This window comes from Gracilibacillus kekensis, assembly GCF_900143085.1.
Classification (GTDB): domain Bacteria; phylum Bacillota; class Bacilli; order Bacillales; family Amphibacillaceae; genus Gracilibacillus; species Gracilibacillus kekensis.
Window position 1 is genome coordinate 346,029 of the sequence record NZ_FRCZ01000003.1, and the last position, 115,343, is coordinate 461,371.

Below are 115,343 nucleotides of genomic sequence, written 5' to 3' on the forward strand. Positions count from 1 at the left end.
TTTTCATTGAAAGGTAATGTTGAAGTAGCCACATATAGTGACGAAACGAATCAAATTCAAGTAATCATACAGGATGAGATACCGTCAAGTAATGATCAATATGATTACACGTTTGTCTGGATGTCAGATACACAATATTATTCCGAAAGTTACCCGCATATTTTTGAAAGACAAACGGAGTGGATCGTTGAAAATCAAAAGGAAATGAAAATCGAATATGTCTTTCATAGTGGAGATTTAGTCGATGAAGCAGATCAAGAGTACCAATGGTTATATGCGGATGAATACATGAAAAAGTTAGATGATGCATCTATTCCATATGGTGTATTAGCAGGTAACCATGATGTTTTACAAAAAACAGAGGATTATACAGAATATTATAAATACTTTGGTGAAGATCGTTTCATAAACAACTCGTTTTACGGAGGATCTTATTTAAATAATCGTGGCCATTACGATCTGATTTCAGTGGATGGCAATGACTATATTATGATGTATTTAGGATGGGGTATAACAGATGAAGGAATTACATGGATGAATGAGGTACTAAAGCAACATCCTGATCGAACTGCGATATTAACTTTTCATGAATATTTGCAAGCTACAGGAACTCGTCATCCACTGGGAGAAAAACTTTATCAAGAAGTGGTACTTCCTAATGAAAATGTTGTTGCTGTTTTATCTGGTCACTATCACGAAGCCCAAACATTAATAGATGAAATTGATGACGATGGGGATGGTACAACAGATCGAAAAGTTTATCAGATGTTAGCAGACTATCAAGCAGGGCCTGAAGGTGGACAAGGGTATATGCGCCTCTTGCACTTCGATGGCCAGAATAATCAAATCATTGTAAATACCTATTCACCATATATCGATGACTACAATTATTATGATTCTGAAGAGTATCCAAATAAAGATGAATTTGTGATTGATCTTGATTTAACACCTAAAGAAAAAAGAGTGGCGACCGATGCATTTTCCGTAAACGTGTATACCGATACCCTTATCGGATCTGTTGAAGGTGTCGAGAGCGGAAATACCGCAGAAGTTACTTGGACTGGCTTAACGGAGGGAGAACAATACTTCTGGTATTCCAATGTAACAGATCGCCACTCTGGTAGTACTCGTTCTGAACTATGGTCATTGGTAAAAGGTGAAGACGAACAAGCTCAAGTGGATGAAGATGACAAGGATGAGGAGCAACCAGAAAGACCTAACCCTGATAAAGATTTAAATGATAAGGTTCCGACAGATCCTGGTATTGACCCTATTCCTGTTACAAATGAGCCTGATATAAATGATGATAGCCTTGGATTCTCTGACCAGGAAAACTTTTACAACAGAAATATTGTTAAAAAACCTAGCTCATTGGATGATAGTCTCCCAAGTACAGCAACGAATATCTTCACCTTTCTGCTTACAGGGTTATTGTTATTAATGGTTGGAATCGCCGTCATTATCTGGAAGAGGAAGAAAATTAGAAGCCAAATATAGATGTTAAATACAACTCCATCTCACTTTTTTAGTGAAGTGGAGTTGTTTAATTTCCGAATGGTATAGTTTAGCTCTGTCTCACTTTATTATTTATAAAAAGTGAACAAGTATATTTACATTATTAGTAGTACTATAGTATAATTTTCAAGAATCAATAAGATCGAATTTTGTAGTATTTAGTCGGAAAAGTTTTAATATGAAGGTAAAAAATGGTATGAATTTCTTATCTCCTATTTAATCATCAGCAAGCACTCATTCAAAACGCAGATAAGGCAATGTGTTTTGCGTAATTACAAGTTTTATACGCAAGATATTACATTGAATGAGGAAAGTATTTTCGCAAAATGGTTCAACAAAATCCAAAATACTTTTACATTGCGAGAATGGTTTTAACCCCCTTCTGACTTTTATTAATATCAAAGAAGGGGGAGATAAAATGATGTGAAGTTAAAACTTCGCAGTATTTATTTATATTGTCCATGTGTCTGAAATAATAGCAGTAAGCTTCCATAACTCATTATCATTTTTCTCAAAAACAAGGTGTATGCTTTGCCAGTCCATCTTGGCATTTTCTTCTGTACCTTCTACATGATACTCAATGATTTTTGTGTTTGGAAACTGTTCCTTATGGTTGTTAATCGCATTTCCATGTTGATTATATTGATTTACAAATATTTCGTCTGGTTCTTGCAATTTTTCAACATTTAAGAATTCATTAAAATAGGCAAGAGGCGTCAATTCAATTGGTTTTCCAGAGCCATCGTAATTACCCCAATGATAGACTGTTTCATCTTCTTTAAAGTTAGCTATCTCCTCTTTTGTAAATTCTTGGTGCTGATCCTTAACATGTACATAGGGTGAGAACAGGACACCTTTTTCCTTATGGGCATACACTGCTAGTGCTTCCATATCTCTTTTATTAATTACTTGTATTACTTCTTGCGCTAGTTGCTCTACATTGGGTTGAACAGCCTCTAATCTCTCGACTTCAACATTATCCAGAATCCATTTATCTTCAACCCATGTAACGTGGAATGTTTTCTCAATTTTACCTCTCATCTGATTTTCCTGTTGTTGAATAACTTTATAGTGTTTCTTTGTTACTTTTTTAAACGTGAAGTCTGTATCTTTTTCAAAGAAAACTGGAGATTCCTTTGCGATAAAATAAACGCCACGATCACGGTTTTCTACATAATTTCCGATAATTTCATTAGCTTGTTTAGTTGACATCACTTTTGTTAAGAAGCCACGAACTTCGTCAATTGAGTAGAAAGAGCTTAGGAAATTTTGATCATTTGTATCACTAATTAACGATTCAAAAGCTTCACGGTAGCTGTTTAAAACTTCTACTACTTTTTCTTCCGTAAGATTCTCAACTGTGTTGATATCGTCTCTGTTTTTATCTTCTTCGACCGTTTTCTCGCTGCTAGAAGCAGGATTGCTTGATTTTGTCTCGTCTTCCTGGTTAGTTAAAATCCAAACAATAGAGGCGCCTCCAATGAGCAGAATCAAAAATAAAAGGATAATTTTCTTCATCCTATCTGCCTCCTTCATAGTGAGATAATGTGTTACTTCTAGCATAACAACTAAAATAGGACATGTCACATTGGCATTTAATTTGAAAAATAAAGAAAATAATAACATTTTTGATTGTATGTGATAGGATGATAGTAAAAGTAATTCGAAAGAGGTAGTCTTAAATGAAAAGGAGAAACAAGATGATGTTGTGGATAGCGCTAATTAGTATAATTTTATTCAGTATAATAATTAAGAGTTATTATGACACACATTTCGTGAAAATAGAGCGTCTTGATATAACGACAGGTAAATTAGAAGAGAACCAGTCATTTACGATATTACAAATGACTGACTTACATAATAAGCAATTCAATAAAGGTAATCAGAGGTTGATTGATAAAATTCAATCTTTAGATCCAGATGTGATTGCAATTACTGGGGATCTAATAGATCGAAAAACAGAAGATGTTGAAAAGGCGTTGTCTTTTGTTGAGAAAATTGTTGAAATCAATCCCGATACCTATTTTGTATCTGGAAACCATGAGTGGGGAAACCCCTTACACGATGTTTTGTTTAAAGGTTTAGAAGAAAGAAAAGTAAGGCATTTAGATAATCAAAATACTAAGTTAGAAGTTGGGGAAATACGTTTCCAACTTGCTGGAATAGGTGATCCTTCTACCAACCATGATTCTATTGAAAAAGCACTAGCAGGATTAGATAATAACTTTTTTACAGTATTACTCTCACACGCTCCAGATGTTAAAGAAATGCCATTTCCAACACCAATCGATCTGACATTAAGTGGACATACACATGGTGGCCAAATTAGCTTACCTTTAGTCGGCTCACTCATTGCACCTGATCAAGGTTTATTTCCGAAGTATGATAAGGGGTTATATCAATTAAACGACAAGCAACAGTTATATATTGATAGTGGTTTAGGAACAAGCGTAATAGATGCACGGTTGTTTAATCAAAGTCAAATGACATTCATCACTGTAAAAGGAGAAGGTTGATGAAGAAGTTAATGGTATTAGTAGTTGTGGCGTGCTTAATAATGGCTTGGGTTGAACTATTCTTCGTTCCTGATTATATCGTAAAATCGTTCATTAAGTTAATTATTTTTCTACTACTTCCGTTTATTTATATTCGGTATTTTACTAAGCTTTCTTTCAAGGATTTATTCTCTTTGAAAGTTAAAAATCTAAAAGTCTCTAGCATTCTAGCAGTTGGTGTATTTATTATCATTTTATCTGCATACTTTTCGGTAGGTGGTTTTTTCGATTTATCCAATATTACCGTGATGCTAGAAGAGAATATTGGTGTTAGTAAAAGCAATTTTCTTTTCGTTGCCATTTATATTGCACTTGTAAATTCTTTGTTAGAAGAATTTTTCTTTAGAGGCTTTGCTTTTTTAGCGCTACTAAAGTTATCTACGAGAAGACTAGCGTATTTATTTAGCGCTGGGATGTTTTCGATTTATCATATCGCAATGATGACTGATTGGTTTTCCATATGGTTATTTTTATTAATTTTGGTGAGTTTATTCGTAGCGGGTTTACTATTTAATTGGCTAGATGAAAAGACAGATAGTATCTTACCATCCTGGTTGGTACATGTGAGCGCCAATATTTCTATTAATTTAATAGGGATCATGCTTTTTGAACTAATTTAAGTAAAACTAGATGGTGAAATCATTTTAAGTCACCAATAAATAAAATAAGTGTGGTGTCATAATGAATAAATGGTTCGTATTTCTTATTATACTTCTCGCTGGATGTCAGCCACATGTGGAAAAATACGATTATCAAGACCAAACATATGATAAGTTTGTGGCAGACCAACCTGATTATTTCAATTACATCATAATAAAGATAAATACAGCCACACTGGAGATAGCGCCTATTCCTGATGAACTTGATGCTTCTTATGGGACAGAAACGTTAGCTTATAAGGACAATACAATAGTTGAAGGAAAGAAGCACAATTTAAATGATTTGGAAGTAAACGATCGGATAGATGCCTGGACAAATGACAATAAACAAATTCAAAGAATTAAGGTGAAAGAAGCAGTTGATAATACTTATTAAATGGACAACCTTTTTCCTTAAGTCGCTTAGGGACTGTTTGGATAGTAAAGTCTAACGGGTTTAATTGATCATTTACTTCTTCCCAATAAAGTGGAGTTGCTACGGTCGCTTCTTTTGTCGCCCTAGCGGAATAAGGGGCGATAATTGTTTTCCCTGGTCCATGCTGCACATAATCAACGTAAAGTCGGTTGCCTCGGTTCTTAATTAATCTTTCTATTGTAAAAAGATCAGGATACTCATTGATCAATACTTTTGCAACGGCCTCTAATATCGTTCTGGTCTCCTGGTACGTTAATCCTTGAATAGGAATATGAACTTGTAATCCAGTTTTGCCTGAGGTTTTAACGAAAGGTATGAATCCCTGATGTTCCATCATCTCTTTAATTAACAAAGCTGCTTTTACAGCTAATTGAAAATATTCTAAAGTTGGTGGGTCTAAATCAAAAACCATTTCATCTGGATCCTTTTTTCCTACTCTGTTAAATGGAACATGAAACTCAATTCCACCGTGATTGCCAAACCAGATTAAACTTCTAAGATCCTGACAGAGCATATGCTTATCACCATTGTCTGTTATTCTACTTTCGATAAAATCTGGTGCATAGTCAGGTATATGTTTTTGATAAAAAGAATGTTGATCTACTCCATCGGGATAACGGATTAGTGTTAAAAGTCGATCCTTTAATTTATTTAGTAATAGAGGAGCAGTAAATCTTAAGTAACTTAAATAATCTAACTTTGTTGCATGTGGAAATAAGCGCTTGCTTAATTTTGACAAAGTAACCTCTTGTGGCAATTGTGAGAGACCTAATTTAACTGCTTTATCCGTACAATCGGCAGGTTCTAAATCAAAACGAAATTGATGAAACGAAGGTTCTCTTATTTCCTGGTCCGTTGCACTTAAGCAATGAATATCGATACAAATGGATGGTTTGACCTTCCATGTTGTTGCATTAAATTTTTGTCCATGTTGTTTTATAAAGTCAATTAAAGTCTGTTTCTGATCAGAAGTGAAACCATTTCGACATTTACCTAATACTTGTAAATCATCGCCCAAATAGTGCGCGACAGTAAAATAATCGTTTTCCATATTCCACTTCGTAATTACTCCTTGAATAATACGGAAATTTTTGATTTTTTGCCACGATTGGGTCCTTTTTCCTTTTTGATAGGATGAATTGGCAAGTTTTGCGACAATCCCTTCTGCCTGGTGCAAATGAACGATAGCTTCTACAGTTTTTACATTCTTAAACGTAGGAGATTTTTGTACGATTTCAGTCTCTTCGCCAAATAATTTTGATAAACGTTTATCTCTTTCCAGCCAAGGTTTCTTTTCTAGCATTGTTCCATTAACAGACAAAATGTCGAAGCAAACAAAACAAGCAGGGTTGTTATGCTGATAATGATTTATTTTCGAATACGACTGTAAACGTGCCCGTAATTGTATGAGTTCGAAATTAGTATGAAATGGAGTGATGAACTGAACTAACTCTCCATCAAGAAACATTGGCAGGTCTTCTTGATACTTCTTTTTATTATTTTCACACCAGGATACAATTTCAGGAAAAGAGGAAGTTAAATCATTTCCATTACGGCTCCATAATGTGATCGAATGATCTGTCCATTCTAACCCACAACGGAAACCATCATATTTAACCTGATAATACCATTTGTCACTAATTGGTACTTCTTCGACTAACGTTGGTAACATTGGTTTCCACATTATTAAGTTCCCCTTTTCTTAAGTTAGAAAAAAATGAATCAGTTACTCACTATTATTTTTAACTAAACTTTGTATGATTATAAGGGATTTAGTAAAAATAATAGAAGAGGTGATAAGATGCATACAATGTGGAAAGGTACGATAAGTTTTGGATTAGTAAATATTCCAGTAAAGTTACACTCTGCAACAGAAAATAAGGATATTAAACTCCGAAATCTTCATAAGGAATGTCAGTCTCCTGTCAAATATGAGAAAGTATGTCCTGTTTGTGAGAAGGAAGTTAACCATGACGATATTGTAAAAGGATTCGAGTATACAAAAAATAAATTTGTGATTTTAGAAGAAGAAGATTTAGAGGCAATTAAAGAAGAAAAAGAAGATAAGGCTGTTGATATTGTCGACTTTGTTAAACTAGAGGAAATTGATCCGATTTATTTTGACAGAAGTTATTATTTATCACCAAATGATGGTGGAGCCAAAGCCTATGGATTATTGAGGAAAGCTTTGGAGGAAACTGGTAAAATTGGTCTGGCAAAAATAACGATTCGATCAAAGGAGCATTTAGCAGTAGTACGTATTTATGAGAATACACTGGTTATGGAAACCATCTATTTTCCAGATGAAGTACGTGACTTTCAAGAAGTACCAAATGTTCCAGAGGAAACAAATATTGTCGAAAAAGAAATTGAGACTGCTAAATTGTTGATTGAACAATTAACAACTACTTTTGAGCCAGAAAAATATCATGATGAATACCGGACAGCGTTATTAGATTTGATTGAACAGAAGAAAAACGGCGAAGAAATATCAACTGCAAAAGAACCAGCTAAAAAAGATAATGTTACAGACTTGATGGAAGCTCTTGAAAAGTCTTTAAATAAAACGAAAAAACAAAAAAAGCCTGCCAAACGAAAGAAATCAACCAAAAAAACAGCATCGCAAAAGGCGAAAGCAAATTAATTAATACCTGAATCGGTGAATCATATATGTCACTGATTCAGGTTCTTTATTAAACATTTCTTTTGAAATCTTTCTAAATGAATTCTGATAAAACAGTGTTTACTTATTCTCTTTTTCGATATACTTATTTTACAATGATTCATGGGAGGAGATTAAGAGTATGAGTATGAAAAGAATTATTGTTATGGAAAGCATCTATGCTTTAGTAGTAGGCTTCATCTTGGGTTTTATATTTGATAACATATTATTAGGTCTAGCAATAGGAATCGGGATTGGGGGAATTATGGTATTTATTTTAGCAACAATCAATAGAAGAAACCTAAACAAAAATAAGAATTAAATACATAATTAACGATAAATAGTTAAGACTATCCTTCATAAATTCTATATTATAGGAGGATATGTTATGAATGCACAACGAGCACAAGAAATTATGGAGTCCGCCGATATGCGAAGGGTAACATATAATGGAGATAATGTTTATATAGAACATGTAGACCAAGGGACAGGTCATGCAACCGTGCATCCTATTGATAGTCCAGAACAAAAATATATGGTGTCTGTTGATCAACTATCAGAATAAAGAAAAGAAAGCACTTGGATTACTTTCCAAGTGCTTTTGTACTGAGTAAAGAAAGCATATAAGCATTATCATGTCTAGCTCTGAACCCCAGAAACTAGGCGACTTTACGAATCGCCCTACGATAAGTCATCATCGGTTCGTAAACTCACCGTGATTCCTTTATCTCAGTTGATTCGCTCTAGTCGCTACGTTTCTAAACGGACGCTCTGCGCTTTTCTTAATCGAGCTTCCAGAAGCTAGTTGTATTCATGAAACGAGTGATGAAAGTCCTTATCGTATCAGTTGATTCACCAAAGTAGCTACCGAAGAGTCGCTATAATATTTATAATTTTTTTTACAAAATTTGCAGGAATTCAACGATTCATAACGAATATAAATAAGGTATGTAAAACTATTTTTTTATGCAATGGTTTATTTTCTACTCGGGGGATTCATAATGCAATCAATTGAACCATATACACTTTATATTACCACGATGGGTTTCTTAATATTATTTTTCTCCATCGTCTTGTTAAAAAGACCGGTAAATTTCAGCAGAGTTTTACTTTCGATAAGTTTAATTCTTGCCAGTTTATTTATGATCTTAACGGCTCTGGAATTGTACGTTCAAGATTTTAATGCAATGGTATGGCTTAGAAATTTCCAACAAATTGCATTGTTTTTATGTCCGGTGTTTCTTTTTGGATTTGCGAGAGAACTAGCGGATACAAATCCACAAAAAAACATACGATATATGACATATTTAAGTATTCCTGCAATAATAGGAATTGTCTTAATATTTACTAATTCATCTCACCAATGGATGAGGTCAGAGGTATCTGTTCAGACAATTCATGGTTTAACTGAGATTATCACAACGTCTACATCAATGGGAATGTTTTTTGTGTCCTATATAATATTTTTAACTTTACTACCTGTTTTCACTTTGTTAAGGAATATGCATGATTTACCAACACACCTCAGATTAAGTCATGTCCTGTCATCTACTGCCATTCTACTCCCATTGCTTTCCGTATTAATTTTGCCTTATATGTCGTTCGATATACCAGGTCAGGTGGCATTATCTTTTTCACTCATGAGTTTTATGCTGATTTTTATCTTTAAGCGTTATGATTTTAATGCGATATGGCCAGTTTCTCGCAGTAAAATATTGGAGTCTTTAGTTGAAGGTATTTTATTATTCGATACACAATTTAATTTATTAGAAATTAATAAAGCGGGATTTGAAATCATTCAAAAGTGGATACCTACTAAAGATGAACATTCGCTTATTGGTCAGAAAGCTGAAAATTTATTTAACACTGAAAAAATCAAAAAAAGTTTGTATGCTAAAAAAACATCGTCATTTGAATGGAAAGTAAAGGTGGGGGATTCTACTTGTTTTTTACATGTTAATATTGTACCAATTGGATACTATGGACAAGAGCTGATGTTAATTGTGTTTACTGACATTACGGAAAAAAAGCTAATAGAGAATCGTTTATATACGTTAGCACATTATGATACTTTAACAGACATCTGTAATCGACATTCATTTATTGAGAAATTCAACCGAAAGATAAATAAAGATCATTTTCCTATTTCGTTGTTATTACTGGATATTGACCATTTTAAACAATTTAATGATCAGTATGGTCATTTAATTGGTGATAAAGTTTTAAAGCAATTTGCAAAAGTACTAACTGAGTTTTTTGCAACGAAAGAGTATCATGTGGTCGTAGGGAGAATTGGTGGAGAAGAGTTTGCCGTTTTATTAGAAATGAAGGCAGATGCAGCAACTAATTTAGCAAATCAATTCCAAAAAAAATTATCAGAATATTCGATCAACGTAAATGGTTATGAATATGAAAATATTACTGTTAGTATAGGCGTTGCTACCACCTATCAACAAACAAGTTTTGAAACTGTATACAAAGAGGCTGATGATGGACTCTACCAAGCCAAACGAGCAGGAAGGGACCGTGTGGAGATGATTAATACATAGAAGTAGAGGAGGTTATTCGCACTACTGTATAACCGTATAACTGGTTCTAAAAATCATTCTCGAAAAACAGGTGGAAATTATTACAAAATATTTAGCAAGAATACAAATTTCTACTTTTTTATCAGGATAAAGTCGTTTTATGCGGTTTCCCGGGTAATAATTAGAAGTATTTCCTAAATGAAAAAAGCAACTGAAATGTAGTTGGAAGTGACATTTCAGTTGCATAGTGTTAAGAATTAGCTTTTCATTTTATTCGCTATCATCTCTTTGTCTTCTTTAAATTTATGATGCGTTTGTTGTATTAACTTTTCAAACAGTCCATTAAGATTTTTGTCCATTGAAGCAATACCTACTCCTGTAATCCCACCTTTTACACAAACCTTATCAATTAGTTCAGGTAACGTAAAATGATTTTCTGCTAATAATTTTCCGAAACCAATAAACATTTTTTCCATTAATAATGTTGCTTGTTCTGCAGTAATCTCTGTATGTTTTACAGCATCCTGAATGTAGTTCTCTGCTAAAAACGAAAAAAAGGCAGGACCACATGAGACGATGTCAGACGCTATCCGCATAACATTTTCCTCGATCTCGATTGGCTCTGAAAAATTTTGGCACTTCTTGATAAATAGCTCCTTTCGATAAGGATCTATTGTCGAACCAAAGGATAAAAGACTCACTCCTGCTAAAGCGTAATTGGTTATACTTGGTACCATTCTCGCTACTTGACATGATACTAACGATTCAATCTCACTGATGGATAATGGGCTTGTAATGGATACAACTAATTGCTTTTCCGTTAATATGGATTCGATCTCTCTTAAACAATCGACCATGTCACCAGGTTTTACACATAAGAATACAGTGTCAACTTTATTTACTAATTCAAATATATTTTCTTTTACATGAATGTTTGGATATTTATTTTGAATTGCATATGCTTTTGCCGCAGTTCGATTGTGGATATAAAGGTCTTCTTGGCTTAGCAGATTGGAATTTAAAAATGCTGTAATTAAGACTTCCCCCATATTTCCCGTTCCAATAATTCCCCATTTCATTTTGTCTCGCCTCCCTAGTTGGTTTTAAAACATTCTATGAACAACTCTACTATCCTATGATAAAGGAATGATATTCATGACATGGTTAATTAAAAATTGGTATATACTTTTGTTGGCAATTATATTAATAATTTGGCTTTTAGTGGAACCTGCGGAAGATAACGTTGTACCTTCATTAGAAGAGACAAGTATTGAGGACTTTCAGAAGGATGAAAATGAAGAGGTGACAGCGGTAGAAGAGGTCACAAATATGGTGGATATAAAGGGAGCGGTAAAAATGCCTGGGGTGTACGTAGTAAGTGAATCAGATCGTGTAAAAGATGCAATTGAAAAGGCGGGAGGTTTTTTGAAAAATGCTGAAGTCCAAAGTCTTAATTTGGCGGAACGTACTTATGATGAAATGGTAATATATGTTCCAACAGTCGGTGAGACTGACGTTAATTCGGGAATTATCAGTTCAACTGCGGGGGACGACAAGATAAAAATAAACATTGCTACTGCCGAGGAAATACAAACCATACCAGGGATAGGTGAAGTAAAAGCTGCTGAAATAGTTAAATATCGTGAAACCTACGGAAGCTTCGAAAAAATTACGGACTTAACTAACGTATCAGGAATAGGTAAAAAGACAGTAGAAAAAATGGAAGACTATGTAAGAGTACCATAGAAATAAAGCAATGTAATCATATATAACTCCTCAAATCACGTTTCGAGCTTTAACAAAGAATCAAAAAGAAGGACAACCTGTTGTTAACTTTTGGTAAGCTTATCCCGCAATTTTGGTCTCACTTTATTGACGCTTCCTTAGTCAATCGGTACAATTTATATATCGATTGAAGGAGAAAGGGTTGATATCAGATGGAAAGAATATCATGGCACCAATATTTTATGGCCCAAAGTCACTTATTAGCACTACGAAGCACATGTCAGCGATTAATGGTAGGAGCAACGATTGTAAGAGATAAACGAATTATTGCAGGTGGTTACAATGGAAGTGTGTCTGGAAGTGTTCACTGTATCGATGAAGGCTGCTATGTGATCGACGGACATTGTGTACGAACCATTCATGCAGAAATGAATGCCTTATTACAATGTGCCAAGTTTGGCGCTTCTACTGAAAATGCCGAAATATATGTAACACATTTTCCTTGTTTAAATTGTTGTAAAGCGATTATTCAAAGTGGCATAAAAACGGTTTATTATGCGGAAGATTATAAAAACCATCCATATGCCATTGAACTTTTTAAAGAAGCAAATGTTTATGTAGAGAAAGTAGAATTAGATCAACATTACATAAGCTTAAAACCTTAAACTTAGACGAGGGGGGGATTTGTTTTTGTATCAACAACTGCATTGGTTTGTAATCATGTATACGTTGGCATTTATCGTCAAAGATATGGATAAATCAGTAATAGCTGTAATGTTGTTTATTTTAGTGATTTACTTCTGTCTGTTTCGACGATTAAACAAAAAATTTATCCTCACTCTTTTGCTTTTTGGTTTTTTATCCTATCATTATATCCCCTCATTGCCATCTGTAAGCGATATCAGTAACGAAACGGAAATCACTGGTGAGATTATCTCCTATGTTGAGCAAACCGATAGTTTTCTTCGTTTTAAGATGGCAGCTCATACTGGTGAACGTATTGAAGTATATTATTTTATTAAACAATTCCAAGAAAAAATTTCGACTTTTCAAACAGGTGCTATGTGTGAATTAAGTGGGGAATTTCAAGAGATCCCTATATCTAGAAATCCAGGTCAATTTAATTATAGGCATTATTTGGCCACTCAAAATATTCAATCACAATTCATTATACAATCTATGTCGCAAAGTAATTGTGAAGGACAAGCTCCGCTGCAAAAAATATTTCAATTACGGAACAATTTTTTAGAAAAAATCAACAGTCAAGTGAGTGGTGTGACCTATCAATGGCTTTCTGCTCTATTATTTGGAGATAGAGATCAATTAACAGATGATACCATAGAACTCTTTCAAACATGGAATTTATCCCATTTACTCGCAATATCAGGGTTACATGTGGGTTTGCTGCTCGGTATTGTTTATTTTGTGTTATTGTTTGTATTTCGCATTACCATCGAAAAAGCACAGCTTATATTATTACTGTTATTGCCTTTCTATCCATTTATCGCTGGTGCAGCACCGTCAGTATGGAGGGCTAGCCTCTTAGCGATTGTTGTGATTGTTATGACGAAAATCCCTATACGGATAGCTGGTACAGATATTTTGAGTATTGTATTTTTGACGATGATATGGGTTGAACCGTATGTTGTTTATTCATTAGCCTTTCAATTTAGTTTCGTAGTAACATATGCCATCTTATTGTCAAGAAAGTTATTAAATCAATCTGTTTTGGGTTATGCATGGATCTTGTTACGAATTTCACTGATCAGTATGCTTGTAATACTACCACTGCAATTGCATCATTTTTATGAATTTCAACCACTGTCAATTCTAATTAACCTCCTCATTATTCCGTACTTTACCTTGTTTGTAATGCCGATATTATTACTAATTCTAGTCAGTAGTTTTATACCCACTATTGTGACTGTATTAGATCAACTATTTAGTTCGGTTCATACCTTGGCTCTTGATTTGTTAAACGTAATTGATGGCATAATGCCATCAGCATGGGTGATCGGTTCATTTCCTTCCACATATTTTCTACCGTATTATGTATTATTATATCTTTGCTTTTATTTTTGGGATAAGAACCAATTAAAAAAAGCTTTATTAGCTGGATCCTGTATTATAGTACTACTTATTTTAATTAGCTTAAAGCCTTATTTGGATCGTTATGGCTATATTACCGTTTTGGATATCGGACAAGGAGATGCTATTGTGATTGAATTACCTTATCGAAAAGCTGTTTATATGATTGATGCCGGAGGTACGCTAAACAGTGATTTTTCCAATGCTTCTAAAGGAACTTTTGATTTAGTGATTGATCCATTTTTCAAATCAAAAGGAATTAGTAAAATCCATGCTCTTATATTGTCTCACGCAGATCTCGATCATATCGGAAGTGTACCTTTTATATTAGAAGAGTATCAGGTAGATCAAATCATCACTAGTCCATTTTTTGAAAAAAATATTGTAGTGGATTATATGAAAACGAATCCGTCATTTCAACATGTTACGGTAAAAGGAGAAGAAAAGTTAGTCCTTGAGCATCAACCATTTCAATTATATTATCCATGGCGTGATCAAGTTGATAAAAATGAAAATTCACTTGTTTTCAGCAGCACATTTGGCTCTCAAACATGGCTTTTTACAGGAGATATCGGGGAGTCTAGTGAGTATGAGATTATCAATCAATATCCGAATTTAGATGCAGACATTTTAAAAGTCGCTCACCATGGTAGTAATTCATCAACATCTGATTCTTTTTTAGAAGCAGTAAAACCTGACTATGCTGTCATTTCAGTTGGGCAAAATAATCGTTATCACCATCCACATGAAGAGGTAGTAGAACGCTTAAATAATAAAGGAATAATGATTTTAAGAACAGACCACAGTGGTGCAATTATCTATAAATTCTCAGAGGAAAGTGGAACCATTTTCCCTTACTTGCCATATGATAAAGTACCATGAATAATCAGTTACGTCTCCAAATAAAAAAAGATAAAAAACGAGACTAATGTTGTTAGCCTCGTTCTCATTTCTTAAATCTTTAGATAACAAAATTTCTGGTATTACGAACCAATGGCATCGAAAATGACACCAATAAAGAAAATAATCATGAAAAATAAAAATGAGAAAACAAATCCAAATCCAGCATCGAAAATGTCATGTCGTTTCGACTGAACATCCTTTTCAAATTCATTCATAGTCAAAACCTCCTTAGTCAAAGTTTTTCATCCATATCACAGGATTCCCTTACTTAGCAAGAGTTAACACCTATATATTTAGGATATCAGGTCAATCTATATATAAGACAATATCGTAGCTTGGTTAGTTACCTAGGGCTAATGAAGTTGCGTTGATATAGATTGCAGAGGGGAGTATAAAGTTGCTCCTCTCTTTATTATGTAAATAAAAATGGATACATTCTGACTACTTTTCAATAGTCCAATCTTATTATACAATAAAACATAATTAAATATTTTTCAACTGTTAAAAAGGATTGACACAAATTATTTAAATTATGTTGGAAAAGATCTTTACATATGGAGTGGAGCAGATGAGTTATTTAAAAACAATTGAAGAGATGAAAAAAGGCAAGTTTGCACCTGTCTATTATTTTCACGGTTCGGAAAGATATATGATCGAAGCATTAAAACAATCGTTGATTTCAAATGGTATGGACCAGGACGAGCAAGATACGAATTTGTCGATTTATGATCTAGAAGAAACTGCAATTCAAGAAGTTGTTCAAGATGCTGAAACTTTTCCTTTTTTAGGAGAACGTAAGATTATTTTTGCATCCAATGCAGATTTTCTCAGAGCAAAGCCAGCTAAAACCGAAGTAGAGCATTTACCTGAAGTATTAGTTGATTATTTAGAAAATCCAGCGCCATATTCTATTTTAGTTATTGTAGCGCCATATGAAAAAGTGGATGAACGTAAAAAAATAGTGAAGCGTTTAAAAAAGACAGCAAAAACAGTTGCGTGTGAACCACTTAAAGAGTGGAATATGCAGGAAGTTCTAGCAACGATTGCAAAGGAACACAGAGTGTCTATTTCTGAAGAGGTAATGACCTATTTTATAAACGAAATTGGTACAAACCTTATGATTATTCATTCCGAAATGGAAAAATTGGCCTTATACGTCGGAGAAGGGAATACCATTCGGATAGAAGATGCAGAACTTCTTTTATCAAGCCAGGAGAATAGCTCTGCTTTAAAATTAATGGATGCTATCATGATAAACGATTTAGCAAAAGCAATTAATATTACGAAAGACTTAGAAAAGATGAACGAAGATCCCATTGCACTAATTGCTCTAGTGGCATCTCAGTACCGTACATTGCTTCATGTGAAGTTATTGAAGCAAAAGGGATACACGCAGCAACAGATCGTGTCACAGTTAAAAATTCACCCATACGTAGCCAAAATATCTATGACACGACAAGCGAAATTTCAAACGAAAGAACTAAAAGAAGCCATTGCTTTGTTAACAGAAACCGACGCTCAAATAAAAACAGGTGCAATGGAAAAATCTTTAGCATTTGAGTTGCTGTTATATAAATTAATTCAAAAAAGGCAATCCGTATCCTAGCAGCACATTACATAAAAAAACCACAACATTGAGTTGTGGTTTTTTTATTATGCGCTTAGTCCGTTAACTTGTTGCGCTAAGCGTGATTTTTGACGATTACCTTTGTTTTGGTGAATAAGCCCTTTTTGTACAGCTTTATCAATTTTTTTCACTGCAGTCTGAAGTGCTGCTTTTGCATTATCCACATCTTTGTTAGCTACTAATGCTTCCACTTTCTTAATATGGGAACGCACATCTGTTTTAACAGATTGGTTTTGTAGACGATGATCTTCATTTGTACGAACGCGTTTAATTGCTGATTTAATATTTGCCAATGTCTTCACCTCCATCTTACTTCATAGCCCTATCAATTAAATTAGGTCACATGACATTTTACCAAAGCTTTTGCGACTTTTCAATAAAAATTGTTGTTTCCCTTGTAAATAAGCTTTTACGTATCTTTTTAATCGTCTCGGAAAAGCTAAGAAAAATTGTGAGGAGTGATTATCATGAAAAAAAAATCATTTGAAGTACGTACAGACCTAGCAGTTGAGGCAAAAGATATGTATGTAGAAAAGGATCAAAAAAATGATAAACAAATTGAAGGTGTGACGATAACTGAGGAACGTTTCGGGACGATTGATGTGACTAATGTCGAAGTGGATCAAAAGGGTGCTGAACATATCGGAAAAAGTCCTGGTTCCTACAGAACTGTTTATTCAGATGCAATAAAAAAACAAGATACTAAATCTCAGGAAGAGACGGCAAGAGTTGTGACCAAACAATTGCTAGAATTAATGGATAAAAATAATGTTGCAAAACAAGCGGCAGGATTAATAGTAGGGCTTGGAAATCGTAATGTGACTCCTGATGCCTTAGGACCGCTTGCTATCGATAAGGTTCTCGTTACCAATCATTTATTTATGCATGAACCCCAATATGTGCAAGATGGTTATCGCAAAATTGCAACTATCAATCCAGGCGTGATGGGTGTAACTGGTATTGAAACGAGTGACATAATTAAAGGTGTCATTGAAAAATATAAGCCAGGATTTGTTATTGCTATTGATGCTCTTGCATCACGATCCATTGAAAGAGTTAATGCTACGATTCAATTATCGGATTCAGGTATACATCCTGGTTCAGGTGTTGGCAATAAGCGTAAAGAATTAAGTAAGGAAACATTAGGAGTCCCTGTTTTTGCAATTGGTGTACCTACCGTAGTTGATGCCGTTACGATTACAAGCGATGCTATTGACTATGTTTTAAAACATATAGGAAAAGAGTGGCGTGAAAAAGATAAGCCATCAAAATCGTTAACTCCAGCTGGTTTGAATTTTGGTGATCATTCATTATCAGAAGAAGATCTACCACCAATTGAAAAAAGAGAAAAAATATTCGGCATGATAGGGGCATTAGACGAAAAGGAAAAGAGAGCATTAATGCAAGAAGTATTGACTCCTCTTGGCCATAATCTTATGGTTACTCCTAAGGAAATTGATGGTTATATCAAGGATATGGCTCATTTATTAGCAGAAGCTTTGAATGCAGCTTTACATGAAAGAATAGATATTAAAAATTTTGCTCAATACACAAGATAGAAATAGGTTCTACTTTCTATTGAATCTTCATATTCTTTAGTAGAGATGATAGAGGAGATAGAAAGGAGAACATTATGCGGCTGCCAAATCGTAGACAAAAGCGAGTGCTGTTTTTATCACAACATAAAATATTAATGATTGTTTCGATATTTTTTACTGCTTTTTTTGCAATGTTTATCTTGATTGGAGCTTTTACGAGTTTGGATCCGAATTATCGGGTCGCCTCTAATACTGTTAAGAAATGGACGACCAATATTGATGAGGTTCATTTTTTATCGTTGATGATGATGGAGAATCGACTCTTTAAAGAAGCATTACCAGACGATACGCCACCTATTGATGTTTGGAAGGTTGTATTCGAATTAGGAACCAACGTGAGAATGCATGATGTTCGCAGTTTGCTAGGGAGAGAGCTGCCAGGTTTTGAAATGTATGATCGTCAAATTTTGATTGCTGGTGAAGGCACAGATTATACAAATTTAACAATGGAATCCACACCACCTTTAGATAGCGTACTAGAAGAACGTGAAGCAACCATCCCCGAAGACAAAGAAGAAAAAGAACCTGCTGAAGAGGAACAACAACAAACAACGGGAGACCGTAATATAGTGTTTCTTTACAATACACATAATCGTGAATCATTTTTACCTTATTTACCCGAAACAAATGAACCAAACGATGCCTTTCACAATGAAGTTAACATTACGAATGTCAGTAAACAATTAGCAAAAGACTTGAAACGCTTTGGAATAGGAGCAGAAGTTGATGACACAGACATCGGTGCGATTTTAAATGAAAAAGGCTGGGATTATTCTGCGGATTCTTATACCGCATCTAAAGAAGTGGTAGAAGCTGCTCTTACAAATAATAAAGATTTAAATTATGTATTTGACTTGCATCGTGACAGTGTAAGGAAGGATATTACTACTATTGAATTGGATGGGAAATCGTACGCCAAAATTATGTTTGTCATAGGTGGAGATAATCCGAATTACGAACGGAATTATGCTCTTGCCAAAGCTTTACAAGAATTGCTGGATGAAAAGTATTATGGCTTAAGCCGTGGTGTTGAAATGTATGGTGGAGCGGGACGTAACGGGGTATATAATCAAGATGTCTCAAACAATGCGTTAACAATTGAATTTGGTGGCGTTGATAATACGATGGAAGAACTCTATAACACCTCAGAAGTTTTTGCAGAAATATTTAGTGAATACTATTGGGACGCCCAAAAAGTTTCTGAATAAACTGGGGAGGTTATTGAGATGAAGTATTTCTTTTATTTATTGGTATTAAGTCTGATTTTTTCACTGGGAATGTATATTGGTATTGATCGTAATAGTGCTGAAAAGGCAAGTGAACCTATTTTGTCTGAAAATGGGACCGTAGTAGAGCAGAACTCAGATATAGTAGACAGAGAGTTCGTGATCGAAGAAGTAGGCGAAAGTAAAAAACAACAAGTTACAGCAGCTCAGATTGAACCTTCCTTCTTACATTCCCTGGCAGATGGAGGCGAAAAGGCAGTTAGTACTATATGTGATGAAGTCGTGGAAATAACCTACACCCTTGTCGATGGGATTTTTTGAAAATTGACAAAAGTGAAAGCTAATGTTTGACTCAACATTTTCAGTCCAGTTAGATGAAGGACAAAAAAAGTGATAATCGAAAAAACTTGTCCTTCATAAGGTGAATGAAGGACAAAAAATGATAATCAGAAGAAAGTGTCCTTCATAAGGCGAATGAGGGACAAAAAAGTTGATAATCAGAAGAAAGTGTCCTTCATAAGGCGAATGAGGGACAAAAAAGTTGATAATCAAAAGTAAGTGTCCTTCATAGGGCAAATGAGGGACAAAAAAATGATAATAGAAAGTAAATGTCCTTAACAAGGCGAATGAAGAATAACAACACAAGAATTCGAATAAATATGTCCTTCATTAATCAAAATGAAGAACAATTAGCTTGTGATTTGAAAAAAATAGTTCCTTTTCAAAATTGATTAGGTATCACCCCGTGATCAGTCTCTTCATCTTTTTATTGAACATCAGGGTATTCACTGCTATAATCAATGCTAGTATTGTGGTCAAATATAGGAGTTGAATGACATTGACGAACATTAGAAATCAAAGTAAGGTACGAAATTTTTCGATTATTGCACATATTGATCACGGAAAATCAACGCTAGCTGATCGAATTTTAGAAAAAACAAAAGCGTTAACCTCACGTGAAATGAAAGAACAATTTCTGGACGGGATGGATCTTGAGCGTGAACGAGGTATAACGATTAAATTAAATGCTGTTCAATTAAAATATGATCGTGGCGGCGGTGACGAATATTTATTTCATCTCATTGATACGCCGGGACATGTCGATTTTACATATGAAGTCTCCCGTAGTCTTGCAGCATGTGAAGGAGCTATTCTAGTTGTTGATGCTGCACAAGGGATCGAAGCACAAACATTAGCAAATGTTTATTTGGCATTAGATAACGATCTGGAAATTATTCCGGTTATAAATAAAATTGATCTACCTAGTGCAGACCCTGAACGGGTGAAACAAGAAATCACGGATGTGATCGGAATCGATGGGGATGAAGCGATATTGGCAAGTGCGAAGTCTGGTATTGGAATTGAAGAAATTCTTGACCAAATCGTCGAAAGAATTCCTGCACCAGAAGGTGACCCGGAGGAACCGTTAAAAGCCTTAATTTTTGATTCGCTATATGATCCTTATCGTGGAGTTGTTGCCTATGTCTGTGTGAAAGAAGGATCGGTAAAAGTCGGGGATAAAATTAAAATGATGGCAACAGGTAAGGAGTTTGAAGTGAATGAAGTAGGTGTATTCAATCCAAAACCTGTGCAGCAAGACGACTTAAGTGTTGGAGATGTAGGGTATTTAACTGCCTCTATAAAAAATGTAGGGGATACACAAGTCGGGGATACCATTACACTAGCAAACAATCCTGCTAACGAACCATTACCCGGTTATCGTAAGTTAAATCCAATGGTGTTTTGTGGGTTATACCCAGTGGATGCCGATAAATATAATGATTTACGCGAAGCACTTGAGCGACTGGAATTAAACGATTCTTCCTTGCAATATGAAGCGGAAACTTCTCAAGCATTAGGCTTTGGATTCCGTTGTGGTTTCTTAGGGTTATTACATATGGAAATCATTCAAGAGCGTATCGAGCGAGAATTTGGAATCGATTTAATAACTACAGCACCGAGTGTAATTTATAACGTCGTCAAAACCGATGGAGAGAATTTAACAATTGATAATCCATCGTTTATGCCAGATAATCAATCTATTCAAGAAGTTCAAGAGCCGTATGTCCGTGCGACCATTATGGTTCCGAATGATTTTGTTGGGCCAGTAATGGAAATTTGTCAGAAAAAACGTGGCGATTTCTTAGATATGCAGTATCTGGACGATAATCGTGTCAATGTCGTATATGAAATTCCATTATCAGAGATTGTTTATGACTTTTTCGATCAACTAAAATCGCAAACAAAGGGTTATGCTTCGTTTGATTATGAAATGATTGGTTATAAAGAGTCGAACTTAGTGAAAATGGACATCTTATTGAACAATGATACGATAGATGCTTTATCTTTTATTGTCCATCGTGATTTTGCTTTTGAGCGTGGCAAACAAATTGCAGACAAATTAAAAACTCTGATTCCAAGACAGCAATTCGAAGTCCCAATTCAAGCGGCGATCGGTAATAAAATTGTTGCGAGAACGAATATTAAAGCAATGCGTAAAAACGTATTAAGTAAATGTTATGGTGGGGATATATCTCGTAAACGTAAGTTGCTAGAGAAACAAAAAGAAGGTAAAAAGCGAATGAAGATGGTTGGTTCTGTTGAGGTTCCACAAGAAGCCTTTATGGCTGTTTTGAAGATGGATGATGATTAATATAGTAAATAGGTTTTGTAAATAGTAATGGTCTACCCTTGTCTAAATGGCAAGGGTTTTGCCGTAGTTAAAGGAGGAATAGCAATGGTATCGTCTGTCTACATTCACATTCCATTTTGCGAAAAAATCTGCCATTATTGTGATTTCACAAAATTCTTCTATGAAGAAAAAATGGCAGATGATTACTTAGTCGCACTCGAAAATGAAATCAAAACAAATATTAGTACGCCTAAGCAGAAGATGAAAACAATTTTTGTCGGCGGAGGTACGCCGACTTCATTAAATAATCAACAGTTAACGAAACTAGTGGAAATGATTCACTATTATTTTGATGTCGCTGATGTGGAGGAATATACGTTTGAGGCCAATCCGGGTGATTTAAAAAAAGATAAAATAAATATATTAAAAGAATATGGTGTTAACCGTATTTCTATGGGTGTACAAGTATTTGATGATGATATGTTAGAACAGCTCGGTAGACTGCATCGGATCAAGGATGTTTATCAAAATGTTAATGATTTAATCAACGCGGGTATTACAAATATTAGTATTGATTTAATGTATAGTTTACCGAATCAAACCATTTCAAATTTTAAAAATACACTGCGAGAAGCATTACAATTTGATTTGCCGCATTATTCAGCTTATTCATTGCAAATTGAGCCTAAAACGATTTTCTACCAGCGATATAAAAAAGGAACTTTATCGAAACCCCCAGAGGAAATAGAAGCAGATATGTATGAAATTTTAAGAGATGAAATGAATCAACATGGGAATTTGCAATATGAAATTAGCAATTTTGCTAAACCTGGTTTCGAAAGCAAGCATAATTTAACCTATTGGAATAATGATTATTATTATGGCTTTGGGGCTGGATCTCATGGCTATTTACCAGGTCAGAGAATCATTAACATTCGTCCATTTCCAACCTATGTAGAAGAAGCAAATAAATCAGGTAAACCGATATTACATGTGGAGAAAATCGGAAGAAAAGAGCAAATTGAGGAAGAGATGTTTCTTGGACTTCGAAAAAGTGAGGGTGTATCGATTTCAAGATTCGAGCAAAAATATAATCAAAAGTTAGAAAGTTTGTATGGTCAGGAGTTAGAGAAATTGAGACAACGCGGCTGGATTGAATACAATCATCAATTTGTTAAACTGACGGAAGAAGGCAAGCCTTTTGGCAATGAAGTGTTTCAATCGTTTTTACTTGATAAGGAAGTATAACTGTCTAAATCGTGCTTTCGTTTTTCTACTTTGATAGGAAAGCATCTTATATCGTTATTCATTGTAGCTTCTATATGTTTACTACTACTTATAATTGTATACGATTGAACAAGTTGGCTTTTCAAGTTTTCTTATAATAAATTATGTTTCTTAATTGACATTTCTTTTTGTATTTGATAATTTATTATTAGATTTAGCACTCAAGATATTAGAGTGCTAACAGAGGTGATCATCGATGCTTACAGAAAGACAAATACAAGTGCTTCAAGTTATTATTGATGAATTCATCCAAACGGCGCAACCGATTGGATCAAGAGCGATTGCTAAGAAGGAGGACATTCCATACAGTCCTGCTACAATTCGCAATGAAATGGCTGACTTAGAAGAATCAGGTTTTATTGAAAAGACCCATACATCTTCAGGGAGAGTACCTTCTGAAAAAGGGTATCGTTTCTATGTGGACCATTTAATGTCCCCATTTCGATTGTCGAATCAAGATATGACGACCATTCATCAAACGTTTGAAAGAGAAATGCTTGAATTTGAACGAGTGGTACAAAAGTCTGCTCGGGTTCTTTCGGACTTAACGAATTATACCTCGATCATATTAGGGCCACAGGTTTTTGAGACAACATTAAAGCAAATTCAGATCATTAGTTTAACTGATTATACTGCTGTTGCTATTTTGGTGACGAGTACAGGTCATGTAGAACATCGTCATTTCAATGTTCCGTCAACTATGCAGTCATCTGATTTAGAGAAGTTAGTTAATATTCTAAATGATCGATTAGTTGGTGTGCCTATCATTAAGTTACAACAAAAGCTCTATGGAGAAGTTGCTCAAATGCTCAAGCGTTATAGCTCAGATTTTGAGACTACGTATTCCTTTTTGAAAGATGCATTGTTAGAACAACAGCCAGTTAAACTTTATATGGATGGTAAAACAAATATTATGTTACAACCGGAATTTCACGACATCCATAAGATCCAGTCACTTTATACGATAATGGAAAAAGAAGACGAGATGGCGCATCTTTTAAGAACATCTGGAAAAGGAATTAAAGTTTCTATTGGTCAAGAAAATCAGCTGGATGCGATGCAAGATTGCAGCTTAATAACAGCAACTTACTCATTAGGGGAAGAACAGTTAGGAACGATTGCCCTACTCGGCCCTACACGGATGGAGTATTCAAGAGTAGTAACTTTATTAAACGTTTTGTCCAAACGTTTAACAAATACGTTTGATTCATGGCACTAACATGTCAAATGAGAGAAGCGTCTACTTGCTTCAAGGAATTAGACGCTCTCATCTTTTTGTGTGTGTAATATTTGATCTTTTAGTTAAAGTATGTTTAGCTATACAATGGTTTTGTTTAGGAGGTGACAGGAATGGAAGAAAAAGACGTACAATCAAAAGAACAATTTAAAGAAGAAGTAGGAGAAGACGCAGAACAAGAAATCATTACAGATAATGAAGCTGACGAATCACAAGAACAAGAAACGAACAATGATGAATTAACAAAATTGCAAGAAGAAAAAGATGATCTGCAAAATCACTTATTACGAGTGCAAGCAGAGTATGACAACTTTAGAAAACGAACTAAAAAAGAAAAAGAAGCAGATTTAAAATATAAGTCACAATCGGTTGTAACAGAATTATTACCGGTTTTAGATAACTTTGAGCGTGCGCTTCAAGTAGAAGTGGAAGATAAAGCAGCTAAAGGTATCGTGGAAGGTCTTGAGATGGTTTATCGCCAGTTAAAGACAGTGCTTGAAAGTGAAGGTGTTACAGAAATTGAGACAGATGGTCAAACATTTGATCCAAACATGCACCAAGCTGTGATGCAAGTAGAAGAAGATGGCTATGAATCCAATCAAATTGTTGAAACCATGCAAAAAGGTTATCAACTGAAAGATCGTGTGATCCGACCAGCAATGGTCAAAGTAAATCAATAATTACATATGTTTGTGAAGGAGGACTTTATAATGGGAAAAATCATTGGTATTGACTTAGGTACAACAAACTCTTGTGTAGCCGTAATGGAAGGTGGCGAAGCAAAAGTAATTCCAAATCCAGAGGGTAATCGTACAACACCATCTGTTGTTTCATTTAAAAATGGTGAGCGTCAAATTGGGGAAGTAGCAAAGCGTCAAGCGATTACGAACCCAAATACAATTCAATCAATCAAGCGTCATATGGGTACAGACTATAAAGTAGAAATTGAAGGTAAAGAACATACACCACAGGAAATTTCTGCGATCATTTTACAACATTTAAAATCGTATGCGGAAGATTATTTAGGTGATACAGTTGATAAGGCTGTAATTACTGTTCCTGCATATTTTAATGATGCAGAACGTCAAGCGACAAAAGATGCTGGTAAAATTGCAGGCTTAGAAGTAGAGCGTATTATCAACGAACCAACAGCAGCTGCACTTGCATATGGTATTGATAAAGCAGATCAAGATCAAACCGTTCTTGTTTATGACCTTGGTGGTGGTACATTTGACGTATCTATCTTAGATATTGGTGAAGGTACTTTTGAAGTTGTATCTACTGCAGGTGATAACCGCCTTGGTGGGGATGACTTTGATGAAGTGTTAATCGATCATATGGTAGCAGAATTCAAAAAAGAAAATGGTATTGATCTAGGTCAAGATAAAATGGCTCTTCAACGTCTAAAAGATGCAGCAGAAAAAGCGAAAAAAGACTTGTCAGGTGTAGCTCAAACGCAAGTATCACTTCCGTTTATTACGGCTGGTGATGCAGGACCATTACACTTAGAAATGAACATAACTCGTGCAAAATTCGATGAGTTATCTGCAGATCTAGTAGAGAGAACAATGGGGCCAACTCGCCAAGCATTAAAAGATGCAGATCTTTCTGCAAGCGAAATTGACAAAGTATTACTTGTAGGTGGTTCTACTCGTATCCCAGCGGTTCAGGAAGCTATCAAAAAAGAAGTTGGTAAAGATCCATCTAAAGGAGTTAACCCTGATGAGGTTGTAGCACTTGGTGCAGCCATTCAAGGTGGGGTACTTCAAGGGGATGTTAAAGACGTTGTATTATTAGATGTTACACCACTTTCACTTGGTATTGAAACAATGGGGAGTGTGACAACTAAATTAATCGAACGTAACACAACGATCCCAACAAGTGCTCAACAGGTATTCTCAACAGCTGCTGATAACCAAACAGCAGTGGATATCCACGTTCTACAAGGTGAACGTGAAATGGCGCAAGATAACAAAACACTTGGTCGTTTCCAATTAACAGATATTCCACCAGCACCACGTGGTGTACCACAAATCGAAGTATCATTTGACATTGATGCAAATGGTATTGTAAATGTTCGTGCGAAAGACTTAGGCACAAATAAAGAACAATCGATTACGATTAAATCTTCTTCAGGTCTATCTGATGAAGAAGTAGAACAAATGGTGAAAGATGCGGAAGAAAATGCTGAAGAAGATAAAAAACGTCGTGAAGAGATCGAACTTCGTAATGAAGCAGATCAGTTGGTATTCCAAACAGATAAAACTATGAAAGACCTTGGTGATAATGTAACTGAGGAAGAAAAGCAAAAAGCAGAAGCTGCAAAAGACGAATTAAAAGAAGCTTTAGAAGCGGATGATCAAGAACAAATTAAAGCGAAGAAAGAAGCTTTAGAAGAGCAGGTTCAAGCGCTAACCATGAAAATGTATGAGCAAGCACAACAACAAGCTCAAGCAGAAGGTGGAGCTGAAGCTGAAGGTCAGCAAGCGGAAGACGATGTCGTAGATGCTGATTACGAAGAAGTAGACGATGAAGACAAGAAAGACGAAGATAAAAAATAACACAGATAGATAGGCAAAGTGTGAAAAAGTCAAAGTCAGATCCAAATGGCTTTGGCTTTTTCCATGAATGATGAAAAACAACCACCAATCATACATTACCAGTAGACCACACTGCGAAGTAAACAGAGTGGTAATTTTGAATGAAAGTGTGTGTGTAATAGTCGCTCCGGCTTGCCCACTTCGCTTTCCGGGGGGCATGCTCTTCAGCTAACTTTGAAAAGAAAAACACTTTTCAAAGTGGATCTTCAGATCATGCTAATCCCCCAGGAGTCGAAGTGGACGCCTACGCTAGTTTGCAGTTCTACAAAGATTACGAGAATTGATATAACGACCTCTAACTCATTATTTCAATTAAATCCATATAGGTAGCTTAGAATGATAACTGTAACAACCGTTGTAGAATCTATTTATAGCGTAGGCCGCCCGCTTTCACTCCTGTGGGAACGTTTTACCTGAAGATCCACTTTTTCAAGCGATCTGTGCTTGAGAAAGTTAGCTGAAGGGAAAACCCCACGGAAAGGGAAGCGGGCAGCCGGAGCGGATGTCTAGTAAATAAAACATTTCAAAATTACTATGTCGATTACTTTTTAGTTTAGTTTTTTAATTGAGTTTTGGTTCGTTTTTTATGTTTGCTTATCATAATCGATCAATGTTATTATAAATGTTATGCAATAAACGAGCGGGAGTGTGATTTGTCAGTGAGTAAACGAGATTATTACGAGGTACTTGGTGTATCTAAAGATGCATCAAAAGATGAGATAAAAAAAGCGTATCGTAAGTTAGCTAGAAAATATCATCCTGATGTGAATAAAGAAGAAGGTACTGACCAAAAATTTAAGGAAGTTAAAGAAGCATATGAGGTACTCGGTAACGAACAAAAGAAAGCACAGTATGATCAATTTGGTCATGCAGGTCCACAAAGTCAGGGTGGATTTGGCGGCTTCGGTGGTGGTGAAGACTTTGGCGGTTTCGGAGATATTTTCGACATGTTTTTCGGTGGTGGTGGTCGAAGAGATCCAAATGCCCCACGCCAAGGTAACGATTTGCAATATGCCATGACACTAGAGTTCGAAGATGCTATTTTTGGAAAAGAAACTGATATTCAGATACCAAAAGAAGAAGATTGTGATACTTGTGATGGTTCTGGAGCTAAGCCTGGAACAAAACCAGAAACTTGTTCGCATTGTAACGGTAGCGGACAATTAAATGTAGAGCAGAATACGCCTTTTGGTCGAGTTGTCAATCGAAGAGTATGTCATCACTGTCAAGGTACAGGTAAAATGATTAAAGAGAAATGTTCTACATGTGGTGGTCAAGGGAAAGTACAAACACGTAAGAAAATTCACATTAGTATTCCAGCAGGTATTGATGAAGGACAACAGATACGTGTACCTGGGCAAGGGGAACCAGGTGTAAATGGCGGTCCAGCTGGAGATCTTTATGTAGTTATTCAAGTGAAGAGTCATGAATTTTATGAACGTGAAGGCGATCATATTTATTGTGAAATGCCAATTACATTCACTCAAGCTGCTTTAGGTGATGAAATTGAAGTGCCTACACTACATGGCAAAGTAAAATTAAAAGTGCCAGCAGGTACACAGACAGGAAAAACTTTCCGGTTAAAAGGAAAAGGTGCTCCAAATGTCCGAGGATATGGTCAAGGAGACCAACATATAAAAATTCGAGTGATTACTCCAACAAATTTGAGTGATCGTCAAAAAGACTTATTAAGAGAATTTAATGAAATAAGTGGGAATCAACCAACAGATGAACATGAAGATTCTTTTTTTCAGCGAGTAAAAAGAGCTTTTAAAGGTGAGTAATCCATTTTGGAAATCTTTGAAAAAGTGAGTTGATCTGTTTGAAGTGGACAGAGCTGTGTATCTATACAACCAATGAAGCAATAGAACCAATTTCCAATATTATTCATGAAGCAGGTGCCAGTGGTGTTGTGATAGAAGATCGTCAGGAATTAGACAAAGAAAGAGAAACTCCCTTTGGGGAAATTTATGATTTAAATCCTGATGACTATCCAGAGGAAGGTGTGCGTCTAAAAGCGTACCTTCCTGTTAATAGTTTTCTAGGCGAAACGGTATCTGAGATTAAGCAAGCAATTAATAATTTACTATTATATGATATCGATATTGGGTTAAACAAAATTACATTAAGTGAAGTGAACGAAGAACAATGGGCGACAGCTTGGAAAAAATATTATAAACCAGTAAAAATCTCAGAACGAGTCACTATCACACCAACATGGGAAGACTATCAGCCTGTCTCAACAGATGAACTTATTATTGAATTAGATCCTGGGATGGCCTTTGGTACAGGTACACACCCTACAACCGTTTTAAGTATTCAAGCCTTAGAGAGATACATAGAAAAAGGTCAGATCGTAATGGATGTTGGATGCGGTTCCGGTGTGTTAAGTGTTGCTTCTATTTTATTAGGAGCTGATAAAGTATTAGCTTATGACTTGGATGAAGTAGCGGTTGAGAGTACCAGACTTAATGTAAAAGTAAATAAAGTTGCTCAACAAGTTGTGGTAAAACAAAATAACTTGTTGGAACATGTGAAGGAAGAAGCAGATATTATTGTTGCGAATATCCTTGCTGAAATCATTTTGCGTTTTGAACAGGATGCATATAAATTGCTGAAACCAGGTGGCTATTTTATTACATCAGGAATTATTCAAAACAAAAAAGAAAATGTTAAAGAAGGCCTTTTAAATGCTGGCTTTGAAATTTTAGAAGTCAATCAAATGGAAGATTGGATCTCGATTATTGCACAAAAGCCTGAAGGAAGTAGGTAATCGGATGCAACGATATTTTATTAGTAGGAACAACTGGAAAGAAAATGATGTTCAAATAGTTGACGATGATTACCATCATATTGTGAATGTCATGCGAATGTCGAATGATGATCAGTTGATTGCAAATCGAGAGGACGGAAAGTCTGCGATTTGTGAAATTGTTAATATTACTGAAAATGTGGTGGAAGCTAAAGTAATGGAATGGTTGGATGAATCTACGGAATCACCAATATCAATTACCATCGTACAAGGTTTGCCAAAAGGTGATAAGTGGGAGTTCATACTACAAAAAGGTACTGAATTGGGTGCGTCCCATTTCATCCCTTTTCAAGCAGAGCGTTCTGTCGTAAAATGGGAACCAAAAAAGGTGGAAAAAAAACTACCAAGATGGCAGAAAATCGTTAAAGAGGCTAGTGAACAGTCTCACCGAACAAAAATTCCTACCATCGATACGGTATTTTCGACTAGAGATCTAATTGAGGCAAGTAATAATTATGATTGGAAGTTTTTTGCTTATGAAGAAACAACAAGAGGCGAAAAATCACAGAAACTTCATCATTTTTTATCGAAAATAAGTGAAGGTCAATCAGTGTTAATTTGTGTTGGTCCTGAAGGTGGCTTCACTGAAAATGAAGCTGAAAATTTTCAAGAGGCTGATTTTGAAGCGATTCGACTTGGTCCAAGAATTTTACGAACGGAAACTGCACCTCTATACGTGTTAGCTAACTTATCTTATTATTTTGAAGAAATGAGGTGATGAAATGCCTGTAGTGGCTTTTCATACGTTAGGTTGTAAAGTAAATCATTATGAAACAGAAGGAATTTGGCAAAAGTTTAAAAACGAAGGTTATGAACGTGTCGATTTTGATCACCATGCCGATGTGTATGTCATTAATACATGTACGGTTACTAATACAGGTGATAAGAAAAGTCGTCAAGTTATCCGTCGTGCAATTCGGAGTAATCCTGAAGCAGTTGTTTGTGTAACAGGCTGTTATGCACAAACCTCTCCAGGTGAAATTATGGAAATCCCTGGTGTCGATATAGTAGTTGGAACACAAGACCGTGGAAAGATGATTGAATATATTGAAGAACATCAAGAACATCGTCAACCAATCAATGGTGTCTCAAATATTATGAAGAATCGAGTATTTGAAGAAATGGATGTTCCACAATTTTCTGATCGTACACGTGCATCTTTAAAAATTCAAGAAGGTTGTAACAACTTCTGTACATTCTGTATTATCCCGTGGTCTAGAGGTCTTTTACGTTCCAGAGAGCCAGAGAATGTTTTAAAACAAGCAAAACAATTAGTTGAAGCTGGCTATAAAGAAGTTGTCTTAACTGGAATTCACACGGCAGGTTATGGTGAAGACATGAAGGACTATAATTTCGCTAGGTTGTTACGAGACCTAGAATCAAAAGTTGAAGGTCTTAAACGAATTCGTATTTCTTCAATTGAAGCAAGTCAAATCACGGATGAAGTGATCGAAGTGTTGGATGCTTCAGAAAAAGTGGTACCTCATTTACATATACCATTGCAATCAGGATCTGACACAGTATTAGAAAGAATGCGCCGGAAATACACAACAGATTTTTATAAAAAACGAGTGGAAAAAATTCAAAAAGCACTTCCTCATTTGGCAATTACTTCAGATGTTATTGTTGGTTTTCCTGGTGAAACAGCTGAAGAATTTCAGGAAACATCTGATTTTATTAAAGAAATTGGTTATTCGGAGTTACATGTGTTCCCTTTTTCAAGAAGAACCGGTACACCTGCGGCTCGTATGGATAATCAAGTGGATGATGAGGTCAAAAATAAGCGGGTACAGCTTTTAATAGACCAATCGAATCAACAAGCGTTAGAATATGCAAAGCAATATGAAGAAAAAGTTGTGGAAGTAATTCCGGAAGAGACATTTGATAACGAACAGCCCAATATATTGGTAGGTTATTCGGATAATTATCTTAAGGTGAGATTCGAAGGCACGAAAGACATGATTGGTGAAATTGTTCGTGTAAAAATTAAAAAAGCAGGTTATCCATATAATGAGGGACAATTTGTCCGAGTAATGGATGATGCCGCATTATCTATTTAACATATAAATTTTAGACATTAGTATCTATAAGTTTGTAAGATCCAAACGTAATATTGAGTATTTTTCGATAACGCTTGGATTTTTTTCTATTCTAGAAGGATATTTCGACATAAGTTTATAAAAAGCTTCAGATTTTACACTTACCTGTACTTAGGTGAGTTTAAATAGACCTCTGTGACTAATAGATATATCTTACTTATGTACATTAAATTTATTACTAAAACGGTTGACCTATATTGGCCGGTATATTATAATTGCAAAGAGACATATGTATGTATATGTCTGATTAATTTTTTTGTATGCTTCGGAGGGAGGGAAATTGCATGTCTAACACAACTCGCGTTCGTAAAAACGAGTCACTTGAAGATGCTCTTCGTCGCTTTAAGCGTAGTGTATCAAAATCTGGTACATTATCTGAATATCGTAAGCGTGAATTTTATGAAAAACCTAGTGTTCGCCGTAAGAAAAAATCGGAGGCAGCTAGAAAGCGTAAATTTTAAAGAGGGTGTAATGTACTAATGGCAATCGTTGAACTTTTGAACCAAGATATGAAGCAAGCGATGAAGAACAAAGATAAAGTAAAATTAGGTGTAATCCGTATGGTCAAAGCATCGATGCAAAATGAAGCCATTAAAACAAAGAAAGATGCATTGTCTGAAGAAGAAGAATTAACGGTTTTAGCTAGAGAGCTAAAACAAAGAAAAGATTCCCTCCACGAATTTAAAGAAGCTGGACGCGAAGATCTTGTAAGCCAATTAGAAGATGAAATTAAAATAATACAAGCTTATATGCCTGAACAATTATCTGATGAAGAATTAGAACAAATAGTTGTACAGACGATCGAGGAAGTTCAAGCTCAATCGAAAAAAGATATGGGAAAAGTAATGAGCGCTCTGATGCCTAAAGTAAAAGGTAAAGCAGAAGGTTCACGAGTGAATCAATTGGTTCAAAAGAACTTATCATAGAACGAATATAAATGATCTCATTCAACAAAAGGCTCTTAGCTATTCATTTTAGCTGAGGGTCTTTTTGTTTCGCTCTGTTTGGGCTTTCCCTTTATAGTCTATTTGTGATAAACTGTATGCGTTGACACTAGTAATTAAGTAACGAAAAATGAAACCTTTACTACATAATTTTCGTAATACTATTAATAAATATTAAACAGGGAGGGAGGTCATGGATTGAAAAATTTCGTCAAGTGGATCTTGTTATCTATTTCACTTTTTTTATTAATTCTTAATCTAGACTTTAATCAAGTGAAAGCCGAAGAAAATGGAGAAGGTAAAATAGTATATGTGATACCTATCGAAAATACTGTGGAACGTGGATTAGAAGCATTTCTGGAAAGAACAACCACAGAAGCCACAGAAGCTAACGCGGACCACATTATATTCGAGATTAATACACCAGGCGGACGTGTAGATGCTGCAGAAAACATTGGTGAAATTCTTCAAGATTTAGAAATCGAAACCACTTCATATATCACCGTTAAGGCATTGTCCGCAGGCTCCTATATAGCACTAAATACTGATAATATTTATATGAAACCTCAAGCAAGTATGGGAGCAAGTGGAGTTATTACCTCAGATGGGAATGCGGCAGATAAAAAAGCACAATCAGCATGGATAGCGAGTATGAGAGGTGCAGCAGCTTCTAAAGGAAGGGATCCGTTATATGCGGAGGCGATGGCGAACACCGAAATAGACTTACCTGAATACGGTGCGCCTGAAGGTGAGTTTCTGACATTAGACGCTAATTACGCAGTAGACGTTGAATATGCGAATGGAATTGTAAATCATCGAACTGATTTATTAAATCAACTTTCTTTATCACAAGCCGAAATAGTAGAAACGGAAACGACAGCAGCAGAGGGGTTAGCTAGATTTTTGACAAACCCTGTTGTTGTGCCAATTTTGTTATCTCTGGCAAGCATCGGATTGATCGTAGAACTATACTCACCGGGATTTGGGATACCAGGATCAGTAGGTTTGATTTCGTTAGTCTTATATTTTTATGGACATATTGTAGCTGGACTTGCTGGTTATGAAACGATTGTATTATTAGTACTGGGAATTGTTTTAATTATTATCGAAATATTTGCTCCAGGTGGTATACTTGGCTTCATTGGATTAGGTGCGATAGTTGCGGCGTTATTTATGTCAACGGATGATGTCGGTCACATGGCTTTAAGTATTACTATCGCACTAGTTTCCAGTATTGTAGTAGCCGTTATTCTGTTCAAAACAATTGGATTGGAAAAAGGAGTTCTCCGACACATGATTTTGCAAGACTCCACAAGCACTGAGCAAGGCTATGTGTCTTCCGTGAATCGACCAGACTTAATTGGCCAAGAAGGGATATCTGTTACGCCATTAAGACCAGCCGGTACCGCAGAATTTTCAGAAGAAAGACTGGATGTGGTGACAGAAGGAGCATTTATTAACGTAAACACAGCGATTAAGATAGTAAAAGTCGAAGGTTCACGTATAGTAGTTAGAAAGGTTTAATTTTATATATTAGGAGGAAAAAAACATGTCACAAGAATTAGAAGTAATTTTTCCAATTATCATTATTGGTTTGATTGTCATTGCAGTTGCTATACTCTTTACATTTATCCCTGTTATGCTTTGGATTAGTGCATTAGCAGCAGGTGTAAGAGTTAGTATTTTTACCTTAGTAGGGATGCGTTTAAGAAGGGTTGTCCCATCTCGTGTTATTAATCCATTAATCAAAGCACATAAAGCGGGATTAGACGTTAATACCAATCAATTAGAGAGTCACTTTTTAGCAGGTGGTAATGTTGATCGAGTAGTAAATGCGTTAATAGCTGCACAAAGAGCTAACATAGAGTTAAGTTTTGAACGTTGCGCTGCCATTGACTTAGCAGGACGTGACGTACTAGAAGCTGTGCAAATGAGTGTTAATCCGAAAGTAATCGAAACACCTTTTATCGCAGGTATTTCAATGGATGGTATTGAAGTAAAAGCGAAAGCACGTATTACTGTAAGAGCAAACATCGATCGCTTAGTCGGTGGTGCTGGTGAAGAAACCATCATTGCTCGTGTCGGTGAAGGTGTTGTTAGTACAATTGGTAGTGCTAAAGCCCATACAGAAGTTTTGGAGAATCCAGACTCTATCTCTCATAATGTTTTAGATCGTGGTTTAGACGCTGGTACCGCGTTTGAAATCCTGTCCATCGATATTGCTGATGTGGATATCGGTAAAAACATCGGTGCGATTCTGCAAACAGATCAAGCTGAAGCAGATAAAAATATTGCCCAAGCAAAAGCAGAAGAGCGTCGTGCGATGGCAGTTGCTCAAGAACAAGAAATGGTTGCAAAAGTTCAGGAAATGCGTGCAAAAGTTGTTGAAGCAGAGGCGGAAGTTCCACAAGCATTGGCAGAAGCTTTACGCTCTGGCAAAATGGGTGTTATGGATTATATGAATTACAAAAATATTGATGCCGATACTGATATGCGTGATTCTATTGGTAAACTAACAGATACAGATAATGATGAAGACGACTTTAATAAGTAAGAAATCCTATTAACGTATTTTTTCGTTATACAAGAAAGCGAGATTGCGCAGATGTCTAGCTCCGAGCACCCAGAAACTATGCGACTTCACGACTCACCCTACGATAAGTCATCATCGGTTCGTAAACTCACCGTGATTCCTTTATCTCAGTTGATTCGCTCCAGTCGCTACGTTTCGAAACCGGCACTCTACGCTTTTCTTAGTTATACGTTAGAGAGGGAGATATAGATGGATGAATTGTTTAGTTTTATCGTACCAATTCTAGCTGTTGTCTTTTGGTTGTTTGGCCTTTCTAAATCGAAAGAAGAAGAAAATAAGCAACAACAGTCTCAAAAACCTAGACAACAAAATACGCCAGTCACTGAAACAAGACAGCCAGAACCGACTCAGGCTCCATCTTATCAAACAATGGAGACGATGTCAGATTCTAATCAGCCAACTTTTTCACAACAAAAAGAGAAGCAAATGGAAAAGTTGCAAGAAAAAATTCAGCGTGCTGAAACGATTCGTGATCAAACTAAGGGTCAGGAAATGGGAATTCACGATGCAATTAAAGATGGACCAGAACCTAGAGCTTATCGAAAGAATAATAATGACGACATTTCACTATCCGTTAAAAATAATTTAACGCAAAAAGGGATTGCTCAAGGTATTATTATGGCTGAAGTACTAGGTCCACCCAGAGCCTATCAAAAACGAAAAAGTTATCGCAAATAAAACAAAAATGAAAGAGTGTGTCCAAAAGTAAAACTTTTGTTGACACACTCTTTTTTCGTAGTAATTATGAGACTTTATATTGTACATTGCACTCGCTCTGGCTTGTCCGCTTCACTTTCCACGCCATTTTCTCCTCAGCTAACTTTTAAGCAGTTCGCTTAAAAAGTGGATCCGCGGATAAAAAAAACTTCCCGCAGGAGTGGAAGCGGACACCTGCGCTTATTTACACTCTGCAACTGAAGCAAGAATAATGCTGTTGGCGTAATAACTATTTCCTATCAATTTATCATTAGATTAATCATTCTTATCAATATAAGCTGTTTTATTGTCTAATTGTAACAATCAAAATTATTAGCATTTGCAATAGTTGTAGATACGCACTAAGCGTAGGCGGCCACTTCCACTCCTGAGGGATCGTTTTCCCTGAAGATCGACTTTTCCATGCGGTTTTTGCTTGGAAAAGTTAGCTGAAGGGAAAACCCCACGGAAAGGGAAGTGGGCAAGCCGGAGCGGTTTTTACGCACATGTATTATTTCAAAATGGATATCAGAGTTATATTGCCGTATAATCTTTCAAATGATTTCGATTGTGATTATTTTTTTAACGTTACATTGATACTATTCTATCACGTGTTTTGCGATAATTTGTTCTTATTTTCTCTTATTTTCATACAATAAACTTGAAGGGAGGCATATGCTTAGTGAAAAAAATGAGAGAGACATTAAAGACAGTTTTTACTAATACATTTGATTTGCCTTCTGAAGTTACGTTAGAGTTACCAAGGATTACAATGATTGGATCGATCCATGCGTACATAGAGAATCATCAAGGTCTCATTGTATTTTCTGAAACTGAACTATTATTAAAAATACATCAAGGTAATGTGCGAATTAACGGGGAAGGTTTTGTTCTGAAAATGATGATTGATAAAGATATTTTATTAGAAGGAACTATTAAAGATGTCAAGTTTGAAGATGAATGAGTAAAGGTAAATCGGAGGGGAAGGACCATGTTTTTTTATAAAAAAAATTGGCTAAAAGGATATATCACTATCGAAATTAGAGGACAATACCCTGAACATTTTTTCGACATGTGTGCAAGATACGGTATCCCCTCCTGGGATGTGTCCAAAAAAAATACTACCGCAGCAATTGGTAAAATAAAATTATCCGATTTGTCTAAACTAAGACGAATTAAAAAAAGAAGTATTTATAAGGTGTATTTTAAAGAGAGGACTGGCCTACCTTTTTTGATAGATTCGTTAGGCTCACAAAAGCCTCTCATCATAGGATGCATGATAGCATTCGCTATTATCTTTATTTTGTCCAATATTGTTTGGCGTATAGATGTTTCAGGATTGGACGAGGAAATTGAAAATAAAGTGTTATTACAAATGGAAGAGTATGGTTTAGAAAAAGGTAGCTTTCAATGGAATATAGATTCACCAGCAATACTACAAAAAAAGTTATTAGAAGATATTCCGGAGTTATTGTGGGTGGGAGTCAAAAAGAATGGTTCTGCTTTTCATCTAGAAGGTGTAGAAAAAACAACTGTTGAAAAACCTGAAGAAGCCGAAGTGGGTCATTTAATAGCAGCGAAAGAAGGGGTTATAGTTGACCTGTTTGTTTCAAAGGGACAACCCTTAGTGCGTCCAAATGATGTTGTTTACAAAGATGATATTTTAGTATCGGCATACTTAGAGCAACAGGAGGAAGAGGATGAAGGAAATAAAGCAAAACCTCTAGCAGCAGAAGGGGAAGTCATAGCAAAAGTATGGTACAAAAGTGAAGTATCAATCCCTTTAACGAATAATTATCATGTATTAAACGGACAAGCAGAAACCAAACATTATCTTCATTTTTCAAGTTTCCTTATCCCGTTTTGGAATTTCATGAATCCTGATTATACTAATTATCAGATGGAAACAGAAGAAAAAAACTTCTACTTTCTTAAATGGAAATTACCAATTAGTTATATAAAACAAACCATTTACCAGTCCGAGGTTATGGAGAAAAAGATGGAGAAACAAGAAGCAAAAACACTAGCATTAGAACAAGCGAAACGAGAATTATTAAGACAATTGCCCCTTGATGCAGAAATTACAGAAGAAAAAGTTTTGCACGAACGGGTAGAGAGTGGTAAAGTAAAATTAACCTTGTATTATACTGTATTAGAAAATATTGCAAAGAAACAACCTATTAGTCAAGGAGATTGAATATGACAGACGAATTGAAAATGATTGATTTACATTTAGAGAATCCGAATGAAGCTCTAAGCCTTTTCGGTACAGAAGATCGTCACTTAAAGCAATTAGAAGAACAATTACAAGTGTCGATTACGTCACGTGGAGAACAGATAAGTGTATCTGGAAGTAAGTCAGATGTGACCGTAATCGAGGAAGTATTAAATGGTTTACTGGCTATCATTCGAAAAGGAATAACAATTACAGAAAGAGATGTAATTTATGCAGTTGATCTGGCTATAAAAGGAAAGATCAATCAGTTGGAAGCATTATTTGAAGATGAGATTACAAAGAATGCAAATGGGAAATCGATACGTGTTAAAACGTTAGGTCAGCGTCATTATTTACAAACAATGAAACAGAATGACTTAGTGTTCGGAATAGGTCCTGCCGGCACAGGTAAAACATATCTAGCAGTTGTAATGGCCGTACATGCTTTAAAAAAAGGTATAGTAAAGCGAATCATTCTAACGAGACCAGCCGTTGAAGCCGGAGAAAGTTTAGGTTTTCTTCCTGGGGACTTAAAAGAAAAAGTAGACCCCTATCTACGGCCCTTATATGATGCCTTGCACGACGTTTTGGGAACAGAACATACGGTGCGATTAATTGAAAGAGGAACGATTGAAATTGCGCCATTAGCATATATGCGAGGGCGCACATTAGATGATGCATTTGTTATTTTGGATGAAGCTCAAAACACGACAAATGCACAAATGAAGATGTTTTTGACTCGGTTAGGTTTTGGATCGAAAATGGTTATTACAGGTGATATCACACAGATTGATTTACCAAATGGAGTTAAATCAGGTTTAACAGAAGCAAAAGAAAAGCTGGCAGATATGAAAGGTATTGGTGTTGTGTACCTATCTCAATCCGATGTGGTAAGACACCCAATTGTTCAAAAAATAATTGAAGCATATGACAATTAAATAGCCATCAGGAAATACTCGAAAACTTGGCATTCAGCCAAGTTTTCTTCGAATAGAAGAATTAATTAATGAAGGGTGGGGGAATAATGAGAAATAATAACAAATGGTCCATGCCAAAACTAGGTTTTTTCTTTACTAATATAAAAATTCAACTGATAACTGCCTGTGTCGTCGTAATGTCCGTTTTTTTATTGTTTAGTTATCAAAATGTGCATACCGAAACATATGATATAGAGAAATTTTCAGCAGCAAAAGAAACTATCCGTTCCCCCATTACAATTGAGAACACAAAAGAAACAGAACGTAGGATTCGAAATGTTGTCCAATCAGTAGAAGATCATTTTGAAATATCAGAACAAGTCACTGAAGAGCAGATTACATATATAAATGAAATTTTCGAAGCAATCGAAAAAATCGAAACGGGTCAACTAGAACAAGAATTGGAAGAAGAAAAATTAGTTACAACTGGAGATAAAGTTGGTTATTTAGAAGAGATTGTTCACGAGGATATCATGTTAGCGGTAAATAATGATACATTTATAGCCCTATTCCAAGCAACAAAAGAAGAGAGAGTGTTAGCAAAAGAACTAATTACCACAGCGCTTTATGATGCTTTTCATAATGGAATCAAAGTTGAAGAAGTAGATCAGGCTATTAAGACAGCTAAACAAAAATTAACATATTCTACGTTGGATTATTCTTTTGTACAATCTCTTCATCCTTTAATTTCGTTTAGTATAAAACCAAATGCTTTTTTTTCAGCAGATCAAACAAATGAAGCACAACAGCAAGCACGTAACAGTGTAGAATCAGTAATGATCAGAGCTGGTGAAGTAATCGTTGAGGAAGGCCAATTAATTACCAATGAGATCTATGAAGAATTAGAAATTGCAGGGCTGTTAAATGAAGAACGAAATCTTTATCCAATGATCGGTTTGTTGATTCTAGTCAGTTTAATCGGCTTATTTTTATTCTTCGAACTGCAACACCATGTTCAACAGACGGATTTTCATTTCCGTAAATTGATCGCAATTTGTGTTCTGAGTATATTTACAGTCATATTAATGAAAGTAGTAAGTCTGTATACAACAAACATCAATCCCTTATATTTAGTAACACCAATAGCAGCAGTCTCGATGTTATTAAAGATTTTGGTAAACGAGAGAATTGCTATCGTTTTGTCACTTTTTTACGGAATTATAGGAAGTGTTATTTTCAATGCTAACATACCTGGACTGTTAAATATGGAGGCAGGAATATTTATCATTTTCTCACAATTAGCTAGCATTTTCTTTTTATCGAGTGTGAAAGATAAAAGTACCATCACCAAGAGTGGGTTAGGAACAGCAATTATCAATATGGCTACGATCTGTTTATTTCTATTCCTTTCCTTCGAAAATTATTCATGGTTGGACTATTTAATGTTTAGTGGCTATGGTTTTACGTCTGCAATTATCGCTACTGTATTAACTATGGGAATGTTGCCATTGTTTGAAACAGGACTTGGCATCCTTTCTGATACAAAACTGTTAGCCTTATCCAGTCCGAATCAACCTTTGTTACGAAAATTGTTAATCGAAGCTCCAGGAACATATCATCATAGTATAATGGTAGCCAATTTAAGTGAAGCTTCTTGTGAGGCGATTGGCGCTAATGGCCTGTTAGCAAGAGTTGCTGCCTATTATCACGATTTAGGAAAGACGGTAAGACCGCACTACTTTATTGAAAATCAAATGGGGATGAAGAATCCACACGATTATCTTGATCCATATCAAAGTGCTGAAATTATTTTACAACACCCTTCAGATAGTGCTAAGTTATTAAAAAAAGCAAAACTGCCTAAAGAAATTATTGATATCTCTATTCAACATCATGGAACTACTTTATTGAAATATTTTTATTTTAAAGCAAAAGAACGTAATGAAAAAGTACTGGAAGATGACTTCCGATATGATGGACCAAAACCTAGTTCAAAAGAAGCGGCAGTCGTTTCGTTATGTGATTCAATTGAAGCAGCAGTTCGCTCTCTGGCAAATCCTAACCAAGCAGAAATTGAAAAAATTGTATCATCTATTTTTGAGGACCGCTTATTAGATGGACAATTGAATGAAAGCACGTTAACGTTTAAACAATTAGAACAAATGAAATTGGTCATATGTGAAACATTAAAAGGAATTTACCATTCACGTATTCAATATCCAAAAGAAACTAACATGAAAGAGGCGAGATAAAAATGGAAATGGATTTTTCCGACGAAACAAAAAAAGTATCGACAGACCACATGAAGTTAATCGAAGATCTATTGTCATATGCTGCAGAACAAGAATCAATTTCACGTAATGCTGAAATTTCCATCACTTTTGTAAATAATGATGTCATAAAAGAATTAAATCAGCAGTATCGAAATATCGATCGACCGACAGATGTTTTATCATTTGCTTTAGAAGAAGGAGTCGAAACAATAGTAGGGGCAGACATACCAATAATGCTTGGAGATATTATTATTTCCGTTAATAAAGCGGAAGAACAAGCAAATGAATACAACCATTCATTTTCAAGAGAATTAGGATTTCTAGCTTTACATGGTTTCTTGCATTTATTAGGATATGACCATATGGAAAGTGAAGAGGAGAAAAAAATGTTTTTAAGACAAGAGGAGATCTTAAATGGCTTCGGATTATCGCGGGAAAAATAAACTTCACTTTGGTTTGCGTTATGCACTCAATGGATTAAAAGAGGCTATTAGAACGGAACGTAATATTAAAATACATTTTATAGCCGCACTGATAGTATGTATCTTAGGTCTATTGTTACCTTTAAGCAATGTCGAATGGGCGATCATATCTCTTTCTATTGGGGCTGTAATAAGTATGGAAATGATGAATACAGCATTGGAAAGAGCGTTGAACCATCTTGAGCCGAGACATAATCAAGCAATTGGTATTGCAAAAGATATTGCTGCCGGTGCTGTATTTATAACAGCTTTGATAGCAATTGTGATCGCGTGTTTAATTTTGTTACCAAAACTGTGAGCAAAGGAAAGAAACATCAAACAGGATTCACAACGCACTGATCGTAGTCTCACTTTATTAAAGATTACCACTAGTTTTGTCGAATATATGAAATATTGATGAATATATAGTATTATTATTTATAGAAAGCATCAGGATATATAGCGGAGGATAAGTTATGAATAACAATTATAAATCAGGATTTGTAGCAATTATTGGACGACCTAACGTAGGAAAATCGACTTTTATGAACCATGTAATTGGACAGAAAATCGCAATAATGAGTGATAAAGCTCAGACAACAAGAAATAAAATTCAAGGTGTTTATACGGATGATCAGAAACAGATAGTATTTATTGATACACCTGGTATCCATAAACCAAAACATAAATTAGGCGACTTTATGGTGAAGATAGCAGAAAACGCTTTAAATGAAGTCGATGCTATTATGTTTATGATTAATGCAGATGAAGGATATGGTCTTGGTGATCAATACATTATGGATCGATTACAATCGATAAAAAAACCGGTTTTTTTAGTCATCAATAAAATTGACCTCGTTCATCCTGATCAATTATTGCCGCTCATTGAGAAATATAAAGATAAGTATCCTTTTGAGGAGATTATCCCAATATCTGCTCTCGAAGGTAATAATGTCAATCATTTGATGGATGTATTTACCGCACATTTACCAGAAGGGCCGCAATATTATCCAGAAGATCAAGTCACAGATCATCCGGAACGTTTTATTATAAGTGAACTTATACGGGAAAAAGTGTTACATTTAACAAGAGAAGAGGTACCTCACTCTGTTGCAGTTGTTATTGACAAAATTGATAATCGAAGTGAAGACGAAAAAGTTTTAGTCCAAGCATCGATTGTAATTGAACGAAAATCCCAAAAAGGTATCATTATTGGCAAACAAGGACAAATGCTGAAAGATATTGGGAAAAGAGCCAGAATTGATATCGAACGTTTACTGGGCTCAAAAGTATATTTAGAATTGTGGGTAAAAGTACAAGAAAATTGGAGAAATAAACCCCATCAATTACAAGAATTTGGTTTTAAACAGGATGAATATTAAAAGTTAGTTAAGTATGTCTTTGTGTACGAGAGTTTTACCTTCAAGTTGTTTTGATACATGGTAAATATTTTTACTAATTGAAATTAGATTTCCGGTAAATCTAATAGTGAACACAATGAAAGATTACCACAAGGAAAGGTGAGGTTTATTGTGATCGATGTACCATGGAAAATATTTAGTCAGACAGGTAATATTGAAGCATACTTATGGATGAAACAAATGGAAATTGGTGAAGAAGTAGTACAAGAAGATGATATAGAGGATCGTTTAATCGAGGATACAAATTTTAAAAGTTGAAAGGAAACGGTGAAGCTTGTGTTTGAAAAAGTAGAGGGCTTCATTCTCAGAACACAGGATTATGGTGAAACACATAAAATCGTGACACTATTAACACCTACCCTGGGAAAGATAGGGGCAATCGCTAGAGGTGCCAAAAAGACAAAAAGTAGAATGGCTGCTATTACGCAGCCATTTATTCATGGTTCTTTTTTAATCCAACCTGGTTCCAGCTTAGCTACTATTCAACAGGGGGAAGTATTAACCTCATTTCGTAAAATAAGAGAAGATATTTTTAAAACTGCGTATACGAGTTATTTAGCAGAATTAACAGACAAGCTTATTGATCAGAAAAAATATAATCCGTTTATCTACAAACAATTAGTACATACAGTAGAACTGATAAATGATGATAAAGATGCAGAGATTTTATCTATGATTTATGAATGGAAAATGTATAAAGAAGCAGGTTTTGCTCCAGTTGTAACACAATGCGTTTCCTGTGGTAACAAACAGGATCTTAAAGCTTTTTCGATTGCGAATGGTGGTATGTTATGCAGAAACTGTTTAACTAAAGATGAGAATAAAATAACTGTTCCGGAAAAAGTAGCAAAATTAATGGCGATATTTGCCTGGGTTGAAGTGGAGCAAATTGGTAATATTTCTGTAAAGTCAGAAAATAAAGTCATCATTCAACGAATCATGGATCAATACTATGAAGAACATGGAGGTTATTATTTAAAATCAAAGCGTTTTTTAAAACAAATGAATCAATTAAATGATAACTTTTAATTGACAACAGACGTGATGTCTCGTATTATTTAGAAATGAAACAAATATAGATTGCACTGAAGGAGAATAGTACTAATTTAACTGCTTTCAAGCGAGTTCAGGTAGGTGTAAGCTGAGCAAGTAAGAAATTAGGAAGGCGCTCCAGAGCAATTACGTGAATGAAAGTGGTCATCTTGTAACTGATGACAAATAGGGTGGAACCGCGGGAGAAAACCCGTCCCTATGCTTTATCAAAGTGATAAGGCATAGGGACGGGTTTTCTATTTTTGATAAGGCAAGAAAGTATAAAAATTCGTAGATGTCTAGCTCCGAGCACCCAAAAACTAGGCGACTTCACGAATCGCTCATCAATAACTAATCTTTGTCTACTAAATGTACCAGATGGGCTTTCTCGGTTTTCTTAATTCTTATATTGGAGGATAATAGTAATGAATATTCAAGAAATGATTTTAACTTTACAAAAGCATTGGTCTGATCAAAACTGTATTCTAATGCAAGCCTATGATGTCGAAAAAGGTGCAGGGACAATGTCACCGATGACATTATTAAGAAGTTTGGGACCAGAACCATGGAATGTGGCTTACGTAGAACCTTCCAGACGTCCAGCTGATGGTCGTTATGGTCAAAATCCAAACAGGTTATATCAACATCATCAATTTCAAGTCATAATGAAACCATCGCCAGATAACATTCAAGAATTATACTTAGAGTCTTTAGAGAAGTTAGGGATTGATCCTGCACATCACGACATTCGTTTTGTTGAAGATAACTGGGAGAATCCAACTTTAGGTGCGGCTGGACTTGGATGGGAAGTATGGCTAGACGGTATGGAAATTACACAATTTACTTACTTCCAACAAATCGGTGGATTGGAAGCCAAACCAGTTGCAGTTGAAATCACCTATGGTATTGAACGTCTAGCTTCTTATATTCAAGATAAAGAGAATGTATTTGAATTAGAATGGACAACAGGTGTGACAGTTGGTGATATCTTCTATCAACCGGAATATGAGCACTCCACCTATACATTTGAAGAATCAAATACAGAAATGTTGTTTAAACTATTTTCTACTTATGAAGAAGAAGCTAAACGAACGATGGAGAAAGGATTAGTATTTCCTGCGTATGATTATGTATTGAAATGTTCTCATACGTTTAACTTATTGGACGCAAAGGGTGTCATCTCTGTAACAGAGCGTACCGGTTACATTGGCCGAGTACGTAATCTTGCAAGAGAAATTGCTAAGTTATATGTAGAAGAAAGAGAAAGACTTGGATACCCAATGTTGAAAGGAGAAGAAACTCGTCATGAAAACAACTAATGTTTTGTTTGAGGTAGGTTTAGAAGAAATGCCTGCTCGTTTTATGAATGATACAGAAATTCAGCTTAAGAACAAAACCATAGAATGGTTGAAGGAGATACGACTAAATTATCAAAAACTATCAACGTTTATTACACCAAGAAGATTTGCAGTATTAATCGAAGGGTTAGATGAAAAACAGGAAGATCAGGAAGAAGAAGCAAAAGGCCCATCTGTAAATATAGCCAAAGATCAAGACGGAAATTGGACAAAAGCAGCAATTGGTTTCTCGAAAGGACAAGGAAAAACGGTCGAGGACATCTATCTTAAAGAGATAAAAGGAACTGAGTATGTTTTTGTGAATAAATTTTTAAAGGGAAAAACACAAAAGGAACTTTTACCTCAGTTTAAAGAGATTATATTAAGTCTGAATTTTCCAAAAAACATGCGTTGGGCAAACCAAACGCTTCGATTTATTCGTCCGATTAAATGGTTAGTGGCGTTAAGAGATCAAACAGTTATTCCGTTTGAGATCACGGGGGTACCGACAAGTAATATTAGTTATGGACATCGTTTTTTAGGAGAGAAATTCATAATAAAGGAACCAACAGATTATCAAACATTATTAGAGAAACAATATGTCATTGCAGATACAAAAAAACGCGAAAAAATGATTGTTGATGGCATTCACACAATAGAAGATAAGCAGGGATGGAATATACCTGTAGATGCGACATTATTAGAAGAGGTAACACACCTTGTTGAATATCCAACAGTATTTAGCGGTACTTTTAGTGAAGAATTTCTACATATTCCAAAAGAAGTATTAGTTACCTCGATGAAAGAGCATCAACGTTATTTTCCTGTACAGTCACAAAATGAAGATTTACTCCCGTATTTTATAGGTGTCCGTAACGGTACCACAGATCACATTGAAACGGTATCGAGAGGAAACGAGAAAGTATTACGAGCAAGATTACAAGATGCTCAGTTTTTCTTTGAAGAGGATCAGAAACAATCGATTGAAAGTAATCTTAAACATTTAAATCGTATTGTTTTTCAGGAGAACCTTGGAACGATTGCTGATAAGGTGAAAAGAGTAGTTGAAATTTCTACGATAATTGGCAAAGAATTAAGTTTATCACAAGTAGCACAGAATCAAATAAGACGAGCAGCAAGTATAAGTAAATTTGATCTAGTGACAAATATGGTAAACGAGTTTACAGAATTACAAGGTACGATGGGACGCAAATATGCAAAAATATTTGGTGAAGATGATGCAGTTGCTCAAGCAATTGAAGAGCATTACATGCCAAGAAATGCTCAAGATCAATTACCTGAAAGTATAATTGGCTCAGTGGTGAGTATTGCTGATAAAATCGATACCATTGTTGGCTGTTTTGCGGTTGGATTAATTCCTAGTGGTTCACAAGATCCTTATGCGTTAAGACGTCAGGCACTAGGAATTTTACAAATCAATCAACATAATCAATTAGGTATAAATATTATGGATTTAATTCAACAAGTATTTGCTTTGTTTGAACAAACCAACATTCCTACATCAGAAAAATCTAGCGTATTACAACAATTAGAATCATTTTTTAAACAACGTGCAGCATATATTATGAAAGAAGAATACATTGAAGCTGATATTATCGATGCTTTATTGGTCAATCCATTATCTGATTTCTCGTACATGTTAGAGAAAGGTAAAGTATTAAAGTCAAAGAGATCAAAGATTGATTTCAAAGACAAACAAGAAGCCTATGTTCGCGTCCTTAATTTAGCTTCAAAAGCAGAAGGTGATGAAGTGTTAGATGCATCCCTTTTTGTGAAAGAAGAAGAAAATAATTTATATGAGGCATATTTAGATGTTAAAGAGGATTACAACGAAGCGTTAGCAAATAAAAATGCATTAGCAATTGATTTATTATCGCCACTCATTCAACCTATTCATTTTTTCTTTGATCATATAATGGTTATGGATAAAAACACAAAGATTCGTGACAATCGATTAGCTTTATTACAAATCATTGCAGATGATGTAAAAAAATACGCAGATTTAACCAAAGTCCAATGGAAACAAACGCAAGCTTGATGGACCGAGGAGGATATGACTTTCATGGAAAAATCGATAATTTATGTGGTTTCTGATTCGGTCGGTGAAACAGCAGAATTCGTTATTAAGGCAGCTCTTAGCCAATTTATGAGTGAGAACGACTATGATTTATACCGAATTCCCTATGTAGAGAACATTGAAGTTTTGCGTGGAGCGGTCTACCACGCAAAACAATTAGGTGCGATGATTGGCTTTACATTAGTGAGACCAGAATTTAGACAATTTCTTATTCAAGAAGCAAGGGATAAACAAGTAGAGTGTGTGGATATCATTGGACCGATGTTACAGGCAATGGAAAGAAAATTTCAAAAAAAACCAAAGGAAGAACCCGGTCTAATTCATAAATTAGACGAAGATTATTTTAGAAGAGTGGAAGCAATAGAATTCGCTGTCCGCTATGACGATGGGCGAGATCCAAGAGGAGTGGCACAAGCAGATATCGTTTTGATTGGTGTTTCGAGAACATCAAAAACACCACTTTCTCAATATTTAGCACATAAACAGTTGAAAGTTGCTAATGTCCCAATCGTTCCGGAAGTAGATCCACCCTCATCATTATTTGATTTGCCTGCACACAAATGTATTGGGTTAAGAATTAATCCTGAAAAATTGAATGGTATTAGAAAAGAACGATTAAAGAGTCTCGGATTAGATGATCAAGCAATCTACGCAAACGTTGATCGAATTGAGTCAGAATTATCATTTTTTGACGATATTATTAATCAGTTAGGTTGTCCTGTAATAGATGTGTCACATAAAGCGGTTGAAGAAACTGCCAATATCATACTGAATATGATTAATCAACCGTATTGGGATTATCGTGATAAACAAATTAACCAATAATATAAGTTAAGATATTGGTAAATAAACAGAAACTATATTATAATTAATATTTGTGAAAATGTTTATAATGATAGAAAAGTGTACATTACTTATTAATAAACAATAAAATATTTTAAAAAATAATGGAATGAAGCAGGAATTTGCAATTTTTTGTAGAAATATTTATGCATGAGCTCTTTTACTATTCGACAAAATATTTGAGTATATGGTGTTTATACCACAAGGGTTACAGGGTATTGTTGTAATATAAAGGAATACATGAGCAGAGCTATTACCTATACCCATTGTTGAAAAAAATGTCGAAAATTTATAGTGTTAGTTAGAAAGAAATGGTGATAGTTAATGGCCAATCAAATGTCGGATGAAACGATAGAGTCAATCCGTCAGTCAAATGATGTGGTTGATGTAGTTGGAGAATATGTACAGCTTAAGAAACAGGGTCGTAATTATTTTGGACTTTGCCCATTTCATTCAGAAAACACACCATCATTTTCAGTAAATCAAGAAAAGCAAATATACCATTGTTTTGGCTGTGGAAAAGGTGGGAATATCATTACGTTTATCATGGAAATGGAAGGGTTCAACTTTCAACAAACGATCCATTATTTAGCCGAAAAGTCTGGTCAGCCAATTCCAGAAATGAAACAGTCAAATCAGAATGCTCCTAATAGTGAAGAACAAGCCACATTAGAAGCATATCAATGGTTGTCAAAATTATATCATCATTTATTGGGCCATTCTAAAGATGGTAAGAAAGCATTAGCATATCTACACGAAAGAGGATTTTCGGATGAAGTAATCGAGCGATTTCAAATAGGTTATTCACCGACCTCTAAAGGTTTTGTAACACAATTTTTAGAAAACAAAGGTTTTCATAAACAAGTAATGGCTAATGCCGGTATATTGACAACTAGTGATGATGGTGAGTATTTTGATCGATTTCAAGGGAGAGTAATTTTTCCTATAAGAAATCATATTGGAAAAACAATCGGTTTTAATGGCAGAACAATATCAGACCAAGAACCAAAATACCTAAATAGTCCGGAATCTTCGTTGTTTAGAAAAAGCAAGCTGCTTTACAATTTTGATATTGCTAGAAGTGAAATTCGAAAAAAAGGAGAGGTTATCCTTTTTGAAGGTTCTGCAGATGTAATTGCTGCACATCAAGCTGAAGTACTGAATGGCGTTGCGTCACTGGGTACATCTCTCACGGAAACACATGCATCTCTTTTAAGGAGATATGTAGATACAGTGTTAATTTGTTACGATGGCGATAATGCTGGTCAAAATGCAACATATAAAGCTATCAAATTACTAAGAAAAGTAGGCTGTACAATAAAAGTTGCATCGTTACCACCTAATTACGATCCTGATCAATTCATTCAAGAATACGGAAAAGAAAAATTCCAATCTCAAGTAATAGAAGCAGCAGACACGGAAATGACTTTCATAAAGAGGTATTTAAAAAAAGATTTTAATTTAAATCTTGAAGGAGATCGACTGCAATATGTAGAAAAAGTAATAGAAGAAATAGCCATTCTAAATAGTACGATTGAACGAGATCACTATCTTCGTGAATTGGCGGAAGAATTTAAACTTTCCTATGAAGCATTGTCACAGGAATTAATGTCTCGAATGCGAAATGTTACAAAAAATGATGATAACAGGCAGAGGTTTGGAAATACTAATGGTGGAAATCAACAAAAATATCCTCAAAAACAAAAACACCAGCTTTCTAAGGCCTTTCAAAATGCAGAACGCCGATTATTAGCGTATATGCTTCAAAACGCTCAGATTGCGGAGAAAGTGAAAGAAACTATTGGGTCTCAATTTAATATAGAACAACATCAAATAATTGTCACTCATTTATATGGATTTTACGAAGAAGGTAATGAAGCCGATTCAAGTCGTTTTATCTCTTATTTAGACGATATAAACCTCCAGCAAACGGTTGTAGAGTTATCTATGATAGACAATTCATGGGAAATGACCGAAAAAGAGCTTCAGGATTACATTCATATTATTCAGTCAGAGCAAACAGATAGTGCAAAAATAGCGCAACTAGAGAATAAAATGAAAGAATTAGAAAAAACAGATCCAAAAGAAGCTGCTAAAGTGGCGATGGAAATAATAAAAATAAAACAACAATCGAAAAATGGAGTTAGTTTTTGAAAGGAGGGGCACTCATGGCAGAAAATAAACCATCACGTTCTAAAGAAACAGAGTTAACTGTCGATCAAGCAAAAGATCAATTATTGGAAATAGGGAAGAAGCGTGGTGTCTTAGCATATGAGGAAGTAGCAGAAAGAATGTCAATTTTTGAATTAGAATCGGATCAAATGGACGAATTTTATGAGTACCTAAGTGAACAAGGTGTAGAAGTAATAGGCGATTCAGATAATGATCCAACAATGCAACAGCTTTCAAAAGAGGAAGAATTCGATTTGAATGACTTAAGTGTTCCTTTAGGGATTAAAATTAATGACCCTGTGAGAATGTATTTAAAGGAAATTGGTCGTGTCGATCTATTATCAGCTTCTGAAGAGATTGAGCTAGCCAAAAAAATTGAGGAAGGCGATGAATACTCGAAAAAACGTTTAGCAGAAGCAAACCTTCGTCTTGTTGTAAGTATTGCGAAACGTTATGTAGGTCGAGGTATGCTATTTTTAGATCTTATCCAAGAAGGTAACATGGGATTAATTAAAGCAGTGGAAAAATTTGATTTCCGTAAAGGGTTTAAATTTAGTACCTATGCCACATGGTGGATACGTCAAGCAATTACAAGAGCTATCGCAGACCAAGCGAGAACGATTCGTATCCCAGTTCATATGGTAGAAACAATTAATAAGTTAATTCGGGTTCAGCGTCAGTTACTTCAAGATCTGGGACGTGAACCAACTCCTGAGGAAATTGCAAAGGATATGGAATTAACTCCTGATAAAGTTAGAGAAATTCTTAAGATCGCTCAGGAACCTGTATCACTTGAAACTCCAATAGGGGAAGAAGATGATTCCCACTTAGGTGATTTCATCGAAGATCAAGAAGCGACATCTCCTTCTGATCATGCTGCCTATGAATTATTAAAAGAACAGTTAGAAGATGTATTGGATACATTGACGGACAGAGAAGAGAATGTATTACGTTTACGTTTTGGCTTAGATGACGGTAGAACCAGAACACTTGAAGAAGTAGGTAAGGTGTTTGGTGTTACTCGTGAACGAATTCGCCAAATTGAAGCGAAGGCACTACGTAAATTGCGTCATCCAAGTCGCAGCAAACGTTTAAAAGATTTCTTAGAATAATCTCGAAGTCCAAAAGAAAGAAAATGAACTATCTTCTTCTCGAGAGGGTAGTTCATTTGAATTTGAATAAAACATTTCTGTTTTATTCAAAATTTTTATTCTTTTAAAAGTTTCACAAATGATCCGATATAAGGATTAAAGTGAATCAGACTTGGAGATGGTTGTCATGGATGAAGGACGTAAAAAGATAATTATACAGGAGATCCATTACTGGAAGGATCATCAGTTGTTACCGAACCATTATTGTGATTTTTTATTAGCACTTTATACAGAAGGTGAAGTCGCAAGTAAGGAGAAAAATGATAAAAAACAAACAGCGTATTATTTATTGTTTTATTTTTTTGATACCTTATTAATATTATTCCCGGTGTTATTATTTCAAATAACTAATTCCATCGTTATACAAGTTATTGGTATCGTTCTAACATTAACTGCAGCATTAGTGATGACAACTGTTTTTAAACGGTATAAAGCGTTACAGGAATCATTCGCTGTTATGATATTTTTTGTTGTATTCTTATTTTCCTCAATGATGTTATTAAATAATTATGTTGGAATAGCCTGGATTACATATAGTTGGATACTTATTAATAGCTTATCCTGGATACTATTCGGAAAGTTTAGAAAACAGTTTTTTTTACAAGTTGCAGGGGTTTTTATTTTAATTATATTAGTGATAATGGTTGGTTTTCAATATTTTTAGTCAATTTATTGAATTTTGAGGACAATCTCTTTTCTAATTGGTCAATATGAAGTAAAATAAAGATGGTTTTTATTATACATAATAATAGAATATGTTGGATAACAGTTCATTCCAACACGATGTGGAACAGAAGGAGGAATAGTAAATGAAAAGAAATCCGATTATACCTTTTGCGCTTATTGCAGTTCTTGGGATTTTAGCAATGATCATTTTTTCTGTAGTTGGTCTAAATGAACAAGAAAAAATAGCAAACCCTGATGAAGGTGGAGAAGAAGTAACGATAGAAGATGCAGAAGAAATCTCTCAAAGCTGTATTGGTTGTCACGGTGGTGACTTAGAAGGTGGAAGTGCGCCTAGCCTTCAAAATTTGGGGAGCAAGTATAGTCAAAAAGAAGTACGAGATATCATTGTGAATGGTATCGAAGGAACTGCAATGCAAGGTGGACTTGTCACTAATGAAGAAGCAGAAGTGCTAGCTCAATGGTTAGTTGAAGGACAAGAATAGTAAGTAGAAAGCTTTCTGCGAGATGCAGGAGGCTTTTTTCATATAGAAGGGAATAATGGTATGCTTTCAAATCGTTTAAAACAACTTGCACATTATTTAAAAGAGCCAATAAATTTTGCTGACATTGGTTCAGACCATGCCTATTTACCTTGTTATGTATGTCAACTTCATCCATCTGCTAAAGCAATTGCAGGTGAAGTTAACCAGGGACCTTTTGAAAGGGCAAGGAAGACGGTGTTAGAATATCAATTATTGGATCAAGTTGACGTAAGAAAAGGAAATGGTCTAGCGGTAATTGAGCCCGGAGAAGTAGAGCAAGTGACCATTGCAGGTATGGGTGGGAAATTAATTCGCTCTATATTAGAAGAAGGTGAAGAGAAGTTAAAAGGTGTCCATCGCTTAATATTGCAACCTAATATTGATGCACAAATTGTAAGAAAATGGCTAGCGGAAAACCAATATCAGATATTTGCCGAGGAAATTATAGATGAAGATGGCTATATTTACGAAATTATTGTAGCAGATCTAGCTAAAGAGAAGAAAAATCTTACCGAAAAAGAATTATTATTTGGTCCTTTTCTTTTAAAAGAATGTAATCAAGTATTTCGACAAAAATGGGCACATGAAAAAGATAAACGCCTAAAATTAATAGAACAAATGAGACAAGCTTCTCAACCACCGATGGATAAGATTAATTTATTGGAGAAACAATTAGATTGGATCGAGGAGGTTTTAACAAGTGACAACGGTTAAACAAGTCGTAAAACTTTTTGAACAATGGGTACCAACCGATTTAGCAGAATCCTGGGATAATGTTGGTTTACAAGTCGGTGATAAAAATCAAAAAGTAGAAAAAGTGATGATTACGTTAGATGTAATCGATTCTGTAGTGGAAGAAGCGATCGAAAACAAAGTTGATTTTATCATTGCTCACCATCCTTTATTATTTAAAGGGTTAAAAGAAATTAATTTCAGTGATCCGAAAGGACGTGTAATTCAAAAGCTGATTCAACATAATATTTCAGTTTATGCCGCACATACGAATTTAGATGTAGTAAAAGGCGGAGTAAACGATCTCCTAGCTGAAAAATTAGAGATTGAAAATTGTAAAGTGTTATTACCAACTGTTGAAGATGACTTATTTAAATTTATTGTATATGTACCTAGTACACATATCGAAAATGTAACAAATGTAATTGGTGAAGCAGGAGCAGGGTATATTGGAGAATATAGTCATTGCAGTTTTCGTTCAAAAGGCGAGGGTTTCTTCAAACCTTTAGAAGGAACCAATCCCTATATAGGTGAGCAAGGGGAAATTGAACAAGTTGAAGAATATAAATTGGAAACAATCATAAAAAAATATCAAATTTCTCATGTATTACAATCTGCAAAAAAAGCCCATCCTTATGAAGAAATGGCTTATGATTTAGTTCCTTTAGCAAATAAAGGTGACCTACAAGGCATAGGGAGAATTGGCAAACTGAAGCAACCGGTCAGCCTTGAGAAATATTGTGAATTAGTGAAAGAGAAGCTTCAAATTCCTTCTTTAAGGTTTGTTGGCGATCCACAAACGATTATTCAAAAAGTAGCTATTCTTGGTGGTAGTGGTAAAGGCTATATTGATGTCGCTAAAAATGCTGGAGCAGATTTATATATTACAGGGGACTTAACTTTTCATGAGGCGCAAGATGCTGAGCAAGCAGGACTTTGCTTAATAGATCCTGGCCACCATGTCGAAGAAGTAATGAAAGATGGTGTTCGAAATTATTTACTTGAAAATATCGACGCCCTACCAGAAAAAATAGAAATAGAAATCTCCAACCATTCAACAGACCCATTTAAGTATAAATAAATACTGTATATAATTTAAAGTAAGGAACATATAAACAAAACTGTGAAGTAACTAAAGTGGTAATTTTGAATGAAGGAATCTGTGTAACAACCGCTCCGGCTTGCCCACTTCGCTTTCCGGGGGGGCGCGTCTTCAGCTAACTTTGTAAAGAAGGTCACTTTACAAAGTGGATCTTCAGATCGCGCTGATCCCCCAGGAGTCGAAGTGGACGCCTGCGCTAGGTGAAGTTCTACAATGAATGCGAGAATTGAAATTTCGACTATTTAACTCATTACTTTATATTAAATTCATATAGATAGCTCAGAATGATAATTGTCGCAACCGTTGCAGAATATATTTATAGCGTAGGCCGCCCACTTTCACTCCTGTGGCAATGTTTTTCCTGAAGATCCACTTTTTCAAGCGGTCTATGCTTGAAAAAGTTAGCAGAAGGGAAAACCCCACGGAAAGGAAAGTGGGCAGCCGGAGCGGATGTCTAGTAAATAAAACATTTCATAATTTCTACTACAGCTAAAGATTTTCAGAAGTTTACTTCGCAGTTTGTGTCTACTAAGTAAAAGAGTATCCATTTGCAACTTGTAAATGGATACTCTTTTATGGTTTATTTTGCTTTTACTTTCGGCAATATCTTTTCTTTTTTGACCTTTGAAGTTATGTCCCACGTTTCGGAATCATTGGGATCAAATTGTTCGATAAATTTGATTACCTCTTTGGCGATGGGTGTTGGAGTTGATGCACCAGCGGTAACTGCAACTTTGTTGACACCTTCAAGCCATTCAAGGTTTATTTCTGATATATCCGCAATTCTATATGCTTGTGTACCAGCCTTTTCCTTTGATACTTGTGCTAGTCGTTCGGAATTATTACTTCGCGGATCACCCACAACTAATGTTAAATCCGCATCTTTTGCTTGTTCTGCAACTGCTTCCTGGCGTACTTGTGTCGCCATGCAAATTTCTTGTTCCATTTCGGTTTGAGGATACTTTTGTTGCACTTTTAACATTACATCATAAACATCCCACTGACTCATCGTAGTTTGATTTGTCACTAAAATCTTTTTAGATGATAAATTTAACGTATCTACGTCTTCTTGATTTTGAATGAGGTGTACATGATCAGGTGCCACCCCAACAGCACCCTCTGGTTCAGGATGACCTTTTTTACCTATATAAACTATTTCATAATTTTCTTTTACTTTCTCACGAATTAAATCATGTGTGCGTGTAACATCTGGACATGTTGCATCTAACACTGTCAATCCTTTTTCTTCAGCCCTTTTCTTAACCTCAGGTGAGACACCGTGTGCCGTAAAAATAACGGTACCATCTGTAATTTCTTCTAATAACTCTGATCGATTTTTACCATCAAGTGTATATACCCCTTGTTCTTCAAAGGCTTTGGTTACATGTGAATTATGAACAATCATACCAAGAATATATATAGGACGAGGTAGATTGGGATCCTTTACTGCATTTGCAGCAATAACCATTGCATCAACAACACCATAGCAATAGCCTCTAGGTGCGATCTTAATTACTTCCATTCTGGTTCCCCCTCTGTACTTTCTATTAGAGATCAAGTAAAATAATTAATAGTGGACTCAAATTTGTCCAATACTTACATTATAAAGGTATTTGGCACAATTGACAAAGATATTTGTTAGTTAGAAGGAGATTAACATGGAAAAACATTTATTTAGACAGTACGCATTAAATGATTGGATGAACGAAGTAATCGGTCATTTGAATTTTTATGAACCAACACCAATCCAAACCAAAGTCATTCCAGAAGCATTAAAAGGTAAAGATATTATCGGACAATCGGAGACAGGTTCAGGAAAAACTCATGCATTTTTGATCCCATTATTAAATCAATTAGATCCGACCAATTCGCAAACACAAATCGTATTAACTGCTCCTACAAGGGAATTAGCGATACAAATATATGATGAAGTAAAAAAAATTATGAGCTTTTCTGATAATGAAGATAATTGGAGGGCGAAATTAATTATAGGTGGTACAGACAAAAAAAGAATGATCGAAAAAATGAAAGAGCCACCACACATTGTAGTCGGTACTCCTGGTCGAATTTTAGATTTACTTCAAGAGGGTGTCCTGGATATCTTTGCAGCTCGATCTTTCGTAATTGATGAGACAGACCTCATGTTAGAGTTAGGTTTAATTGATGAGATAGATCGTATATTAACGAATGCGGACCCTAAAATACAGGTCATGGTATTTTCTGCGACAATTCCAGAGAAATTGCAACCATTTTTAAAAAAATACTTAAATTCACCTGTATATATTAAAATGGACGATCGATTAGCACCTGAGAAATTGGAACATCGATTGATTGCATTAAAACATCGGGAACCAGCTGATGTAATTAACGATATAACGAAGTTAATCCAGCCTTATTTAGCAATTATTTTCACTAATGGTAAAGAAAATGCGAATAAATTAGCTGAACAACTTCAATCAAGGGGAATAAATGTAGGTTTGATACATGGTGGACTTAATCAACGAGAAAGAAAGAGAGTATTAAAAGAGATCCAACAATTAAAATATCAATATATTGTTGCCACAGATTTAGCTGCAAGAGGCATTGATATAAAAGGCGTTAGCCATGTTATTAATGCTGAGTTACCAAAAGAGGAAGCCTTTTATATTCACCGTGTAGGTAGAACTGCGAGAGCGGGTATGGAAGGTACCGCAATTAATCTTTATCAGGAAAATGATATTCACCTCGTTCAAAAATTAGAAAAAAAGGGCCTCACCTTTACTTTTTATGATGTAGTAAACGGGGAGTGGCGTGAAGCAAAAGCTTGGAACGTGAGACAGAAACGTGAAAAGCAAGAAAATGAAATTGAAAAAAAGGCATGGCAGCAAGTTAAAAAGCCAAAAAAAGTTAAGCCGGGTTATAAGAAAAAAATGAAAAATCAACAGCAAAAAGTGAAAAAGAAAATGAATCGAAATAATTTTAAAAAATAGATAAAGAGGAGAGATACAATGCTTAAAATTGGTTCACATGTTTCCATGAGTGGAAAGAAGATGTTGTTAGGTTCGAGTGAAGAAGCTGTTTCGTATGGTTCTACGGCGTTAATGATTTATACAGGTGCGCCACAAAACACCAGGAGAAAGCCAATCGAGGATTTAAATATTGTAGCAGGTCGTAAGCATATGGAGGAACATGGTATTTCAGATGTTGTGGTACATGCTCCATATATTATTAATATTGGAAATACTGTTAAGAAAGAAACATTTGAATTAGGGACGAGTTTCCTAAAAAATGAAATAGATCGCACGGAAGCGATTGGCGCAAAACAAATTGTTTTACACCCCGGAGCCCATGTAGGTGAAGGTGTCGATAAAGGTATCGCTAAGATCATTGAAGGCTTAAATGAAGTACTAGATCCAAAACAAGACGTACAAATTGCCTTAGAAACGATGGCAGGAAAAGGTACTGAGATTGGCCGGTCTTTCGACGAGCTTGCACGCATAATCGATGGTGTGACACATAATGAAAAACTATCGATTTGTTTGGATACTTGTCACGTTCATGATGCCGGTTATTCCATCGTTGAAGATTTTGATGGTGTTTTAAACGAATTTGATAAGATCATCGGTGTTGATCGATTAAAGGTTGTACACATTAATGATAGTAAGAATGTGCAGGGAGCAGGAAAAGACCGACATGAGAACATCGGATTTGGTCATATAGGGTTTGACACGATTCATAAAATCGTTCATCACAAACAACTTGCTGATCTGCCTAAAATTTTGGAAACACCTTATGTTGGGGAAGATAAGAAAAATAAAAAACCGCCATATAAATTTGAAATAGAAATGTTAAAAAACGGTTCCTTCATAACAGATCTAAAAGAACAAATTGTTAATCAATAAAATAAAATAAAATAAACAAAAACAAGGCGACACTATTTTAGTGGTAATTATGAGATTTTATACGTGCTTTGCAATTGCTTCGGCTTGTCGGCTTCCCTTTCCGCGGACACTTCTTTAGCTAACTTTTTAAGCAAAGTACGCTTAAAAAGTGGATCTTCGGATAAAAACATCCCGCAGGAGTGGAAGCCGACGCCTGCGCTTTTAAATGCTCTACAACTAAAGTAGGAATAATCATGTTTTATTATTTATCGTCAATTTATCATTAGATTACTTATAATTGTTATCAATATAATCTGATTTATTGTCTAATTGTAACAATATAAAGTATAAGCATTTGCAATAGTTGTAGAGTCCCTCTAAGCGTAGGCGGCCACTTCCACTCCTATGGGATTCTTTTTCCTGAAGATCCACTTTTCCATGCGGTTTTTGCTTGGAAAAGTTAGCTGAAGGAAAAAGCCCATGGAAAGGGAAGTGGACAAGCCGGAGCGGTTTTTACACACACCATTTCATAATTACCAACTAGAGTTATGTCGCATAATCTAATACGCAATTGAAAAATCCGAACGATTACAAATTCTTTTATTAGGAGAATTTGTATATCGTTCGGATTTTAACTTTGATCACATTACTTTTATTTTATCATTATATTCGAATTATATTAACGAAAGTGATGTTCAACTCGATATTCTTTTATTAATTTTTGAAATAGTTGTTGACAAGATTTAGCTGTCTCCATGTTTGTAATTTGTGCAAGCTTTTTTAACATCTTTGCTCGATCTTCGGCGTTAGTGGGATCATAGTTAGTATTCTTTAAATGATTAGTTATTGCTTGTGCCTGTGTTTTGGTAATCGATAAATGGTATTTCTGTGCGTATTCAAAAACTTCACTCGCAGTTAATTGCTTTAATTTGTTTACAATGATTCTTTTCGTTAAGCCGTTCATATATCAATCTCCTTTCTTCGTATTGTATTATTTTATGCATGAATGTTTAGAGTTAGTGCATATAGGTTATAAGAAGAGAGTGTATAATATTTGCAACATTCGACATTTTTCGCTAATATAGAACGCTGTAAGTATAAATACAATGTCGAAGAGCGTATTATTGGAATAAAAGGAGTGCATAGACTGTGAAAAAACAAATGCAATGGATTAGCATTGTATTGGTTTTAGTGGTTGCATCTGTAAGCTATTATCAAATAAAATCATATGAAAAGGAAATGCAAGCACTAAAAAAAGATAATATCGAATTAGAACAAGAAATCGATACAATTGAATCTCAAGCAACGTATATCTTAAACCAATCCAATCATAAAGAAGTCAAGTTAACCCATGAGACTTGGCCGGAATATTTTGACGTAGCAGAGGTAATGGTCAAAGAAAGTGATGGAGAATTTTTAAGACCATGGGCTATATATTTAGTTAAAGAAGCAGAAAAATACGATATTGACCCATTTATTGTATATGAATTATTAAAAATAGAAACTGGTCATACATTTGATCCTGAATTGGTTGGACCTGAAACGAAGTATGGTCATGCATACGGAATGGCACAATTTATGAAAAATACAGCACCTTGGATTGCAGATATGGCAGAGATGCCATATAAAGATGTTCTTTTGTTTGATCCGTATTATTCAATTAAGTTGTCATTAGTCTATCTAGACTATCTATATGACCAATATGATAATTGGGATGAAACGTTGACAGCTTATCATCGTGGTATGGCTGGAATGGAGCAGTACAAATTGAAAAATGGTCACGCAAATAGTGAATATGCAGTACGAATCCAAACAAATGCAAAGAAATATAAAGATTTTGTCGCTTTTGCTAATTAATGTTTAAGTATTAATTTCCACGTAAGTATCATTGGTTCTAAGGCATACTATACTTGTACCTCTAAATAGAAAGGGAGGGTATAAGCATGCCAGAAAACCGTGATGAACAACATGTGGAAAATGCTCCAAAAATCGATAATGGACACATTGATGAGGCACCACAAACAAAGCAATTTGTTGCGACGGATGAATTATATGCAGTAGATGAAGCATATAAAAGAGAGGCAGAGACATCTGCAGAACTTTCTGCCAATGAGTTTAATCGACCAATCGATTCAGCCGAACAGGAAACTGAAATGCAGTCAAATGTTAATACTGCATGGGGTTGGGCTGGCTTAGTGTTAGCATTAGCTTCATTCTTTATTTGGCCATTAATAATGGCTATTGGTGGGATTGTTTTAGGCTTTGTTTCTAAAAAACAAGGTGCTGATACGCTTGGTAATGCAGCAATCGTTACTTCGATTGTTTCGATTTTAATCTCGTTGATTTTTCTATCATTCTAAAGAAAAAGGCAAGCCGATTGGCTTGCCTTTTTTGTATTAAACTTCCTGTGCTTCTTCTTTTTGTTTTTGGATCATTTCTTCTGCTATTTTGTCTACTTCCACTTTCAATTCTTCTACCATTGTTTCCTCAGGGACTTTTCTGATAATTTCACCGTGACGGAATAATAAACCTTCTCCGCGAGCACCAGCGATACCAATATCCGCTTCTCTAGCTTCACCAGGTCCGTTTACCGCACAACCCAACACAGCCACTTTAATCGGTGCTTTAATTGTAGATATATATTCTTCTACTTCATTAGCTATTTTTATTAAATCAATTTCAATTCGCCCGCAAGTAGGGCAAGAGATAAGTGTAGCAGCATTGGATGCAAGTCCAAAGGTTTTTAATAATTCTTTCGCGACTTTTACTTCTTCCACTGGATCAGCACTTAATGAAATACGCATGGTACTTCCGATGCCTTTACTTAAAATTGCTCCCATGCCTGCAGCACTTTTAATGCTTCCAGCAAATAGAGTACCTGACTCTGTAATACCTAAATGAAGAGGATATGGAATGACTTCAGCAGCTTTTTCATAAGCTTCAATCGCTAATTTAACATCCGATGCTTTTAATGAAACAACAATGTCATGAAAATCTAAATCTTCTAAAATTTTGATGTGATGTAATGCGCTTTCTACCATACCTTCTGCTGTTGGATAACCATATTTCTCTAAAATATGCCGTTCAAGTGATCCAGCATTCACCCCGATTCGAATCGGAATACCTTTTTCTTTCGCAGCATTTACAACAGCTTCTACTTTATCTCGCTTACCAATATTACCTGGATTAATTCTAATTTTATCTGCGCCACCTTCGATGGCCTTTAATGCTAATCTGTAATTAAAATGTATATCAACTACTAAGGGAATATTGATTCTTTTTTTGATTTCGGGTATCGCATTTGCAGCACGTTCATCTGGGCAGGCTACTCGTACGATTTGACAACCTGCTTCTTCTAATCGTTCGATTTCTTTAACAGTTGCTTCGATATCATGTGTTTTGGTTGTTGTCATAGACTGAATAACTACTTCATCTTTTCCACCTACCATCACATTTCCGACTTTTACAGGTCGAGTTTTCTTTCGATGGATTAAAGCCATAAATAAAATCGCTCCTTTAATTCTATTTCCGATACATTATACGTATTGTTTGTACTTTTATACTCGGTAGTAGCCTTCATTCAAAGAAGATGCTGAAAGAAGACCAAATTATAAAAATAGTTTTCCACCATTCATTATAAAGGCTAACTGATAAAAAGAGAAGTATCAAACCTTAAACTTAAAGAAAAAATAATATTTTGAAACCCTTTCACAACTTCAAACGTATGTTATGATAAGAAGAAAACCGCGTTTAGAGGTGATGACAGATATGTTTACGATAACCGCAGATTGGATGAGTTTTGTAATTGTAGGTTTAGCAACACTCTTTCTGGTTGGGGAACTATTGGTGAATGCAAGAGGTGCCTTTAGTATTTTAGGAATTGGATTTATTACCATTTATTTTTCATCTTTTTTAGAACCAGGAATGTTCTTTATCATGATCATTATTTATTTTGTTGGTATCATGTTGATGATTATAGATGGCAAGATAGTCAATGACGGGACTTTAGCAGTCCTCGGATTAGTATGTATGATTGCATCCGTTGGTTTCGCAGCACCGAATTGGACCGCTGGTTTGTATGCTGTAATTGGTGTCTTAATTGGTGGGGTAATGTCATTTAGTTTCTTGAAAGTCTTTAAGAAAAGACACATGTGGACAAAAATTACACTTTTTGATCAATTAACAAACGAAGCAGGTTATTCGAGTATCAATCAGTCACATAAAGACTTAGTCGGTAAAAAAGGACTGACAACAACAGATATGAGACCAATAGGGACAGTATTAATTGGAGAAAAAGAATACAGCGCCATAACGCAAGGGAAATGGATTGAAAAAAATACAGAAATTAAAATCACACAAGTGGATGGCACTAGAATACTTGTTCAGGAAATAAGAGAACAGTCAGCAGAATAATGCTGGCTGTTCTTTTCTTTTAATTATTCTAACAGTAATAATCATTGTAAAATAAAAGGAAAACCTTACATAATCTTAGTACAATCCCCAAATATAGTAATATGAACATATAAAAAATAATATTTTGTCAAAAAGTCTATCATTTTGTCCAATAATTGTTATAATAAAATTGTTTGTTAAGGTTTTGTAAATTTTAAATAAAAGTCTTTACAAAACGTTCACTAATCATTAATAATGGATTGGGTAGATGAAACGTATGTCTAATTATGTCGTTTAATAAAGCTGAAACTAAAAAAGGACTAATTTTGGCAATACTTTTATCGTTTTTGGAATACTACATAAAGAAAAGTTTTGTGAGAAGGGATGAGCTATCTTGGAAATCAACGTACAAGCTCTAATTTTAGAATTTATTGCTGGACTTGGTATCTTTCTTCTTGGTATTAAATATATGGGAGATGGGTTACAAAAAAGTGCTGGTGATCGCTTACGTGATATTTTGGACAAATTCACGACTAATCCTTTTTTGGGTGTACTAGCTGGTATTATTGTAACCATACTTATTCAGTCCAGTTCAGGTACTACTGTCTTAACTGTTGGTTTAGTGAATGCCGGTTTTATGACATTGCGTCAATCGATTGGTGTTATCATGGGGGCAAATATTGGTACAACAGTTACAGCATTTATTATCGGCTTTGATTTAGGTGCATATGCTCTCCCTATTATGGGTATCGGGGCACTGTTAATATTTTTTATCAAAAATGTAAAAATAACCAATATAGGTATTGCGGTATTTGGTTTTGGTTCATTATTTTTTGGTCTAGAATTAATGAGTGGTGCTTTAAAACCTTTAAGAGAAGTAGAAGCATTTCAAGATTTAACTGTTAATATGTCTAGTAATCCAATCTTAGGTGTTATAATTGGTACTGTATTTACAGTTATCGTACAAAGTTCCAGTGCAACAATCGGGATTTTACAAAGTCTTATGATGGAAGGTGCTATTGAATTAAAAGCGGCTTTACCGGTATTGTTTGGTGATAACATTGGTACTACCATTACTGCCGTCTTAGCATCTATAGGGGCAACGGTAGCTGCTAAGAGAGCAGCTTTAACTCACGTTATTTTTAATGTTCTTGGGGCAACAGTAGTCATTATTTTTATTGGTTTGTACACAAATTTCATTGCATATTTACAGGGTGTTTTTGATTTAAACCCTGCAATGTCGATTGCTTACGCACATGGTATTTTTAATGTGTTAAATACAATAATTCAATTTCCGTTTATTGGATTCTTAGCCTTAATTGTTACCAAGTTAATTCCTGGTGAAGATGTCGAAATAGAATATAAACCTAAACATTTAGATCCGATTTTCATCACCCAATCTCCTATCGTTGCATTAGACCAAGCTAAAGCAGAGGTAATTCGCATGGGAGAATACGCAACAAAAGGGCTGGAAGAAACAAGTTTATATTTAAATAGAAATGACAAGAAGAATTCAGAAATGGCACAACAAATTGAAGGTGCTTTAAATAATTTAGACAGAGAAATCACTGCGTATTTAATAGAACTTTCGTCAACCAATTTCTCTGAATCCGAGCGTAACAAACATTCCGCTTTAATGAATTCTGTAAGAGATATTGAGCGAATAGGGGATCATTTTGAAAATATTATTGAATTAGTAAATTACAAGCAATCAAACAAAGTCGATATTACGGAACAAGGTATGATTGATTTAAATGAAATGTTTGATTTAACGATCAGTACAGTTACAGAAGCTATATCCGCATTAGACAACATGGATAGGGAAGCAGCGTTAAATGTCGTCCAAAAAGAAAATGAAATTGATAAAATGGAACGCACTTACCGTAAAAAACATATTATTCGTCTAAACGAGGGAGCTTGCAGTGGTACAGCTGGGATCGTTTTTGCTGATATAATTAGTAACTTAGAACGAATAGGGGACCATGCGGTTAATATTGCAGATGAAGTGTTAGAGGAAAGACATTAGAACTGATTAATAAGGGAAGTAGTTTAAATGCTACTTCCTGATATCTTTAACAGACATTTTTAAAAAGAAATTATAAAAAACTATTGACGAAGTTCATGTGCTATGGTAAATTATTAAATGTCGCTTCAATGATTACATAAACTTTATTCCACAGTAGCTCAGTGGTAGAGCAATCGGCTGTTAACCGATCGGTCGTAGGTTCGAATCCTACCTGTGGAGCCATGGCGGTGTAGCTCAGCTGGCTAGAGCGTACGGTTCATACCCGTGAGGTCGGGGGTTCGATCCCCTCCGCCGCTACCAATTATAATGGCGGTCGTGGTGAAGTGGTTAACACATCGGATTGTGGTTCCGACATGCGTGGGTTCGATCCCCACCGGTCGCCCCATTTAAAAACAATAGTGGACCCTTAGCTCAGTTGGTTAGAGCTATCGGCTCATAACCGATCGGTCGCAGGTTCGAATCCTGCAGGGTCCACCATATAACATTCGGAGGAATACCCAAGTCTGGCTGAAGGGATCGGTCTTGAAAACCGACAGGGGTGTCAAAGCCCGCGGGGGTTCGAATCCCTCTTCCTCCTCCATACATATTTAGTAAGACTAAAAAACATTGGCTCGGTAGCTCAGTCGGTAGAGCAACGGACTGAAAATCCGTGTGTCGGCGGTTCGATTCCGTCCCGAGCCACCTTTTAACAAGCAACCAGAATGCTTGTTTTTTTATTTTTTAGGAACAAATCTTTTATATATTAAATAGGTTGTATAAAATAATTGTGGTTGTTTATGCTAAATATTTGCATTTTATTTCTAATATTTGATACCATTTGATTTAGAAAGCAAAATTACTTTCTTAATTTTAAAATAGGAGGAATAAACATGGCAAACTTTACATTACCAGACTTACCTTATGGGTATGATGCATTAGAACCGCATATTGATAAGGAAACAATGAACATTCATCACACTAAACATCACAACACTTATGTTACTAAATTAAATGCTGCATTAGAAGGTCATGATGATTTAGCAAACAAATCAATCGAAGACATTCTTGCAAACCTTGATTCAGTACCAGAAAATATTCGCACGGCAGTTAGAAACAATGGTGGAGGTCATGCCAACCACAGTCTATTCTGGACATTATTATCACCAAACGGTGGTGGAGCGCCATCAGGTGAGCTAGCTGATCAAATCAATTCAGCTTTTGGCAGCTTTGATAAGTTCAAGGAAGATTTTGCTGCAGCAGGTGCAGGTCGTTTTGGTTCTGGTTGGGCTTGGTTAGTAGTTAATAATGGTGAACTTGAAATTACTAGCACACCTAATCAAGATACTCCTATTTCAGAAGGTAAAGCACCTATTTTAGGTTTAGACGTTTGGGAACATGCCTATTACCTAAAATATCAAAACAAACGCCCTGATTACATTGCAGCATTCTGGAATGTTGTAGATTGGGATAAAGTAGCAAGTCTATATAACGAAGCTAAATAATTGATAATAAAGGCTACAGTTCATACTGTAGTCTTTTTCTTTTGGCTCTCAGACACCATTTAATCCTTGAAGTTGCCACTGATTCCAAATTGAAAACGACACTGGGAGGCATACTTCTTCTTTTGTGCAGTATATAACATGCTGTTTAAAAGAGAAAATAGTATTTCAGATACTGAATATTTTATTATGATATATAATCATGTATATCTCATGCTTTCTAGACCAAAATAAAGGTTAGATTGTAGTGAGGTGTAATTGATGAGCAGATTCGGTAAAAAAAACAAGCCAATGATTCCAAATAGAAAAGATTTAAAATTATTACTAACAATTGGTGGTCTTTATGCATTAGCAACATTTTTATCAAATACATTTGTTAATATTTACTTATGGAAACAATCAGGGGAATATATAGACATTGCATCCTATAATTTATTTATATATATATTTCAGCCGATCGCTTTTGTAATTGCAGGTAAATTTGCTAAAAAGGTTGATCGTACTATTATTATTCGAGTTGGTGTTACATTTCTATCTGTTTTCTATGTAACGGTACTACTGGCTGGAGATCAAGCATCCCAGTTCCCGTATTTATTGGGGGCGATTTTAGGAATCGGTTATGGATTTTATTGGTTAGCATTTAATGTGTTGACATTCGAAGTAACGGAGCCAGAAAGTCGGGACTTTTTTAATGGCATATTAGGTACGTTACAATCTTTTGGTGGTATGGTAGGGCCATTTTTTGCTGGATATATCATTACAAGATTAGATAATTTTCAAGGATATAGCATCATTTTTTTTATATCCTTTTTTTTATTTCTTGTTGCCATTATTTGTTCATTCTTTTTAAAGAAAAGAAAAGCAACTGGAAAGTTTCTCTTTAAAAAAGTAGCATTAGAACGAAAAATAGATCAAAATTGGAGAAATATTTTGTATGCTCATATCTTTCAGGGCTTAAGGGAAGGATTATTTATATTTATTATTGCAATATGGGTGTTTATTGCAACGAATAGTGAATTTGCATTAGGTGCATTTAATTTAACCATGTCATTGTGTTCCTTTATCGGTTATTTTGTTGTGTCAAAAGTGGTGAAGATTGAGCACCGTAAAAGAGCGATTTTGATTGGTGGCTTACTATTATATGCGGGTGTTGTCATCTTCGTATTTCAAACAAGTTATTGGATGTTACTTGCATACGGAATCCTGATAGGTTTTGCTTATCCAATATTTAATGTTCCGTTTATATCTTTAACATACGATATTATTGGAAAGGCGAAAGGAGCACGCGAATTAAGAATTGAATATATTATTTTTCGAGAACTATTTATTAATATAGGAAGAATTACGTCCATTCTTATTTTTATTTTTACAGTTACTTTGGTTGAGCCCGTGATTATAATACCTGTTCTACTATTAACAATAGGGGGAGGTAATTTATTCGCATATTATTTTGTGCGTAAAACAAATATGTTGATGCATTTAACTAATAAATAGAAAATTCAGCATCAATCATGTTATAATAGTGGCGATGTTTGTAAAATAGGGGGAATGAGGATGAATCAGCATCCTAAATTAAATAAAAAAAAGAAAAAACTTAAAAAGAAAAAAGGACAATTACCTTTTCGATTAAATATATTGTTTGTAAGTGTATTTTTAATTTTTTCCTTGCTCATCGTTCAATTAGGTGTTGTACAAATTTTGAATGGGGAAGAAGCACAAAGACAAATTAACCAAACAGAAAATACACCTAGTGAAAAGCCTGTACCTCGTGGGAAAATGTATGATAGTGATTTTGATTTGATTTTGGATAACCAAGCTGTCAAATCAATCACGTATACGCCACCTAAAAATGGTGAAAGTGCACAAGAACGGTTAGATCTAGCAGAAAAATTAGCCGAATACATCACCATTATAAAAGATGACGAAGAACTTGAAGAAACGATTCGAGAACGGGATAGAAAAGAATATTGGTACTTAGAAAATCAAGAAAAAATTGCAGAACGATTGACAGAAGAAGAAAAACAACTTGATGCAGGAGAAAAATATTCGGTTGAACTCGACAAGATTACTGAAGCAGATTTGGATAAAATTGAGTGGACACCAGAATTATTAAATATTATAGCGATCAAAAAGGAATTGGATTCAGCTTATGAATTATCTCCACACGTTGTGGTAAATGAGGGTTTAACAGACGAGGAGTATGCTAAAGTTGCCGAACACTTATACGCTCTTCCAGGAATTGATGCTGTCATTGATTGGGAACGTGAGAAACTATATGATTCAACGTTAAGTTCCTTTTTCGGTAATTTAACCACTTCAGACGAGGGTATACCACGAGAAGCCAGTGAATTTTACTTAGCTAATGGGTATACTTGGAACGATCGCGTCGGAACGAGTGGGTTAGAACAGCAATATGAACATGTTTTAAGAGGAAGAAAAGAAAAAGTACAATATACAACGAACACATATGGAGATGTTATTAATTCCGAAGTTGTCGTTGAAGGACAACGCGGGAAAGACCTCATTTTAACACTAGATATGGAATATCAGGCGGAAGTTGACAAGATTGTTCAGGAAGAATTGCGTACAGCAATAAACAATCCTGCTAGTAATAATGGCTATTTAAAGGATGCATTGGCTGTAGTCATGAATCCTCAAACAGGAGAAATTTTGGCATTGTCAGGATATCGATATGATAAAGAGGAAAAAGAATATTTTAATCAAGCATATCGAACGATTTACGATTCACATGTGCCAGGATCGTCTATCAAAGGGGCAACAGTATTAGCAGGTTATCAAGAGGATGTTATAGATATTGGTACCGTTTTGAGTGAACAAGATATTAAGATAAAAGGTACTAAAGAATTTTCATCTTATTCCTATTTAGGACCAAGTAATTCTGATATAGAAGCAATTGCGAAGTCATCGAACGTGTATATGGGTAGAATAGCAATTAAAATAGCGGGAGCTACTTATCGAAGAAATGAAAAATTGTACAATTTTGACTATGGTGCATTTGATACTATGCGCAATTATTATAGTCAATTTGGTTTAGGAGTCAAAACAGGAATTGATTTACCTTTCGAAGCAACAGGCTTAAGAGGAGCTAATCCACAAGAAGGTAATTTAATATATTTATCAATTGGTCAATATGATACTTACACTGCCTTGCAATTAGCTCAATATGTATCAACTATAGCAAATGACGGATATAGAATGAAACCTCACTTAGTGCAAGAAATAAGAGAGCCAGGAAATGGTGATGGAACTCCAGGTGAGTTAATTCGATCCATTAATCCTCAAGTATTAAATAGAGTAGACATGGATGATAAGTATATTGAAAGGGTACAAGACGGCTTTCGACGAGTAGTTACCCACGGTACAGCTTCCAGTCAATGGGGGAGTTTTCCGTATGAAGTTGCAGCAAAAACTGGAACTGCAGAAAATCCGCAATATAAAGATGGAAAACAAGTTGCTTATACAGAAAACTTATCACTTGTTGGATATAGCCCAGTTAAAAACCCTGAAGTTGCCTTTGCTATAATTGTTCCTAATAATGGAACAGGTACTGGCAGACATCAAGTTCATCATGCTATAGGCAAACGAGTAATTGAAACTTATTATGAAATGAAAGAAAACTCAGATGAAGAAGAATCTGATAATAATGAGAATAAAGAAGATTAATAAAAGCGGAACTAGATAAACTAGTTCCGCTTTTTCTATTGTCAATTTATATTAGAGTCTTTAAGGATAATCAACGAATCTGTCGAATTTACACTTTCTTTACAATGCGTTAATAGTAGATTAATAATTATCCGTTATGATGACTATAGAAGCGTTAATCGAGGCTTCAAATAAACAAAGTCATAGGGGGAAAATAAAAATGAACAAGCTAAAACTATTATTGTTAGCTCTTGTTACGATCCTATCTATCGGGCTATTAGCTGCATGTGGTAGTGATTCCGAAGAAGGTAACAACGAGGAAGCAAATGCGAATGAAACAGAAGAAACAAATGAAAGTGAGTCTGAAGAGACTTCCAGTGAAGAAGAAAATACAGAAGCATCAGAAGAATTAGAAGGAAGCGTAGTTATCGATGGTTCTGGTACAGTATATCCATTAATGGCAAAGCTGGCTGAAGAATATATGATTAACGAACAACCAAATGTATCTGTTGAAGTAAGCCGTGCTGGAACAAGTGCAGGTTTTGAAAAGTTCTTAGTTGAAGATGGAACAGATTTTAATGACGCTTCTCGTCCTATTAAAGATGAAGAACAAGCAAAAGCAGATGAATTAGGAATAGAAGTTATGGAAATGAAAGTAGCACTTGACGGATTAACAATTGTTACTAATCCGGAAAATGATTGGGCTACTGAACTTACAGCAGAACAAGTAAATGATATTTTCTTAGGAAATGTAACAACCTGGTCTGAAATTAATCCAGAGTGGCCAGATGAAGAAATTCAGACTTATGGTCCTAATGAAAATCATGGTACTTATGAATTTTTCTATGAATCAATTGTAGAAGAACAAGATCTAGTAGAAACGATTGATCTTCAACAAGAATATTCAACTCTTGTAACTTTAGTAGCAGAAGATAAAAATGCAATTGGGTTCTTTGGATTTGGATATTACGACAGTAATAAAGATAAAATTAATGCTGTAGGTATTGACTTTGGAGAAGGGGCAGTGGTTCCTTCATTAGATACAATCGGTGAAGAAGGTCCATATGCAGGATACACTCGTCCGGTATTCACTTATTTAAATAAGGCACACGCTCAAGAAAAACCACAAGTTTATGATTATGCAGTATACTTGGCTGAAAGTATCAATGAATTTGCAGGTGAAACAGGATTTGCTCCTATTCCAGAAGAAGAAAGAGAAGCAATGCTAGAAGAAGTTCAAGCATTAAAATAAGACAAACAGTTAATGCAGATCATTAACTCAAATAAGATGAGGGTATATCATGCTCTCATCTTATTGTGAGTTTCGACAAAGGGGTGTACTAAAAGATGGCAACAAACAGCAATCTCAATTCAGGAACGAATGTTAGTGAACTTATTGCTAAAAACAAAGAGAAGAAAAGCCTCAATAATTATTTTGAGAAAAGTATTCCTGGCATTCTTTTTTTATTAGCTTCCATAACTGTACTCACTACTATAGGAATTCTCTATACACTGGTAAGTCAAGCAGTCCAATTTTTTATGGAAGTTCCAATTCTAGATTTTTTTACAGGTACAGAACTAAATCCACTTAGTCAAAATCCTGAATTTGGTATATTACCATTATTAAATGGGACCATTATTTCTTCATTAATTGCAATTCTAGTTGCTGGTCCAATCGGATTAATGTCAGCAATATATTTAAGTGAGTATGCAACAGATAAAGTAAGAAAAGTATTAAAGCCATTACTCGAAATTTTAGCAGGTATTCCTACCATTGTTTATGGTTTCTTTGCATTCACTTTTGTAACACCTTTAATTCGCTATTTATGGCCGGGTGTTGAGGCTACGAATATATTAAGTCCAGGTATTGTAATGGGTGTAATGATTATTCCGATGATTGCTTCATTATCTGAGGATGCAATGAATTCTGTTCCAAATGGAATGCGGGAAGGTTCATTAGCAATGGGAACTACTAAATTAGAGACAACGATTAAAGTAGTTATACCAGCAGCATTTTCAGGAATTATGGCTTCTTTTGTACTCGGAATTTCACGTGCAATTGGAGAAACAATGATCGTAACTATCGCAAGTGGAAGTTCTAAAAACTTTACGTTTGATATCAGAGAATCGATGCAGACAATGACTGCTTTTATAGTAGAGGTTTCTGGTGGTGAAGCACCTGCTGGATCTACTTTACATTATAGTTTATATGCAGTTGCCTTAACATTGTTTGTCTTTACCTTAATTATGAATTTACTTGCGAAATATGTCTCTCGTAAATTTAGGGAGGAATATTAAATGGAAAAATTAGAAGCACTACATTTAAATAACAAGATTGATGCTAGGGTTCGGAAAAATAGTATATGGAAATCTATTTTCTTTCTTTCCACTTTATTTGGGTTGGTGGTTCTAGCTGTTCTAATCATTCGAGTGTTATTTCAAGGAATGAGTTGGATCGACATTGACTTTATAGTTGGAAGGTTATCCACCACAGCTGAAAACGCAGGTATAATGGGTGCAATTTTAGGTACTTTATGGGTTATGGTCGTTGTTATTCCAGTTACACTTATCATTGGGGTAGGAACCGCGATTTTTTTAGAACTTTATTCAAAAAAAGGAAGGTTTCAATCTATTATAGAAACGAATATATCTAACCTTGCAGGTGTTCCTTCCATCGTTTATGGATTATTGGGCTTAACTGTATTTGTGCGATTAGCTGATTTAGGAAATGTTGTTTTAGCTGGAGGTTTAACTTTGGCATTATTAGTGTTACCAATTCTTATCGTTTCTGCTCAAGAGGCATTAAGAGCTGTGCCTGGGCATCTTTCTGAAGCATCTTATGGAATGGGAGCTACTAAGTGGCAAACCATTCGACGTATCATTCTTCCTGCTGCAATACCTAGTATTTTAACTGGAGCAATCCTCGCACTCTCGCGTGCAATTGGGGAGACAGCACCTTTAACAGTATTAGGCATTCCTGCATTGTTGATACCTTTTCCGGAAGGCTTATTTGATACATTTACAGCATTACCAATGCAGATTTATTATTGGACGATTGATTCATCGTTAGTTGCTGAATATGCTAATCTCGCAGCAGCAACCATTATTATATTGCTAATAATTCTATTTTTACTTAATTCTGTAGCAATATTCATTCGAAACAAATACCAACATCGATATTAAATAAGAAAAAATTGGACTATGGGTTATCAAGAAAAGCAATTTTGTTGAGGAGTGGAATAATGAGTACATTAACAGAAAATAAAATTAACATCAATGTAAACGATACGGTTCAAACGAATGAAAGTCAGGAGCAAATCGAGAGCAAAAGTTCGGTAATTTATAATACTCAGAATTTAGATTTATGGTATACAAAGACACACGCACTAAAGAATATAAATTTAGAAATTCGTGAAAATGAAGTAACAGCAATTATTGGTCCTTCAGGCTGTGGAAAATCAACTTATATAAAAACGTTAAACAGAATGGTAGAATTGGTTCCGGGAGTAAGTACAACAGGTGCAATATCATACAAAGGAAAAAATATTTTAGATAAATCTATAAAGGTGGAGGATTTAAGAACACAGGTAGGAATGGTTTTTCAAAAACCAAATCCGTTTCCTAAGTCTATCTATGAAAATGTAGCTTATGGTCCTAAGGTACATGGTATAAAAAAGAAGGCTATACTAGATGAAATTGTAGAAAAAAGTCTACGTGGGGCCGCTATTTGGGATGAAGTGAAAGATCGTCTTAATCAGAATGCTTATGGACTATCTGGTGGGCAGCAGCAAAGAATTTGTATTGCTAGATGTTTAGCAATTGAACCAGATGTGCTGTTAATGGATGAACCCACTTCTGCTTTGGATCCAATTTCTACATTAAAAATAGAAGAATTAATTAAAGAATTAAAGAAAAATTACACAATAATTATTGTTACTCATAACATGCAGCAAGCTGCGCGTATCTCGGATAGAACTGTATTTATGCTGAATGGAGAAGTAGTAGAATTTTCTGAAACGAATCAATTATTTTCTAATCCGAAAGACCAACGTACGGAAGATTATATAACAGGTAGATTTGGATAAATTACTGGACACGAAGTGAGAGCGTCTCACTTCTATGACAGAAGTAACCTTTCGTCTACATGAGCAATACTGCGGTAAGTTCCTGCCCTAAATGAATGACGATTCGGTTTCTTTTTACCTTGAATATTTTACGCAAGGGAGAATTTAGCTTAGTTTACACATTTTTTCCATGCTTTAATTTATTCGATCAATTAGCATAGTTTGCCGAAAGTCAATACATCTCCACCTTACCGTTGAGTTATCGGAAGATGAAGACTTCTTGGCTAATAACGTTAAATTAAAATGCTAGAAAGTACATTTTTATGTATTTTCTGGCAGAATTATTATATGTATATATAAATAGGGGATTTAAGGAAGGAAGAGTAGGATGGTAGGAAGAGAAATATTTCATCGAGAAGTACAACAAGTCGAACAATTGATTGTTCAATTGGCAAGGAGCACAAAGGATCAATTAACTTCTGCTGTTAAAACTCTTTATAATTCAGATGTAAAAAAAGCAGAGGAAATTATAAAAAAAGATGCAGAGTTAGATCAATTAGATTTCAAAATAAATGAGGAAGCAATTTTTTTAATTGCCCGTCAACAACCTGTTGCAACAGATTTAAGACGATTGGTTGTCGCACTACGAATTTCGACTGATTTAGAAAGAATGGCAGATAATGCGAAAAACATTGCTAAGTCAACCATTCACCTTGGTTCTGAGCATGGAATTCTTGTTCATTCGTCTATTGATGAAATGAAGCATATAGCTGTTGAGATGATTGATCTTGCAATAAAAGCATATGAAAATGAAGATATTACATTAGCTAGAAAATTATCTGAGTTAGACGATATAATTGATAATATGTATTCAACTATGCTTAGAGAGTTATTGGAAGAAACGGCTACTAATCCACAAAAAATACAACATATTATGCAAATGGCTTTTAGTGGCAGGTATGTGGAACGAATAGGTGATCATGCTACAAATATAGGAGAAGATGTAACATACCTTGTCAAAGGAGAATCAACGGATCTAAATAATTAAGATACAAAAAAGGAGTAGTTCTTGACTACTCCTGATTTTGTCTTGTTAAAGTATTTGCAATTTCTTCAGCTGACATAGTTTCATTTAAGGTAAACTCCCCAATTTGAACATACCGACTTAAGCTATTCTCCTCCAGATAATTAAGAAAATTCTCTTCATCTGCGATTAGTTTGTTTTCGACGAGAAGATCAACTATATCTGGCATTGTCATTCCAGCTTCAATTTCAATAGAAACATGTTCGGGCTCTTGTTCCTCAGCAGTTTCATTTGCTTGTTCTGAATGAGTAGCATTATTTTTTAACTCATCTATCTGTTCATTCAACTCATTCATCTTTGCATTCATATCTTCTTCAAATACATAGTAACCTTCATTTTCAATTTGCTGAATTGAATCTTCTAGTGTAGGTGATGATACCGTAACGCTAGGTTTATCAATGAAATAAACAGCACCAATAATAATAGTTGCTGCAAATAATCCAAGTGAAAAAGCCCTAATGAATTGCTTCAATGTAATCCCTCATTTTTTACTAGATTAAAATTGTTTAATAATTGAAATAACATCATATTCATTCATATTTACTTGTTCAGCTATGTAATCCGTTTCATAACCTTGATTATATAATTCTTTTATTCTCTTCAGTATAGTTGTTTGTTGGGAAGCATTCGTACTCGGATGGATGGATTGTTGAATAGACATATCGTCCATCAATAATTCTTCTTCAAGCACACTAATTTTTTTCTTTAATTGATATGTTTCCTGTAATGAAGAAATCGAGAACTGTTCGAATTGATCTTCTATCTGCTTAAATTTATCCTGCATAAAAAATGATGCAATCCATAGAATAAGTGCAATAATAATTAAAGTACATACGGCGTATAACATGACGTTCCTCCTAATCAAAACCAATTTCCACATATATAGTTATACCATATTTAACATTACAATAAAACATATACTTGAAATTTGCGTTGGTATTTGCTATTATATTTTAGGTAGTGATTCGATAATAAAAGAAGATGTATGATTTAGTTTGGAGGGAAAACCATGCGCGTTAACATTACTTTAGCTTGTACAGAAACAGGTGACCGTAATTATATTACGACTAAAAATAAACGTACAAATCCTGAACGTATGGAGCTTAAAAAATATAGCCCACGTTTAAAAAAACATACGTTACACCGTGAAACAAAATAATGAAACAAAAAACTCTTACCACACATCTAATGGTAAGAGTTTTTTATTATCCGATGTGCTCGCTACATTCCATTAACACGAGCACAAATTTAACATTTACTCAAGTAAATTTATCTTTTGGTAATAATAAATTTGGTGAGGTTTAGGTGATTAATAAAATGGAGAAACAGCAATTGAGGAAGGAAATATTGTTAAAATGGAAAAATTCATCAAAAAGAATGGAGATACAACATTCAATTTATAAGAGACTATTCCATCTGAATATTTGGGAAAATGCCAATATTATTGGACTGACTCATTCAAAAGATACAGAATGGGATACGACCCGTCTTATTGAAAAAGCATGGGATCAAAAAAAGACGATAACCATCCCAAAAAGTAACTCTGACACTAATACAATGAAGTTTTATCAATATGCTCCTGGTGATAGGCTAGAGATTACTAGGAAAAATATAAAAGAACCTATTGAGAGCTCTAACAAGTTTGTAGAGAAAGATAGACATGACTTAATCATTGTGCCTGGAGTAGCTTTTAGTAAGGACGGATATAGAATCGGTTATGGAGGAGGTTATTACGATCGTTACTTAGCTGATTACCTGGGACCAACACTGTCACTAGCAGCTGATTTTCAAATGCAACCTTTTTTAACTAAAGAATCCCATGACATACCTGTTCAATTCATCGTCACAAATTTCGGTACAATTTATTGTCAACATACATAAAATCAAAGATGAGAGAGATACTTTAGATAACTAACATTAGGAGGCGTATCTATTATGAAGTTATCTAACGTGTTTTTTATCTTTACAGCAATTGTGACGACTATTATAGTGTTTCGTAATTCGTTTATTAATCTGTTACTTAAAATTCCTTTTGTACGAAAAGTCGGGGTTCGGTTCTCCATGAAAATACCTTATATTCGTAATAAACTGATGGGCTCGATGTTTAAGTAATGGCGTAAACTTATTATTATTCTAATGTGAAAGATTCATGGTATCATTAGGAAAGTAATAAGGATGGTGCTTACATGTTTATTAAAAAACAATTTTTGCAAAATAAATTAGTACTCCATTTGATGGAGAAAGAACAATTTGAATTATTGTCTCTTCCAAACATTCAAGAAGAATACTTATTATGGAAAAGCAACAATAGAAAAACAGATATTGTTAGAGTCTCTTTAAAGCAATATGACTGGAAAAGGGATCTTTCTGTTTCTGTGAAAAACATAGAAAAACAAGTAATTCAAAAAATTAAGATTCCATTATTTCAAAAACATATCGCATTTCATCATATATTTTTAACAGAATATGAACCAGTTGATAATTGGGAAGCACTAGCTTCTTCAAAAGGACATACTAATAAAAGTGATAAATCATTTGTGTATATAAATGGGGAAAATGCTGAAGAGATTGACCGATTTGTGGAGCGAAGCAATTTAAGTGGATCTCCAGATTTAGAAGTACCAAACAATATCTTGGAAATAGAATATCACACACAGCTATTGAAGCAACGGATCAAGCACGTACATAAAGAAGCAGAAAAGGAAATCCTGGCAATTTTTAATAGAGGAAAACCTCGTCTGTCTTACATGCTTATTGCTCTCAATGTTATTATTTTCTTTCTGCTCGAATATGCCGGTGGTTCCATGAATCCAGAAGTATTAATCGATTACGGTGCAAAATACAATATAGCCATGATGGAAGGCGAGTGGTGGAGACTCATAACTTCTATGTTTCTGCACATAGGGTTTTTACACCTTGCTTTAAATATGCTCGCATTATATTTTATCGGTACATTAGTAGAAAGAATTTATGGAAATATACGGTTTTTTATTATATATTTTTTAGCAGGAACAGCTGGAGGCATGGCCAGTTTTGCTTTGAATCCGAGTATTGCAGCCGGAGCGTCAGGTACGTTATTTGGATTGTTTGGCGCTTTGTTGTTTTTTGGAGTTAAATACCCTAGAGTTTTTTTCAAAACGATGGGTCTTAATGTTATTTTTATAGTGTTTCTAAATATAGTGCTTGGATTTTCAGTACAACAGATCGATAACGGTGCTCATATAGGAGGTTTAATTGCTGGTTTTATTGCTTCTGGCATCGTTATGTTTCCAAAAAATCAGGCATATATCCATCAAGGTATTGCTATAATTGCATACCTATTTTATGTTCTTGGCTTGTTAGCTTTTGGTTTATCGAATGACGAGGTGCAATTCAATGAAACTTTGCAACTTCAGCGAATACAGGAATTATTAGATGATCAAGAATACCAGGCAATCAAAGTGATCGTAAACGAATCAATGCCATATGCTGATGACTTTTCTGCAGAATTATTATTTTACCGATCTATTGCTAATATTCGTCAAGAGTCTTTTGATTTAGCGCAAGAAGACTTGGAAAAAGCGGTAAGTCAAAAACCTGATTTTGAAGAAGCTTGGTATAATCTTGCATTGGTCTACCAGCAAAATGAAAATTATGTAAAAGCATTATCTGCAGCCGATAAGTTGCTTGAATTGAATAGTAATAACGAAGAATACAAAAAGCTTTACGATGAAATCCAAAAAAGAGCATCCTAATTTAAAATCGCGGGATATTTAATTATCTTAACAGGATATAATGTTCTCTTCACGGGATAAGTAAACTTATCCTGCCAAGAGAAGTTCATATCCTGTGAAGAAGTTTAAATAAATGATTAATTATCGAGAGATAGTTTTTGGTAAAGTGTCTCTACTTCGTTTCTTTCGTTGGTAAACAATACGATTAAGTGGTCAAGGTTTTTATCAATCAGTATGATAGGCATCATTTGATTCTTTGTTTCAGGCTTGTTGGCAACTGGTAAAATATAATTTTTATACAACCCTTCCCAAAGCTGTCCAATAATGCGTTTAGTTTGGTGTAGAGTCAATCCCTCTATCGGTTGTTTCTCTAGTTGAATAAGATCTATTAATGAATATAACTGGTAATCATTTGAGTTAATGTTCGATACTTTTAACCATTCTTTCCATACAAATTGAAGTTGTTGATTCGTTGTTCTATCAATAGTTTCTTTCCATTCCTTTTGTAAATGCGAAGACGGCAATCGAAATGATTCTAATGCTGTATAAGGAGAATCAATAACATACAAGTGATCTGTTGTCATCTGCTGAACACTTTTTATTTCGTCATTTGGATAATGAGCTTCACCATGATGGAAGGTTATTGCTTGAAAATGACTGCTATCACTCTCTTCAAATATTACTTCAAGGTTAATATTTTTTTCTTGTTCTTTCCACAATCCTTTAATTCCTTTTAAACGACCATCCATAAACAATATTGAAATATCTTGTCTTAAATAGATGGGATCATCCAATGTACTATTTGATTCCCACTTGACTTGATATTGATCATTTCCAGTTTCCTGCAATAAATTCAACTTCGTTTCTGCTGAAGTAAAAGCTATAGAAGAATCTAGAGGGAAATACTTAATCGTTTCTTCAGATCTCTGTTGAGATAGTAATAATAGTAGTAATACCATCATCATTAGAAGGCAAGTTAAAATATGTAATTTTCGTCTTTTTATCATTAAAACCCCTCATTTATTGCGTTGCTACTTGTCCTAAATCTTTCCGCATTAAACCAACTATATTGAGAAGACTAAAAAAAAGTCTTTTAGAAAGAAGGAATAACGATGGATCAAGAGAAACGTTTGTATCATAACTATGATACAAATGTGCAATATATACATGATTATTTGTCGGTAGATAAGAGTTTTGACCTCATCCATCTTGATGTTGAGTATGCAGGAAAACGAATGGCTCTGTTTTTAATCGATGGATTAGTAAAAGATGAAATACTTCATTATTTAATGCGTTTTTTAGCAGAGTTAGAAGAAGGCGATTTAGAAAAAAACACTCTTGAACAATTGATCAAAAGGTATATACCCTACGTTGAAATAGATGTAGAAAAAGATTTGAATAAAGCTTCAAACTTAATTTTAGGTGGTCCCACTGCATTAGTTGTGGAAGGTCTTGAAAAAATTATCATGATTGATGCACGAACATACCCTGTTAGAGCACCAGAAGAGCCTGACCTGGAAAGGGTAGTGCGAGGTTCGAGAGATGGATTTGTCGAAACCATTATATTTAATACGGCACTAACCAGAAGAAAAGTGAGAGATAGATCTTTAAGAATGGAATATACTTCAATAGGTAGAAGGTCTAAAACAGATATTTGCATTTGTTATTTAGAAGATATTGCTGATCAGAAGAAGGTAAAGTTGTTAAAACAACATTTAGATAAAATTGATACGGATGGACTACCTATGGCAGAGAAGACGATTGAAGAATTTTTAAGCGGGAAAACGTGGAATCCCTATCCTACGATTCGTTATACGGAAAGACCTGACACTGCCTCTGAACATTTATATGAAGGTCATATTTTAGTTATGATTGATGGATCTCCAAGTGTAATGATAACACCTGCAACATTTTGGCATCATTTGCAGCATGCAGAAGAATATCGACAGAAACCATTTATCGGAGTTTATTTACGGATGGTACGTTTTATGGCTGTCTTTGCTTCAATATTTTTACTTCCATTTTACTATTTGTTGTCTGCTGAAGCTGGAGTGTTACCAGACGAATTAGCTTTTATTGGCCCATTGGAAATAGGTTTAGTTCCGTTAATATTACAATTTTTGATAGCGGAAGTAGGCATTGATGTATTACGAATGGCTGCAATTCATACACCCTCATCATTAGCAACCGCACTTGGACTCGTTTCAGCTATCATAATTGGACAGATAGCAGTAGAAGTTGGTTTATTTACAAATGAAGTGGTATTATACATTGCTGTAGCTGTTATGGGCACGTTTGCGACACCAAGTTATGAACTTAGCCTAGCTAATCGTGTCACTCGTATAATTCTTCTGATTGTTACTGCTATATTTGGAGTGAAAGGTTTTGTAATAGGTTTTACCCTCTATGTCCTATATTTAGCACAACTTAAAACATTTTATCTGGGATATTTTTGGCCATTTATTCCTTTTGATGCTAAAGCATTTATTAATGTGTTAATCAGACAACCAATTCCACATGATAAAAGTCGTCCGTCATTTTTAAATCCACAAGACCCAGATCGATAAAAAGATTTCTGTTTCATTTTATGAAGGCATTTGTTATAATATCTTAGGTGATATGAAATGGAAAGTATTTACGATTTACAAAAACTATTGTTGAAATTTGGAACGGTCATCTATATAGGTGATCGTTCAGCTGATTTAGACCTTATGGAAGAGGAAATTAATGAACTTTATCAAGTGAAGATGATCACAAAAGATGATTTTATAAAAAGTAGGCTGCTCATAAAAAGGGAAAGAGAAAAATTAGGTGAAGGGTGAAACAAAAATGATCAAAGATTTATTAATAGGAGTAGATATTGGTGGTACTACAGTGAAAAATGCGATCATATCAACTCAAGGGGAAATGATTGCCAAGTGGGAAATATCCACAAGGTTAGAAAATAAAGGATTTTCTGTCCCGCAGGATATTTGGACTTCTATCAAAGAAAAACTTACAGATTTAAATATAGATAAAAGTCGCGTTTTAGGATTAGGAGTTGGAGCACCAGGTTTTATTGATCCAGAAACGGGTAAGGTAGCTATAGCAGTCAACATAGGTTGGAAAGATTTTGCTTTGCAAAATATTTTAGAAGATTTATCAGGTTTGGCTGTATATGTAGACAATGATGCAAACATCGCCGCATTAGGGGAGAATTGGAAGGGTTCAGGAAATCAGGTAGATAACATGTTAGCAGTCACACTTGGTACAGGCGTTGGAGGCGGTATAATCGCAAACGGTAAGATCGTCAGTGGTGCGAATGGTACAGGTGCTGAAATTGGTCATATCACTGTTGACAAAAATGGTGCGCCATGTAATTGTGGAAGGACTGGCTGCTTAGAAACCATTACTTCAGCAACAGGAATTGTACGCCAAGCTGAGATAATGTTAGCAGAAGGGAAAGCGCCAAAATTACAAAAGAGAAAAGAAGCCAAAACAACTATTACAACGAAAGATATATTTGAAATCGCTGCTGAAGGTGATAAGGATACGAAGCAATTGTTGCATCACGTGTTTGATGTTTTAGGCTTCGCTTTGGCAAATATTGCGATTACGACGAACCCATCTAAAATTGTAATTGGGGGAGGCGTTTCTAAAGCTGGTAATCTATTGTTAGCCCCTTTAAAAGACGCATTCGAAAAATACACATTACCGCGTACTAATGAAGCATGTGAGTTCGTTTTAGCTGAGTTAGGTAATGATGCGGGCGTTTTTGGAGGCGCATATTTAGTTTTGCAAAATAGTAATTTTTCACGATTGAACATCTATTAGACTATAATAAATTTAGTCTAACATTAAGGTTTAATGAATAATGTAAATAAATTGTAATCTTTTTTAAGATTTATGAAACTTTTGTGTGATGTTCATCGTCTATAATTAATAGAGAGAGATAGATAACAGGGTTCTATCATTTTGAGGAGGATAATCAATGTTTAACAAAAAGCTGCACATGCCTTTGTATATATTCGCAGCACTATTATTTGGATTAAAAACATATATCGTTTACCGTTTTGTGTTTAATATTTCATTAGATAATGGTATGCAAGAATTCATTTTATTGATAAATCCATTTGTAACTGCCTTTTTTATTTTTATGCTAAGTATATTCTTTAACAAAAGAAGACAACTTAAGTATATAAAATACGGTATTTTATTAGGGTCACTTATTTTATATTTTAATATTGTATTTTATCGAAACTTTTCTGATTTTATAACAATACCGTTACTATTCCAAGGTAGCAATGCTGCTGATTTGGGTGGCAGTGTTCTTGGATTAATTAAATTATGGGATATTGCTTTATTTTTAGATGTAGTGATCGTTTGGATTGCGGCAAGAAAATACGGAGAAGAATTAACAGCAACATTCACTAAAAGATATAAGCGGTTTGCTCTTTCTTTATCTGTGTTATTTTTAGTAGGGAATTATACACTTGCAGAGATTGAACGACCACAATTATTGCAGAGAACATTTGACCGAGAATATTTGGTGAAGAATATTGGTATATTTAATTACCATATATATGATGCCGTTTTACATTCCAAATCTGAAGCACAGCGTGTTTTTGCAGATGGAAATGAATTAAATGCAATCACAGATTATATGAAAGAAGAAACATCGAAGCCAGTTAGCGAAGAAATGTTCGGTGTGGCGAAAGATAAAAATGTAATTTTTATCTCACTAGAGTCAGTTCAGTCATTTGTGATTAATAATACAATGAATGGTGAAGAAGTTACGCCATTTTTGAATGATCTTATTGATGATAGTTACTATTTTGAAAATTTCTATCATCAAACAGCACAAGGTAAGACTTCTGATTCCGAATTTATAGTCGAAAACTCATTATATCCATCACCACGTGGTGCTGTGTATTTTACTCATGCACAGAATGATTTTCATTCACTACCAGAAATGTTGGGTAACAATGGTTACTATACGTCTGTATTTCATTCCAATAATAAAAGTTTTTGGAACAGGGATGTAATGTATGACAACACTGGTTATGATCACTTTTATGATATTAATGCATTTGAAGTGACAGATGAGAATTCCGTCGGCTGGGGATTAAAAGACAAAGAATTCTTCAAACAATCACTGAAATATATGCAACAAATGGAAAAACCTTTTTATTCTAAGTTTATTACTTTAACAAATCATTACCCATTTGATTTGGATGAGGAAGATGCAACAATTGAAAAATATGATTCCAATTCAAATACGTTAAACCAGTATTTTCAAACTGTTCGTTATACGGATGAGGCTGTAGAAGATTTCTTCACAAACCTTAAGGAAACCGGCTTGTACGAAGATTCTATTATTATATTAATGGGAGATCACTATGGTATAAGTGATTTTCATAAAAAAGCTATGAGCCAATATTTGGATACAGAATATACAGATTATCTGCATACGCAGTTACAACGAGTTCCATTTTACGTTCATATTCCTGGTGAAGACGGAGAAGTAATTTCGAAGATATCTGGTCAGATTGATGTTAAGCCTACAATTCTAAACTTACTAGGGATTGATCAAAGTAACGACTTATCATTTGGTACAGATTTATTTTCTGAAGACCGTAAAGACTTTATTGCGTTAAGAGACGGTAGTTTTATTACAGAAGATTATGTGTATGCAAAAGATCAATGTTACGAACGTGAGACTGGGGATTTAATAGATACAACCACTGCATCAGACGATGAAGGTGAAGAATCTGTATGTAAACCGTATATAGATAAAGTCGAGAAAGAACTAGGTTATTCAGATGAAATAATTTTCGGAGATCTATTCCGATTTTATGATTTTGGTGATGAGTAGAATTTAAAGAGGCTTGGACAAATGAGCTTTATAAGATCCAAACGATTTATCGAAACCTTCGAAAAATCGTTTGGATTTTCTTGTGAGGAAAGATAGAATATAAGCGGCGTCATGTCTAGCTCCGAGCACCAGAAACTACGCGACTTCATGAAATCGCCCAATGATAAAGAAGACTTGACGATCGGGGAAAGCAAAGGTTTAGTCGCACTTATGCCTTTAGGCGAAAGTCATCATCGCCTCGCTTTTCTCAGTTGATTCTGAAGTCGCTACGTTTCTAAGCGGGCCTGCTGCGATTTTCTTGTGTATAAGGAAGATATTGCTCAATATGCATTGTGGTAATTTTAAACGAGTAGTGTCCTAACATAATGATATATCATAGTAGCGTTGTAGAATTATATTAGAGTAGACGTTTTCTTCCACTCCTACGGTATGGTTTTTGTACGAAGATCCACTTTGGTAAGCGCTCTTTGCTTATTAAAGTTAGCCGATGAGAAAAAAACGTGGAAAGGGAAGCGAGCGTGCCTTAGCGGTTGCTATACACAATAATACATCAGCTGTTGCATATTTCCCTATATCGGGAAATATATTTAATACACCATGCGTATATGATTAAGAGAAATATTTATGTACAATCATTGTTTTCTTAGTTTTTGATAAGAAAAGGGAAGAGTGTACGCCTAGAAACGTTGCGACTCTTCTTACCTAGAACAAAAAAAGACGCCGTTGTGGCGTCTTTTTTAGCTTTCAAATAGTGGACGAATAAGTTCCCAATATAAAGTTGCGATAGAAAAGAAGCCAAATACTAGTGCAGATATACCTGCAAAAGCTACTCCAAACATGTTTTGAGCCTTGAATTCACGTACAATGGCCATCACACATAGAATCGCTACTATCAGAATAATAAAGCCTAATTCCATTTTTGAATCCCCCTTACATGCGAACATATCATTTTCATTATAAACCATTATCATTATAATATGTATACATAGCTAATCCATTATTATTTTAAAACAAAAGTAATGATTTGTCTATTAAAACTTAAAAAGAAATGGAGTGTATTATCTTTATGAAAGTTGAAAAGCTAACGTTAGGCCCCTTATCAACAAATTGTTATATAGTTATTGAACAAAATGAGGCTATTATAATTGATCCTGCCAGTGATAGTGAATCCATCATAAATAAAGTAACCGAGTTAGGAGTAGTACCAAAAGCTGTTTTATTAACACATGCTCATTTTGATCATATTGGGGCATTAGAAGATATTAGAAAGTATTTCGATATTCCTGTTTATTTGCACGAAATAGAGCATGATTGGTTACTAGACCCTAAGTTAAATGGCTCCAGTTTGTTTGGGATGGGTGAAGTAAGATCAAAGCGAGCAGATTATCATTTTGATAAATCACAGTATCGATTTGGCTCAATAGAGTTAGAAGTAAGACATACACCCGGACACTCACCAGGAGGTGTCGCATTTGTTTTTAGGGAAGATCGTTATGTTGTTGGTGGGGATAGTTTATTTGCGGGAGGAATAGGAAGGACAGATTTGCCTGGTGGTAATTACCAGCAGTTGGAGAAGAGTATTCAAGATCAACTATACACGCTCGCAGATGATTTTGAAGTATTTCCAGGTCACGGTCCGAATACGAACATAAAAGAAGAAAAAAATAATAATCCATTTAGCAAAGGGTAGATAAAACGCTCTGATCCACATTAGATCAGAGCGTTTTAGTCCTTAATGTCCAAATCCAGGAACAAGAATGAAGTTGGTATAGAAAGTAAATCCAATAAAGAAAACAGTACAATAAGCTCCGAATAAATACATATACATTCTTTCAGATAATTTTAAAAATCCAACACCTAGAAAAAAGATCGTTTGTGCTAAGAATAGATATGCCATGGTTACCATATCACCAACATAAAACATCACTGTAAATATACCTGTCCAAAAAGCAAGCATACGGAAAACTCGATCCATTGCTCCCCCTCCTTCTAAAATCACTATGTATCAAACATATTATAAACGAGTATTTCAAAAATGTAAATTATTCTAATACAATGATTTTATTTCTTACTCATTTGTTCATAATATGTATACAAAGATCTGTTTTTATACCTTCATTCTGCCAATTCAATATTAATTATACGTGAACTACCTTTATTTGTTGTTAGTTCCATTTGATAAATTTCTCTATTAATTTCTACATTAAATAATTGAATCGATACATTTCCGTCTGGAAAAGTGTATTGGAAGGGAGGAGAGGTTTCTTCAAGTACTTCCTGATGTAGGGAAGCATAAGCTTTTTGATACAGCATTTCTAAGTAATACTGTTCATTATTTAATTCATTATGTTGTAGTTGATGTTGAAATTGTTGTACCTGATGGAGGGTGAATAATAATAAGATTAACAGGATAAAACTAGTTAGCGGGAAGATATAACCATTTTCATTATTCCATCTTTTTAAAAAGTGTTTTTTCAATTTGTTCACCACTATCTGTCAAAATGTATATTTTAATATCTGCATCATTTTCTGTTACTCTGAATTGTCTAACATTTCGCAATAATTCTTCATGACCATTTTCATTAACTTGTCTACGGATTTTATGATTATGCAGTGAAATAACTACCATGTCTCCATTGTTTTGCAGAAAATGAAGCTGATTATTTGCCACATATACTTGTTGAGACAGTTGTGTTTCTAATTCAATTATATGGTGGAAATGACTAAACATTGGCAATTCTTTCTCTTCACTTTGTTTCCATAGTAAATAAAATTGTGATAACCAGGAAATTAATATCATTAATAAAAGGATAGAAACTAACGCTTCTAGCATAATGTAACCATTTTCAGATTGATTTCCCATGAAGACATTTCGTTTGTTTTGTTTGTTTAGCATTTATCCATGTCACACATCCTTTTAATAGTGGTGGTGTTGAAGTATATTCGATGGTGATCGGTGTACTAATTACATCGTGATAAATATATTTCATTTCATCGGGTTGGTAGAGCAGAGCTTTATGTAGTTCTTCGGAGAGAAAGTAGATCACTGCTGTTTCTTCATGGATTATCTTCTTTTCTAGGAATAAATGATATTGGATGGGAAGTAATGTAAAGCACACAGTGAAAAAAAGCATGGTTGAAATAAGTGTTTCCAGCATATAAAATCCTCTTTGATTACGTTTTTTTATCATAACATCTTCCTTTTCCAAAAGGACAAGTAATAAAGTACACACTTGTTTTGGTTTTTATCTTCATGGTTCCTGGATCACTAAAATTTCCTTTTGATGAAAATTTTATCGGCATCTTTAATGTATCAAGTTCTATTTGCCAATCACTTGGGTAATTTCTTACTAATATTTTAGATCCTAGTCCGCCTTTGCGAATAAGATAACGATTATTCTCTCTTTCAAAATGAAGGTAATAATTCTCCTTTTTGGTCATAGCGAGCTGCTGCAAATAGAGCAAATCCTGATCAAACTCTTCAATAAATTGATGGTATTGAATCGAATCATATGTTTTTAAGGAAGCACTGTAAGAAATGGTAAGAAGTAACGAGGTTAAAGCCAATGCTATTAATAATTCGATCAGAGTGAATCCTGATTGATTAGACTTCATTACCTAGTTATCAACGATGTCGAGATCGGAAGCGTCATCTCCGACTATTGCTATGATACTTGCACCATTATTACATTCCAAAGTATCGACATATTCTCCCTCTAGAACGCTTAGGTCAGTTGGCTTTTCACCATTATCAATCTCGTATGCAATCACTTGATTTTCAACCATTTGCAGTAAAGCATCGCAGCCTTTTTCATTTAATTGACTACTTTTATCAGCTAAATTTGGCACAATCAGAATCAGTAAGATACTAATTACAGCTAATACAATCAACATTTCGATTAGAGTGAACCCTTTTTGGTTTTTCATTTTACATTCTCCTTTTACATTGTTTGGATATAGTCGAACATTGGTAACATTAAAGATAAGTAAACAAATACAACAAATAAAGCTAATACTGATAACAAAATTGGTTGTAAGAGAGTTATCCATTTTTTTAAATACATTTCAATTTGTTGAATTAAATGGTCAGAATAGAGTTTTAATTCTTTCTGCATTTGGGTTTGATTACGATCTTTAATCATAATTTTGGTTAACTCATCTTCAAGTAATTGGCATTGGGGCAAGATAGTGGCATAGCTATAACCTTGAGCTAGGTGGTCACTTATAAGCATGCCATAATGATTGATAATGGTTTGATGTTGATCCGACTTTATTACTTGGAGGCTATCTTTCATCGTTAAACCACTTTGAAAAAGACTCGCTAAATGAGTTGTAAGCAGATATGTGGTGCGCATTTTACTATAGCGGTTATAAATAGGAATACAGAGAAACAGTTTAATTTTAGCTTCTATAGATAAGAAATTTTTAAATAAGACTGTACTAATAATTAACAACAAGCCAGCAATTACACTACCGATCGTTCCATAAAAGACGATGTTAATGACAAATTCTGCTGTATGGAAGACACTAGTTACATCCTGATTGGTTCCAAGTAATTGTGTGAAAGAAGGAAAGATCGTAGTTTTCATAAAGTATAGAATAATAAAGAAAAACAGGAAGAGAAAGAGTGGATATCGAGATAATTTTTTTAACTTTGAGGCAAACTGAATACGCTGTTGAAGCAGTTGGCAACACTGTTGTAAACCGTAAGTAAGATTACCATGATGAACAGCTATTTTTAGAAAATCAATAACTTCCTGATTAAAATGTGTTTTTTCCAATGTGTTAACAAATGTTTCACCTCGATATAATAATTCTTCCATTTTCTGAAGCAATGGCCTTAGATGTTTTTCCCATTTTAATATCTCTAATACGTCGTTAAGGTTATAGCCGTTCTTTAACAATTGTTCAAAACGATATAAAATACGATATTGATCTGTTAGAGATAACTTTTCTTTAGATAGGTTATGGAGCCACAATATAACCGTACGCATAAGCTTTTCTCCTTAAATAGTGAAAAGATGAAAGATTTGTAAAGGCTTTATTCTGTAAAATTTGTTGAATATCGTTTGTATCGAGTATTTCTAAAATTGCAGCACGTTGATCTTTATATTTGATCATGTTTAGTGAAAGCAGTTGAAGCGAGGCGACAGCGACTAAATTATGTTCAATATCTATTTTTTTAATGCCCATTTCAAGTAAACGATGGATGGTGCCTTTGGCATTATTTGCATGCAATGTTGATAACACAAGGTGTCCTGTATTTGAAGCGCGAAATGCAAATTTTGCTGTCGCTTGATCACGAATTTCTCCAACCATAATAATATCAGGGTCATGCCTTAAGGCAGCTTTTAAACCAACGTCATAGGTCATTCCTGCTTTTTCATTCACTTGTACTTGTAAAACATTGTCCAATGGTTTTTCGATCGGATCCTCTAAAGTGATTGTTTGTAATTGATTATTTTCCATAAAAGCTTTTATTACTGCATATAAGGTAGTGGTTTTGCCTGAACCAGTAGCCCCCGTTAATAATATTAAGCCTGTTTTTAAGTGTAACCATTTTTTTATGGTGTTTAATTGATTGGGAAACAGGAATAATTGTTCTATGGAATGTATCTGTTGTTGGGGTAATATTCGAATGGCCAAACTTTCTAAATGGTTCGCAGGTAAAGTAGAAAGACGAAGAGAATAGTTTTGGTTATTATATTGATAATGGATAGATCCTTGTTGTGGCATACGATTTTCTCCAATATCCATCTTTCCGGTGAATTTGTAATACGAAACAATCATGGAATATTGTTGTTTCGAAAGAGAAGTATGGAATGTCCGCTTGCCGTTACAGCGGAAATAAACAAGGATGTTACGCTCGAGAGGAATGAAGTGGATATCTGACGCATAATCTTGTATAGCAGCCTGCAGGATATGGTTGGAGATAGCTGCGGCTTTGTTCAATTAAATGTTCACCTCCTATGTTTAAAAAAAGAAAATTTTAGCAAAAGAGTAGGTCGACGAAGTAAGAATTGAAAGAACTTAAGATAAGAAAAACTGATATATTTTAAAAAGACTAGGTGCATGCCGAGTTTTTCTAATCATGGTACAATACATATATTCGACATCAATCTGTTTATTCCTTCAAAGAAATAAAAAAAGATGGAGGACGTTAAAAAAATGAAAAGTATATATCTAATTGGTTTTATGGGAAGCGGAAAGACAAGTATTGCGATCCGGTTACAAGAGAAATTAAATTTGAAATTACAAGACACAGATCAAATGATTGAAGCGAATTATCAGATGGAGATTCCGACAATTTTTGCTGAAAAAGGGGAAGAAACATTTCGGGAATATGAAAGTTCTGTTTTAAAACAAACCGAACAGGAAGATACCATAGTTGCTACGGGTGGCGGGATTATTGAAAGGGAAGAAAACCGCCTATGGCTCCAAAATAAAAGAAATGTATTCTTTTTAGAAACTACTTGGGAAGAAATAAGCCAACGTTTAATTGGTGATCAATCAAGACCAATATGGAATAATCAAAGTAGAGATAAACAGCAGTTACTAGAACAACGTTTACCTAAGTATCAAGAGGTTGCAACATATATTATTAAAACAGATGGAAAAAGTGTAGAGCAAATTGCAGACCAAATAATTTCTAAATTAGATGCATAAATTAGAACGTTGTTGGAAAAAATAGCAGTAAAATAATAAAGGTGTGAGTCTATTGTCCAACAATGATTACGTCAAATATATGACCCAGAGAATTGTCAAGTATATGGATACACCGAAAGATGAACGGAAAAAGTCGAAAGTAGAACGTGGACACGAAGAAGTAACGGTTTCTAATAAATGGTTCGGTGTATTACCATTCGCATTTCGATTGCTAATTCAAAAAAGAAAACACTAAATTATGCAAAAGAGTCTCAACAGAATCCAAACAATATCGATTTTATTCGATATTGTTTGGATTCTTTCATGAATAAAAGCAGTATCATGCGACACTATTGTAGTGGTAATTATGAGATATTATTTGTGCTTTGCAACCGCTCCGGCTTGTACGCACACAATTCATTTCATAATTACCACCAGAGTAATGTCGCATAATCCGTCTTTTGTTGATCATGTTCGCGCTTTATTAATGATGGATTGGGTAGTTTCTTCTTTTAAATAAAATAATCCTGCATTAATGATTTCTATTATTATTTTAGGTTGTAATCTTTCATGTAATCGTTCTTTTTCTTTATTGAGGATGTCTTGATTGTCTTCTTGTTTGTCAAAGAAATATTCCACTAACTTCAGTTCTTCTTGTAACAATTTTTCTGATTCGATTGCCCATTGCCAATTTTGATCAAGCAATTGATCTTCAACAAATTGAAAAATACGATTAAATCCACTAATCGGTCTAATTATTGGTGAAATCGTGTAACTATAATCGCTCATTACACGTTGCAGTGCTATTGATTCAATCTGATTCATCATATTCGATACGATCGATCCATTTATTAACTGTAAACCTATTGAATAAATATCTTCTTTTTTTTGACTGCCAGCATATTGAACCTTTAAATTAGTTACCAACCAAGGAAGTAGTGCCGATTTATTTAGACTGTCCTTTTCTTCGTATAACATCGTGTAACGAGCTTGCTGTTTTATATGTTGGAATATTTGCTGTAATCTTGGACTGCCATAATGAATCCATTCTTTATTGTTATCTTTTTTTTCAGTGTTTGTATCTAACTCTAGGGACAATGGTTCTCCTTGACGACCTATTTTATCCATGTAATGCCAATAAAAAGGACGGTTCATTAATACTTGATCTAAATCCCTTGTTAATTGAATCGTCATTTCTGTGTCATTTTCTGTGATTACTTTACAATCGTGAACGGTAAAGTATTGATGCAGGAAGCTGTGCAAATTTGTGATCATAATATATGCTCCTTAGATGGAGTATTGTGTTGATACGACTGAATTACAGAAGTAAGGTTATCTAATTTTATTTTTGTTTCTCCAAGTGATTTAGATTCCAGGAAGATTTGTTCCACTTCTTTCTCTAAATCCTGAACATTTAAGTCTGTCAGTATCTGATCTAATTGACCAATAACATTCTCAAACAATTGAATTTTTGTATATAATAAGTTCATAACGTTTTCTTCCATTGTTTGTTTGGTAGCGAAGTTATAAATTATAACATCGTTTTCCTGCCCAAAACGATGGATACGTCCAATTCTTTGTTCAAGTCTCATCGGATTCCACGGCAGGTCATAATTGACAAGGTGATGACAGAATTGCAGGTTAATTCCTTCACCTGCTGCTTCTGTAGCTATCATAACTTGTGCTTGATTTTGAAAAAGCTGTCTCATCCAATCTTTTTTCCCTTTCTTAAACCCTCCACGATAGATAACGGTTGGTATTTTTTCTTGATGAAGTAGCCACTGCAGGTAGATTTGAGTGGCGCGGTATTCAGTGAATACAATCATTTTCTCTTTTGATTGTTTAACAATTTCTACTAGTTTTAATGCTTTAGCATGGTTAGGAAGTTGTTCGATTGTTTCTAATACTTCAATTGCATCCGGATCTTCAGTCGCTTCATTTTCTTGAAGCCATTTTTTCATGGATAAGTAGCAAGCTTCACGCGAGCTGCAAAATTCTCTTAGGTATGTGATCGTTGAGAGTGCCGTCTTTTGTTTAAAGAAGTGCTCAATTTTACTATAGGCATTCATTTCTTCTTCAGAAAAGGACACCCAAACAGTTTTGATTTTTCTTGACGTCCAGTGAACACCAGTATCTGACCTTCTATTTCTTACCATTACTTTACTTATTAGTTGCTTTAAGTAAGGATCTTCGTCGATTTTACGTTTTTGTTCCCGATAGTTGTTTATAAAGTCTTCATAAGTACCAAGATAACCGGGTTTCAATAGGCTGATTAAGTTGAAGATGTCTGTCAATTTATTCTGAACGGGAGTTGCTGTCAGAAGTAAGCAGTATTTTTTTGATAATTGCTGTACAAATTGAAAGTTTTTTGTTTTATGATTTTTTAATTTATGAGCCTCATCTACGATAACCAAATCATAATTTTGTTCTAATATAGTATCTCTGTGTTTTGCTAACTTAGCAGTATCAAGTGTGGTTATCAATATATTTGCATCTTGCCAACTCACGCGTTTGCCTGACGAAGCAGCAGGTATCAAAAATTTTTGATTTAATTCTAAAACCCATTGATTCACGAGTGAAGCTGGAACTAAAATAAGAACTTTTTGGACTAGCCCTCTTAATAGATACTCTTTTAAAATTAGTCCGGCTTCTATAGTTTTCCCAAGTCCTACTTCATCTGCAAGTAAAGCTCTCCCATTCATTTTTTGAATGACATTCTCAGCACATGCCAGTTGATGGGGTAAAAATTCCATGTGTGGTAAAAACTTTGGTGCTACTAATTTATTAAAACTAGCTATTTTCATCGTTTCTGCAATTTGATAGGACTGCTTGAATAATTGCCAATCGGCTAAATGAGCTGGGTTTTGTGTTGCTTCATTATAGTTATTCACAAATAATTCGTCTTTTATTACCGGAACTCGCATCACAAATCACCCTCACATTGTCCATTTTTTTCTTATTGTTGCCATGGCAAATAATCTTATACGTGAATATTAAAATAAGTTAGATAGGGGATAAGAAGAGCATATTATTTCTGTATAGGTCGTGCAGACATCCTTGTTGCCTGCAGGGCGGAGATGAGATCACACAAGTGTTCCGTTCCATTAAAGCAAGATGTTTTATTCTTCTCCAAATCAAATATATATAATACCAAGTATATTTTTGGGGGGAACAGGAAATACGATTCGTCTTTTATCGATCTTTATTACTCATACTTCGAATTATTCGCCTATAATATATTGTTTTTTAACATTAAAAAAACCGAGTGATTTCACTCGGTTTAGTAATCTAGCTTTTTTGATTTTTTGATCTTACCTGTCCACTTTTTATAGCCGCCTTGTAAATGATTTAGATCTTTATATCCTTGTTTATTTAGTAATAAAGCAGCTCTCATAGATCGTGAGCCACTTTGACAATAAAGATAAACTGGCTGATCTTTTCTTAACTCTGTTAAGCGTTGCTTTAATTGAGATAATGGAATGTTTCTTGCACCTAAAATATGACCTCCATCAAATTCTTTAGGTTCTCTGACATCAATTAATTGTGCTTTTCGATAACCTTCACGAAACTCTTTTTCTGTTAAGGCATTTAACACTTTTTTCTGTTTAAAGTAACGATAAACAGTAAATAAAATAAAGGCAACTAAAATACCAATTAAAATGTATATTTCTGTCATTTCTTTTTCCCCCATTGATTTTTCTATTCAATCCTCTAAAAAGGATTATACCATTTAATAGTATCAAATAAAGTAAAAATTATCGAATGTGTCAATTTGTCAAATTTTCATATGACATGTCTTGTCTCACTCCGTAATCTATTGTATGCTTTTATTTACATAATAAACTTAGTAATGGAGGATTGTTATGCCGACACCAACTATGGAAGATTACATAGAACAGATATATATTTTAATGGAAACTAAAGGATATGCTCGCGTTTCTGCAATAGCAGAAGCCCTTCAGGTTCAACCGTCTTCTGTAACAAAAATGGTACAGAAGTTAGATCGAGATGATTACCTTAATTATGAAAAATATCAAGGACTGGTTTTAACACCAAAAGGTAAAAAAGTTGGAGAACGGCTTGTTTATAGACATGAATTATTAGAGAAGTTTCTTCGCCTTATAGGTGTAGATGAATCGAACATCTATACAGATGTAGAAGGAATTGAACATCATTTAAGTTGGAATTCAATAGATCGGATTGGAGATGTAGTGCAGTTATTAGAAGATCCAGAACACATAGAAGTAGTAAAAGCCTTACAATCCAAAAAGGATTAATAATAAGACAAGTTCTATCTACTGATTTAATTGTATATACATAATATGATACCAGTACGATAGGGTGATGTCATGAAAATTGATGGCGTATTTTCTGGTGGAGGAGTAAAGGCATTTGCATTTTTAGGCGCATTACAAGCTTTGGAAGAAAACGATATACAATTTGAGAGAGTAGCAGGAACATCCGCAGGCGCATTGTTTGCTACTTTTATTGCAGCGGGCTATAACGCAAAGGAGATGAAAAAGATCTTTTTAGATCTACCTCTTGAATCTTTTTTAGATCAATCATACTGGAGTAGTTTTTTCCCTTTTGTTAAATGGTTAACCTTATATCAAACGATGGGATTATACCGTGGTAATTATTTTGAAACATGGTTGCAAGAGAAATTAAAAATGAAAGGAATTTACAAGTTTTCTGATTTGCCTCCTGAGAAATTAAAAATTGTCGCTGCAGATCTTACATTTAATCGTGTTATCATCTTTCCAGATGACTTAAAAAAATACTACCATATTGATAAAAATTACTTTCGAGTTGCGAAAGCAGTCCGCAGTAGTATTTCAATTCCATATTTTTTTCGCCCTTCTAAAATTATAAATCCCTTAACAAGACAAAAAAGTTATATTGTAGACGGCATGATTTTAAGTAATTTTCCTCTTTGGTTATTTGATCGTGAGAAATTGATTCGATTAAGACCGATTTTAGGAATGCAGTTAACAGATCCAAAACATTATTATTATAATTCGAAAATTGCGAATGCGATCGATATGTTGTCCGCTTTAATTGGAACGATGAGAAAAGCGTATGATACGAGATATATCGCAGAGAATGTTGCAAAAGATATATTATTTTTCCCAATCGATCAAGTAAGTGCAACAGATTTTAATCTTACTATAGAACAAAAAAAAGCATTGATTGATTTGGGTTATAAAAGAACTCTAAAATTCCTATCAAAATGGCCATAGTAAAAAGAACAGAGCAATTATAACGAGGCTCTGTTCTTTTTCTTTTGTTTATTACCTTCTATAACACGCAGTTGTGGGGCATCTTTACGAGAGTTCTTTAGCGGACGAATAATTTTCTTGTGTGTAATGTTTTGTTTGATCGGTCTCGGTTGCTCTTTTTTAAGTTTGTTATATTTATATTTTTGTTTGGATTGTTTAACGGCTTTACGATATTTTCGTATATCGTTAGGAGTTCGCTTTCTTATAACGAAAAAATAAATTAAACCAAAAATTGCAGCACCGATCAGAACGGATATCAATAGCGATGTGATGAAACTAATTGTATTGGTGAACAGAGCTGTGATAACACCAATGACCGCTAAACCAATCAGTAAGTAAACCAAAAGGGACATGATGTTCTGTTTCATGTAAGCATCCTCCTTTAATTGAATGATAATCTTATTATAGTTATACCCTTAATTTATTGGATTTTATACAAGAATATCATAATTATCATCTATTATTTTTTAAAAAAGAGAAGTTTACATATTATTTTATATAAAATCGTGAAAAAAACTATGTCAAGAATGAAATTTAGCATGAAAAAAATTAATTATGGATACGCTATAGTTTGAGGTGATCAATGTGAGACGTATTAATCAACAAGAAAATCAGAAACAGAAAACTTCTCTAATTCCAAAAGTAATAAGCATTGGATTTTTCGGTGGATTAATATGGAGCGCGATAGCTGCTATCAGTGGTTATTTCAACTTTACAACTATCACACCGAAAAGTTTTATTCTAAGATCATGGATACAAACGGATTGGTCAGATCAATGGCTAGGACAAATTATTTCTATACTCATCATTAGTTTATTATCGATTGGTATCGCCTTTTTATATTACGTTTTGTTAAAAAAATACGACGGAGTACTTCCTGGGTTATTGGCAGGAATAGTACTTTGGTTTATTCTATTTTGGATTATGGAACCCATTTTTCCAAATATCCCTGACTTTTATCGATTGGAAAGCGATACGATAGTAACAACTATTTGTTTATTTATATTGTATAGTGTGTTTATTAGTTACTCTATTTCTTTTGCATATCTTCAGCATTTACATGAAAAGTAATTACCTTTTATGTTATTATGATGAAGAAAGCATGCGGATGGAGTGAGTGGAATGGGGAAATTATTGTTATTAAACGGTCCAAATCTGAATCGACTTGGTAAAAGAGAGCCAGATATCTACGGTAGTGAGACACTTGAAGATATAAAAGAAAAAATAATAGCTACGATTGAACCTTATCAATATCAGGTTGACGCAAAACAGTCTAATCACGAGGGACAATTAATAGATTGGATCCATGAGGCAGATAAATGCTATCAAGGTATCATTTTTAATCCAGGTGCGTACACACACACAAGTATAGCTATACGAGACGCGATTAGTTCAGTTGATGTTCCAGTAATAGAGGTCCATATATCTAATGTACATAAACGTGAGAGTTTTCGACATACTTCGATGTTAGCTTCTGTTTGTGAAGGTCAAATTGTCGGACTAGGTTCAAAAGGATATCAATTGGCCGCGATGTATTTTATCAAGTGAGAATGAGTTATTACAACTCTTACCCTGGAGCGAGGTTTCATATTATAAGATAAATAATTGAGAGGAGTTTTTCAGTGACTCGTGTTGATAATTTAAGAAAAGCACTAAAAGATGAAGGTCTTGATGGTTTGCTAATTACTAGCGATGTAAATAGAAGGTATGTAACTGGTTTTACAGGTACAGCAGGAGTAGCAATTATTACAGCAGATAGTTCCTATTTTATCACTGACTTCCGCTATACGGAACAAGCAAATGAACAGGTTAAAGGTTTTGAAATTGTGGAACATAAAGTGCCAATTCATCAAGCTGTTGCCGATATTATAAAATCATTGGCTCTAAGTAACATTGGTTTTGAAAAAAATGATCTAACTTATGCTCTATATGAAAAATATCGAAATGTTATCAGTGTGGATTTTATTCCAGCCAGTGGCTTGATCGAAAAATTACGCTTGATAAAAGATCAGGATGAGCTTAATATATTAAAGGAAGCTTGTAAAATTGCCGATGATGCATTTGAGCATATTTTACAGTACATAAAACCAGGTGTTAAAGAAATAGACGTAGCCAATGAGCTAGAGTTTTATATGCGTAAACAGGGAGCTACCTCATCAAGCTTCGATATTATAGTAGCATCAGGTTATCGCTCAGCGTTACCCCATGGTGTCGCTTCATCAAAAGAAATAAAATCAGGTGAATTAGTGACATTAGACTTTGGCGCATTATATAAAGGTTATAGTTCAGATATTACCAGAACGGTAGCCGTCGGAGAGATATCTGATGAATTAAAAACCATCTATCGAACCGTCTTAGAAGCCCAAATAAAAGGTGTTGAAGGGTTAAAGGCTGGAATGACAGCTAAAGAAGCGGATGCTTTAACACGTGATCATATTGATCTGAAAGGATATGGGGAATATTTCGGACATTCTACAGGGCATGGGTTAGGATTGGATGTTCATGAGATGCCAGCTTTATCGTTTCGTTCTTCAGAAACACTAATGTCTGGAATGGTAGTGACAGTTGAACCAGGTATTTACGTACCTAACGTTGGTGGTTGTCGTATCGAAGATGATGTGCTAATTCGCGAAGATGGTAGTGAGAGATTAACTAAGTCACCTAAAGATTTAATATGTTTACCGCTAACATAAAGTGAGCCTCAATGAAGTTATTATCTGTTGATCCTCGCTTAGTTTAAGTGAGTGTTCTACTTGGTTGAAAAAATAACTGCCAGTAAATAGACCTATACATTAATGGCGAAAACAGAAATTAAGGGGAGGAATTTGATGATTTCAGTAAATGATTTTAAAACAGGACTAACAATTGAAGTGGATGGCGGGATTTGGCAAGTATTAGAATTCCAGCATGTAAAACCCGGAAAGGGTGCAGCTTTTGTACGTTCGAAGCTTCGTAACTTACGTAATGGTAATATTCAAGAAAAAACATTTCGTGGTGGAGAGAAAGTAAATAAAGCACATATTGAAAATCGCAAAATGCAATACTTGTATGCTTCTGGAGATGCGCATACTTTTATGGATACCCAGTCCTTTGATCAAACAGAATTACAAGGCAGTCAGATTGAACGTGAATTACAATTTATCAAAGAAAATATGGAATTAAATATTTTAACTTATGAAGGTGAAACGATTGGTGTAGACTTACCTAATAATGTTGAGTTAACCGTTACGGAGACTGAGCCTGGTATCAAGGGTGATACAGCCAGTGGTGGTACAAAACCAGCTACTTTAGAAACTGGATTAACAGTACAAGTTCCTTTCTTCGTGAACGAAGGAGATGTACTTGTTATCTCAACAACAGACGGAAAATACGTTTCCCGCGCATAATATATTCAAAACTACTAAGTGAACTATTCTTAGTAGTTTTTTTTGTCATTTTAAGAACGCAGGCAGTTAAACTAAACTGCGAAGTACCTGTTGTGATAATTTTGAACAAAAATATGTGCGTAACACTCGCTACGGCTTGCCCACTTCGCTTTCCAGGGGGTGCGTCTTCAGCTAACTTTGTAAAGAAGATCACTTTACAAAGTGGATCTTCAGATCGCACTAATTCCCTAGGAGTCGAAGTGGACGCCTGCGCTAGGTCAAATTCTACAATGAATGCGAGAATTGAAATAATGACTTTTAAATCATTATCCCAATATTCTTATAGATAGCTCAGAATGATCACTGTCGCAACCGTTGTAGAATCTATTTATAGCGGAGGCCGCTCACTTTCACTCCCGTGGGAAAAACCCAGGGAAAGGGAAGTGGGCAGTCGGAGCGGATGTCTAGTAAATAAATCGTTTCAAGATTACTACTTCAGCTAATTAATTTACAACAATTTAGTTCGCAGTTGTGTCTGCTGGTTCTAGCTATTTGTTTATATGCTATCCCTTCTTTATTCCCTCGTTTGAAAAGCTTCATAGTTAAGTAGGATGAGTTTCCTTTTTTGGATGGTTATATCTAGTTTTTTCTCGCATAGAATACTTATAGAAATAGAACAAGGAAAAGAGGAAAAGAGCATGGAACAAGTCCTGAAAATACTTCCTAATCATATTTCTTCGACTATCAAAAAGTATATTGAACAGAAGCAGATACCCATACAAGAGATTAGACTCCGGGTCAATCAGGCAATTGAGATAAACGATGGCAGTCACGTATATTGGTTAAATGATACTTATTTTTCAGCATCCGATGCTACGTTATTTTTAAACAAAATAAGTGATTTTTCATTATATCGATTGGAAGAGGAGTTAAGGAATGGTTTTATTACGATAGCTGGAGGTCATCGGATTGGGATTTCTGGGTCTGTCATCGTTGAGAACAGAATAGTAAAGGCCATACATCACATAAGTTCTTTTAATATTAGAATTGCTAAACCCTATTTTGGCATTATTCAACCCTATTTACCTTTTTTAATAACAGATACCATTCATAACACCTTAATCATCGGTCCGCCACAATCTGGAAAAACAACTTTACTTCGTGACATAGCCAATTATTGTGCAAGTAGCACTTCAAAAAAGAAGGGATATAAAACTGCCATCGTAGATGAACGCTCGGAAATTTGCGCTTCTATAAATGGGGTGCCGCAACATTTACTTGCACCTCGCATTGATGTGTTAGATAGATGTCCCAAAGCAGAAGGTATGATGATGTTTGTTCGTTCCATGTCACCAGAATTAATTATTGTAGATGAAATTGGCAGTCAAAAAGATGTAGAAGCTATTGATGAGGTCATTCATGCAGGAGTACAACTTGTGAGTACTATTCATGGCAGATCGTTATCAGAAATCAGCCAAAGACCTACGATCAAAGAGTTGGTCAACAAAAAAGTATTTCAACGATTTGTGATATTGTCTAATCAAAATTCAGTCGGCGAAGTAGTTGAAATAGTAGATGAAACAGGACAACCTCTTTATCAATCAAGAGTGACAATCAAATGAAATGGATAGCATCAGTAGTTTTAATTATCGCATTAACTTGGATAGGACATGAGTATGCTAAAAATTTAGCTTATCGCCCTCGGTTAATCAGGCTATTCAAAAATGCTTTACAGATACTAGAGGCGGAAATTGTTTATAGTCATGCCACTGTTAAAGAGGCGTTATTGTCTGTTTCAAAACAGATTCCTGAACCGATTTCCAGCCTTTTTAAACAAATGGCACTCGATATTAAACAAAATAAAGAAGAATTATTTCCTATATGGGAAAAACATGTAGAAACGTTTTATCAAAAACATTCCATTCAAATAGATGATCGTGAAATTCTTCATCAGTTTGGAAGAACACTTGGTCAGCATGATATATTTCAACAACAAAAATATGTAAGACTAACCATTACACACTTAGAAAGAAACCTGACAGAAGCTGAAGAAAAGAATCATCGCTACGGGAAAATGTCAAGAAGTATCGGATTTCTAACTGGAATGTTAATTGTTCTACTCTTGCTATAGAGAGGAGTTATCGCATGATTGGTGACACAAGTGTATTATTTCAAATTGCAGGAATCGGAATTATTGTGGCGATGATTCATACCATATTAAAACAAATGGGAAAAGAAGAATATGCTCAATTTGTAAGTTTAGTAGGTTTTATTATTGTCTTATTGTTTGTTCTCAACAGTATTTCTGATTTATTTCAACAAATAAGAGCTGTCTTTTTTCTCAAGGGATAGGTTATATGGAAATATTTGAGGTTATAAGTATTGGAATTATTGCAACGGTTTTCTTTCTTCTTTTAAAGGACAAGCAACCTAGTATTGCCTTCCTTATTGTTGTATTGACCGTATTATACTTTTTTATATTTGTTATCCAGTATGTTCAAGAGATTTTGCAACTTATTACCTATTTAGGGGAAAAAGCCAATATTAATGATGTTTATATAAAAACAATCCTCCAAATTATTGGAATATCCTATATTACAGAAATAGGAGCCAATATTGTCAAAGATGCAGGACTTGAATCTATAGCTCTAAAAATCGAAATGATAGGGAAAGTGTTTATCTTAATATTAGCAATACCAATATTCAAATCGCTTGTTGAAACAATTATTAACATTTTCCCGATCTCCTAATAAGGAAGGGTTTAAATGAAAGTCATAAGAATAATTTTTTTATTTTTTCTTTTTGCATTTTTAATTCCTACAGAATTGCTTGCTGAAGTGGAAAATCCAACAGACGATTATCAAAAAATAATAAAAGGAAGTGAATTAGAAGCCTATTGGGATTATCTTGGTACAGAGTATCAGGAAGCATTACCTGAGCTATCAAAAGAAAACCTATGGGATATGATAAAAGGTGATGGAGAATTATCTGTTCAACAGTGGGTGAAGGGTTTTTTTCGTTATTTCCTATATGAAATTGTAGAGAATGGAAAGTTATTAGCTACTTTAATGTTATTAACATTATTTTGTTTATTATTACAAACGATACAGAATGCTTTTGAAAATCAAGTCGTAAGTAAAGTTGCTTATGCCATCGTTTACATGATGTTAATTATCATCGCATTAAAAAGTTTTCAACTGGCTAGTAGTTATGTATTGGATACCGTTGACATGGCCAAGAGTTTTTTGATCGCCTTATTGCCATTAATACTAGGTTTATTAGCGTCACTTGGCCATCTCGTTACGATTTCATTTTTCCATCCAATTATTATTTTCTTAATACATGTAAGTGTCTTTATCATTTCAAAAGTAGTTATACCGTTATTTTTAATATCAGCAATATTACAAATTGTAAGCACGATAAGTCCTGAATATAAAGCTACTAAATTAGCAAATTTAATTAAAAATATTGCCATAAGTCTGATGGGGATTTTATTAACGGTATTTTTAGGAGTTATTTCAGTGCAAGGAGCAGCGAGTGCAATACAAGACGGTATTGCAATGAAAACCGCTAAATTTGTAACAGGTAATTTTATTCCTGTAATTGGACGAATTTTTACAGATGCGACAGATACAGTACTAAGTGCAACGATATTAATTAAGAATGGTATTGGAATGATTGGTGTTGTGATCTTAATCGGTATTGTATTGTTTCCAGCTATTAAAATCTTCACTATTTCACTTATGTATAAAGTAGCAACAGCTATACTTCAACCTATTGGAGATGGGCCAGTGATCGAATGTCTCGATATTATTGGAAGACACATTCTCTATTTATTTGCTGCACTATTGTTAGTAACATTTATGTTTTTCTTTACGATCGTTATTTTAATAATCTCAAGTAACATTACAATGATGGTGAGGTAGAGGGGGGGATGAATGATTGAGTATTTATCTAATTGGATCCTACAAATTATTATTTATATGATTTTAGCTATGCTCGTTGATTTAATCTTGCCTAGTTCCACCTTAAAACAATATGTGAAATTAGTTGTTGGGTTATTGTTAATTTTAATTATTCTGCAACCTATCCTATCTATTTTTAAAGTAGATGTTCATCAGATCGTAGACCAAATAATTCGTACGAACACTGATCCAACGATAGAAGCAAATATAGAAAATCAAATGAATCAGCAGAAAAGTGAAATAGATCAGATACAAGCTGCATATGTATTAGAAGAGATGGTTGTCCATATGCAAAATTTAGTAGAGGAGGAATTACAAGAAACCTATAGTTATCAAATTGTAGATTTAGAGGCAACTTGGACTAGTCCTCAACCATCAGAACAAAATGAATTAGAACATGTAGATGTCCAGCTTGCTCCTAGTGATAGTCAACAACAGTCAGTGGAAAAAGTTAATATTCAAATTGGTGAGACAACTCTTCCATCGTCAGAAGCTCCAAATGATGGAACAGAAATCAAAATGTTCTTAGCTGAAGAGTGGGGCGTAGAAGAGGATATAATTCAGATTGGATGGAAGGAGGAATAAGGTGCCTGAATGGATGAGCAGAATTATGTCAAGCTTGAAAGTGAAGGATAAAAAGCCTACAAAACTTCAATACATCGCAATACTAATCTTAATCGCTGTCTTCATTTTATTAGTAAGTAATTTATTCGACACAAATCAATCCGATAATCAAATAGCCAATCCTCCAACTATGGTTGAATCGTCTCGAGATGAATCCGATGAACAAACATGGAAACAAGCTGAAGGCTCAGATGCGAGTTCAAAAATAGCCGATCTTGAGGTAGCTTATGAGGAGGATCTAGTCCAATTATTGGAAAAGATTACAGGTGTTTCAGGAGTAGAAGTGATGGTTAATTTAGATGCAACCAATGAACAAGTATATCAAAAAAATCTTGTAATTGGTTCTCAAATAACAAACGAGAATGATCAAAATGGCGGTACTCGCAAAATTGATGATGAAACAAGGGAGCAAACGGTTGTCATTATTCGTCAAGGAGAACAAGAAGTACCTTTATTAATCCAAACGAAAAAACCTAAAGTAAGAGGGGTACTAATTGTTGCCAATGGAGTGGATAATTTAGAAGTGAAAAAATGGGTATTGGATGCCGTATCTAAAGTTTTAGATGTACCGGCACACCGAATTTCAGTAATGCCAAAAAACACATAGTTCTAGGAGGGAAAAATATGTTAAAAAAACAAACAGTTTGGTTATTAACAATGTTAAGCTTAATGATTGTACTAAGTGTGTATTATTTGAATTCACCGTCAGAAGGAGATCTAGCTTATTTTGATTCTGATGAACAACAAGAACAAACTACCTCGTCTACTACTGTTGATCCACTTGAGCAAGAAGAGACAACGGAAAGTGAGGATATCGAGGAAATGGAAAATGCAGATAAACTTAATACTTCATCTATTAATACGGACGAATATTTTGCTGCAGTCCGGATGGAAATTACTAATCAAAGAAGTATGGAAAAAGAAAGGTTAGAAGGGATTTTTGCATCGAGCGAAAGCAGTTCAGATGAAAAAACAGAAGCTTATGAAGCAATGAAAGAAATAGAGAATTTAAATAAGAAAGAAACCATATTAGAAGATACGATTAAATCATTGAATGGTTATGAGGAAGTATTAGTGAGAAATGTTTCTGACAATAATGTTGTTGTCACAGTTCAGACAGACTCTTTGTCAGTGACAGAGGCCAATGAAATTATCCAAACCGCAAAAGACGAATTTGGAGAAATAGATATCGAGGTCGTATATCAATCAAGCTAAAATATCACTGCTGGCAGTATCCAACTGTCAGCATTTTTTGATTTTCAAAGTAAATCACATGTTACAATATATTAAAGTTAAACTAAACTGCGAAGTAACTGTCATGGTAATTTTGTACGAAAAAATGTGCGTAACACTCGCTCCGGCTTGCCCACTTCGCTTTACAGGGGGCGCGTCTTCAGCTAACTTTGTAAAGAAGATCACTTTACAAAGTGGATCTTCAGATCGCGCTGATCCCCCAGGAGTCGAAGTGGACGCCTGCGCTAGGTGAAGTTCTACAATGAATGCGAGTATTGAAATTTCGACTATTTAACTCATTATTTCATTTAAATTCATATAGATAGCTCAGAATGATAACTGTCGCAACCGTTGCAGAATATATTTATAGCATAGGCCGCCCACTTTCACTCCTGTGGGAATGTTTTTCCTGAAGATCCACTTTTTCAAGCGGTCTATGCTTGAAAAAGTTAGCTGAAGGGAAAACCCCACGGAAAGGGAAGTGGGCAGCCGGAGCGGATGTCTAGGAAATAAAACATTTCAAAATTACTACTTTGGCTAATAAATTTACAACAGTTTACTTCGCAGTTTGTGTCTACTGTGTTTTTAATATATGTGGTTTTTTAGGAAATTGTTATATAGATGTAAAGAAAGGTTGCAGTTTTTTTGTGGATTGCGTAAAATGTTAGAAGGAGTTATTAGTACCTGTTATTAAATGTAACAAAAGATGAAGGGGTGCAGAAATGTTAACAGTAGAAGAAATCAATCAATTAATAGAAAAATTAGATCAATCATCCATTGATGAATTTTCTTATGAAGAAAGAGGAGCAAAAATTAAATTAAAGAAAAATTCGGGTATCACACCCACAACTGTTGCACCACAGCCAGTTAAACAAGACAACACTCAACCAACAGTGGAAGCAACACCAAAGCAAGAACCCTTAAAAGACGAAGAAAAAGCAGAAGTAGAAGAACCTGCGAATTACGATCATGAAATAGTATCCCCAATGGTAGGGACTTTTTATAGTTCACCATCTCCAGATAAACCGATATATGTTCAAGTTGGAGATAAAGTTGGAGAAGATTCCATTGTCTGTATAGTAGAAGCTATGAAATTATTTAACGAAATCGAAGCAGATGTTAAAGGAACCGTAACAGAGGTATTAGTGGAGAATGGTGAATTAGTAGAATACGGACAACCATTATTCCGAATTAAGAAGGCATAAGGGGATGACATTGTGATTAAGAAGCTATTAATTGCTAACCGTGGAGAAATAGCTGTTAGAATTATTCGCTCTGCTAAAGAGATGGGTATCGAAACGGTAGCAGTCTATTCAGAAGCAGATAGTGAAGCATTACACGTTCAACTAGCAGATGAAGCTTACTGTATTGGACCAAAATTAAGTACGGATAGTTATTTGAATTTTACAAACATCATGAGCGTAGCAACCTTAACGGAATCCGATGCGATTCATCCAGGGTATGGTTTTTTATCCGAAAATGCAGATTTTGCAGAGATATGTGATGCATGCAATATTACATTTGTTGGACCGAGTGCCTATGCGATTCAAAAAATGGGTACGAAAGACGTCGCAAGAGAAACAATGAAAGAAGCAGGTGTTCCAGTAGTACCTGGTTCAAATGGTATTATTAAAGATGAAGAAGATGGTCTAAAGGTAGCCAAAGAAATTGGTTTCCCTGTTATCATTAAAGCTACTGCAGGTGGTGGTGGCAAAGGAATACGTGTTGCCAGAACCGAAGAAGAGTTAGTAAAAGGAATCCGTGTTACACAGAACGAAGCAGAAAAAGCTTTTGGTAATCCTGGTGTTTATTTAGAGAAATTTATTGAAGATTTTCGACATGTCGAAATACAAATTTTAGCAGATAACCATGGTAATGCCATTCACCTTGGTGAACGTGATTGTACGGTGCAAAGAAGGCTGCAAAAATTAATCGAAGAAACACCATCTCCAGCAATTGACGCAAAGATGAGAGCAACTATGGGAGACGCTGCAGTGAAAGCAGCAAAAGCCGTTAATTATTCTGGGGCAGGAACGATTGAATTTATATTTGATCAAAAAGAAAATACGTTTTATTTTATGGAAATGAACACGCGTATTCAAGTGGAACATCCTGTAACAGAAATGGTAACAGGTGTCGATTTAATAAAAGAACAAATCAATATTGCAAATGATGAAATATTAAACTATCAGCAAGAAGATATAACATTTGAAGGATGGGCAATGGAATGTCGTATTAATGCAGAAAATCCTGAAAAAGACTTTATGCCTTCAGCAGGAAAAATTGAGATGTATTTGCCACCTGGTGGTCTTGGAGTGAGAGTTGATTCAGCTGCATATCCAGGTTATCAAATACCTCCATATTATGATTCCATGATTGCAAAACTAATTACTTATGGAAAAACTAGAAAAGAAGCTGTAGATCGTATGAAGAGGGCATTAGATGAATTTGTAGTGGAAGGCGTCCATACAACAATACCATTCCATCGAAAGATGATGGTCCATCCAGTGTTTGTAGATGGAAATTTTAATACAAGATTTTTAGAGAAGTATAGTATAATGGATAATGAGTAAGATTACTATTAAGTGAAGGAGGTTCATCATGGCTGAAAACCAATTACTGAACGTAGGTGAATTTACTCCATTAGGCAAAGTAGAAATTGCCCCAGAAGTATTAGAAGTTATTGCAGGAATTGCAACAACTGAAATTCCCGGCGTCTCTAGTATGAGAGGCAATTTTGCTACAGGTGTAGCAGAACGCTTAGGTAAGAAAGCACACGGTAAAGGTATAAAGGTTGAATTAAGTGATGATGCTGTTCTCATTGATGTCTTTATTGTAGTTGATTATGGACATTCCGTTCCTAACATAGCAGAAAAAATTCAATTAAATGTAAGACAAGCAATCGAAAATATGACAGCAATACACATAAAAGAAATTAATGTGCATGTAGTTGGAGTCCATCTGGAACATCCTACTGAAGAAAAAACTGAAAATTATTAAGCTTTCAACAGAATGGTAGTGAGAGAGTCCTGCAGTAATATAACTGTAAGGACTTTTTCCATTTTATTTCAAACAGAAATTTAATCCTGTCTGTATGTTATATTTTTTTTCGCGGAATTATATGATTTGATAGCAATACTTTACAGAACATGGTATCATTTGTAGATGAAGAAAAAGACCGTGATAAGGAGTAGAAAAACTCAATGAAAAGAAGAGCTGCGCGTGAGAAAGCATTACAAGTTTTATTCTCATTAGATATAGAAGAATATGATCTTGAAACAACTTTAGAAAACACATTAGACAGTGAAGAAAGAGATTCCTTTTTGTTAAGCATTGTAAATGGGGTTATAGAAAACCAGCAAGAAATTGATGAAAAAATCACCAAACACTTAGAGAACTGGTCAATAAAAAGACTTGCGTTTGTCGAAAAGACGTTACTTAGAATGGCAACTTATGAATTGTTTTATTTAAAAGATGCACCAGAAAGTGTAGTTATAAATGAAGTAATTGAAATTGCTCATATATTTGGTGATGAAAAGTCTGGAAAATTTATTAATGGTGTATTATCTAAAATGATCCAATAAGGGGGAAATATTGTGACGGCAGAAGTTATTTACGGAAGCGAGTTAGCAAAAAATTTGCGAGCTGAAATGAAAGAAGAAGCACTGGAATTGCGCAACAAGGGTATCATTCCCGGATTAGCTGTTGTATTAATTGGTGATGATCCAGCATCTAAATCCTATGTAAAAGGAAAGCAAAAGGCATCTGATTATGTTGGAGTTGATTCAGAATTAATTGAATTACCTGATACTACTACCCAAGAAGAATTGTTAGCTTTAATTGATGAATTAAACAATAAAGATACAGTACATGGAATTTTAGTGCAACTACCGTTACCTGACCATATAGACGAGCAAATTGTTATCGAAGCAATTTCTCCAGAGAAAGATGTAGATGGTTTTCATCCGATTAGCATAGGCCGAATGATGACTGGAAAAGATACCTTCTTTCCTTGTACACCCTATGGAATTATCCAAATGATGAAGTCGAAAAATATCTCACTTGAAGGAAAACATGCTGTTATCATTGGAAGAAGTAATATTGTCGGAAAACCTGTCGGACAATTATTATTATCGGAAAATGCGACCGTAACATATTGTCATTCAAGAACAAAGAGTATGGAAAAATACATAGAATCAGCAGATATCTTAATCGTTGCTGTCGGTAAAGCTCATTTTATAAACGGTGATCACATTAAAGACGGAGCGATAGTGATTGATGTTGGTGTCAACCGCATTGAAGATGGCTCCTTAACGGGTGATGTTGATTTTGATTCAGCTAAAGAAAAAGCAAGTTATATTACACCAGTACCTAAAGGTGTAGGTCCAATGACAATTACAATGCTAATGCATAACACCATTAAATCCGCCAAAAAAAAGAATGGCTTATTGTAAAAATGGCTACTATCTTCTGATTTAGTATGAGGGTTGAAAGAATTTGGGCCAGAAGTATTTTCTAATTTTAAAATCCAAACGATCGAATAGACTTCGAGCGTTTGGATTTTCATGCATATTAGGAAGAGACTACGTAATACTGGATGTATATTTAATAGCAAAGTGGTAATTTTGAAACGTGTTATGGACTAGTAAACCGCTACGGCTGCCCACTTCCCTTTCCGTGGGGTTTTCCTTTCAGCTAACTTTTTCAAGCAAAGAACACTTGAAAAAGTGGATCTTCAAGTAAAACATTCCCACAGGAGTGAAAGTGGGCGGCCTGCGCTATAAAAATATTCTACAATTGTTGCAACAGTTAGCATTTTGCGCTGTTACTCCAATGAACAAATTTTTTTATGTGAGGAATAGCATAATGCTACCTCATACTAGCGTTGTGAAATATCAAATTAGCGTAGGCGTCCGCTTTTACTCCTATGGGATATTTTTCTCCGAAGATCCACTTTGGTAAGTGATCTATCCTTACCAAAGTTAACTGAGGAGAAAAACCCATGGAAAGAGAAGCGGACAAGCCGAAGCGATTGCTAAGCTCACACATTATGTCAAAATTACAACATCATTTATTGCGCAGTATCCTCATTTTGCGAAACAAGTTATATTTCATCATTTCTGTTTGAAGTTAAGAAAAAAATTGCGCCTAGTTTCTTTTCTATAGAAATTTTATGCTAAGCAATTGTATAATAGTGAATAGGAAGATTCTTTGAAGGGATGATTTTGTGGAAGAACGATATTTATCAGTTACCGCGTTAACAAAATATATAAAAAAGAAGTTTGACGTTGATCAACATCTCAATCATATTTGGTTGAAAGGTGAAATCTCGAATTTTAAACATCATTCAAGAGGTCATATGTATATGACGATAAAAGATGATAATGCAAGCATTCGAGCTGTCATGTTTCAAAGACAAAATCAATCACTCCCATTCACACCTGAAAATGGTATGAAAATCTTATTGACAGGTCATGTCAGTGTCTTCGAAATTCAAGGTCAATATCAATTATATATACAAGACATGCAACCGGATGGTATTGGTGCATTACATTTAGCCTTCGAGCAATTAAAAGAGAAGCTATTTAAAGAAGGTTTATTTGATAAGGTACATAAAAAGGATTTACCTAAATACCCAAGTCAGATCGCTGTATTGACTTCACCAACAGGGGCCGCTATTCGAGACATTTTAACTACTCTTGAGAGACGATATCCCATTGCTCACATTCTTATTATACCTGTTCTTGTACAAGGCAAACAAGCCACAAAATCCATCGTCGACGGAATTATTAGTGCAAATCAATTTTCAGAAATTGATCTTATTATCGTAGGTCGTGGTGGTGGTTCACTTGAGGAACTTTGGTGTTTTAATGAAGAAGAAGTCGCTAGAGCCATATTTCAATCAGAACTTCCAGTTATATCCGCCGTTGGTCACGAAACAGATATAACTATAAGTGACATGGTGGCAGATGTGAGAGCGCCAACTCCAACAGCCGCAGCAGAGTTAGCTGTACCATCAAAATTGGACTTAATAGAAAAAATTATCAATCTTGATCAATTTATATATAAACACATGATACATAAAATTGAGCAATATGAAGAGAGACTTTCATCGATTGAAAAATCTTATGTTTTTAAGTACCCAGAGCGATTAGTCGAAGAGAAGGAACAACGATTAGATCGAGCAATGGAACATATAACCAAACATATGGATAACCTAATCACCAGTAAAACGGTGAACTATCATAACATAGAAAAACGTTTTTCTTTTGTGTTGACAACTACACAAATAAAACACAAAGAAGAGAAAGTTTCGCAACTAATGAATAGGTTACATCGCGCTAGTACACAACATATCGATAATAAGAAAAATGCATTTAGTAAGAAGTTATCACAATTGGATCTTTTAAATCCTACCAGAATTATGAGTAGAGGCTATTCGATCACATATAAAAAGGACAGGAGTATTATTAAAAGTATAGAGAACCTTCGGAAAAAAGATGCTATAGTTGTCAGGTTAACTGATGGACATGCAGAATGCACAATAGATCATATCAGAAAGGAAGATCAAAATGAGCGAAAAAAATAATGACTTATCTTTTGAAGAAGCTTTGGAGCAATTAGAAAGCATCGTTAATAAAATGGAAGAAGGCGAAGTCCCTCTCGAAAAAGCAATGGAATACTATGCGGAAGGTTCAAAATTGTCAAAGATTTGTCATGACAAATTAACTAAAGCTGACAAGCAAATGAAACAAATACTTAAAGATGATAATAATCGAGAGAGCTTTGATATTCAGGAGGAAAATTAAGTGGATCAATCGTTACATGTTTTTCTTAAAAAGGAACAAGATGATTTAAATCAAGCACTTATACGTTACATCAATACTTTAGATATTCCTAAGCGATTAAAGGACTCTGTTTTGTATTCAATCAATGCAGGTGGTAAGCGGTTAAGGCCTTTATTAATGAAACTGACGTGTATCGGTTTAGGAGGTAAAGAAGAACGAATTTATCCCGCTGCTGTAGCCTTAGAAATGATACATACATATTCACTTATTCATGATGATTTACCTGCAATGGATGATGACGTTTATCGGAGAGGGCAATTAACAAACCATATGAAATTTGATGAAGCAACTGCTATTTTGGCCGGGGATGGGTTATTAACTAATAGTTTTCATGCTATTAGCACAACTGATTTATATTCAGCAGAAGAAAAAATAGAGATTATCACAAAGTTATCGACGGCTAGTGGTTTAGAGGGAATGGTAGCTGGACAATTGTTGGATATGGAAGCTGAAAATAAACAAATTCCCCTTGAAGAATTAGAAAAAATACATCACTTGAAAACAGGTAGATTAATTTCGTTTGCAGTTGAAATTGGTGGCTATTTAGCTGGGGTATCTGTTGAAAAAATGAAGATATTAAAAAGATATGGGGATTATCTAGGAGTTATATTTCAAATTCAAGATGATATACTGGATGTCGAAGGTGATCAAGCGATAATTGGAAAAAGCGTAGGGAGCGATATTGAAAACGATAAAAGTACATATCCTCATTTATTAGGAGTGGACGGCGCTAAGAATTATAAGGATAACTATTTAAAAGAAGCAATTAAATGTTTAGCGGATGTAGGATTACAAGGAACCGATTTAGAGAATATAACACAGTATTTAAGTGATAGAAATCAGTAAATATTGAGAAAAAGTAAAATTCATGTTATATTAAGAATAAGTAAATGGGATGGTGCAGTATTCTAGTCAATCCTCCGTTTCTGAAGGCGGGCCTAAAAATCCGCCAAAGGGCACATCGATGAAGTTCCTTGTGTTGGCTTGAGGCGCCCAGCCTTGGGTCGATGCTGGGAGTTAAGGTTGAAGGGCGATCCACAAAGGCATGTGGGCGTAGACCCTTTTTCCGCGGAGGCCCATCTCTGTATTCAATGCTTAGCCAAGGATTGAGTATGGAATGGGGTATGAACCTACGTAATAAGAATCGGGTATTCTTATTCGTAGCGTAGCCTGCCTTGAGTGGTACGAAGGGGATTATAGGTAACAGAGTGTTCGAACTTGATGGCCACTTGCTCGGACATGTTTTTCTATATGAAATTCGTACTGCAAAAGAGGCTAGGAAACGGTCAAAGGTTGTTGAGGAAATCTCCTAGGCTGTTCCATGCGACATTTAAAAGGGATTATAGTGTGGACTGAGTGGTAATCCAGTCTAGCGACGGGTGACTACGCTAAGTCAGATTTAAAGGGGAACCGCCAGAATGGCAACATTCGGTATCTGACTGGGAAAACCTACTGGACCTAAGCCGCAGTTTTTACCTTTTAAATGACCATTCCATTCATTATACATAATGTTGTTGAATATCGAGGTTTAATCATGAATAAAAAACAATTAAAGAAGTCGATAAAATTTAGTATTAGCATTGCCGTTATCACGTTTGTGTTAGCGGCTATTTTTTCAGTGGTGTCTTCCTATATATTAAGTGGTGTAATGTCGATCATCGGTTTAGTGATCGTATTTATCATTGTATTAATTGGCGTGTTTTTTGATATGCTCGGAATCGCTGCTACTGCAGCAGATGAGGTGCCATTTCATGCAATGGCAGCAGAGAAGGTAAGCGGTTCCAAACAAGCAATATTAATAGTTAGAAACGCTGATCGCTTTGCGAGTTTTTGTAATGATGTTATTGGAGATATTTCTGGTATAATAAGTGGTACAGCTTCAGCAAT

The 115,343-nt window shown here is 34.8% G+C and carries 118 protein-coding genes, 6 tRNA genes, 1 pseudogene and 1 other annotated feature (2 of these 126 cut by a window edge); of the genes and pseudogenes, 101 read left to right on the forward strand and 24 right to left on the reverse strand.

Going from position 1 to position 115,343, the window contains the following annotated elements:
* Window positions 1-1,497: the final stretch of a lamin tail domain-containing protein gene (locus BUC25_RS09515; protein ID WP_244535165.1), read on the forward strand. It extends 4,371 nt beyond the left edge of the window; 1,497 of the gene's 5,868 nt are visible here — the last part of the coding sequence; its start codon lies off the left edge, out of view; the stop codon is at window positions 1,495-1,497.
* Window positions 1,498-1,965: 468 nt separating this feature from the next.
* Here BUC25_RS09515 and BUC25_RS09520 read toward each other — a convergent pair whose 3' ends face one another.
* On the reverse strand, window positions 1,966-3,033 hold the full coding sequence (locus BUC25_RS09520) for a hypothetical protein (RefSeq protein ID WP_073201632.1): 1,068 nt from the start codon (window positions 3,031-3,033) through the stop codon (window positions 1,966-1,968).
* A gap of 182 nt (window positions 3,034-3,215) precedes the next feature.
* Between BUC25_RS09520 and BUC25_RS09525 the strand changes: the two genes are divergently transcribed.
* The 3 genes from BUC25_RS09525 (at window position 3,216) to BUC25_RS09535 (ending at window position 5,105) form a co-directional block, all read left to right on the forward strand.
* Window positions 3,216-4,031 carry a metallophosphoesterase gene (locus tag BUC25_RS09525; RefSeq protein WP_084543428.1) on the forward strand — a complete coding sequence of 272 codons (816 nt, stop codon included), beginning with the start codon at window positions 3,216-3,218 and terminating at the stop codon, window positions 4,029-4,031.
* The gene (locus BUC25_RS09530; RefSeq protein ID WP_073201634.1) at window positions 4,031-4,690 is read left to right on the forward strand and encodes a CPBP family intramembrane glutamic endopeptidase; all 660 of its coding nucleotides are present in this window, start codon (window positions 4,031-4,033) and stop codon (window positions 4,688-4,690) included. The genes BUC25_RS09525 and BUC25_RS09530 overlap by 1 nt, the downstream gene beginning before the upstream one ends.
* A 61-nt stretch (window positions 4,691-4,751) precedes the next feature.
* A complete protein-coding gene (locus BUC25_RS09535) occupies window positions 4,752-5,105 on the forward strand; it encodes a hypothetical protein (protein ID WP_073201635.1) in 354 nt (117 codons plus the stop codon).
* Here BUC25_RS09535 and ligD read toward each other — a convergent pair.
* Window positions 5,071-6,828, reverse strand: coding sequence for a DNA ligase D (ligD, locus tag BUC25_RS09540; RefSeq protein ID WP_084543429.1), 1,758 nt, complete (start codon window positions 6,826-6,828; stop codon window positions 5,071-5,073). The genes BUC25_RS09535 and ligD overlap by 35 nt on opposite strands.
* A 117-nt stretch (window positions 6,829-6,945) precedes the next feature.
* Between ligD and ku the strand changes: the two genes are divergently transcribed.
* The 4 genes from ku to BUC25_RS09560 all read left to right on the forward strand — a co-directional run bounded on the left by ku (window position 6,946) and on the right by BUC25_RS09560 (window position 10,355).
* Entirely contained in the window at window positions 6,946-7,788 is an 843-nt protein-coding gene (gene ku, locus BUC25_RS09545; protein WP_073201636.1) for a non-homologous end joining protein Ku, read from the forward strand.
* A 160-nt stretch (window positions 7,789-7,948) separates the two neighbouring features.
* Entirely contained in the window at window positions 7,949-8,128 is a 180-nt protein-coding gene (locus tag BUC25_RS09550) for a hypothetical protein (protein WP_073201637.1), read from the forward strand.
* Window positions 8,129-8,194: 66 nt separating this feature from the next.
* On the forward strand, window positions 8,195-8,371 hold the full coding sequence (locus BUC25_RS09555; protein ID WP_073201638.1) for an H-type small acid-soluble spore protein: 177 nt from the start codon (window positions 8,195-8,197) through the stop codon (window positions 8,369-8,371).
* Window positions 8,372-8,807: 436 nt separating this feature from the next.
* Window positions 8,808-10,355, forward strand: a complete 1,548-nt coding sequence (locus BUC25_RS09560; RefSeq protein ID WP_073201639.1) for a diguanylate cyclase — start codon at window positions 8,808-8,810, stop codon at window positions 10,353-10,355.
* Window positions 10,356-10,591: 236 nt separating this feature from the next.
* On the opposite strand, the gene comER is transcribed toward BUC25_RS09560, so the two are convergent.
* On the reverse strand, window positions 10,592-11,413 hold the full coding sequence (gene comER / locus BUC25_RS09565) for a late competence protein ComER (RefSeq protein WP_073201640.1): 822 nt from the start codon (window positions 11,411-11,413) through the stop codon (window positions 10,592-10,594).
* Between the two features lie 76 nt (window positions 11,414-11,489).
* On the opposite strand from comER, the gene BUC25_RS09570 reads away from it, so the two are divergent.
* From BUC25_RS09570 to BUC25_RS09580, 3 genes and pseudogenes are all read left to right on the forward strand, one after another.
* Window positions 11,490-12,080, forward strand: coding sequence for a helix-hairpin-helix domain-containing protein (locus BUC25_RS09570; protein ID WP_073201641.1), 591 nt, complete (start codon window positions 11,490-11,492; stop codon window positions 12,078-12,080).
* A 191-nt stretch (window positions 12,081-12,271) separates the two neighbouring features.
* A pseudogene (locus BUC25_RS09575) lies at window positions 12,272-12,718 on the forward strand (ComE operon protein 2); the annotation flags it as partial.
* Between the two features lie 31 nt (window positions 12,719-12,749).
* On the forward strand, window positions 12,750-15,029 hold the full coding sequence (locus BUC25_RS09580; RefSeq protein ID WP_084543432.1) for a DNA internalization-related competence protein ComEC/Rec2: 2,280 nt from the start codon (window positions 12,750-12,752) through the stop codon (window positions 15,027-15,029).
* 101 nt (window positions 15,030-15,130) lie between these two features.
* Here BUC25_RS09580 and BUC25_RS09585 read toward each other — a convergent pair whose 3' ends face one another.
* On the reverse strand, window positions 15,131-15,265 hold the full coding sequence (locus BUC25_RS09585; RefSeq protein ID WP_073201643.1) for a YqzM family protein: 135 nt from the start codon (window positions 15,263-15,265) through the stop codon (window positions 15,131-15,133).
* A gap of 353 nt (window positions 15,266-15,618) precedes the next feature.
* Here BUC25_RS09585 and holA point away from each other — a divergent pair, with 353 nt between their 5' ends.
* On the forward strand, window positions 15,619-16,656 hold the full coding sequence (gene holA, locus BUC25_RS09590) for a DNA polymerase III subunit delta (RefSeq protein ID WP_073201644.1): 1,038 nt from the start codon (window positions 15,619-15,621) through the stop codon (window positions 16,654-16,656).
* Between the two features lie 47 nt (window positions 16,657-16,703).
* Here the strand turns inward: holA and rpsT are convergent, their stop codons facing one another.
* On the reverse strand, window positions 16,704-16,970 hold the full coding sequence (rpsT, locus tag BUC25_RS09595) for a 30S ribosomal protein S20 (RefSeq protein ID WP_058307394.1): 267 nt from the start codon (window positions 16,968-16,970) through the stop codon (window positions 16,704-16,706).
* 174 nt (window positions 16,971-17,144) lie between these two features.
* On the opposite strand from rpsT, the gene gpr reads away from it, so the two are divergent.
* The 35 genes from gpr to BUC25_RS09770 all read left to right on the forward strand — a co-directional run bounded on the left by gpr (window position 17,145) and on the right by BUC25_RS09770 (window position 55,342).
* Window positions 17,145-18,236 carry a GPR endopeptidase gene (gene gpr / locus BUC25_RS09600; RefSeq protein WP_073201645.1) on the forward strand — a complete coding sequence of 364 codons (1,092 nt, stop codon included), beginning with the start codon at window positions 17,145-17,147 and terminating at the stop codon, window positions 18,234-18,236.
* A 74-nt stretch (window positions 18,237-18,310) separates the two neighbouring features.
* Entirely contained in the window at window positions 18,311-19,483 is a 1,173-nt protein-coding gene (spoIIP, locus tag BUC25_RS09605; RefSeq protein WP_073201646.1) for a stage II sporulation protein P, read from the forward strand.
* Between the two features lie 18 nt (window positions 19,484-19,501).
* A complete protein-coding gene (locus BUC25_RS09610; protein WP_073201647.1) occupies window positions 19,502-19,822 on the forward strand; it encodes a hypothetical protein in 321 nt (106 codons plus the stop codon).
* Window positions 19,823-20,333: 511 nt separating this feature from the next.
* Complete coding sequence (gene lepA / locus BUC25_RS09615; RefSeq protein WP_073201648.1) at window positions 20,334-22,154, forward strand: translation elongation factor 4; 1,821 nt, start codon at window positions 20,334-20,336, stop codon at window positions 22,152-22,154.
* 84 nt (window positions 22,155-22,238) lie between these two features.
* Window positions 22,239-23,381: a radical SAM family heme chaperone HemW gene (gene hemW, locus BUC25_RS09620; protein ID WP_073201649.1), complete on the forward strand. Its 1,143-nt coding sequence runs from the start codon at window positions 22,239-22,241 to the stop codon at window positions 23,379-23,381.
* A 235-nt stretch (window positions 23,382-23,616) separates the two neighbouring features.
* The gene (gene hrcA, locus BUC25_RS09625; protein WP_073201650.1) at window positions 23,617-24,639 is read left to right on the forward strand and encodes a heat-inducible transcriptional repressor HrcA; all 1,023 of its coding nucleotides are present in this window, start codon (window positions 23,617-23,619) and stop codon (window positions 24,637-24,639) included.
* A 131-nt stretch (window positions 24,640-24,770) separates the two neighbouring features.
* Window positions 24,771-25,337, forward strand: coding sequence for a nucleotide exchange factor GrpE (grpE, locus tag BUC25_RS09630; RefSeq protein ID WP_073201651.1), 567 nt, complete (start codon window positions 24,771-24,773; stop codon window positions 25,335-25,337).
* A 30-nt stretch (window positions 25,338-25,367) separates the two neighbouring features.
* Window positions 25,368-27,218, forward strand: a complete 1,851-nt coding sequence (dnaK, locus tag BUC25_RS09635) for a molecular chaperone DnaK (RefSeq protein WP_073201652.1) — start codon at window positions 25,368-25,370, stop codon at window positions 27,216-27,218.
* Between the two features lie 698 nt (window positions 27,219-27,916).
* Window positions 27,917-29,041, forward strand: coding sequence for a molecular chaperone DnaJ (gene dnaJ / locus BUC25_RS09640; protein ID WP_073201653.1), 1,125 nt, complete (start codon window positions 27,917-27,919; stop codon window positions 29,039-29,041).
* 38 nt (window positions 29,042-29,079) lie between these two features.
* The gene (gene prmA, locus BUC25_RS09645; protein ID WP_073201654.1) at window positions 29,080-30,030 is read left to right on the forward strand and encodes a 50S ribosomal protein L11 methyltransferase; all 951 of its coding nucleotides are present in this window, start codon (window positions 29,080-29,082) and stop codon (window positions 30,028-30,030) included.
* A gap of 4 nt (window positions 30,031-30,034) precedes the next feature.
* Window positions 30,035-30,787 (forward strand): 16S rRNA (uracil(1498)-N(3))-methyltransferase, encoded by a 753-nt coding sequence (locus BUC25_RS09650; protein WP_073201655.1) that lies wholly within the window; start codon window positions 30,035-30,037, stop codon window positions 30,785-30,787.
* A 4-nt stretch (window positions 30,788-30,791) separates the two neighbouring features.
* The gene (mtaB, locus tag BUC25_RS09655; RefSeq protein ID WP_073201656.1) at window positions 30,792-32,129 is read left to right on the forward strand and encodes a tRNA (N(6)-L-threonylcarbamoyladenosine(37)-C(2))-methylthiotransferase MtaB; all 1,338 of its coding nucleotides are present in this window, start codon (window positions 30,792-30,794) and stop codon (window positions 32,127-32,129) included.
* 323 nt (window positions 32,130-32,452) lie between these two features.
* Window positions 32,453-32,629, forward strand: a complete 177-nt coding sequence (gene rpsU / locus BUC25_RS09660; protein ID WP_018931586.1) for a 30S ribosomal protein S21 — start codon at window positions 32,453-32,455, stop codon at window positions 32,627-32,629.
* Window positions 32,630-32,647: 18 nt separating this feature from the next.
* Window positions 32,648-33,094 carry a GatB/YqeY domain-containing protein gene (locus BUC25_RS09665; protein ID WP_073201657.1) on the forward strand — a complete coding sequence of 149 codons (447 nt, stop codon included), beginning with the start codon at window positions 32,648-32,650 and terminating at the stop codon, window positions 33,092-33,094.
* A gap of 216 nt (window positions 33,095-33,310) precedes the next feature.
* Window positions 33,311-34,636, forward strand: a complete 1,326-nt coding sequence (locus tag BUC25_RS09670; protein ID WP_073201658.1) for an NfeD family protein — start codon at window positions 33,311-33,313, stop codon at window positions 34,634-34,636.
* 25 nt (window positions 34,637-34,661) lie between these two features.
* Window positions 34,662-35,666: a flotillin-like protein FloA gene (floA, locus tag BUC25_RS09675; RefSeq protein WP_073201659.1), complete on the forward strand. Its 1,005-nt coding sequence runs from the start codon at window positions 34,662-34,664 to the stop codon at window positions 35,664-35,666.
* 228 nt (window positions 35,667-35,894) lie between these two features.
* Window positions 35,895-36,383, forward strand: coding sequence for a hypothetical protein (locus tag BUC25_RS09680; protein ID WP_073201660.1), 489 nt, complete (start codon window positions 35,895-35,897; stop codon window positions 36,381-36,383).
* A gap of 709 nt (window positions 36,384-37,092) precedes the next feature.
* Window positions 37,093-37,365 (forward strand): sporulation protein YqfC, encoded by a 273-nt coding sequence (gene yqfC / locus BUC25_RS09685; RefSeq protein WP_073201775.1) that lies wholly within the window; start codon window positions 37,093-37,095, stop codon window positions 37,363-37,365.
* Between the two features lie 27 nt (window positions 37,366-37,392).
* A complete protein-coding gene (gene yqfD, locus BUC25_RS09690; protein ID WP_073201661.1) occupies window positions 37,393-38,598 on the forward strand; it encodes a sporulation protein YqfD in 1,206 nt (401 codons plus the stop codon).
* A gap of 2 nt (window positions 38,599-38,600) precedes the next feature.
* The gene (locus tag BUC25_RS09695; protein ID WP_073201662.1) at window positions 38,601-39,554 is read left to right on the forward strand and encodes a PhoH family protein; all 954 of its coding nucleotides are present in this window, start codon (window positions 38,601-38,603) and stop codon (window positions 39,552-39,554) included.
* An 86-nt stretch (window positions 39,555-39,640) separates the two neighbouring features.
* Window positions 39,641-41,785: an HD family phosphohydrolase gene (locus tag BUC25_RS09700; protein ID WP_084543434.1), complete on the forward strand. Its 2,145-nt coding sequence runs from the start codon at window positions 39,641-39,643 to the stop codon at window positions 41,783-41,785.
* Between the two features lie 2 nt (window positions 41,786-41,787).
* On the forward strand, window positions 41,788-42,249 hold the full coding sequence (gene ybeY, locus BUC25_RS09705) for an rRNA maturation RNase YbeY (protein WP_073201663.1): 462 nt from the start codon (window positions 41,788-41,790) through the stop codon (window positions 42,247-42,249).
* The gene (locus BUC25_RS09710; RefSeq protein ID WP_073201664.1) at window positions 42,221-42,586 is read left to right on the forward strand and encodes a diacylglycerol kinase family protein; all 366 of its coding nucleotides are present in this window, start codon (window positions 42,221-42,223) and stop codon (window positions 42,584-42,586) included. The genes ybeY and BUC25_RS09710 overlap by 29 nt, the downstream gene beginning before the upstream one ends.
* Before the next feature lie 157 nt (window positions 42,587-42,743).
* On the forward strand, window positions 42,744-43,649 hold the full coding sequence (gene era / locus BUC25_RS09715; RefSeq protein ID WP_073201665.1) for a GTPase Era: 906 nt from the start codon (window positions 42,744-42,746) through the stop codon (window positions 43,647-43,649).
* 150 nt (window positions 43,650-43,799) lie between these two features.
* Window positions 43,800-43,946 carry a YqzL family protein gene (locus BUC25_RS09720; protein WP_073201666.1) on the forward strand — a complete coding sequence of 49 codons (147 nt, stop codon included), beginning with the start codon at window positions 43,800-43,802 and terminating at the stop codon, window positions 43,944-43,946.
* Window positions 43,947-43,964: 18 nt separating this feature from the next.
* Window positions 43,965-44,717: a DNA repair protein RecO gene (gene recO / locus BUC25_RS09725; protein ID WP_073201667.1), complete on the forward strand. Its 753-nt coding sequence runs from the start codon at window positions 43,965-43,967 to the stop codon at window positions 44,715-44,717.
* Between the two features lie 47 nt (window positions 44,718-44,764).
* Window positions 44,765-44,942, forward strand: a binding site (T-box leader).
* Window positions 44,943-45,145: 203 nt separating this feature from the next.
* The gene (gene glyQ / locus BUC25_RS09730; RefSeq protein WP_073201668.1) at window positions 45,146-46,039 is read left to right on the forward strand and encodes a glycine--tRNA ligase subunit alpha; all 894 of its coding nucleotides are present in this window, start codon (window positions 45,146-45,148) and stop codon (window positions 46,037-46,039) included.
* Window positions 46,026-48,116 carry a glycine--tRNA ligase subunit beta gene (glyS, locus tag BUC25_RS09735; protein ID WP_073201669.1) on the forward strand — a complete coding sequence of 697 codons (2,091 nt, stop codon included), beginning with the start codon at window positions 46,026-46,028 and terminating at the stop codon, window positions 48,114-48,116. The genes glyQ and glyS overlap by 14 nt, the downstream gene beginning before the upstream one ends.
* Before the next feature lie 24 nt (window positions 48,117-48,140).
* Window positions 48,141-48,980: a pyruvate, water dikinase regulatory protein gene (locus BUC25_RS09740; protein WP_073201670.1), complete on the forward strand. Its 840-nt coding sequence runs from the start codon at window positions 48,141-48,143 to the stop codon at window positions 48,978-48,980.
* Between the two features lie 342 nt (window positions 48,981-49,322).
* Window positions 49,323-51,152 carry a DNA primase gene (dnaG, locus tag BUC25_RS09745; protein WP_073201671.1) on the forward strand — a complete coding sequence of 610 codons (1,830 nt, stop codon included), beginning with the start codon at window positions 49,323-49,325 and terminating at the stop codon, window positions 51,150-51,152.
* 14 nt (window positions 51,153-51,166) lie between these two features.
* A complete protein-coding gene (rpoD, locus tag BUC25_RS09750) occupies window positions 51,167-52,282 on the forward strand; it encodes an RNA polymerase sigma factor RpoD (RefSeq protein WP_073201672.1) in 1,116 nt (371 codons plus the stop codon).
* Between the two features lie 166 nt (window positions 52,283-52,448).
* Window positions 52,449-52,985, forward strand: a complete 537-nt coding sequence (locus BUC25_RS09755) for a hypothetical protein (RefSeq protein WP_073201673.1) — start codon at window positions 52,449-52,451, stop codon at window positions 52,983-52,985.
* A gap of 145 nt (window positions 52,986-53,130) precedes the next feature.
* Window positions 53,131-53,490, forward strand: a complete 360-nt coding sequence (gene cccA, locus BUC25_RS09760) for a cytochrome c550 (protein ID WP_073201674.1) — start codon at window positions 53,131-53,133, stop codon at window positions 53,488-53,490.
* A gap of 60 nt (window positions 53,491-53,550) precedes the next feature.
* Complete coding sequence (locus tag BUC25_RS09765; RefSeq protein WP_073201675.1) at window positions 53,551-54,243, forward strand: tRNA (adenine(22)-N(1))-methyltransferase; 693 nt, start codon at window positions 53,551-53,553, stop codon at window positions 54,241-54,243.
* On the forward strand, window positions 54,230-55,342 hold the full coding sequence (locus tag BUC25_RS09770) for a Nif3-like dinuclear metal center hexameric protein (protein ID WP_073201676.1): 1,113 nt from the start codon (window positions 54,230-54,232) through the stop codon (window positions 55,340-55,342). Before BUC25_RS09765 ends, BUC25_RS09770 begins: the two co-directional genes overlap by 14 nt.
* A 601-nt stretch (window positions 55,343-55,943) precedes the next feature.
* Here BUC25_RS09770 and BUC25_RS09775 read toward each other — a convergent pair.
* Complete coding sequence (locus BUC25_RS09775; RefSeq protein WP_073201677.1) at window positions 55,944-56,885, reverse strand: 4-hydroxy-3-methylbut-2-enyl diphosphate reductase; 942 nt, start codon at window positions 56,883-56,885, stop codon at window positions 55,944-55,946.
* A 136-nt stretch (window positions 56,886-57,021) separates the two neighbouring features.
* Between BUC25_RS09775 and BUC25_RS09780 the strand changes: the two genes are divergently transcribed.
* Window positions 57,022-58,332: a DEAD/DEAH box helicase gene (locus BUC25_RS09780; RefSeq protein ID WP_073201678.1), complete on the forward strand. Its 1,311-nt coding sequence runs from the start codon at window positions 57,022-57,024 to the stop codon at window positions 58,330-58,332.
* Window positions 58,333-58,350: 18 nt separating this feature from the next.
* Window positions 58,351-59,244, forward strand: coding sequence for a deoxyribonuclease IV (locus BUC25_RS09785; protein ID WP_073201679.1), 894 nt, complete (start codon window positions 58,351-58,353; stop codon window positions 59,242-59,244).
* A gap of 658 nt (window positions 59,245-59,902) precedes the next feature.
* Here the strand turns inward: BUC25_RS09785 and BUC25_RS09790 are convergent.
* The gene (locus BUC25_RS09790; protein WP_073201680.1) at window positions 59,903-60,187 is read right to left on the reverse strand and encodes a DUF2624 family protein; all 285 of its coding nucleotides are present in this window, start codon (window positions 60,185-60,187) and stop codon (window positions 59,903-59,905) included.
* A gap of 185 nt (window positions 60,188-60,372) precedes the next feature.
* Between BUC25_RS09790 and BUC25_RS09795 the strand changes: the two genes are divergently transcribed.
* Both BUC25_RS09795 and BUC25_RS09800 read left to right on the forward strand, forming a co-directional pair.
* Window positions 60,373-61,080, forward strand: a complete 708-nt coding sequence (locus BUC25_RS09795) for a lytic transglycosylase domain-containing protein (RefSeq protein WP_073201681.1) — start codon at window positions 60,373-60,375, stop codon at window positions 61,078-61,080.
* Window positions 61,081-61,166: 86 nt separating this feature from the next.
* A complete protein-coding gene (locus BUC25_RS09800; RefSeq protein WP_073201682.1) occupies window positions 61,167-61,583 on the forward strand; it encodes a DUF4190 domain-containing protein in 417 nt (138 codons plus the stop codon).
* 36 nt (window positions 61,584-61,619) lie between these two features.
* Here BUC25_RS09800 and ispG read toward each other — a convergent pair whose 3' ends face one another.
* Complete coding sequence (gene ispG / locus BUC25_RS09805; RefSeq protein ID WP_073201683.1) at window positions 61,620-62,723, reverse strand: flavodoxin-dependent (E)-4-hydroxy-3-methylbut-2-enyl-diphosphate synthase; 1,104 nt, start codon at window positions 62,721-62,723, stop codon at window positions 61,620-61,622.
* A 268-nt stretch (window positions 62,724-62,991) separates the two neighbouring features.
* Between ispG and BUC25_RS09810 the strand changes: the two genes are divergently transcribed.
* The 16 genes from BUC25_RS09810 to phoU all read left to right on the forward strand — a co-directional run bounded on the left by BUC25_RS09810 (window position 62,992) and on the right by phoU (window position 75,894).
* Window positions 62,992-63,636 carry an NfeD family protein gene (locus BUC25_RS09810; RefSeq protein ID WP_073201684.1) on the forward strand — a complete coding sequence of 215 codons (645 nt, stop codon included), beginning with the start codon at window positions 62,992-62,994 and terminating at the stop codon, window positions 63,634-63,636.
* A 373-nt stretch (window positions 63,637-64,009) separates the two neighbouring features.
* A complete protein-coding gene (locus BUC25_RS09815; protein ID WP_073201685.1) occupies window positions 64,010-65,641 on the forward strand; it encodes a Na/Pi cotransporter family protein in 1,632 nt (543 codons plus the stop codon).
* Window positions 65,642-65,788: 147 nt separating this feature from the next.
* Window positions 65,789-65,863: transfer RNA gene (locus BUC25_RS09820), tRNA-Asn, on the forward strand.
* Window position 65,864: 1 nt separating this feature from the next.
* A tRNA-Met gene (locus tag BUC25_RS09825) sits at window positions 65,865-65,941 on the forward strand.
* Window positions 65,942-65,950: 9 nt separating this feature from the next.
* Window positions 65,951-66,026: transfer RNA gene (locus BUC25_RS09830), tRNA-His, on the forward strand.
* A 15-nt stretch (window positions 66,027-66,041) separates the two neighbouring features.
* Window positions 66,042-66,118, forward strand: a tRNA-Ile gene (locus tag BUC25_RS09835).
* Between the two features lie 10 nt (window positions 66,119-66,128).
* A tRNA-Ser gene (locus tag BUC25_RS09840) sits at window positions 66,129-66,221 on the forward strand.
* A 28-nt stretch (window positions 66,222-66,249) separates the two neighbouring features.
* A tRNA-Phe gene (locus tag BUC25_RS09845) sits at window positions 66,250-66,322 on the forward strand.
* 188 nt (window positions 66,323-66,510) lie between these two features.
* Entirely contained in the window at window positions 66,511-67,122 is a 612-nt protein-coding gene (gene sodA, locus BUC25_RS09850) for a superoxide dismutase SodA (protein WP_073201686.1), read from the forward strand.
* A gap of 258 nt (window positions 67,123-67,380) precedes the next feature.
* Window positions 67,381-68,613, forward strand: a complete 1,233-nt coding sequence (locus BUC25_RS09855) for an MFS transporter (protein ID WP_073201687.1) — start codon at window positions 67,381-67,383, stop codon at window positions 68,611-68,613.
* Window positions 68,614-68,673: 60 nt separating this feature from the next.
* On the forward strand, window positions 68,674-70,803 hold the full coding sequence (locus tag BUC25_RS09860; RefSeq protein ID WP_073201688.1) for a peptidoglycan D,D-transpeptidase FtsI family protein: 2,130 nt from the start codon (window positions 68,674-68,676) through the stop codon (window positions 70,801-70,803).
* 199 nt (window positions 70,804-71,002) lie between these two features.
* Window positions 71,003-72,034, forward strand: a complete 1,032-nt coding sequence (locus BUC25_RS09865; RefSeq protein WP_073201689.1) for a PstS family phosphate ABC transporter substrate-binding protein — start codon at window positions 71,003-71,005, stop codon at window positions 72,032-72,034.
* Window positions 72,035-72,129: 95 nt separating this feature from the next.
* The gene (gene pstC / locus BUC25_RS09870; RefSeq protein WP_073201690.1) at window positions 72,130-73,080 is read left to right on the forward strand and encodes a phosphate ABC transporter permease subunit PstC; all 951 of its coding nucleotides are present in this window, start codon (window positions 72,130-72,132) and stop codon (window positions 73,078-73,080) included.
* Window positions 73,081-73,965 carry a phosphate ABC transporter permease PstA gene (gene pstA / locus BUC25_RS09875; protein WP_073201691.1) on the forward strand — a complete coding sequence of 295 codons (885 nt, stop codon included), beginning with the start codon at window positions 73,081-73,083 and terminating at the stop codon, window positions 73,963-73,965.
* A gap of 59 nt (window positions 73,966-74,024) precedes the next feature.
* On the forward strand, window positions 74,025-74,867 hold the full coding sequence (gene pstB, locus BUC25_RS09880; protein WP_073201692.1) for a phosphate ABC transporter ATP-binding protein PstB: 843 nt from the start codon (window positions 74,025-74,027) through the stop codon (window positions 74,865-74,867).
* A gap of 367 nt (window positions 74,868-75,234) precedes the next feature.
* Window positions 75,235-75,894: a phosphate signaling complex protein PhoU gene (gene phoU / locus BUC25_RS09885; protein ID WP_073201693.1), complete on the forward strand. Its 660-nt coding sequence runs from the start codon at window positions 75,235-75,237 to the stop codon at window positions 75,892-75,894.
* A gap of 25 nt (window positions 75,895-75,919) precedes the next feature.
* Here the strand turns inward: phoU and BUC25_RS09890 are convergent, their stop codons facing one another.
* Window positions 75,920-76,402, reverse strand: a complete 483-nt coding sequence (locus BUC25_RS09890; RefSeq protein ID WP_073201694.1) for an endolytic transglycosylase MltG — start codon at window positions 76,400-76,402, stop codon at window positions 75,920-75,922.
* A 24-nt stretch (window positions 76,403-76,426) separates the two neighbouring features.
* On the reverse strand, window positions 76,427-76,777 hold the full coding sequence (locus tag BUC25_RS09895; protein ID WP_073201695.1) for a hypothetical protein: 351 nt from the start codon (window positions 76,775-76,777) through the stop codon (window positions 76,427-76,429).
* Between the two features lie 162 nt (window positions 76,778-76,939).
* Between BUC25_RS09895 and rpmG the strand changes: the two genes are divergently transcribed.
* The 4 genes from rpmG to BUC25_RS09910 all read left to right on the forward strand — a co-directional run bounded on the left by rpmG (window position 76,940) and on the right by BUC25_RS09910 (window position 79,664).
* Window positions 76,940-77,089, forward strand: a complete 150-nt coding sequence (gene rpmG, locus BUC25_RS09900; protein WP_073201696.1) for a 50S ribosomal protein L33 — start codon at window positions 76,940-76,942, stop codon at window positions 77,087-77,089.
* Between the two features lie 146 nt (window positions 77,090-77,235).
* Complete coding sequence (locus tag BUC25_RS09905) at window positions 77,236-77,811, forward strand: 5-formyltetrahydrofolate cyclo-ligase (RefSeq protein WP_211619569.1); 576 nt, start codon at window positions 77,236-77,238, stop codon at window positions 77,809-77,811.
* Between the two features lie 54 nt (window positions 77,812-77,865).
* Window positions 77,866-78,042, forward strand: coding sequence for a hypothetical protein (locus BUC25_RS19360; protein ID WP_170862674.1), 177 nt, complete (start codon window positions 77,866-77,868; stop codon window positions 78,040-78,042).
* 74 nt (window positions 78,043-78,116) lie between these two features.
* The gene (locus BUC25_RS09910) at window positions 78,117-79,664 is read left to right on the forward strand and encodes a rhomboid family intramembrane serine protease (RefSeq protein WP_073201698.1); all 1,548 of its coding nucleotides are present in this window, start codon (window positions 78,117-78,119) and stop codon (window positions 79,662-79,664) included.
* 116 nt (window positions 79,665-79,780) lie between these two features.
* Here BUC25_RS09910 and BUC25_RS09915 read toward each other — a convergent pair whose 3' ends face one another.
* On the reverse strand, window positions 79,781-80,650 hold the full coding sequence (locus BUC25_RS09915) for a hypothetical protein (RefSeq protein WP_073201699.1): 870 nt from the start codon (window positions 80,648-80,650) through the stop codon (window positions 79,781-79,783).
* A 105-nt stretch (window positions 80,651-80,755) separates the two neighbouring features.
* On the opposite strand from BUC25_RS09915, the gene BUC25_RS09920 reads away from it, so the two are divergent.
* The 4 genes from BUC25_RS09920 to BUC25_RS09935 all read left to right on the forward strand — a co-directional run bounded on the left by BUC25_RS09920 (window position 80,756) and on the right by BUC25_RS09935 (window position 85,497).
* On the forward strand, window positions 80,756-82,210 hold the full coding sequence (locus BUC25_RS09920) for a spore germination protein (RefSeq protein WP_073201700.1): 1,455 nt from the start codon (window positions 80,756-80,758) through the stop codon (window positions 82,208-82,210).
* A gap of 57 nt (window positions 82,211-82,267) precedes the next feature.
* Entirely contained in the window at window positions 82,268-82,465 is a 198-nt protein-coding gene (locus BUC25_RS09925) for a YqgQ family protein (protein WP_073201701.1), read from the forward strand.
* A gap of 7 nt (window positions 82,466-82,472) precedes the next feature.
* Window positions 82,473-83,456, forward strand: coding sequence for an ROK family glucokinase (locus tag BUC25_RS09930; protein WP_073201702.1), 984 nt, complete (start codon window positions 82,473-82,475; stop codon window positions 83,454-83,456).
* A gap of 157 nt (window positions 83,457-83,613) precedes the next feature.
* Window positions 83,614-85,497: an LTA synthase family protein gene (locus BUC25_RS09935; RefSeq protein ID WP_073201703.1), complete on the forward strand. Its 1,884-nt coding sequence runs from the start codon at window positions 83,614-83,616 to the stop codon at window positions 85,495-85,497.
* A 737-nt stretch (window positions 85,498-86,234) separates the two neighbouring features.
* On the opposite strand, the gene BUC25_RS09940 is transcribed toward BUC25_RS09935, so the two are convergent.
* Complete coding sequence (locus tag BUC25_RS09940; RefSeq protein WP_073201704.1) at window positions 86,235-86,414, reverse strand: DUF2759 family protein; 180 nt, start codon at window positions 86,412-86,414, stop codon at window positions 86,235-86,237.
* Between the two features lie 149 nt (window positions 86,415-86,563).
* Between BUC25_RS09940 and BUC25_RS09945 the strand changes: the two genes are divergently transcribed.
* The gene (locus BUC25_RS09945) at window positions 86,564-87,187 is read left to right on the forward strand and encodes an MBL fold metallo-hydrolase (protein ID WP_073201705.1); all 624 of its coding nucleotides are present in this window, start codon (window positions 86,564-86,566) and stop codon (window positions 87,185-87,187) included.
* A 42-nt stretch (window positions 87,188-87,229) separates the two neighbouring features.
* Here BUC25_RS09945 and BUC25_RS09950 read toward each other — a convergent pair whose 3' ends face one another.
* The 8 genes from BUC25_RS09950 to comGA all read right to left on the reverse strand — a co-directional run bounded on the left by BUC25_RS09950 (window position 87,230) and on the right by comGA (window position 91,449).
* Window positions 87,230-87,472, reverse strand: a complete 243-nt coding sequence (locus BUC25_RS09950) for a DUF2626 domain-containing protein (RefSeq protein WP_073201706.1) — start codon at window positions 87,470-87,472, stop codon at window positions 87,230-87,232.
* 140 nt (window positions 87,473-87,612) lie between these two features.
* Entirely contained in the window at window positions 87,613-87,975 is a 363-nt protein-coding gene (locus tag BUC25_RS09955) for a hypothetical protein (RefSeq protein WP_073201707.1), read from the reverse strand.
* Window positions 87,944-88,393: a ComGF family competence protein gene (locus BUC25_RS09960; RefSeq protein WP_084543435.1), complete on the reverse strand. Its 450-nt coding sequence runs from the start codon at window positions 88,391-88,393 to the stop codon at window positions 87,944-87,946. The genes BUC25_RS09955 and BUC25_RS09960 overlap by 32 nt, the downstream gene beginning before the upstream one ends.
* Window positions 88,344-88,688, reverse strand: a complete 345-nt coding sequence (locus BUC25_RS09965; RefSeq protein ID WP_073201709.1) for a hypothetical protein — start codon at window positions 88,686-88,688, stop codon at window positions 88,344-88,346. Before BUC25_RS09965 ends, BUC25_RS09960 begins: the two co-directional genes overlap by 50 nt.
* A complete protein-coding gene (comGD, locus tag BUC25_RS09970; RefSeq protein WP_073201710.1) occupies window positions 88,672-89,112 on the reverse strand; it encodes a competence type IV pilus minor pilin ComGD in 441 nt (146 codons plus the stop codon). Before comGD ends, BUC25_RS09965 begins: the two co-directional genes overlap by 17 nt.
* A 3-nt stretch (window positions 89,113-89,115) precedes the next feature.
* On the reverse strand, window positions 89,116-89,424 hold the full coding sequence (comGC, locus tag BUC25_RS09975; RefSeq protein WP_073201711.1) for a competence type IV pilus major pilin ComGC: 309 nt from the start codon (window positions 89,422-89,424) through the stop codon (window positions 89,116-89,118).
* A gap of 14 nt (window positions 89,425-89,438) precedes the next feature.
* Window positions 89,439-90,491 (reverse strand): type II secretion system F family protein, encoded by a 1,053-nt coding sequence (locus BUC25_RS09980; RefSeq protein ID WP_073201712.1) that lies wholly within the window; start codon window positions 90,489-90,491, stop codon window positions 89,439-89,441.
* Window positions 90,463-91,449, reverse strand: coding sequence for a competence type IV pilus ATPase ComGA (gene comGA, locus BUC25_RS09985; protein ID WP_073201713.1), 987 nt, complete (start codon window positions 91,447-91,449; stop codon window positions 90,463-90,465). The genes BUC25_RS09980 and comGA overlap by 29 nt, the downstream gene beginning before the upstream one ends.
* 216 nt (window positions 91,450-91,665) lie before the next feature.
* Between comGA and BUC25_RS09990 the strand changes: the two genes are divergently transcribed.
* Entirely contained in the window at window positions 91,666-92,163 is a 498-nt protein-coding gene (locus BUC25_RS09990) for a shikimate kinase (protein WP_073201714.1), read from the forward strand.
* A gap of 52 nt (window positions 92,164-92,215) precedes the next feature.
* Entirely contained in the window at window positions 92,216-92,398 is a 183-nt protein-coding gene (locus BUC25_RS09995) for a YqzE family protein (protein ID WP_073201715.1), read from the forward strand.
* A 212-nt stretch (window positions 92,399-92,610) separates the two neighbouring features.
* On the opposite strand, the gene BUC25_RS10000 is transcribed toward BUC25_RS09995, so the two are convergent.
* The 3 genes from BUC25_RS10000 to BUC25_RS10010 form a co-directional block, all read right to left on the reverse strand.
* Window positions 92,611-93,417 carry a YqhG family protein gene (locus BUC25_RS10000; RefSeq protein ID WP_073201716.1) on the reverse strand — a complete coding sequence of 269 codons (807 nt, stop codon included), beginning with the start codon at window positions 93,415-93,417 and terminating at the stop codon, window positions 92,611-92,613.
* On the reverse strand, window positions 93,414-95,066 hold the full coding sequence (locus BUC25_RS10005; protein WP_073201717.1) for a DEAD/DEAH box helicase: 1,653 nt from the start codon (window positions 95,064-95,066) through the stop codon (window positions 93,414-93,416). Before BUC25_RS10005 ends, BUC25_RS10000 begins: the two co-directional genes overlap by 4 nt.
* A 356-nt stretch (window positions 95,067-95,422) precedes the next feature.
* Entirely contained in the window at window positions 95,423-95,818 is a 396-nt protein-coding gene (locus BUC25_RS10010; RefSeq protein ID WP_073201718.1) for a rhodanese-like domain-containing protein, read from the reverse strand.
* A gap of 187 nt (window positions 95,819-96,005) precedes the next feature.
* Here BUC25_RS10010 and mntR point away from each other — a divergent pair, with 187 nt between their 5' ends.
* Together mntR and BUC25_RS10020 are read left to right on the forward strand one after the other, a co-directional pair.
* A complete protein-coding gene (gene mntR / locus BUC25_RS10015) occupies window positions 96,006-96,419 on the forward strand; it encodes a transcriptional regulator MntR (RefSeq protein ID WP_073201719.1) in 414 nt (137 codons plus the stop codon).
* Window positions 96,420-96,491: 72 nt separating this feature from the next.
* The gene (locus BUC25_RS10020) at window positions 96,492-97,382 is read left to right on the forward strand and encodes a patatin-like phospholipase family protein (RefSeq protein ID WP_073201720.1); all 891 of its coding nucleotides are present in this window, start codon (window positions 96,492-96,494) and stop codon (window positions 97,380-97,382) included.
* 17 nt (window positions 97,383-97,399) lie between these two features.
* On the opposite strand, the gene BUC25_RS10025 is transcribed toward BUC25_RS10020, so the two are convergent.
* A complete protein-coding gene (locus BUC25_RS10025) occupies window positions 97,400-97,789 on the reverse strand; it encodes an SA1362 family protein (RefSeq protein WP_073201721.1) in 390 nt (129 codons plus the stop codon).
* A gap of 217 nt (window positions 97,790-98,006) precedes the next feature.
* Between BUC25_RS10025 and BUC25_RS10030 the strand changes: the two genes are divergently transcribed.
* The 21 genes from BUC25_RS10030 to BUC25_RS10130 form a co-directional block, all read left to right on the forward strand.
* Window positions 98,007-98,492, forward strand: a complete 486-nt coding sequence (locus BUC25_RS10030; protein ID WP_073201722.1) for a YqhR family membrane protein — start codon at window positions 98,007-98,009, stop codon at window positions 98,490-98,492.
* A 51-nt stretch (window positions 98,493-98,543) separates the two neighbouring features.
* Window positions 98,544-98,969, forward strand: coding sequence for a type II 3-dehydroquinate dehydratase (aroQ, locus tag BUC25_RS10035; protein ID WP_073201723.1), 426 nt, complete (start codon window positions 98,544-98,546; stop codon window positions 98,967-98,969).
* Between the two features lie 74 nt (window positions 98,970-99,043).
* Entirely contained in the window at window positions 99,044-100,114 is a 1,071-nt protein-coding gene (locus BUC25_RS10040) for a M24 family metallopeptidase (RefSeq protein WP_073201724.1), read from the forward strand.
* A 135-nt stretch (window positions 100,115-100,249) separates the two neighbouring features.
* Window positions 100,250-100,807: an elongation factor P gene (gene efp, locus BUC25_RS10045; RefSeq protein WP_073201725.1), complete on the forward strand. Its 558-nt coding sequence runs from the start codon at window positions 100,250-100,252 to the stop codon at window positions 100,805-100,807.
* A gap of 677 nt (window positions 100,808-101,484) precedes the next feature.
* Window positions 101,485-102,408, forward strand: a complete 924-nt coding sequence (spoIIIAA, locus tag BUC25_RS10050) for a stage III sporulation protein AA (protein WP_073201726.1) — start codon at window positions 101,485-101,487, stop codon at window positions 102,406-102,408.
* Entirely contained in the window at window positions 102,405-102,917 is a 513-nt protein-coding gene (spoIIIAB, locus tag BUC25_RS10055) for a stage III sporulation protein SpoIIIAB (protein WP_073201727.1), read from the forward strand. The genes spoIIIAA and spoIIIAB overlap by 4 nt, the downstream gene beginning before the upstream one ends.
* A gap of 14 nt (window positions 102,918-102,931) precedes the next feature.
* Window positions 102,932-103,138: a stage III sporulation protein AC gene (spoIIIAC, locus tag BUC25_RS10060; protein WP_018934528.1), complete on the forward strand. Its 207-nt coding sequence runs from the start codon at window positions 102,932-102,934 to the stop codon at window positions 103,136-103,138.
* Window positions 103,139-103,143: 5 nt separating this feature from the next.
* Window positions 103,144-103,536: a stage III sporulation protein AD gene (gene spoIIIAD / locus BUC25_RS10065; RefSeq protein ID WP_058307479.1), complete on the forward strand. Its 393-nt coding sequence runs from the start codon at window positions 103,144-103,146 to the stop codon at window positions 103,534-103,536.
* 15 nt (window positions 103,537-103,551) lie between these two features.
* Entirely contained in the window at window positions 103,552-104,712 is a 1,161-nt protein-coding gene (gene spoIIIAE, locus BUC25_RS10070; RefSeq protein WP_073201728.1) for a stage III sporulation protein AE, read from the forward strand.
* Between the two features lie 12 nt (window positions 104,713-104,724).
* Entirely contained in the window at window positions 104,725-105,336 is a 612-nt protein-coding gene (gene spoIIIAF / locus BUC25_RS10075; protein ID WP_073201729.1) for a stage III sporulation protein AF, read from the forward strand.
* Between the two features lies 1 nt (window position 105,337).
* Window positions 105,338-105,982 (forward strand): stage III sporulation protein AG, encoded by a 645-nt coding sequence (gene spoIIIAG / locus BUC25_RS10080; RefSeq protein WP_073201730.1) that lies wholly within the window; start codon window positions 105,338-105,340, stop codon window positions 105,980-105,982.
* A 17-nt stretch (window positions 105,983-105,999) separates the two neighbouring features.
* Entirely contained in the window at window positions 106,000-106,590 is a 591-nt protein-coding gene (locus BUC25_RS10085; RefSeq protein ID WP_073201731.1) for a SpoIIIAH-like family protein, read from the forward strand.
* Window positions 106,591-107,330: 740 nt separating this feature from the next.
* Window positions 107,331-107,813: an acetyl-CoA carboxylase biotin carboxyl carrier protein gene (accB, locus tag BUC25_RS10090; RefSeq protein WP_073201732.1), complete on the forward strand. Its 483-nt coding sequence runs from the start codon at window positions 107,331-107,333 to the stop codon at window positions 107,811-107,813.
* A 12-nt stretch (window positions 107,814-107,825) separates the two neighbouring features.
* Window positions 107,826-109,181 carry an acetyl-CoA carboxylase biotin carboxylase subunit gene (gene accC, locus BUC25_RS10095; RefSeq protein WP_073201733.1) on the forward strand — a complete coding sequence of 452 codons (1,356 nt, stop codon included), beginning with the start codon at window positions 107,826-107,828 and terminating at the stop codon, window positions 109,179-109,181.
* Window positions 109,182-109,209: 28 nt separating this feature from the next.
* The gene (locus BUC25_RS10100) at window positions 109,210-109,608 is read left to right on the forward strand and encodes an Asp23/Gls24 family envelope stress response protein (RefSeq protein ID WP_073201734.1); all 399 of its coding nucleotides are present in this window, start codon (window positions 109,210-109,212) and stop codon (window positions 109,606-109,608) included.
* A 203-nt stretch (window positions 109,609-109,811) separates the two neighbouring features.
* Entirely contained in the window at window positions 109,812-110,192 is a 381-nt protein-coding gene (gene nusB, locus BUC25_RS10105) for a transcription antitermination factor NusB (protein WP_073201735.1), read from the forward strand.
* Window positions 110,193-110,204: 12 nt separating this feature from the next.
* Complete coding sequence (gene folD / locus BUC25_RS10110; protein WP_073201736.1) at window positions 110,205-111,062, forward strand: bifunctional methylenetetrahydrofolate dehydrogenase/methenyltetrahydrofolate cyclohydrolase FolD; 858 nt, start codon at window positions 110,205-110,207, stop codon at window positions 111,060-111,062.
* Between the two features lie 773 nt (window positions 111,063-111,835).
* On the forward strand, window positions 111,836-113,197 hold the full coding sequence (gene xseA, locus BUC25_RS10115; protein WP_073201737.1) for an exodeoxyribonuclease VII large subunit: 1,362 nt from the start codon (window positions 111,836-111,838) through the stop codon (window positions 113,195-113,197).
* Window positions 113,181-113,417, forward strand: coding sequence for an exodeoxyribonuclease VII small subunit (gene xseB, locus BUC25_RS10120; RefSeq protein ID WP_073201738.1), 237 nt, complete (start codon window positions 113,181-113,183; stop codon window positions 113,415-113,417). The genes xseA and xseB overlap by 17 nt, the downstream gene beginning before the upstream one ends.
* A complete protein-coding gene (locus BUC25_RS10125) occupies window positions 113,418-114,302 on the forward strand; it encodes a polyprenyl synthetase family protein (protein WP_073201739.1) in 885 nt (294 codons plus the stop codon).
* A gap of 688 nt (window positions 114,303-114,990) precedes the next feature.
* Window positions 114,991-115,343, forward strand: the 5' portion of a protein-coding gene (locus tag BUC25_RS10130) for a hypothetical protein (RefSeq protein ID WP_073201740.1). The gene runs 226 nt beyond the window's last position; 353 of the gene's 579 nt are visible here — the first part of the coding sequence; its start codon is at window positions 114,991-114,993; its stop codon lies off the right edge, out of view.

Coding starts and splice junctions, on each gene's coding strand:
- BUC25_RS09700 (WP_084543434.1), top strand. CDS start 39,641: ATGAGAAATAATAACAAATGGTCCATGCCAAAACTAGGTTTTTTCTTT.
- mntR (WP_073201719.1), top strand. CDS start 96,006: ATGCCGACACCAACTATGGAAGATTACATAGAACAGATATATATTTTA.
- comER (WP_073201640.1), bottom strand. CDS start 11,413: ATGAAATGGGGAATTATTGGAACGGGAAATATGGGGGAAGTCTTAATT.
- ku (WP_073201636.1), top strand. CDS start 6,946: ATGCATACAATGTGGAAAGGTACGATAAGTTTTGGATTAGTAAATATT.
- accB (WP_073201732.1), top strand. CDS start 107,331: ATGTTAACAGTAGAAGAAATCAATCAATTAATAGAAAAATTAGATCAA.
- BUC25_RS09560 (WP_073201639.1), top strand. CDS start 8,808: ATGCAATCAATTGAACCATATACACTTTATATTACCACGATGGGTTTC.
- gpr (WP_073201645.1), top strand. CDS start 17,145: ATGAAAAAAAAATCATTTGAAGTACGTACAGACCTAGCAGTTGAGGCA.
- era (WP_073201665.1), top strand. CDS start 42,744: ATGAATAACAATTATAAATCAGGATTTGTAGCAATTATTGGACGACCT.
- BUC25_RS09860 (WP_073201688.1), top strand. CDS start 68,674: ATGAATCAGCATCCTAAATTAAATAAAAAAAAGAAAAAACTTAAAAAG.
- BUC25_RS10085 (WP_073201731.1), top strand. CDS start 106,000: ATGTTAAAAAAACAAACAGTTTGGTTATTAACAATGTTAAGCTTAATG.
- rpmG (WP_073201696.1), top strand. CDS start 76,940: ATGCGCGTTAACATTACTTTAGCTTGTACAGAAACAGGTGACCGTAAT.
- ispG (WP_073201683.1), bottom strand. CDS start 62,723: ATGGCTTTAATCCATCGAAAGAAAACTCGACCTGTAAAAGTCGGAAAT.
- spoIIIAE (WP_073201728.1), top strand. CDS start 103,552: ATGAAAGTCATAAGAATAATTTTTTTATTTTTTCTTTTTGCATTTTTA.
- comGD (WP_073201710.1), bottom strand. CDS start 89,112: ATGAAGTCTAATCAATCAGGATTCACTCTGATCGAATTATTAATAGCA.
- BUC25_RS09990 (WP_073201714.1), top strand. CDS start 91,666: ATGAAAAGTATATATCTAATTGGTTTTATGGGAAGCGGAAAGACAAGT.
- floA (WP_073201659.1), top strand. CDS start 34,662: ATGTCACAAGAATTAGAAGTAATTTTTCCAATTATCATTATTGGTTTG.
- cccA (WP_073201674.1), top strand. CDS start 53,131: ATGAAAAGAAATCCGATTATACCTTTTGCGCTTATTGCAGTTCTTGGG.
- BUC25_RS09950 (WP_073201706.1), bottom strand. CDS start 87,472: ATGGATCGAGTTTTCCGTATGCTTGCTTTTTGGACAGGTATATTTACA.
- sodA (WP_073201686.1), top strand. CDS start 66,511: ATGGCAAACTTTACATTACCAGACTTACCTTATGGGTATGATGCATTA.
- BUC25_RS10010 (WP_073201718.1), bottom strand. CDS start 95,818: ATGACAGAAATATACATTTTAATTGGTATTTTAGTTGCCTTTATTTTA.
- BUC25_RS09930 (WP_073201702.1), top strand. CDS start 82,473: ATGATCAAAGATTTATTAATAGGAGTAGATATTGGTGGTACTACAGTG.
- BUC25_RS10005 (WP_073201717.1), bottom strand. CDS start 95,066: ATGCGAGTTCCGGTAATAAAAGACGAATTATTTGTGAATAACTATAAT.
- phoU (WP_073201693.1), top strand. CDS start 75,235: ATGGTAGGAAGAGAAATATTTCATCGAGAAGTACAACAAGTCGAACAA.
- BUC25_RS09940 (WP_073201704.1), bottom strand. CDS start 86,414: ATGGAATTAGGCTTTATTATTCTGATAGTAGCGATTCTATGTGTGATG.
- BUC25_RS09585 (WP_073201643.1), bottom strand. CDS start 15,265: ATGAATGAATTTGAAAAGGATGTTCAGTCGAAACGACATGACATTTTC.
- BUC25_RS09610 (WP_073201647.1), top strand. CDS start 19,502: ATGAAGTATTTCTTTTATTTATTGGTATTAAGTCTGATTTTTTCACTG.
- glyQ (WP_073201668.1), top strand. CDS start 45,146: ATGAATATTCAAGAAATGATTTTAACTTTACAAAAGCATTGGTCTGAT.
- BUC25_RS09920 (WP_073201700.1), top strand. CDS start 80,756: ATGGATCAAGAGAAACGTTTGTATCATAACTATGATACAAATGTGCAA.
- spoIIP (WP_073201646.1), top strand. CDS start 18,311: ATGCGGCTGCCAAATCGTAGACAAAAGCGAGTGCTGTTTTTATCACAA.
- BUC25_RS10000 (WP_073201716.1), bottom strand. CDS start 93,417: ATGATCACAAATTTGCACAGCTTCCTGCATCAATACTTTACCGTTCAC.
- BUC25_RS09570 (WP_073201641.1), top strand. CDS start 11,490: ATGACATGGTTAATTAAAAATTGGTATATACTTTTGTTGGCAATTATA.
- BUC25_RS09925 (WP_073201701.1), top strand. CDS start 82,268: ATGGAAAGTATTTACGATTTACAAAAACTATTGTTGAAATTTGGAACG.
- BUC25_RS09945 (WP_073201705.1), top strand. CDS start 86,564: ATGAAAGTTGAAAAGCTAACGTTAGGCCCCTTATCAACAAATTGTTAT.
- BUC25_RS09555 (WP_073201638.1), top strand. CDS start 8,195: ATGAATGCACAACGAGCACAAGAAATTATGGAGTCCGCCGATATGCGA.
- rpoD (WP_073201672.1), top strand. CDS start 51,167: ATGGCAGAAAATAAACCATCACGTTCTAAAGAAACAGAGTTAACTGTC.
- BUC25_RS09665 (WP_073201657.1), top strand. CDS start 32,648: ATGGCAATCGTTGAACTTTTGAACCAAGATATGAAGCAAGCGATGAAG.
- BUC25_RS09680 (WP_073201660.1), top strand. CDS start 35,895: ATGGATGAATTGTTTAGTTTTATCGTACCAATTCTAGCTGTTGTCTTT.
- rpsU (WP_018931586.1), top strand. CDS start 32,453: ATGTCTAACACAACTCGCGTTCGTAAAAACGAGTCACTTGAAGATGCT.
- pstC (WP_073201690.1), top strand. CDS start 72,130: ATGGCAACAAACAGCAATCTCAATTCAGGAACGAATGTTAGTGAACTT.
- BUC25_RS09980 (WP_073201712.1), bottom strand. CDS start 90,491: ATGCGTACGGTTATATTGTGGCTCCATAACCTATCTAAAGAAAAGTTA.
- BUC25_RS09785 (WP_073201679.1), top strand. CDS start 58,351: ATGCTTAAAATTGGTTCACATGTTTCCATGAGTGGAAAGAAGATGTTG.
- BUC25_RS09710 (WP_073201664.1), top strand. CDS start 42,221: ATGGCTTCGGATTATCGCGGGAAAAATAAACTTCACTTTGGTTTGCGT.
- BUC25_RS09790 (WP_073201680.1), bottom strand. CDS start 60,187: ATGAACGGCTTAACGAAAAGAATCATTGTAAACAAATTAAAGCAATTA.
- dnaK (WP_073201652.1), top strand. CDS start 25,368: ATGGGAAAAATCATTGGTATTGACTTAGGTACAACAAACTCTTGTGTA.
- BUC25_RS09855 (WP_073201687.1), top strand. CDS start 67,381: ATGAGCAGATTCGGTAAAAAAAACAAGCCAATGATTCCAAATAGAAAA.
- BUC25_RS09765 (WP_073201675.1), top strand. CDS start 53,551: ATGCTTTCAAATCGTTTAAAACAACTTGCACATTATTTAAAAGAGCCA.
- spoIIIAF (WP_073201729.1), top strand. CDS start 104,725: ATGATTGAGTATTTATCTAATTGGATCCTACAAATTATTATTTATATG.
- aroQ (WP_073201723.1), top strand. CDS start 98,544: ATGGGGAAATTATTGTTATTAAACGGTCCAAATCTGAATCGACTTGGT.
- BUC25_RS19360 (WP_170862674.1), top strand. CDS start 77,866: ATGAAGTTATCTAACGTGTTTTTTATCTTTACAGCAATTGTGACGACT.
- BUC25_RS10025 (WP_073201721.1), bottom strand. CDS start 97,789: ATGAAACAGAACATCATGTCCCTTTTGGTTTACTTACTGATTGGTTTA.
- grpE (WP_073201651.1), top strand. CDS start 24,771: ATGGAAGAAAAAGACGTACAATCAAAAGAACAATTTAAAGAAGAAGTA.
- yqfC (WP_073201775.1), top strand. CDS start 37,093: ATGAGAGAGACATTAAAGACAGTTTTTACTAATACATTTGATTTGCCT.
- xseB (WP_073201738.1), top strand. CDS start 113,181: ATGAGCGAAAAAAATAATGACTTATCTTTTGAAGAAGCTTTGGAGCAA.
- nusB (WP_073201735.1), top strand. CDS start 109,812: ATGAAAAGAAGAGCTGCGCGTGAGAAAGCATTACAAGTTTTATTCTCA.
- BUC25_RS09865 (WP_073201689.1), top strand. CDS start 71,003: ATGAACAAGCTAAAACTATTATTGTTAGCTCTTGTTACGATCCTATCT.
- BUC25_RS09530 (WP_073201634.1), top strand. CDS start 4,031: ATGAAGAAGTTAATGGTATTAGTAGTTGTGGCGTGCTTAATAATGGCT.
- BUC25_RS09755 (WP_073201673.1), top strand. CDS start 52,449: ATGGATGAAGGACGTAAAAAGATAATTATACAGGAGATCCATTACTGG.
- BUC25_RS09965 (WP_073201709.1), bottom strand. CDS start 88,688: ATGATAAAAAAACGTAATCAAAGAGGATTTTATATGCTGGAAACACTT.
- BUC25_RS09775 (WP_073201677.1), bottom strand. CDS start 56,885: ATGGAAGTAATTAAGATCGCACCTAGAGGCTATTGCTATGGTGTTGTT.
- spoIIIAA (WP_073201726.1), top strand. CDS start 101,485: ATGGAACAAGTCCTGAAAATACTTCCTAATCATATTTCTTCGACTATC.
- dnaG (WP_073201671.1), top strand. CDS start 49,323: ATGGCCAATCAAATGTCGGATGAAACGATAGAGTCAATCCGTCAGTCA.
- BUC25_RS09650 (WP_073201655.1), top strand. CDS start 30,035: ATGCAACGATATTTTATTAGTAGGAACAACTGGAAAGAAAATGATGTT.
- BUC25_RS09915 (WP_073201699.1), bottom strand. CDS start 80,650: ATGATAAAAAGACGAAAATTACATATTTTAACTTGCCTTCTAATGATG.
- efp (WP_073201725.1), top strand. CDS start 100,250: ATGATTTCAGTAAATGATTTTAAAACAGGACTAACAATTGAAGTGGAT.
- hrcA (WP_073201650.1), top strand. CDS start 23,617: ATGCTTACAGAAAGACAAATACAAGTGCTTCAAGTTATTATTGATGAA.
- holA (WP_073201644.1), top strand. CDS start 15,619: ATGAGTTATTTAAAAACAATTGAAGAGATGAAAAAAGGCAAGTTTGCA.
- pstA (WP_073201691.1), top strand. CDS start 73,081: ATGGAAAAATTAGAAGCACTACATTTAAATAACAAGATTGATGCTAGG.
- BUC25_RS09525 (WP_084543428.1), top strand. CDS start 3,216: ATGATGTTGTGGATAGCGCTAATTAGTATAATTTTATTCAGTATAATA.
- lepA (WP_073201648.1), top strand. CDS start 20,334: ATGACATTGACGAACATTAGAAATCAAAGTAAGGTACGAAATTTTTCG.
- BUC25_RS09800 (WP_073201682.1), top strand. CDS start 61,167: ATGCCAGAAAACCGTGATGAACAACATGTGGAAAATGCTCCAAAAATC.
- pstB (WP_073201692.1), top strand. CDS start 74,025: ATGAGTACATTAACAGAAAATAAAATTAACATCAATGTAAACGATACG.
- BUC25_RS09910 (WP_073201698.1), top strand. CDS start 78,117: ATGTTTATTAAAAAACAATTTTTGCAAAATAAATTAGTACTCCATTTG.
- BUC25_RS09695 (WP_073201662.1), top strand. CDS start 38,601: ATGACAGACGAATTGAAAATGATTGATTTACATTTAGAGAATCCGAAT.
- hemW (WP_073201649.1), top strand. CDS start 22,239: ATGGTATCGTCTGTCTACATTCACATTCCATTTTGCGAAAAAATCTGC.
- BUC25_RS09740 (WP_073201670.1), top strand. CDS start 48,141: ATGGAAAAATCGATAATTTATGTGGTTTCTGATTCGGTCGGTGAAACA.
- mtaB (WP_073201656.1), top strand. CDS start 30,792: ATGCCTGTAGTGGCTTTTCATACGTTAGGTTGTAAAGTAAATCATTAT.
- spoIIIAB (WP_073201727.1), top strand. CDS start 102,405: ATGAAATGGATAGCATCAGTAGTTTTAATTATCGCATTAACTTGGATA.
- BUC25_RS09935 (WP_073201703.1), top strand. CDS start 83,614: ATGTTTAACAAAAAGCTGCACATGCCTTTGTATATATTCGCAGCACTA.
- yqfD (WP_073201661.1), top strand. CDS start 37,393: ATGTTTTTTTATAAAAAAAATTGGCTAAAAGGATATATCACTATCGAA.
- ligD (WP_084543429.1), bottom strand. CDS start 6,828: ATGTGGAAACCAATGTTACCAACGTTAGTCGAAGAAGTACCAATTAGT.
- BUC25_RS09810 (WP_073201684.1), top strand. CDS start 62,992: ATGTTTACGATAACCGCAGATTGGATGAGTTTTGTAATTGTAGGTTTA.
- ybeY (WP_073201663.1), top strand. CDS start 41,788: ATGGAAATGGATTTTTCCGACGAAACAAAAAAAGTATCGACAGACCAC.
- BUC25_RS09535 (WP_073201635.1), top strand. CDS start 4,752: ATGAATAAATGGTTCGTATTTCTTATTATACTTCTCGCTGGATGTCAG.
- BUC25_RS09895 (WP_073201695.1), bottom strand. CDS start 76,777: ATGTTATACGCCGTATGTACTTTAATTATTATTGCACTTATTCTATGG.
- comGC (WP_073201711.1), bottom strand. CDS start 89,424: ATGAAAAACCAAAAAGGGTTCACTCTAATCGAAATGTTGATTGTATTA.
- BUC25_RS09960 (WP_084543435.1), bottom strand. CDS start 88,393: ATGCTAAACAAACAAAACAAACGAAATGTCTTCATGGGAAATCAATCT.
- BUC25_RS10100 (WP_073201734.1), top strand. CDS start 109,210: ATGGCTGAAAACCAATTACTGAACGTAGGTGAATTTACTCCATTAGGC.
- glyS (WP_073201669.1), top strand. CDS start 46,026: ATGAAAACAACTAATGTTTTGTTTGAGGTAGGTTTAGAAGAAATGCCT.
- spoIIIAC (WP_018934528.1), top strand. CDS start 102,932: ATGATTGGTGACACAAGTGTATTATTTCAAATTGCAGGAATCGGAATT.
- spoIIIAD (WP_058307479.1), top strand. CDS start 103,144: ATGGAAATATTTGAGGTTATAAGTATTGGAATTATTGCAACGGTTTTC.
- BUC25_RS10020 (WP_073201720.1), top strand. CDS start 96,492: ATGAAAATTGATGGCGTATTTTCTGGTGGAGGAGTAAAGGCATTTGCA.
- BUC25_RS09550 (WP_073201637.1), top strand. CDS start 7,949: ATGAGTATGAAAAGAATTATTGTTATGGAAAGCATCTATGCTTTAGTA.
- BUC25_RS09780 (WP_073201678.1), top strand. CDS start 57,022: ATGGAAAAACATTTATTTAGACAGTACGCATTAAATGATTGGATGAAC.
- BUC25_RS09520 (WP_073201632.1), bottom strand. CDS start 3,033: ATGAAGAAAATTATCCTTTTATTTTTGATTCTGCTCATTGGAGGCGCC.